Consider the following 111,552-nt stretch of genomic DNA (forward strand, 5'->3'; position numbering starts at 1 on the left):
TGAGCCGCGAGGGCGTGCAGCGCGATCTTCTGCCGCTGATCGAGGGCACGACGGTGAACACCAAGCACGGGCCGGTGAAGACCGACCATGTGCTGTTCATCTGCTCGGGCGCATTCCATCTCGCCAAGCCGTCGGACATGCTGCCCGAATTGCAGGGCCGGCTCCCCATCCGCGTCAGCCTGGCTTCGCTCAGCCAGGAGGACTTCCGCCGCATCCTCACCGAGCCCGAGGCGAGCCTCGTGAAGCAGTACAAGGCGCTGATGGCGACCGAAAAGGTCGATCTCGACTTCAAGCCCGACGCGATCGACGAGCTCGCGCGGCTTTCGGCCGAGATCAACGAATCGGTCGAAAATATCGGCGCACGACGCCTGCACACGGTGATGGAGAAGCTTCTGGAGGAGATCAGCTTCACCGCCTCCGACAAGGCCGGGCAGAAGATCGAGATCGACGCGCCCTACGTCCGCGAACGGGTGAGCTCGCTCGCCCGGAACGCCGACCTCAGCAAGTACGTGCTGTAGGCGGGCGGCCGTTCACCGCAGTCGGTGTCAAAAACAATAGGTTTGCACGAGGTCGACGAGATAGGCCGCGCCGTTCCTGCCCCACAGCACGAACGACACGGCCGTCGCGGCCACCACCAGCGCAGCGACGCTCCACAGGATCAGGGAGCGCCAGCCGTCCATCATAACCGGCCCGTCATGCGGGCTGCGCCGCCAGCGCCGCCGGCCGCGCCACCGGCTTCTCGACGATCGGCCAGTGCAGCAGGGCCGATGCCACGCCGAGCGCGATCGAGATCCACCACATGGCGTTGTAGTTGCCGGTGAGGTCGAACAGCACGCCGCCGCCCCAGCCGCCGACGAAGCTGCCGATCTGATGGCCGAAGAACACGAAGCCGTTCAGCATGGTGAGATGCACCGGCCCGAACATGTAGCCCACCAGCGACGTGGTGAGCGGCACGGTGCCGAGCCAGAGGAAGCCCAGCGCGCCGGCGAAGGCCAGCACCGAGACCGCCGAGAGCGGCGCCAGCACGAAGGCGAGGAAGACGATCGAGCGCAGGAGGTAGAGGGTCGCCAGCAGGTTCTTGCGCTGGAAGCGAGCGCCGAGCGCGCTCCACAGGATCGATCCCACGATGTTGAACAGGCCCACCATGCCGATGCTCCAGCCGCCGAGCTCGGCCGGCGAGAGCCTCAGCCCGAACAGGGAGAGCCCGACCCCCTTGTCCGAGATGTAGGCCGGCAAGTGGCCGCCGACGAAGGCGACGTGGAAGCCGCACACGAAATAGCCGACCACCAGCAGCAGATAGCTTTTCTGGCCGAACGCCTCGACGAGCGCCTCGCGCGAGCTCTGCGCGCCGGCGGTCGACTTCTTGGCCGCCGCGATCTGCCGGCTGTCGTTGAGCCCGATCGACAGCAGCACCATCAGCACGGCGAGCGCCGTGAGGGCCCACATGGTGGGCCGCCAGTCGCCGAAATGGTGCTGCAGCACCGAGGCGAGCGGCACGATGAAGAACTGGCCGAACGAGCCGCCGGCGGAGCAGATGCCGACCGCCAGTGCCTGCTTGGCGGGCGGCGCCACGCGCAGGATCACGCCGAGCACCGGCCCGAAGGTCGCTGCCGACAGGCCGATGCCGACGAGCGCATTGCCGAGCACCAGCAGGACGCCGTCGTGCATGGCCGAGGTCACGACCATGCCCAGAACATAGACCGCAGCTCCGCCCGCAATGGTCGGCGCCGAGCCGAAGCGGTCGGCGAGACGGCCCGAGAACGGCGCAAACGCCCCCATCAGCAGCATCGACAGCGCGGTGGCGAAAGAAAACAATTCGCGGCCGACATGCAGTTCGGCCGAGACCGGCTTTAGAAAGATGCCGAAGCTCTGGCGCACCCCGAGACCGATGGTGAGGACCAGGAAACCGCACCATACGGCGGTCCAGTAGGAACGATTGCTCATGGCCATCAACTTGCGGCGGGACGACGCAGTTTTTCAAGATGTGGCGTCGTCCGCTGCGATAGAATACTTCATGGCGGCAAAAGCGGCGATGTGGCTCGAAGCAAGGGCATGATCTCACGGATGATCGGGGCGGGACTGGCCGCCCTTGCGGTGCTGAGCGCCGCCGCGGCAGCCGGCGCGGCCGGCTCTGTGCCGCGGCTCGAACGCGAACGTTGCGGCTTCAAGGCGCCGCGCGGCGAGAGGCTCGCCTGCTACACGTTGATCGTCCCCGAGAACCGCGACCGGCCCGAAGGCCGGCAGGTCCGGCTCAAGGTGGCGGTCCTGAAGGCCCGCCGGGCGCTCGCCCGGGATCCCGTGATCTATCTGGCCGGCGGCCCGGGTGATGCACCGCTGGTGGCCACCAATGCCGGCGGCGATCCGCTGGCGGAGGGCGACTGGTGGAGCGACACGGCGGCGATCCGGCGCAAGCGCGACGTCGTCATCCTGAGCGAGCGCGGCGCCGGCGGCTCGACGCCCAATCTCGATTGCGTCGCGCCGCGTGGCTCGGAGACCGCGCGGGCGCGGCGTCGGGCGATCACCGAGCCGCAGGAGCGGGACATCCTCGTGAAGTGCCGCGCCGAGCTCGACCGGCGCCGGATCGACCTCGCGATGTACGCCACGCCGACGCTCGCCGACGATGTCGCCGACCTCGTCAAGGCGATGAAGTTCGACAAGGTCAATCTCTACGGCATTTCCTACGGCACGCGCTGGGCGCTCCAGACGATGCGGCGCCATCCCGGCCTTGTTCGCGCCGCGGTCCTGGACGGTCTCTATCCGCCGGAGATCAACGGCGAGCAGAACGAGCCGGAGATCGTGCGCGCGATGTTCGAGCAGCTCTATGCCGACTGCGCCGCCGACCCGCTCTGTCGCGCGCGCAGTCCCGACCTCGGCACGGTCGTTCCCGCTCTCATAGCCGGCGCCGACGACAGGCCGGTCGAGGTCGTGCTCGACATCGACGACAGGCCGCGCAAGGTCGCGCTCGACAGCACCAAGCTCCTGCTCGTGCTGCTGCACATGATGCGGGAGGGCGACGCGGCGATGGTACCCGAGACTGTCACGGCCCTCTCGCGCGGCAACCGCCGGCTGCTCACGCAGTTCGCCGAGACGCTGGAGGAGGACGAGGGCGCGCTCACCGAAGGCAATGCGCAGCAGTTCGGCGGCCTCTTCAACACCATCGAATGCCGCGAAAGCTGGGCTGCGGTCGATCGGCCGGCGCGCGACAAGGCGATCGGCGCGGGCGGCGTCTATGGTCTCAGTGCCCGGATGAGCAAGCTCGACGCCGTCTGCCCGGTATGGCGGGTGCCGCCGGCGCCGGCGTCGGAGCGCGAGCCGGTGCAATCCGCCATCCCCACGCTGCTGCTGAGCGGCGGCTATGACTGGCTGACGCCACCCGCCTGGGCGCGCGAGGCGGCGCAGCATCTGCCGCTGTCGCGGCACGTCGTCTTCCGCGCCCTGGGCCACGGCGTGTCGGCGCAGGATCGATGCGCGGCCCGCCTGCGCGATGCGTTCGTCGACGCGCCCGATCCGCGCCATCCCCCGCCTTGTCGCGCGGACGCTCCACCCGACTTCGCCGACGCCGCCGAACGAGCCAAAGCGCTGCCCTGAGGCAACCTGCAATCGATCGATTGCCCTCAGCGACGTGCCCTCAGCGACGTGATTGTTCGCAAATCCGGCCGCAACGCGTTCGGCTTCCAGCACGTTCTTTAGCTTCAATGCGATGGCATTCGTTTGCTAGACTGGAAGCTATTGGACACAAAAAAGTAGTGAATTAGGAAAGAAGCGAAGCCAGCCGTGCCGGTCATGTACGTCCCAGGGGTCGCGCTCGGAGCGCTGGCTGTCGCGGCGGTCCTCGCCGCAATCTCGGGGCGCGGTCTCCTGCTGGCGATCGTCTATCCCATCACCGCTCTGGCGGCGGTCGCGCTGGGCGTCGTGGATCTGGCGGTCCTGCTGGGCCATGAGGGGTTTTCCGCCCTGCTGCCCATCGGACTGCCGACGATCGGGCTTCACCTGCGGCTTGATCCGCTGTCGGGTTTCTTCGGCGTGGTGATCAATGGCGGCGTGCTGGCAGCGAGCCTCTACGGCATGGGACTGGACCGCGCCAGGGATCTCACGCCCCGCGTGGAGCCGTTGTTTCCGCTGTTCGCGGCGGCGATGAACCTCGTGCTGATCGCCGACGACGCCTATGCCTTCCTGTTCTCCTGGGAGCTGATGTCGCTCACCTCGTGGGCATTGGTGGTGGCGCATCACACGAGCGTGGAGAACCGGCGGGCCGGGCATCTCTACCTCGTGATGGCGGCGATCGGCACCACCGCGCTCCTGTTCGCCTTCGGCGGCCTGGCAGGCCCGGCGGGCAGCTACGGCTTCGACACCATCCGCGCTCATGCGCCGGCGCCGACGATCGCGGCGCTGGTGCTGGCCGCGGCGGTCGTGGGCTGCGGCTCGAAAGGCGGGCTCATTCCCCTGCATGCCTGGCTGCCGCTCGCCCATCCCGCCGCGCCCAGCCACGTGTCCGCGCTCATGAGCGGCGTCATGACCAAGGTCGCCGTCTACGGCTTCGTGCGCATCGCCTTCGACCTGCTCGGGCCGCCGGCATGGTGGTGGTCTCTGCCGCCGATCGTGCTGGGCGCGATCACGGCGGTGCTGGGCCTGCTCTATGCCGTCTTCGATCGCGATCTCAAGCGCGTGCTGGCCTACTCGACGGTCGAGAATGTCGGCGTGATCTTCGTGGCGCTCGGTCTCGCGCTCGCCTTCCGCGCCAACGGACAGCCTGCGGCGGCGGCCGTGGCGATGGCAGCCGCCCTTCTGCACGTCCTGAACCACTCCTGGTTCAAGTCGCTGCTCTTCCTCGGTGCCGGCGCCGTGCTGCATGTCACGGGCCGGCGCGATCTCGAGGCGATGGGCGGGCTCATCCACCGCATGCCGCGGACCGCGGCATTCTTCCTCGTGGGCGCGCTCTCCATCTCGGCCCTGCCGCCGCTCAACGGCTTCGTGTCGGAGTGGCTGCTGTTCCAGGCGGTCATTGCAGCCCCCGCCTTGCCGCAATCGTCGCTGAACTTCGCGGCGCCCGCGATCGGGGCGATGCTGGCCCTGGCGGCGGCCCTGGCGGCGGCCTGCTTCGTGCGGGTCTACGGCATCGCCTTCCTCGGCCGCCCGCGCAGCGACGAGGCGGCCCGCGCCCACGAGGTGCCGCTGGTACAACAGACGGCGATGGGCGCGCTGGCTCTCCTTTGCATTCTGGGCGGATTGCTGGGGGCGTTCCTGACACGCGCGCTCACGCCGGTCCTGGAGGAGCTCGTCGGCAGCGGGCTGCCCGGCTCGGGAACAGGTCCCACGCCGTTCTCGCTGATCGCTTTCGACGCGTCCCGCAGCAACTACGATGCGGCCATCATCGCGCTGTTCGTGGCCATCGCTTCGGTCGTCACGCTGGCGATCGTCCATCGTCTGTCGGCCCGACGCACGCGGCGCGGGCCGGCCTGGGATTGCGGCTTTCCCGAGCCGTCGCCGACCACCCAGTACAGCGCGTCGAGCTTTTCCCAGCCGCTGCGGCGCGTCTACGGCGCCGTGGCCTTCTCCGCCCGGGAGACGGTCGTGATGCCGCCGCCGGGCGATCTGCGTCCGGCCCGCTTCTCGGTCGCCTCGATCGACTATGCATGGACCACCCTCTATGCCACGCCGGGGCGCGCCGTGCTCAGGCTGTCGGAACGGCTCAATACGCTGCAGTTCCTCACCATCCGGCGCTATCTCGTGCTGATGTTTGCGGCGCTCGTCATATTGCTCTCGATCGCGGCGGTGACGGTATGACCGGCGATCTCGTGGTGCAGTTCCTGGCGCAGGGCGCCCAGATGTTCCTGGTGCTGCTCATCGCGCCGCTGGCGGTCGGCGTGGTGCGTCGGGTCAAGGCGCGCCTGATGCGCCGGCGGGGCGCGCCGCTTCTGCAGGGCTATCGCGACCTCGCCAAGCTCCTGCGCAAGGAATCGATCGTCGCGGACAGCGCCTCCTGGCTCTTTCGCGCCGCCCCTTCGCTGATCTTCGCGCTCACCTGGGTGGCCGCGGCGCTGGTTCCGAGCTTTGCCTCGGGCCTGATGTTCAACTGGGCGGCCGACGTCGTGGCGCTGGTCGCCCTGCTGGGCGCCGCGCGAGCCTTGCTGGCGCTTGCCGGCATGGATGTCGGGACGAGCTTCGGCGGCATCGGCTCGTCGCGCGAGATGATGATCGCGACGCTCGCCGAGCCTGCGATGATGCTGATCGTCCTCACCCTCGCCATCGCCGCCGGCACGACCAGGCTCGCGGGCGTCGCCGACTTCTTCATCGCCGAGCCGCTGGCGGTGCGGGTGTCGCTCGCGCTGTCGCTGGTCGCTCTGATCATCGTCGCGCTCGCCGAGAATGCGCGCATCCCGGTCGACAATCCGGTGACGCATCTCGAGCTCACGATGGTCCATGAAGCGATGATCCTCGAATATTCCGGCCGCCATCTCGCCCTGATCGAGGCGGCGAGCTACCTCAAGCTGGTTCTCTATCTTTCGCTGCTGATCTGCCTGTTCGCGCCCTTCGGGATGGCGCCTGCCACGGCGGGAGTCAGCGGCTGGATCGTCGGGTTGCTGGTCTGGAGCGCGAAGCTGCTGGCCGGCGCCGCGCTGCTCGGCGTGTGGGAGGTGAGCATCGCCAAGATGCGGGTCTTCCGGTTGCCCGGTTTCCTCGGCGTCGCCTTCGTCTTCGGCTTCCTTGCCATCCTGCTCGCGTTCCTCACGCGCGGAGTGATCCAGTGACGCGAGGCTACGAAATCTCGCATCTGCTGGCCGGCGCCATGCTGGTGACGAGCTTCGCGCTCCTCTACCAGGAGCGCATCGCCGCCGTGCTCAAGACCTTTGCCGCGCAGTCGATCACGCTGGCGCTCGCGGTGGCCTGGGCGGCATCATCGCAGGACCGGCCGGAACTCTTCATCACCTCGCTGATCGCCCTTTGCCTCAAGGGGATCGTGATCCCCGTGGCGCTCCACCGCACTGTCGTGAAGCTGGGCATTCACCGCGAGGTCGAGAAGGTGGTCGGCGTGGGCATCGCCCTGTTGGTCGGCCTCGCCCTCACGGGCCTGGCGCAGGCGCTGCTTCTGAAGGTCGCGCAAGGCACCGCAAGCCATGCCCGCGAGGACCTGGCGCTCGCCCTGGCCATCATTCTTCTCGGCTTTCTGATGATGATCGTGCGCCGCAACGCGGTGACCCAGGTGGTGGGCTTCATGTCGATGGAGAACGGCCTGATCCTCGCCGCCACGGGTGCGCGCGGCATGCCGCTGGTCGTCGAGGTGAGCGTCGCCTTCTCGGTGCTGATCGCCCTCTTCGTCTTCGCCGTCTTCGTGTTCCGCATCCGCGAGCGCTTCGACACGATCGATATCGAGGCGCTCGACCGCATGCGCGGGGACACGCGCTGATGCATACCTATCAGATCGTGGTCCTGGTGCCGTATGCGGCCGCCCTCGGGCTGGCGGCCATCCCGGGCTACCGCTCGGGCGCGATCGTCAATGTGCTGGCCTCGGCGGTCACGCTCGCCGCCGGCCTGTGGCTGATCGGCGAGGAGAGGACGGTCGGTCCCTATGCGATCGTCGACGAGTTCAATGTCGTCTTCATCGCCATCAACACCCTGGTCGGGTTCACCACTTCGATCTTCAGCGCCTCGTATATCGGCCACGAGATCAAGACCGGCCGCCTGCCGCCCGGCTTCGTACGATTCTACCACGCCATGTTCCAGGCGATGATGGGATCGATGAATGTCGCGCTCGTCGCCAACAATATCGGTCTCATCTGGGTCGGGCTGGAGCTTGCGACACTGATCACGGTGGTGATGGTCGGCCTCTACCGGACGCCGCAGTCGATCGAGGCGGCCTGGAAGTATTTCATCCTCGCGAGCGTAGGCATCTCGCTCGCCTTCTTCGGCACCATCCTGATCTATCTGGCCGGGCAACCGGCGCTCGGCGAGGGCGTGCCGGCGATGACCTGGAGCCTTCTCCAGGGCGTGGCGGCCAGGATGGACCCGGCGATTCTCGATCTCGCCTTCATCTTTTTGCTGATCGGCTACGGCACGAAGATCGGGCTCGCGCCGTTGCACGCCTGGCTGCCGGACGCCCATGCCGAGGGGCCGACGCCGATCTCGGCGGTCCTGTCCGGCCTCCTGCTGAACGTGGCGCTCTATGCGCTGCTGCGCTTCAAGATGCTGATTGCCGGCCAGCCGGCGGCGCTCGATCCCGGCCCGGTGATGATCGTGATGGGGCTGGTCTCGCTGGTCTTCGCCGCGTTCATGCTCTACCAGCGCCGCGACATCAAACGGCTGTTCGCCTACTCGTCCATCGAGCATATGGGGCTGATGGTCTTCGCCTTCGGCATGGGCGGGCCGCTCGCCAATTTCGCCGGTCTCCTGCACATGGTCATGCATAGCCTGACGAAGTCGGGCATCTTCTTCGCCGTCGGTCACGTCGCACAGGCCAAGGGCACGCAGCGCATCGCCGAGATCACCGGGCTCAGCGAGACCCATCCCAGGCTCGCCGTGGCCTTCGCGCTTGCCGTTCTGGCCATCTCCGGCATGCCGCCGTTCGGCGTCTTCGCCAGCGAGTTCCTGATCCTGACGACGACCTTCGCCCGGGAGCCGTGGCTCGCCCTGCTACCGGCCTTCGGGCTGCTGGTCGGTTTCGGCGCCCTGCTGATGCGCCTGCAGAACACGATCCTCGGCAAGCCGACAGGGCCGTCACACCGTGTGGACGGCTCCTCCGTGCCCATCGTCCTGCATCTTGCGCTGGTGCTGGCGGCCGGCATTTTCCTGCCGGCCGTGCTCGTCGCCTGGTTCCAGCGTGCCGCGGAGCTTCTCGGATGACCGCCGGCGCGTTGGCCGATCTCGTTGCCGGACGCGAGGCCGGACCGGACGGCTATGCGCGCCTCGACGTCACGCCCGATACCTGGACGGCGCTTTCCGCGGGCTGCGCGGCCGGACAACACGACCTCAGTGCGCTCTGGGCCGAGGAGGGCAGGGTTCGCATGGCGCTGAACGGCGAGGGCCAGCGCGCCATCCTGTCGCTCAGGACCGAAAATGGTGCCTACCCCTCGGTGGCGGCCCATCACGCGCCGGCGCTGCGGCTCGAACGGGCGATGCGCGATCTTTGGGGCCTGCGCGCCGACGGACTGCCCGATACGCGGCCGTGGCTCGATCACGGCCGATGGCCGGGCCGTCAGAGCGCCGCCCGCTACGAATTCCTGAGAACCGAGGGCGACGATCCGCATCAGATCGCCGTCGGCCCGATCCATGCCAGCATCATCGAGCCCGGTCATTTCCGCTTCACGGCCAGCGGCGAGACGGTGATCCGTCTCGAGCAGCGCCTGGGTTACGCCCACAAGGGTGTCGAACGTCTGCTGGCGGGCGCCGATATCGCGCGCGGTGCCAAAATCATCGGTCGTATCTCGGCCGACAGCACGGTCGCCTACGCCTGGGCTTTCGCCCGTGCCGTCGAAGCTGCTTTGGGCTGGAAGGTCCCGCCGCGCGCGCTGCTGCTGAGAGGAATCCTCGCCGAACTGGAGCGGCTCGCGCATCACATCAACGATGTTGGGGGGATCTGCAACGATGCGAGCGTGCTCACGATCAACGCGCGCTGCACCCTGCAGCGCGAGGATGTGCTGACGGTCGCCGCCGCCTGCTTCGGCCACCGGCTGATGATGGATTGCGTCGTGCCGGGCGGCGTCGCGATCGATCTGTCGAGCGAGGGTGTCGGCCGGATACGCGGCCTTCTCGCGCGTCTGGAGGAAACGCGCGCCGAGATCGAACGCGTCTACGATGCGCTGCCGTCGCTGCAGGATCGCACCGTCACCACGGGCATCGCGAGGCCGGAGCTCGTGCGCCAATACGCGGCGGGCGGCTTCGTCGGCCGCGCCTCGGGACGTGCCTTCGATGCGCGCAAGGACTTTCCCTATGCGCCCTACGACCGGCTAGAATTCGCCGTCAGGACCCGCACGAGCGGCGATGTCGACGCACGCCTGCAGGTGCGCATGGACGAGATCGTCGACAGTCTGAAGATGGTCGGCCGGCTCCTCGATCGGCTGCAGCCCGGGGAAGTTCGCAGCGCGCCGCCGCCTCGCGTCGCGAGCGAGGGGGCCGCTCTGGTCGAAGCCTTCCGCGGCGATGTCTTCGTCAGCGCCACTCTCGATGGATCGGGCCGGCTGGCCCGCGTCCATGTGCGGGATGCGAGCTGGTTCCAGTGGCCGCTCCTGGAAGCCGCCATCGAGGGCAACATCGTCGCCGACTTCCCGATCTGCAACAAGTCGTTCAACTGTTCCTACTCGGGGCACGATCTGTGAGGCCGCGATGAAATCGTTTCTGCTCGAGGCCCTGTTCAAGGGGCCGGCGACCATCGCCCCGCCCGCGCCGGCAACCGCAGCCCTCGAAGAGCTCGCGAATGCATTGGGCGAGCGGGCGCGGCAGAAGCTCGGCCGGTCGCTGGCCATTCGCGAAGTGGATGCAGGCTCCTGCAACGGCTGCGAGCTCGAGATCAATGCATTGAACAACCCCGTCTACGACATCGAGCGGTTCGGGCTCAAGTTCGTGGCCTCGCCGCGCCATGCCGACGTGCTTCTGGTGACGGGACCGGTGACATGGAACATGCGCGAGGCCCTGCTGCGCGCCTACAACGCCGCGCCCGATCCCAAGTGGGTCGTCGGCGTGGGCGATTGCACCGTCAATTGCGGTGTTTTTGCCGGGTCCGAGGCCGTTGTCGGCCCGCTCGCCAAAATTCTTCCCGTGGATCTGCATGTCGGCGGCTGTCCGCCGGCACCGCTCGAGATCGTCAAGGGACTCTTGGCGCTGATGGAGAAGGCCGGATAGTCTCCGAAGCGGAATGTCCGCTCCGCTCAAGCTTTTGTTGTCCGCCCACGCCCTGCGCACTTGGGGCAGTCGCATAAAGGCTTCCGTCCCGGCCGATGGCCTTTCCTTCGTGACAGCCGAAGACGCCCTGGCGTCGGAAGATCCCTGCAATGCCGACATCGCCTTCATGACGCGCGAGGTGACAGGCCGCTCGAGCAAGGGCAATCCCACGCCCGAGCTCGAGGGTTTCGACGCCGTGGTGCGGGCGGCGGCGCACCTCAAATGGCTGCAGATCCATCCCGCCGGGGCGGAACGGCCCATCTATCGCGAGCTCAGGGCGCGCGGCGTCAAGGTCACGACCGCGTCGGGTGCGACGGCCGTGACGGTCGCCCACAGCGTGCTGGGGGCGGTGATCGCGCTCAATCGCCGCTTCCCGCTGCTCGCCGACGCGCAGCGCCGCCATGCCTGGGAGCCGCGTCTGGGCGAGCGCTCGCCGCGCGACCTGAAAGGCCAACGCGCCGTGATCGTCGGCATGGGGCCGATCGGATGCACGATCGCCCGGCTGCTGGACGCGCTGGGCATGCGCTCGACCGGTGTCCGCCGACGGGCACAACCGGTCGCGCCGTTCGAGCAAGTCGTTCCCTATGATCGCCTGCCCGAGGTCTTGCCGCGGGCCGACTGGCTGATCCTGTGCTGCCCGGCGTCGCCGCTTACCCGTGGCCTCGCCAACGAAAAGCTGTTCGCGGCCCTGCCTGACGGCGCGCATTTCGTCAACGTCTCACGCGGGGAGATCGCGATCGAAGCGGATGTGATTGCGGCATTGAAGAGCGGCAGGCTCGCGGGCGCCTATCTGGACGTGTTCGAGAAGGAACCGCTCGATCCCGCGTCGCCGCTCTGGGACACGCCCAACGTCATCGTCTCGCCGCATACCGCGAGCCATTCGCAGGGCCAGAACGAGGCGATCTTCGAGATCTTCCTCGACAACCTGGCGCGTTTCCGCACCGGCCGGAAGCTGCGCAACGACGTCGACGATCTGGCCTGACGCTGAAGTCCTGGTCAGCTCTTCGCCGCCAGGCTCCTGAACAGCGCGTCGCTGCGCTCGTCCGCCGGGAAGAAGCTCTCGATGCGGACTTCCTGCAGGGTCACGTCCTGCGGCGTGCCGAGCGTGGCGATGGTGGTGAACACCGAGAGTGCCTTGCCGCCCACGATATAGTCGAGCGTCAGAACCGGCTGCGGCCGGTCCTCGAAGCGCAGCTTGCGGAAAGAGGCGGGCACGTCGGGATAGGCCATGACTTCCTCGATGAAGGCCAGCGCCTTGGGCTCGCCGCCATCGGCCAGGATCTCGGCGTAGGTCGTGGAGACGAGATGGCGCGCCACCTCTTCCCAGTTGGCGAGCTTGGGCCGGAGCGCCTTGGGATCGAGCAGCCAGCGCAGGATGTTCACGCCCTTGCCGGGCGGCGGGGGTGGTGGCGGCCCCTCGAACAAGAAGATGGTGAAGGCGTTGGCGGCGTCATTGCCCTGCATGAAGTTCCACAGCCGATCGACCACGATGGCGGGATAGGGCTCCTGCTGCTTCAGCATGCGGTCGATGGCCTGACGCACCGGCGCGAGCTCGGGCGCCGCGAGATTGCTTTCGCGATAGACGGGCGCGAAGCCCGCCGCCAGCAGCATGGCGTTGCGCTGGCGCAGCGGCACGTCGAGCGCCGAGCTGAGCTGCACCACCATCTCGCGGCTGGGGCGCGCCCGGCCCGATTCGAGGAAGCTCACATGGCGCTGCGACACGCCCGACTGCAGGGCGAGCGCAAGCTGGCTGGCGCCGCGGCGACGACGCCAGGCGCGCAGCATCGGCCCGAACATGTCGGGCTGATTGGCGAGCACGGCCGAGGGCGTGGACGAGGTCGTGGGCAGGGGATTGTTCGTCATGGCCTGCAGACTAACATCGCACCGCGGCCCCGCCGATTACCTCGAGCGTAATTGTCGGAGCGGCGTCGGCATGGGAGCAACGGCCAGCCAGCCAGACGGAGACGACAATGGACAAGGCTCAATTCCTCAACGACCGCCATTTGCCCTTCGCCAAGGTCCTGGGGCTCAGGTTCGTGACGGCGAGCGAGGCGGGCGTGAAGGCTGAGATGGTCGTCCGGCCGGAACTCTGCACGCGGCCCGACGTGCTGCACGGCGGAGCGATCATGGCCTTCGCCGACACGCTGGGCGCGGCCGCCACGGTGCTGAATCTGCCCGAGGGCAAGGGCACGACCACGATCGAAAGCAAGACCAACTTCGTCGGGCCGGCGCCGGTCGGCGCGACCGTAATCGGCGAGACGACGCCGGTCCATCGCGGCCGGCGCACGCAGGTCTGGACAACCCGCATCACCACCGCCGAGGGCAAGCTGGTGGCGGTCGTCACCCAGACCCAAATGGTGCTTTAGGCGGCCACGGCGTCCAGGATGACGCCGAAGTATCTCAATGAATCAGGGCTGGAACAAACGACTGCAAGGCCTGGTCGGCATCGGCCTGGGTCGCCGTGCCGGCCGCCCAGTCGATGCGGATCTTCAGGAAGTAGTCATGGTAGCCGGTCAGCAGGAGCTTGCTGAAGAGGCGACCGGCGGTCGACCGAACGCTGTAGACAATGCAGCGGAAGGCGACGCTGCCGTAGATGCAGGACGAAGGGACCGTGGGCCGCTCGAACCGGGTGTAGCCGGCCGACTTCAGCTTCGTCTCGGCCTCGTTCAGCTCGGCCGCGAACCGGTTCATGACGATAGGCGCGTCACTGCCCGGCGGGACGCGTCGGCCCCCTTCGATGTAGACGTAAATCTTCATCTTGTTGATGCCGTACATATAGGCGACCGATCCGTCCTCGCTCAGGCTCTGCTCCAGCGTGGCCCCGCCCAGGCTGGGCGGAAAGCTGAGCCTGGTGCCGGGATGCGTGCTGGGCGCGGGGTTGCCGGCCGTCTGGGCAAACGCCGGCCCGGCCAGGGCGAGCATCGCTGCCGCGGTCGCCAGCAGCCTAGACATCGAGATTCGCCACCTTGAGCGCATTGTCCTGGATGAAGTCGCGCCGCGGCTCGACCACGTCGCCCATCAGCGTCGAGAAGATCTCGTCCGCCTCGTCGGCATGGTTGATCTTGACCTGCAGGAGGGTCCGCGCCTCGGGGTCGAGCGTCGTTTCCCAGAGCTGGTCGGGATTCATCTCGCCCAGCCCCTTGTAGCGCTGGATGGTCATGCCCTTGCGACCGGCCTCGAGCACCGCGGCGAACAGCTCGGTCGGCGAGGCGATCGGCGTTTCCTTGTCCCTGGCGACGAACGCACCCGGCTGCAGGTAGACCGCCTGCAGGTCGGCCGCCAGCGCATCCAGCCGGCGCGCCTCGGCGCTCTTGATCAGCGGACCGTCGATCACGTGGCGTTCCTGCACGCCGCGCAGGCGCCGGCTGAAGGCGAGGCCGCCATCGGCGGTCGGCTCGCCGGTCCAGCCGCGCTCCAGCGGCGCGCTCACCGCGTTCAGGCGGCGGGCGACGTAGTTCGCCGTCTGACGCGCGAGCTCGGCATCGGCCAGGATGTCCGGCTTGAAGGCGCCAGCGATCGCGGCCTGCTCGATCACCGCCTGGTTGGTCACGCGGCGCGACAGCGCCAGCGGCTTCACGAGGTTCGAGACGGAGCGGGCGATATCGACCGTGTGCCGCAGATCGTCGCCGGCCTGCACGGTACCGTCGCCGAGTCGGAGCGTCGCACCCTCGAGCCCGGTCCGGATCAGGTGATCGTCCAGCGCGCGCTCGTCCTTCAGGTAGATCGCCGACTTGCCCCGGACGGCTTTGAAGAGCGGCGGCTGGGCGATGTAGAGATGGCCGCGGTCGATCAGCTCGCGCATCTGGCGATAGAAGAACGTCATCAGGAGGGTGCGGATATGCGAGCCGTCGACGTCCGCGTCCGTCATGATGATGATCTTGTGGTAGCGGAGCTTGTCCAAGGTGAAGTCGTCGACGCCGATGCCGGTGCCGAGCGCCGTGATCAGCGTGCCGATCTCGGCCGAGGACAGCATCTTGTCGAAGCGGGCGCGCTCGACATTCAGGATCTTGCCGCGCAGCGGCAGGATCGCCTGGAAGGCGCGGTTGCGGCCCTGCTTGGCAGAACCGCCGGCCGAATCGCCCTCGACGATGAAGAGCTCCGAAAGCGCTGGATCGCGCTCCTGGCAGTCGGCGAGCTTGCCCGGCAGCGAGCTCACATCGAGCGCGCCCTTGCGCCGGGTGAGCTCGCGCGCCTTGCGCGCGGCCTCGCGGGCCGCCGCCGCCTCGACCACCTTGGTGGCGATTTTGCGCGCTTCGGCTGGATGCTCCTCGAACCACTGGCTGAGCTTGTCGCCGATCACGCCCTCGACGACCGGCCGGACCTCGGACGAGACCAGCTTGTCCTTGGTCTGCGAGGAGAATTTCGGATCGGGCACCTTCACCGACAGGACGCAGGTCAGCCCCTCGCGCATGTCGTCGCCGGTGAGGCTCACCTTCTCCTTCTTCGAGATGCCCGCCTCGTCGGCGTATTTGTTCAGGGTCCGCGTCAGCGCGCCGCGAAAGCCGGCGAGATGCGTGCCGCCGTCGCGCTGCGGGATGTTGTTGGTGAAACACAGCATCGTCTCGTGGTAGCTGTCGTTCCACTGCATGGCGACTTCGACCGTGATTCCGTCCCTTTCGCCGCGGATCGAGACCGGTGGGCTGTGCAGCACCTGCTTGTTGCGGTCGAGATACTTGGCGAAGGCCTCGACGCCGCCTTCGTAGAAGAGCTCCGTGACCTTGATCTCGGCGCCGCGCTCGTCGGTGATCACGATGCGCACACCCGAATTCAGGAAGGCGAGCTCGCGCAGCCGGTGCTCGAGGGTGCCGTAGTCGAACTCGGTCTGGCTGAACACTTCCGGCGAGGGCAGGAAGGTCACCTCGGTGCCGCGCTTGCCCTCGGGCGCATCGCCCACGACCCCGAGATCCCCCTCCGGATCGCCGTTGCGGAAGCGCACGAAATGTTCCTTGCCGTTGCGCCAGATGCGCACGTCCAGATGCTCGGACAGCGCGTTGACCACCGCCGCTCCTACGCCGTGCAGCCCGCCCGAGACCTTGTAGGAATTCTGGTTGAACTTTCCGCCGGCATGGAGCTGGGTGAAGATGACGATGGCGGCGGAGACGCCCTCTTCACGGTGGATGTCGACCGGCACGCCGCGGCCGTTGTCGCGCACCGTGACGGAGCCGTCGCCGTGCAGGATCACGTCGACCTGGTCGCAGTAGCCCGCCAGCGCCTCGTCGATGGCGTTGTCGACGATCTCGTAGACCATGTGGTGCAGGCCGGTGCCGTCGTCGGTGTCGCCGATATACATGCCGGGTCGCTTGCGGACGGCCTCGAGGCCGCGCAGGACCTTGATGGAACTGGCGTCGTAGTCCTCGCCATTGCCGTTGCCGTTCGGGACTTGCTCGTTCTCGCTCATCATCCTGATCCAAAAGGGTTCAGCCTGCCGCGATGGTTCCATCGGCCACGCGCAGGAGTTGCGCGCGACCGGCCAGCGGCCCAAAAAGGCCGGCGTCGGTGCCGGTCATCCAGCTTTGCACGCCAAGCGCCATGATCTCGTCGAACAGCGCAGCCCGGCGCTCCGCATCGAGGTGCGCGGCGACTTCGTCCAGCAGCAGAAGCGGCGGCCGCCCCCGCGACCACGCCACGAGGCGGGCATGGGCCAAGGCGATCGACACGAGCAGGGCCTTCTGCTGGCCGGTGGAGCCGTCGGCGGCCGGCAGGTCGAGATCGAGATGGCGAACGCTGAGATCGCTGCGATGCGGCCCGCAATATGTGGTGCCGCTTTCGGCATCCCGCAAGCGGCTGGCGGCCAGCTCGGCACGCAACCGGTCCTCGGCGTCGATCGCCGCCATCGAGGCGACCCAGCCGTCAATGTCGCCAGCCATGGCCAGCGAGGCGCGCGGGAAAGGTCCGACGCCCAGCCGCGCCGCCGCATCGAGCCGCTGGACGGTATCGGCCCGCGCCGCCGCCAAGGCCACGCCGTGGCGGGCCATCGTGTCCTCGAGGGCGGTGAACCAGTGCGGATCGCGGTTGCCTTCGCCCAGCAGGCGGCTGCGCTGGCGGAGCGCATTCTCGTAAGCCGCGACGTCGCCGGCATGCTCCGGATGCAGCGCCGTCACGAGCCGGTCGAGGAACCGTCGGCGTTCGCCCGCGCCGTCGAGGAACAGTCGGTCCTGCTGCGGCGTCAGCCAGACCGCCGCGACATGCAGGCCAAGCGCGGTCTGGCTCGCTGCCGGCCGACCGTCGATCCGCACCGCCCGCCGCGCCAGGCCGCCGCCATTGCGCGGCGGCTCGATCCCGGTGCCCACGGCCAGCCGGCCCTCGGGCGTGTCCAGGGTGGCGGCGACCGCCCAGGTTGACGCTGCAGGCTCGCCGCCGCGCGACCGGCGCGCCACCTCGTCGAGCCGCGCCCGGCGCAGGCCGCGCCCGGGAACGAGGAAGGAAAGCGCCTCCAGGAGATTGGTCTTGCCCGCACCATTGGCGCCCACCAGGACGACAGGCGCGGGACCGCATTCGAGGCGCAGCTGACCGTAGTTGCGGAAATCGGTCAGACGCACCTGGCGCACGGCCAGAAGGGCCGGCGCTGCGCCGGTTGCGGCGTCGGGAGAATAGGCGAGAGCGCTGATGGCCGGCGGCGTCATACCCGCATCGGCATGAGCACGTAGAGCGCGCTCTCGTCGGCGCCGTCGCGCACGAGGGTGGGCGAGCCCGCATCGGCCATCAGAAACCGCGCCTCCGCGCCGGCGATCTGCTCGGTGATGTCGAGCAGATAGCGGGAATTGAAGCCGATCTCGAGGCCGGCTTCCTTGTAGTCGACCTCGATCTCCTCGGTGGCGCTGCCCGCGTCGGGGCTGGTGGCCGACAGGGTCACGACGCCCTTGCCGACAGCGAGCTTGATGGCGCGCGATTTCTCGGTCGAGATGGTCGAGACGCGGTCGACGGCGTTGGCGAACTCCTTGCACGGCACGTTCAGGACCTTGTCGTTGCCGGTCGGAATGACGCGCTCGTAGTCGGGGAAGGTGCCGTCGATCAGCTTGCTCACCAGGGTGACGTTGCCGGTGGCGAAGCGGATACGGGTGTCGGACAGCTCGACATCGACCGACCCGTCGCTTTCGTCCAGCAGCTTGCGCACCTCGCCCACGGTCTTGCGCGGCACGATCACGCCCGGAATGTCGCCGGCGCCCTTGGGCAGCGGCACCTCGACTCGCGCCAGGCGATGGCCGTCGGTCGCGACGCCGCGCAGCACGTCGGTGCCGGCGGCCTTGGCGGCATGGAAATAAATCCCGTTCAGATAATACCGCGTCTCCTCGTTGGAGATGGCGAAGCGTGTGCGATCGATGATGCCCTTGAGATCGGTCGCCGGAAGCTGGAAGCGATGCGGCAGGTCGCCCTCGTTCATGGCCGGGAAATCGGCCGGCGGCAGGCACTGCAGTGTGAAGCGCGAGCGGCCGGCGCGGATCACCAGGCTGTTGCCGTCGGCCGCCGTCTCGAGCTCGACCTGTGCCCCATCGGGCAGCTTGCGGACGATCTCGTAAAGTGTGTGCGCGGGTGCCGTCGTCGAGCCGGTCTTGGCCGCGCTGGCGTCGACTGTCTCGGTGATGGCGAGGTCCATATCGGTCGCGGCAAGGCTCAGCCGGCCCTTCTGGGCGGTGATCAGCACGTTTGAGAGGATGGGGATCGTGTTCCGACGCTCGACGACACTCTGGACATGGGCCAAGGCCTTGAGAAGGGCCGCCCGCTCGATCGTCAGTTTCATGGTTGGGTCGCTGTAATCGGGGCCGATTGGAGGTGTTTTCTGGGCCCACCGCACCGGCGGCGGGGAAGCCCCGGCAGGATGGTTGAAAAGTATACCACGGGGACCGTCGGCTGAAAGCAATTTCGCCCGCAATATGAGGCGTTTAGGGCTTTGCGACCGGAAAGGAAACGGGGCCTTTGCGGCCCCGCTTCGAACGTCCCGCCAAGCCGGGCTCAGCCCTGCAACTGGCGCTTGAGCAGCTCGACGTCCTCTGCAATCGAAAGATCGGAGATCTTGAGCTCCTCGATCTTGCGGACGGCATGCATGACCGTGGTGTGATCGCGGTTGCCGAAGCGCTTGCCGATCTGCGGCAGGCTCAAGGTCGTGAGCTGCTTGGCGAGGTACATCGCGACCTGGCGCGGGCGGGCCACCGAGCGGGCCCGGCGCGGCGAGCTCATCTCGGCGAGCTTGATGTTGTAGTGCGCGGCGACCCGCTGCTGGATCTCGTCGACCGTCACCTTGCGGTCGGCCTGGCGCAGCAGGTCGTGCAGCACGTCCTGCGCCATCTCGACGGTGATCTCGCGGCCGATGAGCTGGCCGTGGGCCACGACCCGGTTCAGCGCACCCTCGAGCTCGCGGATGTTGGTGCTGATCTTGTGGGCCAGGAACTCCAGCACCGCGGTCGGCACCGGGACGCGCGCCGATTCGGCCTTGGTCTGCAGGATCGAGAGTCTCAGCTCGTAGGTCGAGGAGTGGATGTCGGCGACGAGGCCGCTGCCCAGCCGCGAGCGCATGCGCTCCTCGATGTCCTGCAGCTCCGATGGCGGCTTCTCGGAGGAGAGCACGATCTGCTTGTTCTGCTCCACCAGCGAGTTGAAGGTGAAGAAGAACTCGTCCTGGCTTGCCTCCTTGCCGCAGATGAACTGCACATCGTCGACCATCAGCACGTCGACATTGCGGAACAGCTCCTTGAACTGGTTGGTGTTCTTGGTGCGCAGCGCATGGATGAAGCGGTTCACGAAGCTTTCGGCGGTGAGATAGAGCACGCGCTGCTTGGGATCGCGCTCGCGGATGGCGTGCCAGATGGCATGCATCAGATGGGTCTTGCCGAGCCCGACGCCGCCAAAGATATAAAGCGGATTGCGCTCGGGCTGCGGGCGGTCCTGCTCGGCGATGTTGCGCGCCGCCGCATAGGCGAATTCGTTGGGCTTGCCGACCACGAAGTTGGCGAAGGTGTAGCGCGCCTCCGGGCCCTGGAAGGCCTCGTCGACGCCGCGGCCGATCGACGGCCCCAGCCGCGGCATCGGCTGCTGGAAGCCCGACTGCGGCGCCGGCACCGGCGGCATGGCGATGATCTCGTGAGCCCGGCGGGGCGCCGGCGGCGGCACCAGGTTGACCTCGACGTTGGTCACTTCCGGCATCACGGCCTGCCAGTAGGCCAGCACGCGGTCGCCATAGTGACGGCTCACCCAGTCGCGCACGAAGCGCGTCGGCGCGTAAAGCCGCAGCTTGCCGGCCCTCAGCTCACCCAGCTCGACCTCGCCGAACCAGGTCTTGAAGGCCTTGTCGCCGATCTCCTTGCGCAGGCGGTCGCAGACGCGCGTCCATTGCGCGTTCAGCTCCTTGCGGCCGCCCTCGTCCATGCCACTCCCCGCCACATTCGTTTGATTGTAAGCCGCATCGTTGTCGGCGATAGGTGATTGAAATCGGGTCAAGTCTGTCTCCACGGAAGTCCTGCCGCTTTCCAGCCTCCCGCCATGCCGCGCCTGGCCTGCGCGTCCAGCGGCCCCTCGAAGCCGTCCACCACGTTAAGACACGTATTGTAGCCCGCCGCGGTCATCGCCTTGGCTGCCGCGGCCGACCGGCCCCCGCTCCGACACAGGAAGAGAAGCGGGGCATCCTTGTCCGTGACGGCGCCGGAGAGCGTCGTCACGAACTCCGGATTCGGTTGCATGCTGGGGAAGACCTGCCACTCCAGCAGCGCCGGCTTCTTGCCGGTGGATGAAAGATCGGGAAGCCCGACGTAGCTCCATTCGGCGCGCGTGCGCACATCGACCAGCACCGCGCCCTCGTTCTCGCTCAGTATTTTCCACGCCGTCTGCGGTGTCACGTCACCGGCATAGCCGGTCGCGGGAGACACCTGATATGTGCCGACGATCTTGTTGTCCTTCGTCATAGCCCCCGCTCTTCATTTGACGAGCGAGGCGCTCGCGAGCCGACGACCAACGAAATGCACAGCGAAGCGGGAGCGACGAAGAGATCCGACTTGAGCGCCGTTGAGGGGCGCTGCTTTTTTGTAGATGTCGCGTTGCCGATGCGCTGAGCAGCTCTCCCTCGTTCGTCGTTGCGGCGAAGAGGAATGCCCCCCGTCTTCGCCCTGGCTCGCGTATGAGCGCCCCACGCCCCGTCGCGATGCGTCGACTCTTAGCAGACCGGTTCGAGCGCGCAAACGATTCGCTGAAGCAACGTCACCCGCTATTCAACCTCTTCCCCGCCCGACTCGATTGACATTGCTTTCGATTCGATTCTCCGCGGCGCGCGAAGAATGACGCCGCCCAACATCTAGCGCCCGCGGTCAGGCGTGGAACGATAAAGGCGAATCGTATGTCGTTCGTCGAATCGACGACCAAACGCTCTTCGCGAAAACGGTCAAAAAAATTTTCCGCGCGAGTCGCAGAAAAAGAAAGCGCCGCTCGTCGAGCGGCGCTTCGATTTTCTTCCAGGGACACTGCTGCGGGCAATCAGCTCATCGCCTTGATGCGCGCATTGAGACGCGAGATGCGTCGAGCGGCAGCATTCTTGGCGATGACTCGCGAAGTGGCGCCGCGCTGGATCTCAGGTTGCGCAGCACGCAGCGCTTCGGTCGCCGCCTTCTTGTCTCCGGCCTTGATCGCCTGCTCGACCTTCTTGATCGAGCCGCGCACGCGGCTGCGGCGCGCTGAGTTCACGGCGGTGCGGCGCTCGGTCTGACGGGCGCGCTTCTCGGCCGACTTGTGATTCGCCATCTGATCCTCGTTCCTCGGAAGGGCGCGCTTATACGAACCGCGCCGCACCCGGTCAAGCGGCCAAAAACCAGCGGATCAGCGGTGTTTCCAGGCCGCCCTGCGCTTGTCGGCGAAGGCGTTCATGCCCTCCTTGCGGTCCTCGAAGGCGAAGGTCGCATGGAAGGTCCGACGCTCGAAGCGTACGCCTTCGGCCAAGGTGGTCTCGAACGCACGATTGACGGCCTCCTTGGCGACCATGGTTGCGGGCAGCGACATGCCGGCGACCTTCTCGGCGGTCGCGATCGCCTCGTCCATCAATTGGCCGAGCGGCACGACCCGGCTCACCAGGCCGCAGCGCTCGGCTTCGGCGGCGTCCATCATGCGGCCGGTCAGCACGAGGTCCATCGCCTTCGACTTGCCGATGAAACGCGGCAGGCGTTGTGTGCCGCCGGCGCCGGGAATGGTGCCGAGCGTTATTTCGGGTTGGCCGAACCTTGCGTTGTCGGCGGCGATGATGAAGTCGCACATCATGGCCATCTCGCAGCCACCGCCCAGCGCATAGCCTGCGACCGCGGCGATGATCGGCTTGCGCACCTGGCTCACCTTCTCCCAGCCGACGGTGATGAAGTCCTGCAGAAAGACGTCCTGATACGACTTCTCTTTCATCTCCTTGATGTCGGCGCCGGCTGCGAAGGCTTTGTCGCTGCCGGTGAGCACCATGCAACCGACATTGATGTCGGCTTCGAAACTGTCGAGCGCCTGACCGAGCTCGCGCACGAGATCGGCGCAGAGCGCGTTCAGCGCCTTGGGCCGGTCGAGACGGATGATGCCGACCCGGCCCTTGGTCTCGGTCCGGATATTTTCATAAGCAGCCACGGTTCCCTCCCGAGTCAGGTTGCCGCTCTTAGCTAGCGTTGGCAGTGCGTGCAATAGAAGGTCGAGCGGCCGCCCTGGACCAGGCGCTTGACGATTCGGCCGCAACCGGGTGTCGGGCAAGTCGCACCGGCCCGGTCATAGACATTGAAGCGGGTCTGGAAATAGCCGAGTTCACCGCCCGGCTGGACGTGATCGCGCAAGGTCGAGCCGCCATCGTCGATCGAGCGCAGCAGGACCTGCTTCAGCGCCGTGACGAGCCGGTCGGCGCGCTCGCCCTGCACGGTGTGCGCCGAGCGCCGGGGCGAGATGCCGGCAAGAAACAGGGCCTCGCAGGCATAGATATTGCCGATCCCGACCAGGGTCTTCTGGTCGAGCAGGGCCGCCTTGATCGAGGTGCGACGTCCCTTCAGGCGGCAGGCCAGGGCCGGACCGTCGAATGCGGGATCGAGCGGTTCCGGGCCCAGGCCCTTGAACAGCTTGTGCCCGGCCACCGTCTCGTCCCGCACCAGCAGCATCAGCCCGAAGCGGCGTGCGTCGTTGAAACGGACCTGCCAGCCATCCTCGAGATCGATCACGACGTGATCGTGGCGCTGCAGGGGATGTTCGGCCGCGCTCGCGGCGTCGTGCAGGGTCATGCGCCCGGACATGCCGAGATGGACGATCAGGGTATGGCCGTCATCGAGCCGAACGAGAAGGTATTTGGCGCGCCGGTCGACGGCGAGCACGGTGCGGCCCTCGACCCGCTCGGCGAAGCGCGACGGCAACGGCAGCCGCAGATCGCGGCGGCGCTGTTGCAGGCGGACGATGCGCCGGCCCGCGAGACGGGGGATCAGGCCGCGGCGGACCGTTTCGACTTCCGGCAGCTCGGGCATGCTCGATTAGTGACGCTGCCCAAAAAGTGCGCTGCCGACGCGGACATGGGTCGCCCCCAGGCGCACCGCGGTCTCGTAGTCGGCGCTCATGCCCATGCTGATATTGGGCAATCCATGCCGTGCTGCCATCTTTGCCAGCAGCGCGAAATGCAGGGCCGGCTCCTCCTCGAGCGGCGGGATGCACATCAGCCCGACGACCGGCAGCTTGTGCGTGTCGCGGCAGGCCGTGACGAAGGAATCGAGCTCGGTCGGCAGAACACCGGCCTTCTGCGGCTCCTCACCGGTATTGACCTGGATGAAGCAGTCGGGGCGTTTGCCTGCACGCGCCATCTCCTTGGCCAGCGTCGCCGCAAGCTTTTCGCGGTCGACCGACTGGATCACATCGAACAGCGCGACAGCCTCGCGGGCCTTGTTGGTCTGCAGCGGGCCGATGAGATGGAGCTGGAGATCGGGATATTCCGTCTTGAGAGGCGGAAATTTGCCTTGCGCCTCCTGGACCCGGTTCTCGCCGAAGACGCGATGGCCCGCGGCGAGGAGCTCACGGACGCGCTCGGCACCATGGGTCTTGGACACGGCAACCAAGGTCACTGCCGCAGGATCGCGGCCGGCAGCGCGGGCCGCCTGCTCGATCCTGCCTTTCACCTCGGCAAGGTGCGTCGCTCCCTCGCTCATCGGCCCGGCCGCGCCCAGCCGCTCACGTCTCGAGCGCGGCGCGGGCGGCCAGCGCGTCCTTGTTGCCCGGATCGCCGGCCAGGGCGGTGTCCAGCGTCTCGCGCGCCCGATCGTTTTCGCCGAGGGCGACCAGGCAGATCCCGTAGTTGGTGAGCAGGCGAGGATCGCCCGGCAGGCTGCGCAAGGCATGCTCATGCAGCGCACGCGCTTCGGCGGCGCGGTCGAGATCGACCAGCACCGCACCGAGATTGGTGAGCACCAACGGATCGTCGGGCGCCAGCCGGGACGCCCGCTTCAGGGTCCGCCGCGCTTCCTCGTGGCGCTTCAGCCCGCGCAGCGCGAGGCCCTGGTTGTTCAGCGCACGGACATCGTTGGGCGCATTGGCGAGGAAAGGCGCCAGCGTCTCGAGCGCCTCGGCAAACCGGCCCTGCTCGATCTGCAGGAAGGAAAGCTGCAGGATGGCGTCGCGATCGGCCGGATCCTGGCGCAGCGCCCGACGCAGCACGCCGACTGCGGCCTCGGTCTCGCCGGCCGCGGTCTGGGCGAGCGCCAGGGTCTTGAGGGCCGGCGCGAAGGACGAGTCGAGTTCCAGTGCCCGGCGGATCGGGGTGATGGCCTCCGACGGCCGGCCGGCGAAGTACAGAACAAAGCCCAGGGCGTGATTGAGGCTGGCGCTTTGCGGCGCCAAGGCGAGCGCCCGCTCGGCTTCGGCGATCGCCTCGTCGTGATGATTCAGGCCGCCCAGTGCGAGGGCGCGGTCGCCCAGGATCTGGGCCTGCCGCGCGGTATCGTCCTCGGCGTCCAGAAGCGCCATGTCGAGCACCTCGATGGCCGGTCCGTAGTGGCCCAGGCGATAGAGCGCATATCCCAGCATGTTGCGGGCCCTGGCCTGCAGAGGCTTCAGCGCCTCGCCGCCGGGCTGCTGCATCGCCCGGTCGACGTTGTGCGCCAGTTCCGCCAATTCCCGCTCGGCGGCGGCGAAGCGACCCTGGTCCAGATGGAGCGAGGCCAGCGCCAGCCGTGCCTCGATATGGGTCGGCGCCCGCCGGATCGTATCGCGGAAGCGCTTGGCGGCCTCGTCCAGCCGTCCCAGCCGCCGCGCCATCAGGCCGAGATTGTAGGACAGCATCGGCTCGTTGGGGTCCTTGGCCAGCGCCTTGCGCCACAGCGCTTCGGCATCCGTGAGCGCGCCGCGCTGGGAAAGACAGACCGCCAGGTAATGCAGGATGTCGGGTCGATCGCCGTAGCGGCCATGCGCCGACCGGACCAAGGGCTCGGCGCGGTCGAACCAGCCTGCCCGCAGATATTGGACGGCGGTCTGCAGCTCCGGATCGGGTTGGCCCCGGGGCGGATTTGCTGTGGCAGGAGGGGGCGCAGTGACCATGGCGCGCCGTGTGTAGACCCACCCTTCTGCCAAGGCTAGACGGAAACACCATGGTCAAGGATATCGATCTGTTCCAGGCGGCCATGGGCGATGTGACCCCGCTGAAAGGGCGGCGGCGGCACCGTCCGCCGTCCGAATCGAAGCCCAAGCGAGTGCCGGGAGGAGAGCCGGCCGCAATCGTTGCGTCCGCCGTGCGCGGCGCGCCGGCCGCCGCCGGCTTTGCCTTCGACCGGGACATCGACCGTGCCCTGTCGCGCGGCCGCCGCTCGCCCGAGGCCAAGCTCGACCTGCACGGCATGACGCTGGCGGCCGCGGAGCGCGCGGTGGCGCGGTTCCTCGAAGAGGCGTCCGCACTCGACCTGCGCGTCGTGCTGATCGTGACCGGCAAAGGTTTGCGGCCGGAAGGCGGCCGCATCGTCGGCGGTCGCATTCGGGCGGAGTTTCCCGGCTGGCTGGAGCGGCCGACAAACCGGGCGCGGGTCCGCGGACTGAAGCCCGCCCATCCGCGCCATGGCGGCAGCGGCGCCTTCTATGTGCTGTTGCGGCGCCCCTCGCGGCCTCCGGTCTCTGCACGATGACTGCTCGTCTCGCGCGGAAGTGAGCAACGCGCGCCTTGCGCTGTCGCTTCGGCGTTTCGATGTCCGTGCGGACGCGCGGGAGAGGCGTGAATGCGTTGCATAACCCTGACGACCTATCTGGTCCTGCTTTCGGCAGCTTTCTGCGGTGGCGTCTATGCCGCGGCGGTTCAACACAGGATGACGACCGATGGACCTGCTCGGGCGGGCGATCTGGCCAGCCTCGCGCCGGCCCGGGTTTTCCCCCTGGCGGCGGGCCGCGTGGTCGCCGTCGACCCGGCCGACGGCAGGATCATGGTCGAGCATGCGCCGATCCGGCGCTTCTATTTGCAGCGGGCGACCGGCATCTTCCCGGTCGCGGACCGGACCCTGCTTGTGGGCCTGACGCCCGGCGACAAGATCCGCTTCGATCTCGAGCGCCGGGCCGGGCACTATGTCATCACCCGTATCGAGAACAGCAACTGAACGACGGCGGTCAGCCGCTGCGCCGCCGTTCCGCCGCCAGCAGCCGCTCCTTGCGGGCCAAGCCCCAGCGATAGCCGTTCAGCCGACCGTCGGAGGCGACCGCACGGTGGCAGGGGATGACGCCTGCTGCCTGGTTGGTCGCGCAGGCCCGACCGACCGCCCTCGCGGCCGTGGGCGCGCCGATGCGGGCGGCAATCTCGCCGTAGCTGCGGGTCTCGCCGGGCGGGATCTCGGTCAGCGCCTTCCAGACCTTCCATTGGAAGGCCGTCCCGACGATGTCGAGCGGCACGTCCGGCCCATCCAGCGCCGACGGCTTGCGACCATAGAGCCGGGCCAGGACGCCCTTCACCCGCAGACCGAGCGCCTCGTCGTTGCGCTTGAGGTCTGCGGCCGGGAAGTCGCGCCGGAGGTCGCGTTCCAGCACGCGGTCGTCGTCACCCAGGAAGACAGCGGCAATGCCCTTGTGCGTCGCCGCGACGAGCACCCGGCCATAGTCGGAATCGACGGTCGTGAAGTCGATATGGGCGCCGGCGCCGCCCTTGGCGTAGGTCGCCGGCGTCATGCCCAGCGCCTTGTTGCTCGACTCGTAGACGCGGCTCGGCGAGCCGTAGCCCGCGCCGTAAAGCGCCTCGCTCACCCTCTCGCCGTCGCGCAGCGCCTTGCGGAAGCGCTCCCGCTTGCGCGCCACCAGCCAGTCGCGCGGACTGACGCCGAGTTCGGCAAGGAAGCGCTTGCTGAGGGCACTGGGCGAAAGCCCGATCCGGCGCGCGACCTCGGCCAGCGAAGGCTGGCTTTCCGTGTCGCCGGCATCGAACAGCATGCAGGCCTTCGCGACCGGGCCGCTCAGCCCGGCCTCGATCTGCCAGTCGCGCGGCCGGCAGCGCTTGCAGGGGCGAAAACCGGCCGCTTCGGCTGCCTCCGGTGAGGCATGGAAGGCCACATTCTTGCGCAGCGGCGGGCGGGCGGCGCAGGACGGCAGGCAGTAGACGCCGGTCGTCCTGACCGAGAACCAGAAGCGGCCGTTGAAGGCGCGGTCGCGCCGGCGGACCGCTTGCCAGCAGGAATCAGGGTCGGGGAACGCGGCCTGGGGGGAGAAGCTGGCGGGTGCCACGGCGGCGGTGGATGGGAGGATGGAGAGGTGCTGGGTCATGACGCCCATATAGGCGCCCTGCCAAGCCTGCTCTATCCGGCCCCTGCCGGCAATTCCCCGGTCCGGGAAGGCTTTAGGACCAGAAACCCTTGGTGGCCTCGTGGCGGGCCCGCCCGCGATCGATCCCGATGTCGCGCAGCAGGCGGTCATCGAGCTCGGCCAGTTGGCGTCGTGAGCGGTGGACCTCCGCCCGGGTCATCAGCCTCTCGACCCCGACGACGACCGCTCCGGCCAGCAGCGCCACGGCACGGCCGAACGTGAAGGAGGGGACATCCGCACGAGCGATTGCCCGCACGCTGGACAGGGTCGACATGGGTTAGCTCCGTTTGAGGCGGAAAAGCCACGACGGCTTCGTTACACCTCGTTTCTGCGCCCAATTTGCTGTACGATACGGCGATTCGCAAAGGATCATTGCTGGGGGGAGGCATAGAAAAACTATGAAGTTCGAGTCGCGATGAGCCGATCTCAACTTCCCTTGAATGCCCTGCGGGCCTTCGAGGCCGCGGCGCGGCACGCGAGCTTCACGCACGCGGCCGAGGAGCTCCATGTCACCCAGGCGGCCGTCAGCCATCAGGTGAAGGCGCTCGAGGAGCGGCTGGGCGTGGCCCTGTTCGTGCGCCGGCCGCGTGGGCTCGAGATCACGGGCGAAGGCCAGGCGCTGCTGCCCGATCTGCGCGACGCCTTCGACCGCATGACCAACGCGCTCGAACGGGTCGGCCGCAAGGCCAACTCGGGCACGCTCAACGTCAGCCTGGTGACGACCTTCGCGCTGGGCTGGCTGGCACCCCGGCTGCACCGCTTCCAGGCCAAGCATCCGGAGATCGAGGTGCGCATGACGACGGCGCTGCGCCGCGTCGACTTCGCGCGCGAGGACTTCGACTGTGCGATCCGCTTCGTCGTCCAGCCCGAACCGGATCTGCACGCCACGCGCCTGTTCAGCGACGTGCTCACGCCGCTTTGCGGCAAGCGCTACAAGGACAAGCTCAAGACGCTCGACGATCTGAAGCGCGTGCCCTTCATCGACATGACCCACGACCCGGAATGGGCGATCTGGCTCAGGGCGGTCGGCATGGGCGACTTCAAGCCCAAACGCGTGCTGACCTTCGATTCCACGCTGATCGCCGTCGAGGCGGCGATGGAGGGGGCGGGCGTCGCCGTCGGCCCGCCCCAGCTCTTCCGCGAGGAGCTGGCGGAGGGCCGGCTGTTCCAGCCTTTCCCGCAGATCGTCGACTCGGGAAAGGCCTGGTGGTTCGTCTGTCCGCCGTCCTCGGCCAACCGGCCCAAGACACGGGCGTTCGAGGAATGGCTGGTGGAGGAGCTCAGCGCGCCGCCGACGCGGTCCGTGCGACCGGCGCTTGCCGTGACGGGGCGTCGTTGACGGGGGTGCGGTGTGATCTTCGCTGCTTGCCGGCCGAAATGCGTTGCGCCAGCAGGGAATCCTGATCATTGGATGACGCCATGAGCATCGATATCCGCCGGCCATGGGCGCGCATGCAGACCGCAGAATCGGGCGACGCGGCGGGTTTCGTCACGCTCACCAATCGCGGCCCCGAGCCCGACCGCCTGGTTGCGGCCGCCACGCCGCTGGCGGCGCGGACGGAGATCTGGGGCATCAAGGTGGTGGGTGCGGAGTTGCGCATGCGGCGGCTGGAGAGCGGCCTGCACTTGCCGCGGGACATGGCCATCGAGCTCAAGCCGCGCGGCTATCACCTGTTCTTCCAGGGCCTGGCAAAGCCTTTGGCACGTGGTCAGAAAGTTCCCGTCACGCTGACGTTCGCCTCGTCCGAGCCGCGGCAGATCGAATTGATCGTCGAGGCGGAGGGTCCCATCAACAAGGATACGCTGGGCCGGCCCCAGGAGGTTCAGGCGGGGTAGCGATGGCGTCCGCCGAACGCGTCCTCGACGGTGAGCGCGTCGGGGTCGTCGCCGAGATAGGCCGGTCCGATCGGCACCTTGCCGTGTCCTCCGGGTACATCGAGCACGTAGACCGGCTGCGCAAGCCCCGACAGCCGGCCGCGCAGGCTTTTCATCAGTGCCTGGCCGCGCGCGATCGAGACGCGGAAATGGCCGGTGCCGCGCACCAGGTCGGGATGGTGCAGGTAGTAGGGCTTCACCCGTGCGCTCACGAGCGCCCGCATCAGCGCGCACAGCGTCTCGACATCATCGTTGATGCCGGCCAGCAGCACCGTCTGGCCGACGAGTGGAAAGCCGGCATCGGCCAGTCGCGCCAGCGCCGCCCGCGCCGGTGGCGCGAGCTCGCGCGGGTGGTTGCAGTGGATGCCGATCCACACGCCTGCCCGCTGGGGCTTCAGGGCGGCCAGAAGCTCGTCCGTGATGCGTCCGGGATCGGCGATGGGAACGCGGCTGTGCACGCGGATCACGGCGACGTGCGGCATGGCGTCGAGCGCTCCGACCAGTTCGCCGAGGCGGCGCGGCGCCAGCATCAGCGGATCGCCGCCGGTCAGGATCACTTCCCAGATCTCCTTGTGCCCGCGGATATAGGCGAGGGCAGCCGCCAGCTCCGCTGCGCTGAGCGCCTCGCCGCCCGGCCCCACCTTCTCGCGGCGAAAGCAGAAGCGGCAATAGACCGGACAGACATGCAGCGGCTTCAGCAGCACGCGGTCGGGATAGCGGTGCACGATCCCCTTCACCGGTGAGCGCGCCTCGTCGCCGATCGGATCGGCCAGCTCCTCGGGCGTCGTCTCGGTCTCGCGGATGTCGGGCACGAACTGGCGGGCGATCGGATCGCGGGCGAGATGGGTGCGGTCGATCAGGGCCGCGAGCTCGGGGGTAAGCGCGATCGCCATCGATCGGGCGGCATCAGCCAGTCGGGGATCGGCCTCGACCAGTCCTTCGTTTTCCAGGGCCTCGAGCGTACGCAGGGTCTGCATGGCGGCCGTCAGATAGGCAGCCGATCCGGTCAAGTCCAGCGGGCGGTGTCGGGCCGGTCGACGGCCGTGATCAGGGTTGCCGTGGACACGACCGTCCAGTCGCAGAGGTCGTAACGGCGGCTGAGCCTGGCGCGCACCGCCGCTTCGGCCTCGCCTTCAGGCAACTTGGAGCGCTCCCACACGGCGAGATTGGGCCGGCGCGTCAGCAGCAGGCTGCGCACCCCGGCATGCCGGCCGGCGCCCGTGGCCTCGTCCATGCCAGGGCCGGTACGGTCGCCCGACGCCCGCCAGAGGCCGATCACCTGGGAATCGTAGGCGCTCTCGAAGCCCGGCCAGGCGGCGGCGCAGAGATCGAGAAACTCCGGCCAGTGTTCCGGCGGCGTGGCGAACCAGCGAAAGGCGTAGTTGCCCTGCCGGCTCGGCGCGGTCGCATCGGAAGGACGCAATGTCGGGCTCAGCGTCTCGCTGCTCACGGCAAGGATATCGGTGCGATCGCTCGTCAGCGCGGCTTCCGCCGTCGCCGCGGTGGTCGGTTTCGTCCAGACCGTGAGGGCCTGCAGCTCGTCGCGCGGCCGGCCGATCTGGCTGCGCCAGATGCCGTAGATCGGCTGGCCCTGCTTCGACAGGCGATCGGCCACGGCCTGCCAGCGACGCGGAGCGGCCTCGATGCGATGATGGACGAACAGCAGGCTCAAGCCGCGACGACTTCGTGCCGCGACAGCGTGAATCCCTCGTATCCCTTGCCGGCCACCTCGTCGCAGCGCTTCCGGTAGCGATCGAAGCCGCCGACATAGGGCATGAAGACGCGCGGCTTGCCGGGTATGTTGGCGCCCATGTACCAGGAATTGGCCAGCGGATAGAGCGTGCTGTTGGCAACGGCGTTCACGTGGTGCACCCAGTCCATCTCCGCCTCGGGCGTCGGCTCGATGCGGTCGAGTTGGTGCCTGCCCAGGTGATCGATCGCATCGGCGATCCAGTCGACGTGCTGCTCGATCGACGCGATCATCTGCGTCTTCACGCCCGGGCTGCCGGGGCCGGTGACGACGAACATGTTGGGAAAGCCCGAGACCATCAGGCCGAGATAGGTGAGCGGTCCGCCTTCCCAATGGTCGCGCAGCACCGCGCCGTCGCTGGTGCGCACGTCGATCTCGCGCAGCGCGCCGGTCATGGCGTCGAAGCCGGTGGCGAAGACGATGGCGTCGAGCTCGAACTCTTGCTTGCCCGTACGCAGGCCGCTGTCGGTGATCTCCTCGATCGGGTCGCTGCGCACATCGACCAGCGTGACGTTCGGCCGGTTGTAGGTCTCGTAGTAGTTGGTATCGAGGCAGAGCCGCTTGGTCCCGATCGGATGGTCCTTGGGCGCCAGCAGCTCCGCCGTCCGCCGGTCCTTCACGATGCCGCGGATCTTGTTGCGCACGAACTCGGAGGCGGTGTCGTTGGACTCCTTGTTCACCAGGAGATCGGTATAGGCATAGAGGTAGCTGATGCTGCCGCCTTCCTGCCATTTGGCCTCATAGGCCTCGTTGCGTTCCTCGGCCGAAACCTCGAGCGCCGACTTGGTCGGCTTGGCATGGCCGCCGATGGCGAACGGCGTTTCCATGGCGGCAGCGCGGCGGGCCGGATACTCCGCCTTGTGCCGCCGTTCGCGCTCGGGCTCCATCGGCCCGTTGCGGGCCGGCAGGCTGAAATTGGCGGTGCGCTGGAAGACGTGCAGGTGCCTCGCCTGCTGGGCGATGATCGGGATCATCTGCACGCCCGACGAGCCGGTGCCGATCACGCCCACGCGCAGGCCGGTGAAATCGACGCCCTCGTGCGGCCACAGGCCGGAGTGGTACCACTTGCCCCTGAAGCGCTCGAGGCCCTTGAAGTCGGGCACGCGCGGCGTCGAAAGATTGCCCGCCGCCATCACGCAATAGCGTGCATGAATCTCCTCGCCCGAGCCGGTACGCAGCTTCCAGAGATTGGCCTTGCCGTCGAAGTGTGCGGCGAGGACGCGCGTGTTGAGCTGAACGTCGCGGCGCAGATCGAAGCGGTCGGCGACGTGGTTGATGTACTTCAGGATCTCGGGCTGCGTGCCGTAGCGCTCCGGCCACTTCCACTCCTGCTGCAGCTCGTTGGAGAAGCTGTAGGAATATTCCAGGCTCTCCACGTCGCAGCGCGCGCCGGGATAGCGGTTCCAGAACCAGGTGCCGCCGATCCCCGAGCCGGCTTCGTAGGCGCGGACCTTGAGCCCCAGGCCGCGCAGGCGGTGGATGGCATAGAGACCGGCAAGTCCGCCGCCCACGATGGCGACATCGAGCTGGCGCGGCGCGGCGTGCGAGGCGTCGGGCATGGGCTTCCTCTGGGCATCCTCTGGCTTTGTACGGCCAAGCGTCCGATGCTGCGACGCGCTTGGCAAGATGGCGGATGCAAACAGGGACGGCAGGCGAAATTCCACGAAACGGTGTCGGGATCACACGATCCTCGACGAGGGGCGGTTGGCCGTGACGACCAGCAACGAAGAGACGACGGAGATCATCGCGGTTCTGGTGCCGGCCATCCTGCGGGGTCTGCATGCCCTCGAGTTCGCCGGCCGGCATCTTGCGCCGACGACGCTCGAGGAGCTGATCGGAGCGATCAGCCAGCGCAACGAAGACCTTGCGCCCGCCCTTGGCGCGTCGAGCCGCTTCGCCTGGCCCGATCGGCTCGGCCCGGTGCGCGACTGTCTGGAACGCTCGGGCAACGCGGTCGAGGAAGGCATCGACGCCTTCCTCGCTTCGCTCGATGCGCCGCAGCCCATGATGGCCGCCTATCGCGCCCTGCGCGGCTATGCGCGGGCCGCCGAAGCGCTCTATCCGCTGGCGGCCCATCTGCGGCCGGTCAGCCAGTTCTTCCTCGAAGCCGCGGCGCGCGACGATGCGACGCTCGCCAGACGTCTTGCCGATGCCGATCCGACCCGCGACGGCGTAGGCTACATGCATGTCGACGGCCCGGCTGGCACGCGCGGCGCCTTCTCCCTCTACGTTCCGGAATATTACGAGCCTGGCCGTGCCTGCCCGCTGGTCGTGGCGCTGCACGGCGGCAGCGGCAATGGCGGCGCCTTCCTGTGGAGCTGGGTGCGCGAGGCGCGCACGCGCGGCCTGATCGTCATTGCGCCCACGGCGCGCGGATCGACCTGGTCGCTGATGGAGCCGCAGATCGACGGCCCGAACATCGACGGCATGGTCGAGCGCGTCGCCGCCGACTGGAACGTCGATCGATCGAAGCAGCTCCTCACCGGCATGAGCGACGGCGGCACTTTCACCTACGTGCTGGGACTGCGGACCGCCTGCCGCTTCACGCATCTCGCGCCGATCGCCGCGGCCTTCCATCCGATGTTGATGGCCTTCGCCGACGCCGACCGCGTGCGCGGCCTGCCGATCCATATCGTGCACGGCGCCGGGGACTGGATGTTCCCGCCCGAGCTGGCCCAAACCGCGCAGCGCACTCTCGAGCAGGCAGGCGCGGCGGTCGTCTACCGCGAGATCGCCGATCTGTCGCATACCTATCCGCGCGACGAGAATGCGGCGATTCTCGACTGGTTCCTGAAGTGATAGGCGCTAAGGTCGCGGTCGCAGTTCCAGGAGTGCCCGATGCTCGATGCCGATGTGAAACGCCGGATCATGGACGAGGTCGATCGCCGCTTCGACGACCAGACGAAGGTGCTGGCGGATCTGGTGAAGATCCCGTCGACGCGCTTTCGCGAGGCGCCGGCGCAGGACATGATGGCGCGGCTGTTCAAGGAGGACGGGCTGAGTGTCGATCGCTGGCAGATCAGGATCGACGATCTCAAGCACCTGCCGGGCTACTCGCCGCACAGCCAGGACTATGACGATGCCTGGAACGTGGTCGGCGCGTGGCGGCCCGCCAATCCCAAGGGACGCTCGCTGATCCTCAACGGCCACATCGACGTGGTGCCCGAAGGCCCGCACGAGATGTGGGCGCGCAATCCGTTCGAGCCTGCGATCAAGGACGGCTGGATGTACGGCCGCGGCGCGGGCGACATGAAGGCCGGGCTCGTCCTCAATCTCTTCGCGTTGCGCGCTCTCAGGGCGCTCGGCTGGCAGCCGGCGGCCGACGTCTACCAGCAGTCGGTCGTCGAGGAGGAATGCACGGGCAACGGCGCGCTCGCATGCCTGCAGCGCGGCTATCGGGCCGACGCCGCGCTCATTCCCGAACCGTCGTCGGGCGCGCTCACGATCGCGCAGGTCGGCGTCATGTGGTTCCAGGTCAAAGTCACCGGCCATCCGGTGCATGTCTACAAGGCCGACGCCGGCTCGAACGCGATCGAGTCGGCTTATCGTCTGATCCAGCGGCTGCGCGAGCTCGAGAAGCAATGGAACGCGAAGAAGACGCACGACAAGCACTTCTGCGACCATCATCATCCGGTGAACTTCAATGTCGGCAAGATCGCCGGCGGCGACTGGGCGAGTTCCGTGCCCGCATGGTGCACCTTCGACATGCGCGTCGGGGTGCTGCCGTCGCAGACCCTCGCGGAATGCCGGCAGGAAATCGAGGACGTGATCCGGCAGGCGGCGGCGAACGATCCGTTCCTCGGCAACAATCCGCCGACGGTCACCTGGGAAGGCTTCCAGGCCGAGCCGTTCGTGCTGAGGAACCACGAGCAGGTGCGGGCCGTGCTGGCCGATGCCCACAAGGCCGTGTTCGGGTCGACGCTCGAGGACAAGACCTCCACCGGCACCGCCGACAACCGCTTTTTCGGCCTGTATGCCGGCATTCCGGCCCTGGTCTACGGACCGGAGTCGGACGACATCCATGGCTTCGACGAGCGGGTGAGCCTGGAGTCGGTCCGCAAGATCACCCAGGCGACGGCGCTCTTTATTGCGGAATGGTGCGGTCTTTCAAAGGAGTAGCTTGGAGGGCAATAAAATTTCCGCTATGGCGATGCGGATTGACGATACCTCGTCGGCTAGGGTAAATTAGTTCGCATTGGAACTGCATTCCGTGTGCCGGCTCGGCCGCTGCGGGATGCCCATTGGGGAGGTGAAAGCGGGGACGCGAGTCCTCGCTTTCCTTCTTTTGGTCACAGCTTTGTCACAAGCGGGCGGCGCGTCGAGGCGAGGACGCCGAGCGCCACCCCGCCCAGCACGACGATCACCCCCAGCAATCGCAGGCCACCCACCGGCTCGCCGACGAGCAGCGCGGCGAAGGTAAGAGCGCAGCACGGCACCAGCAACGAGATCGGCCCGACTCTGGCCGCGGGATATGTCCTGAGCAGCGTTCCCCAGATCCAGTAGCCGAACCACATCGCCGGCACGACCGTGTAGAAGAGCACCAGCCAGCCGCGCCAGGTTGGCGCCAGCAGGGGCGCGAGCGTGGGCCCGATACCGTCGGTGAGCGCGCCGGCCAGCAGAAGCGGCAGCGGCGGCAGGAGGCTCGCCCAGGCCGTGACCGCTATCACCGATGTGCCTCTGGCCTCGCGCAGGAAGAGATTGCCGACGGCCCAGCTCAGCGCCGAGAGCAGCGCGATGCCGACCGCGAGTACGCTCACCTTGCCTTCGACCGATCGGGCGATCACCAGCACACCGATCAACGCCACGCCGAGGCCGAGCCATTGGCCGGCGGCGGCCCGCTCGCGCAGGAACAGGGCCGCGATGACGACGGTCAACGGTCCCTGAAGCTGCACCAGGACGGAGGAGAGGCCGGGCGGCAATCCCGCCTGCATGGCGAAGAACAGGAACACGAACTGGCCGGTGAACAGGAACAGGCCGATGCCGGCCAATGCCTTCCACGAGATGTTCGGGCGCGGCAGGAACAGAACGGGCAATGCGCCGATCAGGAATCGCCATCCAGCGAAGGCGAGAGGCGTCATCTCGTCGAGCCCGAAACGGATGACCGTGAAGTTGAGGCCCCAGGTGGCGGCGATCACGAGGGCGGCGGCGATGTGAAGGGGGCGCAAGCTTTCTCCGCCTTTCGGCCCGCGCTTCTGCCGGCGGGGCCCGGCGATATGATCACTTGCCCAGATACGCCGCCAGCCCTTCCATCCGCTCTGCGTCCATCAGTTCCAGCTCGGCATACCACGCCGACTTGCCGGTGCGCGGTCCCCACAGCCAGTCGGCGTCCCGTCCCGCGTTCATGAGCGTCGGCACGCCGAGCGCGGCGGCGAGATGGGTGGGCCAAGCATCGTCGCCCACGACCAGCTTGCAGGAAGCGACCTGGTACGGGTCGCGCTCGATCACTAGGCCGGCAGGCGGCGTGCCGGCGGCGAACCAGCCGATCGCCGTGGCATCGGAATCGCGCGACCGCCGCAGAGCGATCGGCGATGGCAACGCTTCCGGACTCCAGTTCAGGAGATAAGGCAGGCTGCGCAAGGGTGCGGCGGCGACGAACCCGTCGAGCGGATCGCCGCGACGCACCGTCGGGACGTCGAGCCAGTCGGCAAGCGCCGCTGCGCACTGCACGACCGCATCGACGCCGCGCGCCAGCATCAGCGTGTCGCGCAGCGCGGCACCGCTCTCGATATCGTCCTGCTCGGGATAGATCAGCAACCGGCCGGGCAGCGGCTCGCCCTGCCAGCGCGGCAGGTCGGGCGCATAGCGCGCCCCGGGCAGCTCGAGCCGCGCCTCGTAGTCGGGCAGGCCGCGCAACCAGTCGCCCTGCCGCAGCAGGAGCTCGCCGCGCTTGAGCCGCAAGGCCGCGTCGTCGGGCCGGTTGGTCAGCGCCATGTCGAGGTCGGCGAGCGCGCCCATCCAGTCACCACGCGCCGCGAGCAGCCCGGCGCGCGCCGCCAGCGCGGGCATCAGCCGGTGGTCGATCGACAGCGCCTCGTCGTAGGCCTGTTGCGCCTCGTCGATCCGGCCCAGGGCTTCCAGCGCACGGCCCCTGTTGTGGGCGATCGCGGCGTCGCCCGGCTTCAATCGGCCGGCCCGATCCAGCGCGGCGAGTGCCGCCTCGTGCTGGCCCAGCGCCGTGAGGCAGCCGGCGAGATTGACCTGCGCTGCCGCATCGCGCGGCAGGAACTTCGCCGCGCGCTCCAGGGGCTCGCGCGCGTCGGCGAAGCGTCCGAGCTTCAGTCGCGCCTGACCGAGAAGATGCTGCGCCTGACCCGAATTGGGCCGCGCCTCCGCGACTTGCGCCAGCAAGGGCTCGGCAGCGGCGAAGTCGCCGCCGGCAGCACGCTGGATCGCATCGCGCGCCAGGCTCTGGATCTGGAGGTCGGAGAGAGGCACTCGCGGCCTCTAGCAAGCATGCGCCGGCGGCGTAAAGGAAAAGACGCGCAAAGAAAAAGCCGGCGGTCGACAGGGAGGCGAGAGTCGACCGCCGGCGAGGGTCCGGAGAGGGAAGGAGGCCTGGCAGGGTTGAAAGGCCTCCCGCTCCGGATCGGGAGATCAGGCGCGCCAGAACGGCTTGTTGGCCTCGAACTCGACGGCGTGCCGCGTGGTGCCGAGATCGCGGATGGTGCGGTCGTCGAGGCTCAGCAGCTCGCGACGTTCACGGCTGCGCCGCCGCCAGGTCGCGAAGATCTGCTGGAAGGCGGTGTAGGTGCCGGCGAGCGGCGCCTTGGAACTGTAGTGAAGAGAGATTTCGGCCATGGGACTTCTCCCCGAACATGCTGGAGGCCGATGTGAGCTTCGACGAGGGTCTTTACAAACAACGGTTTGTCCTATTTTGATTAATTTAACTCATGTGAAAGACATTCTTTTCCTAGGGGATTTGACATGAAGAGGACCTTGCCGCCGCTCAACGGCCTGCGGGCTTTCGAGGCGGCCGCCCGCCATATGAGCTTCACCGACGCGGCCGAGGAGCTGAGCGTCACCCAGGCTGCGATCAGCCATCAGGTGCGCGGGCTCGAGCAACGGCTCGGATTAAAATTGTTCGTGCGGAGAAACCGCTCCCTGCTGCTGTCCGAGGCGGGCCAGGCCTATCTGCCCTCGGTGCGGGCGGCGTTCGATCAGTTGAACGAGGCGACCGAGAAGCTCCTGCAGAAGGACCGCGGCGGGCATCTCACCGTGACCACGACGGCCTCGTTCGCCACCAAATGGCTGGTGCCGCGGCTGGCCGGCTTCCAGCGCGCCAATCCCGAGATCGATGTGCGCATCAGCACGAACGTCGGTCTCGTCGATTTCTCGCGCGAGGACGTCGATATCGGCATCCGCTATGGCCGCGGCCAGTGGCCCAATCTGGTGGCCGAGCGCCTGGTCGGCGAGGACGTGATGCCGGTTTGCGCGCCGTCGCTGCTGAAGGGCCCCAACGCGCTCAGGAAGCCGGCCGACCTCAAGCGCTTCACGCTCCTGCACACCGGCAGCTTTCCCGACGACTGGCAGGTCTGGCTGACGGCGGCGGGCGTGAAGGGCATCGACGCCTCGCGCGGCGTCACCTTCGACCTGCCGCTGGCGGCCTACCAGGCGGCAATGGACGGCCTCGGCGTCGCGCTCGGCCGCAACCCGCTGGTCACGCCCGACCTCAAGGCCGGCCGGCTGGTCGTGCCGTTCGAGTTCAAGATGGCGACCGAGCTCGCCTACTACGTAGTCTATCCGCCCGAGGCGATCCGGCGCCGCAAGATCAAGGCCTTCCGCGACTGGCTGATGCCGCTCGCCGAGATCGGCCCCAAGGCGGCTTAGGCCCGAGCGACGGTGTCATCCCGAGCGCAGCGGGCGATCTCTGGTTCGAGCGCCGCTGAAAGATCCCTCGCTCCGTTCGGGATGACAACACTGTGCCATTTATTTGCGTTTACAACTAAAAGCCGACGGCGCACCATGCGGGCAATCAACGGAAGAGGAAGCGCATGGACTTCGGCTATTTCACGCTGAGCGACAACCGCTACCCCGATAATCCGCGCACGCCCGAGGCCTTCCTGAAGGACATCTTCGCCGAGGCGCTCTACGCCGAGCAGATCGGCATGAACTCGGCCTGGGTGGGCGAGCATCATTTCAATCTCTTGGGCGTCAACGCCTCGCCATTGGCGCTGCTGGCGCAGCTCGCCGGTGCCACCAAGCGGCTGCGGCTCGCGCCCGCGGTGTCGCTTTTGCCGGTGCATCATCCGCTGCACGTCGCCGAGGAATGGGCGACGCTCGATCTCCTATCGGGCGGCCGCGTCGATTTCGCCGCCGGCCGCGGCTACGACCGCAAGGAGTACGCGCCCTTCCAGGCCCCGTTCGAGGACTCGGCGGAGCTGTTCGCCGAGGGGCTCGAGATCGTCTGGCGCGCCTGGACCGAGCCCGGCCGGTGGTCGCACAAGGGGAAATTCTACCAGTTCGAGGACATCGAGGTCCGGCCCAGGCCGGCGCAGCAGCCGCTCCGGCCCTACGTCGCCTGCTTCTCGCGGCCCTCGATGGAGCTCGCGGCCAGGAACGACTGGAACGTGATCTACGCGCCGTTCGCGGCGGCGATGGTGTACGGCTCGCTCGCCGACGCGGTGCGCGCCTATCGCGAGAGCTGCGAGCAGGGCTTCGGACGGCCGATGCGGCGCGCCATGTGCTCCTACTTCGTGCACATCGCCTCGACGCCCGAGGAGGAGCGCTACGGCCGTGAGGCGCTGGTGCGCTACTTCCAGGACGCGCTGGTCGCGGCCTTTCCGTCGTCGTCCGGCGAGAAGGTGCCGCCGACCTACAAGTACTTCGTCGAGATCGTGAACATCCTGCGCGACATGCGGCCGGAGAAGCTCACCGACAAGTCGATCCTGTGCGGCAGTCCGCAGCACATCATCGACACGCTGAAGCAGGTCGAGGCGGCCGGCATCGCCGAGGTGATCCTCTACTTCAACTACGGCCGCAAGCCGCATGCGCTGGTGAAGGACCAGATGGACCGCTTCATGCGCGAGGTGGCGCCGCATTTCCGCACCGCTGCGCCGCTGCGCGCGACGGCTTGACGGCCCTCGTCCGGCGCAGGCCATGGGCCCGCTCGACTCCTATCTGCCGTACCTCCTGAACCGCGCGGGCGTGCGCATCGCCACCGCCTTCGGCGAGGAGGTGCGGCCGCTCGGCGCCACCCTGCCGATGTGGCGGGTGCTGGCGGCACTTCGGGAGCGCGACGGCCGCCGCATGGGCGAGCTGTCGGCCACCACCTCGATCGAGGTCTCGACGCTCACGCGGCTGGTGGACCAGATGGAGCGGAAGGATCTCGTGGTCCGCCGGCGCGATCCCGAGGATGCGCGCGCCGTGGCGCTGCACGTGACGGCCACCGGCAAGCGACTGACTCGCCGCATCGTGCCGATCGCCCAACGCTACGAGAAGGTCGCCCTCAAGGGCTTCGCAGCGTCCGAAGCGGAGGCATTGCGGGCCGCGCTGCGCCGGCTCTACGTGAATATGGACGAGCTCTCATAGGAGCGCGCAACTTATGGACCGCGGGCTTCCAGCCCGCTCATGAGCGAGCCGGAGGCTCGCGGTCCAGAAGAATGATCAATGGCCGTAGATGAGCTGGGGCAGCCACATGGTGAGGGGCGGCCAGTAGGTGATGATCATCAGCACGATCAGCAGCAGGATCAGGAACGGCAGGATGCCGCGGATCACCTCGCCGATCGGCGCCGTCGAGATGGTCGCCAGCACGTAGAGATTGAGGCCGACCGGCGGATGGACCAGCGCGATCTCCATGTTGTGCGTGAAGATGATGGAAAAGTGCACCGGGTCGACGCCGAGCGGGATCAGCGCCGGCGCCAGCACCGGCAGCACCAGCAGCAGCGTCGCCACCACCTCGAGGAAGCAGCCCAGGACCAGCAGCAGCAGGTTGATTGCGAGCAGGAACTCCCAGGTCGTGAACTTGTGCTCCACGACCCATTTCACGAGCGCGGCCGGCACGCCCGAATCGGTCATCCAGTGGCCGAAGACGAGCGCCGTCGCCACGATCAGCATGATCGTGCCGGCGCTCTTCAGCGCGTCGGCGATCACCGACAGCGACTGCGTCCAGTGGAAGCCGCGGTAGAAGACCAGGCTGATGAACATCGAAACGGCCGCGGCGATGGCAGCCGCCTCGGTCACGGTGACGATGCCGCCATAGATGCCGAACAGCACGATCGCCGGCACCGCGAGCGCCGGCAGCGCGCGCACGGTGACCTTCCAGCGGACGGCCATCGGCATCGGCGGCTCGATCGGGAAGTTGTTGCGCCGCGCCGTGTACCAGACCCAGCCGAAGAAGGCGGCGGCCTGCAGCAGGCCCGGCAGGATGCCGGCGAGGAACAGCCGCGGCACCGACTGCTCGGCCACGATGCCGTAGAGGATCAGCGCCAGGCTGGGCGGGATCACGATGCCGATGGTGCCCGAGGCGCCGATCACGCCGAGCGCGAAGGAGCGCGGATAGCCCTTCTCCAGCATGGCCGGCAGCAGGATCGTGCCCATGGCGAGCGCGGTGGCGACCGAGGAGCCGCAGATCGCGGCGAACAGCGTGCAGGAGACGACCGTCACCAGCCCCAGCGAGCCGCGCACGCCGCCGATCCAGGCGGTGCAGAGATCGACCAGCGCCTTGGCGACGCCGCCCTGGCGCATGAAGGCCGCCGCCATCACGAACAGCGGCAGCGACATCAGGGTCGAGGAGTTGAGCGAATCGATCACGACCTGGGCCGCGCCGATCAGCGGCTGGTCGGAGAAGAGGTAGAGGACGGCGGCGCAGGCGCCCAGCACCAGGAAGATCGGCATGCCCGAGGCGAGCAGGCCGAAGAACATCACGAAAAAAAGGGTCGCCCACATCGGCGGTCAGTCCGTCGTCGCCGACCTGGCGTCGCCGCCGGCCGGCGCCATCAGGTCGTGCTCCGCCGTATGGCCCACCGTCATGGTCGCCGGGTCGAAGCGGAAGAGATAGCGGTAGAGCCGAATGGCGTAGCGCGCTGTCATCAGCAGGCCGCCCGCCGGCAGCGAGGCGTAGTAGATCCACATCGGAAAGGCGAAGTCCGAGGCGCTGTGCTCGTCGAGCAGCCAGGACGTCTCGGCGATGCTGAAGCCGTACCACGCCATGCCGATGCAGAAGACGAGCGCCACCAGGCAGTTGAAGGTCTCCATCCAGCGCTGGCCGTTCGGTCCGGCGAGACGCAGCACGAGGTCCGGGCGCACGTGCCCGTCGGTGCGCACGAGCTGGCTCGAGATGATCATCACGCCCCACACCACGAGGTAGACGATCACCTCCTCGGCCCAGCTTATGGCGTAGGCGGGGAAGAAGTAGCGCCCCACGACCTGGACGACGCCGACGATCATCGCGACCGCGCCGAGCAAACCCACCAGGGTCCGCTCGACGCGGTCCCACAACGTGTCGCCGCGGTTCACTGAAGATGGCGCCACTGGAGTGGCGCGCTCCCCTGAGCGCGCTCATCGGAGCGCGCAACTCCAGTTGCGCTCATGCAGCCTAGCCGATCGCTTCCTTGACGAGCTTCACGACCTCGGGCGAGAGCTTGGCGTCCTTGATGAGCGCATCGATGTCGCCCATCATCGCCTTGCGCGTCGCCGCCAGCTCGTCGGCGGCTGGGTCGGTGAACTTGACGCCGTGCGATTCCATGATCTTGCGGCCGTTGAGCTGCGAGGCGGCGGCGTTCTTGCGGTACTCGCCGATGTGATCGGCCCACAGGTCGGTCATCAGCTTCTGCTGCGCGGGCTTCAGCTTGGCCCAGGTGGCGTTGCCGATCTGCGGCATGTACTGGCCCATGAACTGGTGGTCGGCATAGGAGTATTTGACCCCGGCCTCCCACAGCTTGGCCGAGTTGCAGCTCTCGTCGGTGCTGACGAAGGCGTCGAACGTGCCCTGGCTCAGCGCCAGCGGCACGTTGGGCCATGCCGTGGTGTTGGCGATGCCGCCGGCGAACTTGATGCGCCAGGAGATGCCGGCGCCGCCGGGGCTGCGGATCTTGAGGCCCTTCAGGTCGGCGAAATGGTTGAGCGGCGTCTTGGTGCTGTACCAGTTCTGATAGCCGAGATCGATCCACGGCCCCAGCATGTGCGTCCTGAGCTTGGTGGTGACCTGCTTGCCGACATAGGCGCCGGGCTTGCCGTCGGTCGCCTTGTGGGTGACCTCCGACGACTGGCCGTAGAAATAGGGCAATTGCACCATGTCGCAGTCCGGCACCAGGCCGGTCAGCACCCAGGCGCCGGGCGCCGCCATCTCGACCTGCCCCTGCAGCAGCGCCTTGGAGACGTGCAGGTCGGCGAAGAGCTGGCCGGAATGGAACACCTCGCCGACGATCTCGCCGTTGGAGGCCTTGGCCAGCTTCTCGAAGTAGTCGACGATCGCCTGGTTGCGCGGATGACTCGGCGCGGTGTCCAGCGAGCAGCGGATCTTGAACGGCTCGGCCGCGCGCAGGACGGCTGGCGAGACGAGCGTGGCGGTTGCAGCGCCAAAGAAAACGCGGCGCGAAAAGCGACGGGACATCGACGTTCCTCCTGTTGCGATCACTCTTCTTGCTGGACGATCGCGGTCACCGATAGGGGGCGCACTTTAGGGACCTGCACGGCCTGCGTTGAAGGCCAAATGTCGCATCGAAGGGTTGCGTGTGCAGTCATGCTGCAGTCGACCGGGCGAAGATCGCGTCGACATGGAGCTCGGCGCAGTCGATGACGCGGAAGCCCGGCGTCTCGCCGGCGAAGGCCAGGAAGAGGTCGGTGCCGCCCAGCAGGATCGCCTCGACGTCGTGCTGGCGGCGGAGCTCGTGTCCGGCCCGGAAGAAGATGTGCCGCTGCCGCTCGGTCACGCGGCCGGCATTGGCCATCTCGACGTACGCGCTGTGCACCTCTTCCATCGCCTCGCCCGCGGGCGCCACGATCTCGGCGGCGCGGACACCGCCATAGAGCCGGCTCTCCATGACGGTGCGCGTGCCCAGGATGCCGAGGCGCTTGACGCCGAGCCGGCCGAGGGCGGCATCGATCCCGGGAATGGCATCGAGGATCGGCAGCGGCGAGATCGCTTCGAGCTCGCGCACGCAGAAGTGACCGCCCATCGAGGTGATGGCCGCCGCCGCGGCGCCGGCCGCCTTCAGCCGACGCACCAGCCGCTCGAAGATTTCGGCCTGCCGCGCAGGATCCCCGTTCGCCATGTTGCGCGACATCTCGCGCGTCGGCATGGACGATGGTGAGTTCGAGCGGGACGCCGGCGGCCCTGTGCCGTTCGATCAGCCCGCGATGATAGAAGTCGGTCGCCGCCGGCCCGATGCCGCCGATCAGTCCGATATGCATGTGCTCCTCTCAAAGCCGGCCGTGACGCACCTTTGCCGCAAGGAGATCGGCGAACAGCCGCACTTTCAAGGCCGGCTGCCGGGTTGCCGGCCAGACGGCATGGATCGGGATCCGCGTCGACTCGAATTGCTCGAGCACGACCTCGAGATCGCCGCGCTCGATCGGGGCGCGGACCTGCCAGAGCGGCGTGAGGCCGAGCCCGAGCCCGGCCGCCGTCGCAGCATGGATCGCCGGCATGCTGTTGGTGCGGAAGCGACCGCCGACCCGAACGAGCCGACGACGCCCGTTGATGCGGAACGGCCACGAGGCTTCCTCGCCGTCGAGCACGCGCACGATGCAGTCGTGGTCCGCCAGGTCGTCGGGATGGGCCGGGCGGCCGCGGTGCGCGAAATAGGTCGGCGCGCCGACGATGCCGACCCGCAACTCGCCCAGCTTGCGTGCCTGCATGCCGGAGTCGGGCAGCTCGCGGATCCGAACGGCGAGGTCGAGCCCTTGGGCGAAGAAATCCACCGGCCGGTCGGAGGCCTGCAGCTCGACCTCGATGCGCGGATGGCGTTCCATGAAGTCGCGCACCGCCGGAACGACGAAGGCGGTGGCGAACGCCGCCGGTGCGCCGACCTTCAGGAGGCCGGACGGCTCGGCTTGCCGGTTCGCAGTCTCGAGCCTTGCCTCGTGGATGTCGGCGAGCGCCGGCTTGACCCGCCGGTAGAAGGCCTGCCCGGCCTCGGTGGGCCCCGACTGGCGCGTCGTGCGGCGCACGAGCTGGACCTCCAGATCCTGCTCGAGCGCCGAGAGCGAGCGGCCGACCGACTGGACCGAGCGGCGCAGGTGACGCGCGGCAGCGGTCTGCCCGCCCTTCTCGATGATCGCCACGAAGGCGTCGAGGTCGTCGATGCGGATCATCAAATCTGTCCGATTTCCGGAAGACTGTATCACGATCGGCACGGATTGCCTCGCACAACGATGAAATTTACCTACGACGGGAGAGCGAAGTGGTCGGCTAGGGAGGGCCGTCATGGCAGCCAATCGCCGAAGCGTCCTGCTCACCGGCATGGCGGCGACCGCCGCCCAGGCGGCCGCGGCGCGCGCGGACAGCATTCCATCGGCACTCGAGAGACGGGTCCGCTGCGATGAGCCGGCACGCAGCGCGGCGGCAGACGATTTCGGGCACATCGTCCACGAACGGCCGACCTGGATCCTGCAGCCACGATCATCGGGCGATGTCGCGGCAGCGATCCGCTGGGCCTCGCAACAAGGCCTCCGCTTCGCGGCCCAGGGACGACGGCATTCGGTCTATGGCCGGGCCATGGCGCGCGACGGCATCGTGGCGGAGATGTCGCGGCTGCGGACGATCCACGGCCTGCAGGGCGACCGGGTCGTCGTCGAGGCCGGCGCGACCTGGCGCGAGGTGCTCGCCGCGACCCTGCCGCACGGACTCGCCCCGCCGGTGGTCACCGACTATCTCGGACTCTCGATCGGCGGCACGCTCGTTGTCGGCGGGGTCGGCAGCGGGACACGACGCCATGGCTTGCAGAGCGACAACGTGCTGGAGATGGACGTGGTCACCGGGACCGGGCACGAGGTCACCTGCTCGGCGCGGAACCAGGCCGAGCTGTTCGACGCGGTCCGCGCCGGGCTCGGCCAGGTCGCCGTCGTCATCCGGGCCACGCTGAGGCTCGTCCCGGCGCCGCGGCAGGTGCGCCGGTATCTGCTGTTCTACGCGAATCTCGCGAGCATGCTGCGCGAGCAGCGCCTGCTGGCCGCCGATGGTCGGTTCGACGACGCGACGGGTGCGATCCTCGCCAGGCCGGACGGCGGCTGGCAATTCCGGCTCGACGCCGCCCGGCATCTCGCGGATCCCGCCGGGCACGACGACGAAGCGGTGCTGGCCGGCCTGTCCGACGACCGCTCACGGCGGCAGGCCGCGACGCTGTCGTATTTCGATTACCTCGATCGGCTCTCCCAGCTCGAGACGCTGCTGCGCGGCAACGGCCAGTGGTTCCTGCCGCATCCCTGGCTGATGACGTTCGTCGGCGATGCCGGGGTGGAGGCGGTCGTCGGTGATGCCCTGGCCAGGCTGGCGCCGGCGGATCTCGGACCGCACGGCCAGGTCTCGCTCTCTGCCATCCCGCGCCGATCGATCACGAGCCCGCTGGCGCGGCTGCCGGCGGACGACCTCTGCTACGCCTTCAACCTGGTCCGCATTCCGGCGACCGACGACGCTCGCGAGATCGCCCGGCTCGTCGAGGACAATCGCGCCTTTTACGGCTGGATCCGCGAAGCGGGCGGCACACTCTATCCGGTGAGCGCATTGCCGATGACAGGCGACGACTGGCGGCGCCATTTCGGGCCGGCCTTCGACCGGCTGAGCGCCGCGAAACGCCGGTTCGATCCGGCCAGCCTGCTCGCACCGGGCTACCCGATTTTCTAGAGCCTGACGGCTTTGCGCCCTCCGCGGCGAATCCCGCCATACTTGTAACTCTCGCCTTCCCGGCTTTCGGCGCATCTCTATCGGGCAACAACCCCGATGAGGAGGATGCCATGAGCACGAGGATTGCCGAACGGACCGATCGCCCGACGCCCCATCCGGTCGTGAGCCGGGAGCACTGGCTTGCCGCGCGCAAGGCGCTTCTGGCCCGTGAGAAGGAGCTGACACGGCTCGGCGACCAGATCGCGCGCGAACGCCGCGCGCTGCCCTGGGTACGGATGGCGAAGACCTATCTCTTCGACACGCCCGGCGGGCCCCGTCCGCTCGCCGATCTGTTCGACGGCCACCGCCAGCTCCTGATGCAGCATTTCATGCTGGCGCCGGGATGGGAGCAGGGCTGCAAGAGCTGCTCCTACATGGCGGACCATACCGATCCCGCCCTCGTTCACCTGGCAGCGCGCGATACGGCCTTCGTCGCGGTCTCGTGTGCGCCGCTGGCCGAGATCGAGCGCTTCCGCAAGCGCATGGGCTGGCAGTTCAGGTGGGTGTCCTCGCACGGCACCGACTTCAACCGCGATTTCGGCGTCAGCTTCACGGCCGACGAGATCGCCCGCGGCGAGGCCGACTACAATTTCGGCGGCACGCCGCCGGGCGAGGAGATGCCCGGCGTCAGCGCCTTCTACAAGGACGACACGGGCGAGGTCTTCCACACCTACTCGACGTACGGCCGCGGCGTGGAGGTGATGATGCACACCTACCGGCTGCTCGACCTCACCGCCAAGGGCCGCGACGAGGACGCGCTGGATTTCACCATGGCGTGGGTACGCCATCACGACCGCTACGGGAACGCGCCGGCCGCCAACCCCGCGACCGCAGCCACCTCATGCTGTGGCCGGTGACCTAACTTCGGGTCCGGCGCTGGATCAGGAGGTTGGCCGCGACGGTCAGGGTGAGCGTCACGGCCATCAGGACGAAGGCGATGGCGCCGCCGAACGGCCAGTTCGCCTGCTGGGTAAAGGTGTTGTAGACCAGCGGCGCCATCATCTTGAACACCGGGCCGCCCAGCAGGTAGGGCGTGGCGTAGGCGTTCATGCAGAGGATGAAGGTGAGGATCGTGCCGGCCAGCACGCCGGGCAGCGCGAGCGGCCACAGCACGCGGCGGAACATGGCGAGGGGCGGCGCGCCGAGGCTGAAGGCAGCCTCCTCGACCGCGCGGTCGACGCCCTCGATGACGCTCTGCAGCGACAGCACCATGAACGGCAGCGTGACGGCAATGATGCCGATGATCACCGCCTTCTCGGTGAACATGATCTCGATCGGCCGGTCGGTCAGGCCGAGCCAGGCGAGGCCGACATTGACGAAGCCCTTGTTGCCGAAGATCACCATCCAGCCCGCCGCGCGCACCGCGTTGCCGACGAACAGCGGCAGGACGATGGCGATGATCAGCAGGTGCTTGAAGCGGCTCTGCGTGCGCGCCACGACATAGGCCAGCGGAAAGCCCAGCACCAGGCAGACCGCCGTCGAGAGCAGCGCCACCTCGACCGTGGTCGCGAGCGCGGAGGTGTAGTAGGGGTCGGTGAAGAAGCGCAGGTAGTTCGCGGGCGTGAGCGCCGCGATCATCGTCTTCGTCGCCTTGTCGAAATCGTTCAGGCTGTAGCGGAACAGGATGGCGAGCGGCCCGAACAGGCTCACCGCGACGAAGATCGTCGCCGGTCCGATCAGCGCCGCCGCCGTGAGACCTTCCCGCCGCGTCGTCATGGCTCGATCACCGCCCCTGTGTGCATTGCCGACTCAACGGAACGCGCCGCCGACAGGAGACAAGTCACGCGGTCCAGCCGTTTCCGTGTCATCCCGAGCGCAGCGAGGGATCTTTGGCTGGTGTCGATCAAGGATCCCTCGCTCGCTGCGCTCGGGATGACACCCATTTTGCCGCAGGCAGCGCAGTGTCACGCCCAAGCGCGGCATGGCCGGTGAACTCCAGGGGCGCTCATCGAGCGTCGGCGGCGAAGAAGGCGCAACTCGAGTTGCGCGCTCCGATGACGGGCAAGCTCAATCGTCTAGGCCTTGAAGGTCTTGTTCCACCATTCCTGGAAGGCGACGTCGTTCTTGGCGAGATAGCCGTAGTCGAGATCGACCAGCCGCTTCTGCTCCTCGGGCGTGAAGCCGATCCGCTTCTGCACCTCGGGCGGAACGTGCGCGTTGGTCACGGTCGGGTTGTAGCCCATGTCGACCGCGAAGGCCTCCTGCGCCGAGGGCGCCAGCATGGCGTCGAGATAGGCGTAGGCGCCTTCCTTGTCGGGCGCGTTCTTCGGCATGGCGAAGCCGGAGATGTACATCGGCACGCCTTCCTTGGCCGCCACCGTCTCGATGTTGATGCCGGCGTTCTGCCACTGCACGGCGCGCGCCTTCCACATGATGCCGACGGCGATCTCCTCGGTCTTCATCGCCTGGGCGAACGCCTCGTTGCTGGGATAGATGCGCGCGCCGGCCTTCCGGCAGGCGATCAGGCGCGCCTTGCCGGGCTCGATGTTGGAGGGCGAGCCGCCCGAGGCCATGCCGGCGGCGACCAGCGTGTACTGGTACTGGATGTCGATGATGCCGAGCTTGTCGCCCATCTTGGGATCGAGCGTCTCGGCGAAGCTCTCGGGCGGCGTCTTGATGATGCGCGGATTGTAGAGGATCACCTTGCCCGAATAGATCTGGCCGATGCCGTAGGGATACTTCATCGCCGGGATGAGGTTCTTGGCGTTGGGGATCTTCGAGTAGTCGAGCTGCTCGACCAGCCCCTGCTGGTTGACGTCGTACATGTTGGCGGCCGACAGGCCCTGGATGTCGGTGCTGCCGCGGCGCAGCGACTTCTCGGCCAGCATCTTGGCGCGGCGCGGCGGATCGTTGGCCTCGTCCTTGATCACCTCCCAGCCCTTGGGCTCGAGCAGCGGCTTCTCGATGTTCTTGGCCAGCAGCCGCGAATAATCGCCGCCCCAGGTGCCGACGATGATGCGCTTGCTCTCGGCGCGCGCGGGCAGGGCCGCGCCGGCGGCCAGCGCGGCCGCCCCTCCCAGCAGGCTGCGGCGGCGGAGCGTGAAACGGTCGGACATGGAAGCCTCCTGCGATTTGCGTCTTGTCTTACTTCTTACTCGTTGAACACCCGGCCGGCGCCCGCCGGCCAGCCGACATGGACCGGCTGGCCGACCTCCGGCGTGAAGCCGTCCTCGCGATTGGCGACATGCACGATCAGCCGGTCGCGGGGCGAGAGGCGCACATGGATGTCGATCAGCGCGCCGAGATAGGAGACGAATTCCACCGTGCCTTGCAGGCTGTTGTCCAGCCCGCTCCACGGGGTTGCGGCAATGCCGACACGCTCGGGCCGCACCGCCAAGGCGCCGCGGCCGGGCGCGCCGCCGGCGCAGGCGAGCGAGAGGCCGCCGTCGGTGCGGAACCGGCCGGGCGCCTCCACGACGCCCTCGAGGAAGCTGCTGCGGCCCACGAAGTCGGCCACGAAGCGGTCGGCCGGGCGCTCGTAGAGGTCGCGCTGGGTGCCGATCTGGCGCACCGAGCCCTCGCTCATCACCACCAGCCGGTCGGCCATGGTGAGCGCCTCCTCCTGGTCGTGCGTCACCATCACCGTGGTGAGGCCGAGCTTCTGCTGCAATTCGCGGATCTCGACCCGCACCTCCTGGCGCAGCTTGGCGTCGAGGTTGGAGAGCGGCTCGTCGAGCAGCAGCACGTCGGGCCGGATGGCAAGCGCGCGGGCGAGCGCCACGCGCTGCTGCTGGCCGCCCGAGAGCTGGCGCGGCAGGCGGCCGTCGAAGCCCGAGAGCCGCACCAGCGCCAGCGCCTCGGCGACGCGCTTGCCGATCTCGGCCCTGGCGAGCTTGCGCATCTCGAGACCGAAGGCGACGTTCTGCGCCACGGTGAGGTGCGGGAACAGGGCGTAGCTCTGGAACACCATGCCGGTGTTGCGCTTCCACGGCGGCAGCAGCGTCACCTCGCGGCCGGCGAGCCTGACCCGGCCGGCGCTGGGCTCGACGAAGCCCGCCACCATGCGCAAGGTCGTGGTCTTGCCGCAGCCCGACGGGCCCAGCAGCACCAGGAACTCGCCGTCGGCCACCTGCAGCGAGACGTCGCGCACGGCGTAGAAGTCGCCGTAGCGCCGCGCCAGCTCCTCGATGTCGAGCTGAGCCATCTCACACCACCCGGGCGAGCCGGACGTAGCGGTCGGTGATCAGCATCACCGCCGCGATCAGGGCGATCTGCACCACCGAGACGGCGGCGATCGTGGGATCGATCTTCCATTCGAGATACTGGAGGATCACGATCGGCAGCGTGGTGCGGCCCGGCCCAACCAGGAACAGGCTCATCTCGAGATTGCCGAACGAGGTCACGAAGCCGAACAGGCCGCCCGCCACGATGCCGGGACGGATCGCCGGCAGCGTGACGCGCCAGAAGGTCATCCAGCGGTTGGCGCCGAGATTCTGCGCCGCCTCCTCGGTGGCGCGGTCGACGCCGGCGAGGCTCGCCGTCACCAGCCGCACGATCCACGGGATGACGATCACGACATGGCCCGCGATCAGCGCGGCCAGGGTGCCGATCACATCGACATCGAGCGCGTTCTCGAGCTCGACATGGAAGACGTACATCGCCGTGCCCAGCACCACGCCGGGCACGATCAGCGGCATCAGCAGCAGGCTGCCGAGCGGGGCGCTGCCGGCGAAGTCGCGGCGCGCCAGGCAGAGCGCCGCCGGCACGCCCAGCACCAGCCCGATCGCGGTGGCGATCAGGCCGACCTCGAACGAGAGGGTGAAGCCGTCGGCGAACTTGCGCTGGTCGAAGATCGCCGCGAACCAGCGCAGGCTGTAGCCCTCGGGCGGGAAGGACGGGATCTCCTGGCGGTAGAAGGCGAGCCAGACGATGAACACCAGCGGCAGCAGGATATAGCCCAGCGCCACCGTCGCCGCCCCGTTCAGCGCCAGGCGTCGGACGTATCTCATGCGTCGCCAAAGATCCCTCGGCCTTCGGCCTCGGGATGACACGACAAGAACTGGGTCATCCCGAGCGCAGCGAGGGATCTTTCCTTGGCACGATTTCCTGCAAGCATCACAGCACGTTCCTGTGGAACCGGCCGGCCTTCATGATGGCCGGCAGGTGCACGCCGCCGTCCTTGAAGAGGCCGAGGTCCTTCACCGGATCGCCGTCGACCACTAGCAGGTCGGCATAAGCACCCGGCTGGATCGTGCCGAGCCTGCCTTCCTGGCGCACCACCTCGGCGCCGACCAGCGTCGCCGAGCGGATGACCTCGATCGCCGGCATCACCTCGCCGCGGATCCGGAACTCGCCGGTCTGCTCGTCCTCCAGCGCGCCCAGCAGATCGGTGCCGTAGGCCATCTTCACGCCGGCGGCGCGGCAGTGCTCCAGCTCGGCGTAGCCGTATTTCAGCACCTCGTCGTTCTTGGCCAGCATGGTGTCGGGCATGCCGAGCTCGCGGGCGCGCCGCTTCATCGCCTCGTAGGTGACGAGGTTGGGCACCATGTAGACGCCCTTCGCGGCCATCAGCCTCGCGGTCGGCGCATCGACTAGATTGCCGTGCTCGATGGTGCGCACGCCGCACTTCACGGCGCGGGTGATGGCCTCGGGCGTGTAGGCGTGGGTCAGCACGTAGCGGCCGAAGGCGTGCGCCTCCTCGACCGCGGCGCCGATCTCCTCGACGGTGAACTGCAGCGATTCCAGCGGGTCGTAGGGCGAGGCGACGCCGCCCGAGACCATCAGCTTCACCTGGTCGGCGCCCTGCCGCATCTGCTCGCGCGCCGCCTTGCGCACCTCGTCGGGACCGTCGGCGATGGCGCGCAGGAACACCATGCCGTTGCAGCAGAGGCAGGGCGGCCCGATGTCGGTGCGCCGGTTGCGGTCGTTGTGGCCGCCGGTGGGCCCGATCGAGCGGCAGGAGATGAAGAGCCGCGGGCCCGGGATCAGGCCCGCCTCGACCGCGGTCCTGGTGCCCCAGTCGGCGCCGCCGGCGTCGCGCACCGTGGTGAAGCCGCGATCGAGCATGCGCTTCAGCCGACCGGCCGAGCGCGCCATCATCAGCGTGAGCGGCACGCTCTCGAGGCGGTTGATGTAGACCTCGCTGTGATGGGTGTGCACATGGCAGTCGATCAGCCCCGGCATCAGCGTGCGCCTGCCGCAGTCGATGACTGTCGCGGCGCCGGCGCCGATCGGCCGGTCCGACACCTCCTTGACGGTGTCGCCCTCGACCAGCACCTCGTAGCCCTCGCGCGCCTCGTCCCAGTGCGGATCGAGCAGGCGGAGGTTTCTGAACAGGAAGGACATGGTTACGAACTCATCGGAGCGCGCCACTCCAGTGGCGCTCATGCGGGGGCGAGACGCGAAGAGGGCGCCACTGGAGTGGCGCGCTCCCCTGATCCCGACGCGCGCTCATGCCAGCGCGTTCTTGTGGAACCGGCCGGCCTTCATGATCAGCGGCAGGTGGGCGCCCTGGTCGAGGAAGAGCTCGAGGTCCTTCACGGGATCGCCGTCGACCACGATCAGGTCGGCGAAGGCGCCGGGCTCCACGACGCCGAGCTTGCCCTCCTGGCGCAGCACCTCGGCGCCGACCAGCGTCGCCTGGCGGATGATCTCCAGCGGCTTCAGCACCTCGGCGCGGAACAGGAACTCGCGGCTCTGCTCGACCTGGAGCTGGCCCAGCAGGTCGCTGCCGTAGCCCACCTTCACGCCGGCCCGCTGGCAGATCTCCAGCGACTTCAGCGCGCCGTCGAGCACGATGTCGTTCTTGGCCAGCATGTCGGCCGTCATGCCGAACTGCGCCGCGCGCTCCTTCATCACGAAGTAGGTGACGAGGTTGGCCACCATGTAGCCGCCCTTCGACTTCAGGAGCTGCGCCGACTTGTCGTCGATCAGGTTGCCGTGCTCGATGGTGCGCACGCCGTTCTCGACCGCGCGGGTGATGGCCTCGGGCGTGTAGGCATGGGCCAGCACGTAGCGGCCGAAGTTCCTCGCCTCGTCGGTCGCCGCCGCGATCTCGGCGGCCGAGAACTGCAGCGAGTCGAGCGGATCGTAGGGCGAGGCGACGCCGCCCGAGCACATGATCTTCACCTGGTCGGCGCCCTGGCGCATCTGCTCGCGCACCGTCCTGCGGACCTCGTCGGGCCCGTCGGCCACGGCCATGCTGTAGACCATGGCGTTGCAGCAGCCGCAGGGCGCGCCCCTTCCTGGCGAACTGGTGTCGGTGCGGCGGCGCGAATCGCTGTGGCCGCCGGTCGGGCCGATGGCGCGGCCGGAGATGAAGAGGCGCGGACCCGCGATCAGGCCGGTCTCGACCGCGGTCTTGATGCCCCAGTCGGCGCCGCCGGTGTCGCGCACGGTGGTGAAGCCGCGATCGATCATGCCCCTCATCAGGTCGGCGGCGCGCGCCGTCATCAGGGTCAGCGGGATGTTCTCGAGGTTGCGGATGTTCACCTCGCTCAGGAACACGTGCACGTGGCAGTCGATCAGGCCGGGCATCAGCGTGCGCCCGCCGCAATCGACCGTGCGCGCGCTCGCCGCCTTGATCGGCTTGTCCGACACCTCCCTGATCGTCTCGCCCTCGACCAGCACCTCGTGGCCGCCGCGCGCCTCGTCCCAGCGCGGATCGAGGAGCTTCGCGTTCCTGAACAGAATCTGCGACATCGACGCTTCCCCCGGATTCGAAGGCGCAACCCTACGCGCCCGCCCGCTTTGGCGCTACAGTCGCGGCGCGGATCGGCAGGAGGTGCGGCATGGCGCGCATAGGCTGGCGGGGCGTGTTCCCGGCGGTGACGACGCAGTTCGGCGAGGATTTCTCGCTTGATCTCGCGGCGACGCAGAAGGTGATCGACGGCCTCGTGCGCGACGGCGTCGCGGGGCTGGTGATCTGCGGCACGGTTGGCGAGGGCACCTCGCTCACCGCCGAGGAGAAGCGCCGGGTGCTGGCCGCCGCCGTGGAGGCGGTCGCCAGGCGTGTGCCGGTGATCGCCGGCGTCGCCGAATACACGACCGCGATGGCCTGCGATCTCGCGCGCGACTGCCGCAGGCTCGGCGTCGACGGGCTGATGGCGATGCCGGCCATGGTCTACAGCGCCAAGCCGCACGAAACGGTGGCGCATTTCCGCGCCGTCGCCCGGGCGTCCGACCTGCCGGTGATGATCTACAACAACCCGCCGGTCTACAAGACCGACGTCACGCCCGAGATGCTGGCCGAGCTGGCGGACTGCGAGACCGTGGTCTGCATCAAGGAATCGTCGGGCGCCACCGCGCGGCTGGCCGACATCCGCCGCATCATGGGCGACCGGCTGGTGCTGTTCTGCGGCCTCGACGACGTGGTGGTGGAAGCGGTGATGCTGGGCTGTACCGGCTGGGTGTCGGGCCTCTCCAACGCCTTCCCGCAGGAGGGCAACCGCCTGTTCGAGCTCGCGATGGCCGGCCGCTTCGCCGAGGCGCGGCCGCTCTACGACTGGTTCATGCCGCTCCTGCATCTCGATGCCCGCGCCGACCTCGTGCAATGCATCAAGCTCTGCGAGGAGATCATGGGCCGCGGCAGCGCGCGCACCCGCCCGCCGCGCCTGCCGCTCGCCGGCGCCGAGCGCGCTCATGTCGAGCGCCTGATGCGCGACGCCCTCGCCGCGCGGCCGTCGCTCCGGCTCGCGGCGGAGTGACCGGCTCGCAGGAAGGATCCCTCGGCCTCGCCTCCGGATGACACCGATTTGATGTGTCATCCCGAGCGTAGCGAGGGATCTTTCGCGACGCCGATCGAAGGTCCCTCGCTGCGTTCGGGATGGCACCGCTTCTCGAGTCTCGTCAGGAGCCCGCCGTGTCCCATCCTCTCCTGACGGCGCCGGTCGGGCGGGCGCTGGTGCGGCTGGCGGGGCCGACCACGGCGGTGATGGCGCTGCAGGTCGTGGTGGCGCTGGCCGACATCTGGATCGTCGCCCGGCTGGGGACCGACGCGCTGGCCGGCATCGCGCTGGTCTTTCCCGTCATGGTGCTGATGCTGAACAGCGCCAACGGCGCCATGGGCGGCGCCGTCGCCTCGGCGCTGGCGCGTGCGCTGGGCGCCGGCCGGGGCGACGACGCGCAGGCGATCGTCCGGCACGCGCTCGTGCTGGCGGTGGCGGTCGGCGCCGCCTTCACCGCCTTCGCCTGGACGGTGGCGCCCGCCTTCTACCGCTGGCTGGGCGGCCGCGGCGCCGCGCTCGACCGCGCGCTCGCCTTCAGCGACGTCTGGTACTCGGGCGCGATCGTGATCTGGCTCAACTGCTTCCTCGCCGCCCTGCTGCGCGGGGCGGGCGATGCGGCGACGCCGGCGCGCATCGGCATCGGCGCGTCGCTGGTCTACGTGCCGCTGGCCGGCCTGCTGGCGTGGCGGATCGGCATCGCCGGCCCCGCGGTCGCCTCGCTCGCCACCGCCACGGGCGCGGCGCTCCTGCAGGCGCGCGCGGTGCGGCGCGGCCGGCTGGGCTTCGTGCCCAAGCTCGGGCTCGGGAAAAGGAGATGGCAGCGCCGGCTGTTCGGCGAGATCCTGCGCGTAGGCGCGCTGGGATCGCTCAGCACCGTGGCCGCGAGCCTCACGGCGCTCTTGGTGACGGCGCTGGTCGGCCGTTTCGGCACGGCGGCGCTGGCAGGCTACGGCATCGGCGTGCGGCTCGAGTTCATGGTGGCGCCGCTCGCCTTCGGCCTCGGCACCGGGCTCACGACGCTGGTCGGCGTGGCCGTCGGCGCGGGCGACTTCGGGCGCGCGGTGCGCGTCGCCTGGCTGGGCGGGCTCGCGGCCTTCGCCGGCATCGGCGCGATCGGCTGGCTGGTGGCGGTGATGCCGCAGGCGTGGTCGCGGCTCTTCACCGCCGAGCCCGACGTGCTGGCCGTGAGCGTCGCCTATGTGACGCGCGCCGCGCCGTTCTACTGCCTGTTCGGGCTGGGGCTCACGATCTACTTCGCGAGCCAGGGCGCCGACCGCATGGCCTGGCCGGTGCTGGCCGCCTTCCTGCGCCTCGCCGTGGCGACCGCCGGCGGCTGGCTCGTGGCCGAGCGGCTGGGGCTCGGCCTCGACGGCATCTTCGCCGCCACCGGCGCCAGCCTCGTCGTCTATGGCGGCCTGATCGGCGGCGCGCTGCTGGTGGCGCCGTGGCGGGCGAGGCCGCGCGTGATATGACTCGCGCCATGGCGCTGCACACCTTCTCCTGTCTCGACGGCCATACCTGCGGCAATCCGGTGCGGCTGGTGTCGGGCGGCGCACCGCTGCTCAGGGGCGCGACCATGAGCGAGCGGCGGCTCGATTTCCTGGCGCGCCACGACTGGATCCGCAAGGCGCTGATGTTCGAGCCGCGCGGCCACGACGTGATGTCTGGCTCGATCCTCTATCCGCCGACGCGCGCCGACTGCGACATCGGCATCCTGTTCATCGAGGTGTCGGGCTGCCTGCCGATGTGCGGCCACGGCACCATCGGCACCGTCACCATGGCGATCGAGAACGGCCTCGTCGCGCCCGCGGCCGAGGGCACCGTGGCGCTCGACGCGCCGGCCGGCCGCGTGCTGGCGCGCTACGAACGGGACGGCCGCTTCGTCGACAGCGTGCGGCTCACCAACGTCGCCTCGTATCTCGCCGCGAGCGACGTCACGATCGACGTGCCGGGCGTGGGCGAGCTCGTCTGCGACATCGCCTATGGCGGCAACTTCTATGCGATCGTGGAGCCGCAGCGGAACTTCGCCGGGCTGGAGGCGATCTCGGCCGCCGACGTGCTGCGCCTCTCGCCGATCGTGCGCCGGCTGCTCGTCGGCCAGATCGAGCCGGTCCATCCCGAGGACGCCAGCATCCGCGGCGTCAGCCATGTGATGTGGACCGGCGCGCCGCGCAACGCACGCGCGCATGCCCGCAACGCCGTGTTCTACGGCGACAAGGCGATCGACCGCTCCCCCTGCGGCACCGGCACCTCGGCGCGCATGGCCCAGCTCGCGGCGGAGGGCAGGCTCGGGCCGGGCGACGAGTTCGTGCACGAGAGCATCATCGGCTCCCTGTTCGACGGCCGCGTCGAGGCCGCGGCCAGGGTCGGCAACCACGACGCGATCGTGCCCTCGATCGCCGGCTGGGCCCGCCAGCACGGGATCAACACCATCTTCGTCGACGACCGCGACCCCTTCGCCCACGGCTTCCAGGTGACCTGAGGCGCGCGCCGGAAAGATCCCTCGGCTTCGCCTCGGGACGACACGACGCTGGTGGGTGCCTGCCCGGCGAGGCCGACCCTCGGGGATGAGACGCATCGCTGCGCGATGCTCCTCAGGGTGAGGCCGGTTTCTTGTCAGTGCCGCTTACGCGACCATCAGGCCGAGGTGCTTCTCCATTGGCGCGAAGTCGCGGTCGTCGTGCAGCAGGGCATGACGGTGCTCGATGCAGAACGTGGCGATGACGATGTCGGCCGTCTTGCGGATCGTGATGCCGAGCGCCCGCATCCTGCGATAGTTGCGGGCGGCGCGCGCGGCCAGATCGGGGCCGAGCAGCGGCACGACGTCGTACTGGCGCAGGCCGCGTTCGATGCGCGCGGCGTGCGCCTCGTTCCGCGCCCCCTGCAGGACCTCGAGCAGGATGAGATCGCCGATCAGCAGCGGCTCGCGGCCGGCGGCTTCTTCCAGCCGGACGGTCGCCGCTGTCCGCTCGCCGCGCAGGTGGGCGATCCAGACCGAGCTGTCGACGAGGATCACGGCCGGGGCCGCCGCCGGCCGCGCCGCATGCTGTCCAGATCGCCCTCCCAGCCCAATCCCTCGAGCTCCGCCAGCGCCCTGGCCTGCCGCCGCAGGCGGACCAGCAGCCGCAGGCCCTCCTCGACGGTGGCGCGCTTGGTCGACAGCCCCGTCGCCGCCATGGCCTGGGACAGGAGCCTGTCGTCGATCTCGATATTCGTGCGCATGTCGCCGGTCCGGATGTGTACTCTCCTGGCCAATTATACACATCCGGACCGCTACGTCATCTTCAGGACGACGCGGAAGCGGGCCTGGCCGCTCTTCATGCGGTCGTAGGCGGCCTGGGCCTGCTCGAACGGATAGATCTCGTTCATCGGGCCGACGTCGTGCAGCCGGCAGAACCGCAGCGTGTCCTCGGAATCGGCCGCCACGCCGGAATACCAGCCGCGCGCGTTGAAGGTCGTGACGCCGGCGCAGAGGAGCGGCGCGGACCCGACCTCGTCCATGTCGTCGGGGACGTGCGCCGCCGCCGAGACGTCGGCCAGCATGCGGGTGGCGTAGCCGCCGTCGCGCGTGACGCCGGTCACCGCCCGGATGGTCTCGCAGGCGAAGGCCTCGCCCCGGCGGCAGCGGCGGCAATGGCCGCACGAGCCGCCGAACCAGCCGACGCCCACGCGATCGCCCGGCTTCCAGCCCTCGACGCCGACCCCGGTCGCCTCGACCCTGCCGATCACCTCGTGGCCCGGCACGCGCGGATAGGCGATGCCGGGCATCAGCCCCTCGACGACATCTCCCGCTCGACGCGCTGCAGCCTGGCGCCGGCCTGCGGCACGACCATCGCGATCATCTTCGGCATGGCATCGCTCCCGTGCTGGCCATGTGGAGGGCGACGATACCACGCGCCGGCGACGCCGCCGTTACGGCCGCTGCCAGCGGAGCCGTGCGATGCGCGGATCGGCGGCGAAGGCTGTGCGGTCGAAGGTGATGCCGGCCTTGGGCTGCTCGCACACGGCCTGCGCGCCCGCCTCGCTCAGCCTGATGCGCCAGGTCTGCTGGCTCACGGGCTTCCGTCGCGCGAAGGCGCGGGGCGTGAGCAGCGCGAGATTGTGGCCGCCCTGCGGGTCGCGCACCGAGCGGTAGCGGATCACCTCGACCCCGGCCGCACGGGCGGCATCGGCCAGCGCCTGGCAGGCGGTGTAGTCGGTGCGATGGCTCCACCGCGCCTCGTCGCGCGCGAGCCTGCCCCTGCCGAGGTCGATCGCCTTCTTCGTCGCCCAGGCGGCGGCGAAGGCGGTGTACTCGGCGGCGTTGGCGGGCCACGGCGTGGCGGGCGATTCGGCGAAGAACAGCAGGCGCCAGAACACGATCTCGGCCACCGCCGTCGCCGCCGCCTCGGCGGCGTAGAACACGCCCTCGGTGAGGCCGGGGCGGCGGAAGCGCGAGCCCGCGGGATAGGGCGCGCCGTAGCGGAAGGGCGTCGCCAGCAGGTAGTGCAGGCCCTCGCACTCGGGCGGCAGCGCGGGCTTGGTCTCCTCGACCAGCGCCTCCAGCAGCGCCTGCTCCTCGACCGTGTCGACATACTTCAGCGTCGAGACCTTGTGCTGCGCCTCGACCAGCCGCCAGCCGGTGCCGGAAGCCGGCCGCGCCTCAGACGACAGCGCGCCTTGCGTCCAGGTACTGGAGGACATTCATCAGCCCGGGCACGGTCTGGATCAGCGCGAGCGGCGCGTCGCTGAGCGCGCTGTTGGGATTCCTGAGCCAGGCGCCCGCGACCGCATCGTCGCCGCCCACGATCGCATCGAGCGAGCGCGCCAGCCGCACGAACAGGAGCGCCAGCTCGAACGCCTTCTGCCCGGGCTGCAGCGCATAGTCCCCCGCCCGCATGCGCGACACCGTCGCCTCCGAGAGCCCGACCACGGCCGCCAGCGCCCGGTTCGTCAGGCCGAGCCGATCCGCCGCCCGCAACGCCGCCTTCGTGACGACGGCCGACGGATCGGGCCTGGCGGCGGGACGGGGGCGGGGGGAGGGCATTGCGAAGCTTGTCTTTCTGGAGAAAGAATAGGCATCGATACTTCCTTGTGCAAGAGCCTCCCGGTTCCGTCCAGGCACCCGTCCTGCGCCACCCTACCCGTGTCATCCCGAGGCGCAGCCGAGGGATCCTTCGCGATGCCGATCAGTGCAGCGCGAAGACCGCCAATGCAGACAAAGGTCGCCAACCGTTCGACCTTGGCGGTCTTTGACGATGGATCAGCGAAAAAGCCCATTTTATCGACACTCTTCCAAAGGCCGCCAGAGCTGCGACCCGTGATCGTCAAAGCGCGATCAATCATTCAGTGTGGTGCCGATCCGTATGCGGATCTCCGAAGGCCAGGACGCCGGATGCACCCCTGCGCCTAGCGGCTCCTGCTCGGCGTGGCCTGCCGGAGTTGTGGTCGCCGTGTGCAAGGCGGAGCCTTAACCTCTGGTCAGAGTGGTGGCGGAGAAGAAGCCCCAAAAATCGGCCAGATCTAGAGTTTTCAGTCCAGAAGACAGAATCGAATCAATATCTAGTGGTTGTTGCCATATTCGAATCCGACTGCCCGAAATGGTCGCACGCTATTCAATCTTAGGACTTCCAGCACTTGACTCGCCGGCTATACAATCCCGTTGTTCGGTTTGAGGGGAGGGTGGTCAAACGGCCGCCACAAACGAGCACCAATTCGGCACCATGCTGCAGCAACGCAAATCAGTTGAAGGAACGATCCTTGTCGACTACCGCGTAGTCGACGGTTGGCATGTCTTTACTTCGAAGCAAGTGCGCGGTCTCTACGTGGCGAACCCTGATCAGCGCCTTGCCTATGAAGCAGTCGGTCCGTCAATCGAGAAATTGCTGGAGCTAAATGAGCATGTGTTAGCGTCGGTTCGTCCGGCTCTACCATTCGACGCTTTCTTGAGGCGCGTACGCGAGCATCTCGACGCGCTGAATATTATGCCCGGGACGCCGCAGCCTTTTATCATTGAGAAGTTGGCTGCGTAGCTCTCCTCTAGTTTCCGGGTTTAGGCTCCGGAATATCGTGCTCCTCCAAGAGATCTTGCACGACTGCTTCGGGGATAATCCCATCCACCGGACGCGGAATGATGATGTAGGTCACGCCGTTCGGATGAATCCAGACCTCCCCGATCGGAACGACGATCCCGCCCGGATTGTGATGCTGGCGACAGCCGCGGCGCTCAAGTTCAGCGCGCAACTGAGAGAGGGTATAGCCGGACAAATGAGTCCTTCTAATTGTAACGTGCCCTATGCGTTGGGCTTGAATACGAAGATGCGCAAAGAATCCCTGTGGTCATCCAGAATCTTGTAAGACGGCAATACCTGTGCGAATGAGCGTTAACGATCGTGCCCCGAGACGTGGTGTAGCTGGCGCTGAGTCAGCACAGCGATCTTCGGCGTGAGCCGGATCGATCAGGCAGCCACAGCAGGCAGCCCGACGAGAGGATCATCGCTTACGGGGGCGATGCTTTCCAGCGTGATGTAGCGGGAGCGCTGGACGGCCCACTCGTCGTTCTGCTCGAGCAGGATGGCCCCGACGAGTCGAACGATGGCCGCTTCATTGGGGAAGATGCCGACGACCTCGGTGCGGCGCTTGATCTCGCCGTTGAGGCGCTCCAGGGGGTTGATCGAGTGCAGCTTGACCCGGTGCTGTGCCGGGAAGCTCATGTAGGCGAGCACATCGGGCTCTGCCTCGTCCATCAGGGTAGCCAGCTTGGGGACCTTGGGTCGGAGCTGATCGGCGACACGCCGCCACTGCGCACGCGCCTGCTCGGCATCGTCCTGGGCGAAGGCGGTGGCGATGAAGGCCGAGACCACGCGGCGTCCGCTTCGGCCGGCATGCGCCAAGGCGTTGCGCATGAAGTGGACGCGGCAGCGCTGCCAGGTGGCGGTGAGGATCTTGGAGATCGCTGCCTTGATACCTTCATGGGCGTCGGAGATGACCAGCTTGACGCCGCGCAAGCCGCGGCGCGTCAGCTTCCTGAGGAACGCCGTCCAGAAGGTCTCGGCTTCGGACGGGCCGATATCCATGCCCAGCACCTCGCGCCGGCCGTCGGCGTTGACGCCGACGGCGACGATGACGGCGACCGAGACGATGCGGCCGGCCTGGCGCACCTTCACGTAGGTGGCGTCGATCCACAGATAGGGCCAGTCGCCCTCGATCGGCCGGTCGAGGAAGGCCTTCACCCGCTGGTCGATCTCCTCGCACAGCCGGCTGACCTGGCTCTTGGAGATGCCGCTCATGCCCAAGGCCTTGACCAGGTCGTCGACCGATCGGGTGGAGACGCCTTGGATGTAGGCCTCCTGGATCACCGCGGTCAGGGCCTTCTCGGCCATGCGGCGCGGCTCGAGGAAGCTGGGGAAGTAGCTGCCGCGGCGCAGCTTGGGGATGCGCAGCTCCACCGTGCCGGCCCGCGTCTCCCAATCCCGGTCGCGATAGCCGTTGCGCTGGGCCAGTCGCGTGGCGCTCTTCTCGCCATGGGCGGCGCCGGTCAGCGCACCGACCTCGATCTCCATCAGGCGCTCGGCAGCAAAGGCGATCATCTCGCGCAGAACGTCAGCGTCAGGGGCCTTCTCGACAAGCGAACGCAGGTCCATCATCTCTTCGGTCATCGGTGGTTCCTCGCGTGCAGGTTGGAGCTCGCAACCCAACCCTAACCGGAAATCGCCGGTGACCCCCGCAAGGCCGCTCCCTCGCTACGGCGCCATCAAACAGCGCGCTCGACGCAGCGCCAGCCGTAGCCATTGGCTTCGGCCGCCTCCTTCAAGTCCCGCGTCGCCATCGGCCCCTCGCGCAGCGCCTCGCGCAGGAACGTCTCCGCCTCGTCGACGGCGCTCGGGCCGGCGTCGGGCTTCTCGACCGCCATCAGCTCGCGCGCGGTGCCGTCGAGCGGCTGGCCCCAGTCGATGCGCTGGGCGCAGAGCGCGTGGCCCGGCACGGGCGCGAGCGCCAGCGTGTATTCGAAGCCGCCGGTGTCGGGGCCGAGGTTGGACTTGGCGCGCACCAGGCGGCGCGGCGCGTCCTGCCGGGCGGGCTTCACGGTGGCCAGCACCATGCGCGCCACAGCGCCGAAGGCGAGGCTGCCGGCGACGCGGTCGAGCGGCTCGCGGCCGCCCGAGTTCTTGGCGAGGTGCGTGATGCCCAGCACCGCGCAGTCGAGCTTCTGGGCGAAGTCGACCACCGGCTGCAGCCCGCGCCGGGTCTCGCTGTTCTTGTGGCTGTCGCCGGTGACCGCCGACACGACGGGATCGAGGATCAGGAGCCTGAGGTCCGGCAGGCCCTGCGCCGCGCGCACCAGCCTCGGCATGTCGGACGCGGGATCGAACGGCCGGTCGCGGCCGTCCTCGCGCGCGACATGGACGAAGTGGATGCGGTCCTGCGCGCCGCCCGCCGCCAGGAAGCGCGGCAGCAGCGTGTCGAGGATGCCGTCCTCGCCCGACCAGACCAGCACGTCGCCCGCCGGCTGCGCGCTGCCGTCGGGCCAGCGCCCGCCCGCCGTGACCGACGCGGCGAAGGCGAGCGCGATCGTGGTCTTGCCGGTGCCGGCCGTGCCCGCCAGCAGATGCAGCTTGCCCAGCGCCAGCCAGTCGCGCCACAGCCAGCGCACCTCTTCGGGCCGCAGCGCGCGGCCCGACAGGATCTCGACTTCCGGGGCCGTCGCCTTGCCGTCGACCAGCCCGAAGGGCACCGCGCTGGCGATATCCCGCCTGACGTCGTCCTCGCTCATACCGCACTCCGCAAACGATCGTTGAAATCCGTGCCCGTGCGCGGCGGCTGCGCGATGCGCACGTCGAGAAAGCCCTGCCCGCCGATCAGCCGCCGCGCCGCCTCGTGCGCCGCCTTCTGGCCCGCGCCGCTGCGGTCGTTGTCGGCGACGACGATCACCCGCCGCGTCCGGTAGATCCCGGGCAGGACGATGCTTTTCAGCCCGCCGGTGCCCAGCAGCGCGTAGCCGCCTTCGCCCAGCGCCTGCATGGCGCTCAGCACCGATTCGACGCCTTCGCCCACCAGCAGCACGTCGCAGCCCTCGCCGAGCCGCACCGCCGCGCCGGCGATGCGGCCGAAGGTCTTCCGTACGGGATCGATGTCGGCCTTGCCGCCGCCGTCGGCGCGGAGCCAGGTCGCCTGCACGGCGGCCGGCCGTCCCTCGCGATCGGTCGCGAGCGCCAGCAGGGCGGGCAGCGCGAGGCCTCTTCCGTGCGGCAGGCGCGGATGGAGCCGCAGCGCCCCGCAGGGCTCGAACGGCACGAGGCCGCGCGACTGGAAATAGCGCACGAGGAGCGCGGGCCAGGCGCCGGGATGCAGCGGCTTCGCTTCGTGCCAGAGACGCAGGCCGAGATCGCGCGTCCCCCGGTCGGCCACGGGCCTGCGGACCCGCTGCGCACGCTCGGGCGCGGGCCACAGGCCGCGCCGGCTGAGCGCCGCGATCACCTCGGCCTGCGTGCAGCCGGCGAAGCAGTGCACCAGCACCCGGCCGTCGCGAAGCGAGAGGCCGAGCGAGGGCGTGCGATCGTCGTGCGCCGGGCAGCGCGCGATCCAGCCCGCGCCGCTACGCCTGGCTCTCAGCCCTCCGATCAGCCGTCCCAGCTCTTCCGTCCGCATCCGAAGGATATGCGGAAGTTGGCAAGTGCAAGGTCAAGAGCGGTGACACGCGCTATTGAAGCGGATCACGGCGGCGAGCGTCCGCAAAGATCCCTCGCTGACGCTCGGGATGACACGGTCTTCTGCATCAACAAAAACGTGTCATCCCGAGGCGCAGCCGAGGGATCTTTATTCCGCCGCCTCGGCCGTGGGCGCGACCGGCGCGCGCACGCCGCCGCGGGCGAAGATGGCGTCGATCTCGGCCGCGCCGTAGCCCAGCTCGCGCAGGATGTCGCGGCCGTGCTCGCCGACATGCGGGGCGTGCTGCTGCGGCGGATGCTCCGACGCGCGCGGCAGGCCGGGGATGTTGGCGACGGGCAGGCGGCCGAAGCCCTCCTGCTCGATCCAGTCGACCGCGCCCGATTCCTTCACGTGCGGATGCCCGAGATAGTCGCTGTAGTTGTTCACCCGCTCGCAGAACACGTCCTTGGGCTGCAGGATCGCGATCCATTCCTCGGTGGTCTTCTGCGGCATGGTCTCGTTCAGCGCCTTCACGATCCTGGCCGCGTTCCTGATGCGGCTCTCGTGGCTCTGCAGGTCGGGATCGTCGGCCACGTCCTTGCGGCCGATCAGCTCGAACAGCAGCCGGAAGTGATGCGGCCGCATGGCCGAGACCATGATGTAGCCGTTCTTCGTCTTGTAGCTGCCGGCCGGCATGTAGAGCGGCGGCGCCGGCTGGTTGCCGGCGAAAACCCATTCCATCAGCTTGGCGCCCTGGTAGGCGGCGGCCGAGCGCATCAGGCTCGAATCGATGAAGCAGCCCTCGCCGAAGCGGAACTGGCGCATGATCGCCGTCGCCAGCGCCTGGAAGGTGTAGAGGCCGGTGGTGACGTCGACCGCGATCATGCCCTGCCGGTAAGGCGTGCCGTCCGGCATCCTGTTCATCACCATCATGCCGGAGAAGGCCTGGATCAGACCGTCGACGGTCGGCCGCTTGCTGTAGGGGCCGGTCTGGCCGAAGCCCGAGACCGAGCAGTAGACGACGGCGGGATTGATCTTCCTGAGATCCTCGTAGCCGAAGCCGAGACGCGCGATCACGCCCGGGCGGAAGCTCTCCAGCACCACCTGGGCCCGGGCCGCGATCTTCTTCACCACGGCGATGCCGTCGGCCGACTTGAGGTCGATCGCGATCGAGCGCTTGCCGCGGTTGTAGGCGACCGAATGGGCGCAGTGGCCGCCCTTCAATTCGCCCAGCGCGCGGCCCCAGTCGCCCTCGGGCGGCTCGATCTTGATCACGTCGGCGCCGTGCAGCGCCAGCAGCATCGAGGCATGCGGCCCCGCCACGCCCTGCGTGAAGTCGAGGACGGTCACCCCGTCGAACGCGCCTTTGACCATGGATAGAAGCTCCTCCCGGGCCGTGAACGTACGTTCACCGATGCATTCCGATCAACCCCGCCCGCGCAAGGGCGCCATGCACGCCCGTCGTTCCGCAGCTAGCGCGCGATCTCCTCCAGCCGGAGCTGGTTGGTCCGGGGGCCGAAGATGGCGATGATCAGGAACACCAGGATCATCGCCGCGGCGATGAACACGAACACGCCGGTCACGTGGTAGTGGCCCAGCACCCAGGCGATGATGAAGCCGGTGAAGATGGCGCTGAAGCGGCTCCACGAATAGACGAAGCCCACCGCCTGGGCGCGGATGCGCGTGGGATAGAGCTCGGCCTGGTAGGCGTGGAAGGAGTAGGACAGCACGTTGTTGGCGAGCGTGATCAGGATGCCGAGCAGGATGATGCCGGCGGCGCCGGTCTGCTGCGAGAACAGCAGGCCCAGCACGGCGATGGCGATGGCCGCCCCCGCGACCTGCCACTTGCGCTCGATCCGGTCGGCGAAGAGCTGGCCGAGCAGCGGGCCGAACGGGTTGGCGATGGCGATGATGAAGGTGTACTCGAGCGACTTGGTGACGGTGATGCCCTGCTGGATCAGCAGCGTCGGCACCCAGGTGGCGAAGCCGTAGTAGCCGATCGTCTGCAGGAAATTGTAGGCGCTCATCAGGATCGTGCGGCCGAGATAGACGCCCTGCCACATCTCGATCCAGGCGCCCGGCTTCTCCTCGACCTCGCCCGCCACCACGCGCGGCGGCGGCAGCTCGCGGCCGGTCTCGGCGCGCACCTTGTCCTCCATCATCGTCATGACGGCATCGGCCTCGGCCAGCCGTCCGCGCTGCGCCAGCCAGCGCGGCGATTCCGGCAGGCCGAGCCGGATGAACCAGATGAAGACCGCGCCGATCGAGCCGATGCCCACCACCCAGCGCCAGCCGTCGTAGCCCAGCACGGTGATCGGCACGAGCAGCGTGGCGATCAGCGCCACCACCGGCACGGCGATGAAGGCGATCGTCTGGTTGAAGGCGAAGGCGCGGCCGCGGCTTTCGCGCGGCACCAGCTCGGAGACGTAGGTGTCGATGTTGACCAGCTCGACGCCGATGCCGACCGAGGCGATGAAGCGCCAGATGTCGATCGCCATGGCGGTGCTCTGGAACGCCATGACGAGCGTGCAGACCGAGTACCAGAGGAGCGAGAAGGTGAAGATCGAGCGGCGGCCGAAACGGTCGGAGAGGCGGCTGAAGACGATGGTGCCGACGAACAGGCCGGCGAACAGCGCGGCGACGAAGCTCGCGAAGCCCTCGAGGCCGAACAGCGCCCTGGTGGTCGGCGTGAAGATGCCGCCCTTGAACAGGCCGAGCGCGATGTAGGCGGTGAAGAAGAGATCGTAGAGCTCGAAGCAGCCGCCGAGCGAGATCAGCACGATGAGGCGGCGGATGTAACGGGACCTGGGCAGGCGATCGAGCCGGGCTGCGATCGTGGTCGAAGCGGTCGTCATGGGTCGTTCCTCCTGGAACCGAACGCTTCGCAGGAGACTAGCGCGATATATCGTGACGCGATACTCCGCCAATTCCACGATGCAGTGCGGTGTCGCGAAGAAGAGATCCCTCGCCTTCGGCTCGGGATGACACCAGGTTCGTCGTGTCATCCCGAGCGCAGCGAGGGATCTTCAGGTCACGTCACCAGCGGCAGGGCCTCGACGGCGTAGGCGTGGGCGAGCTTGCGGCCGAGCACCGGATCGTCGAGCTCCATGGTGAAGCGCGGCGAGGAGCGGATGGCGCCGATCGCCGGCAGGGTGCCGCAGAACAGGGCGACGCGCGGCGGCAGGCGCGGGCTGCCGCGCCAGCCCGCGATGAGCTCGCGCGGCGGGCGCAGCGCGGCCAGCGTGCCCTCCTGGTAGAGCACCTTGCGGCCCTCCTCCTCGACGAAGGCGCGCAGCACCAGCCGGTCCCAGTGCGGCTCCACCTCCTCGAAGCGCCACGCCGTGCGCGCCAGCACCTTGGGGCAGAGCTGCTTGGCGACGGCCACGCCATAGCTCTCGACCTTGCGGTCGGTGTGGTCGGAACCGACCGTGACCCAGAGCCGGTCGGGCGTGCCCAGCAGCACCGGCTCGGCCTCGCCCGACGTGTCCTCGCCCAGCACCTGGATACGCTCGGCCTGGGTCAGCAGGCCGGAGGCGAGGCGATAGTAGAGCGGCACCTTGGACGGCGGCTCCACGCCGATCGCCTTCAGCTCCTCGATGTGCCGCTGCAGGGCCGCGACGTCGCGCCCGGTCCAGCCGGCGATCACCAGCTCGTCGATATCGACGTCGCGCCAGTCGAAGGCGAGGCGGGCCATGCGGCGCGCCTCCGGTCAGAGCACGGCGAGGCGCGAATTCAGGAGGTCGGTCACCAGCATGTAGCCGGGCGCGTGGGTGATGCAGAACTCGGGCCTGACCGTCGCCACGACCGATTGCGGCGTCACCCCGCAGGCCCAGAACACCGGCAGCTCGTCGTCGCGCACCGGCACGGCATCGCCGTAGTCGGGCTTGGCGATGTCCTCGATGCCGATCAGCTCGGGCTTGCCGAGATGGACCGGCGCGCCGTGCACCGAGGGGAAACGCGTCGTCACCTGCACTGCGCGGATCGCGTCGGCCGGCTTGAAGGGCCGCATCGAGACGACCATCGGCCCGTGGAACGGACCGGCCGGCGCGCACTGGATATTGGTGCGATACATCGGCACGTTGCTGTTGCAGGTCTGGTGCCTGAGCTCGAGCCCGTTCTCGATCAGCGCCTCCTCGAAGGAGAACGAGCAGCCCAGCACGAACGACACCAGATCGTCGCGCCACACCGTCGCGAGATCGGTCACCTCCTCGCTGAGCTCGCCGTTCTTCCAGACGCGGTAGAGCGGGATGTCGGTGCGGATGTCGAGATCCTCGCCCAGCATCGGCAGGCGCCAGTCGCCGGGCTCGGACTGGCCGAGCAGCGGGCAGGGCTTGGGATTGAGCTGGCAGAAGCGCGCGAAGTCGGCCGCCAAGGCCCTGGGCAGGATGGCCAGGTTGCCCTGCACGTAGCCCGGCGCCATGCCGGCGGTGGGCAGGCGATGGCCGCCGGCGCGGATGCGGCGGCGCGCGTCGCGCCCGGTCTCGCCCTTGAAAGTCGTGATGGTGTCCATGAGAACTCTCCTACACGTGCTGGCCGCCGTTGATCTGGATCTCGGCGCCGGAAACGTAGCTCGCGCCCTTCTCGCACAGGAAGTGGATCACGTCGGCCACCTCGTCGGGCGTGCCGAGGCGGCGCATCGGGATCTGGTTCTCGACGATCTTCTCGGTGCCGGGCGAGAGGATCGAGGTGTTGATCTCGCCCGGCGCGATCGCGTTCACGCGAATGCCGAGCGGGCCGAAATCGTGCGCCATCTCGCGCGTCAGCGCGGCCAGCGCCGCCTTCGAGGTCGCATAGGCCGAGCCGGCGAAGGGATGCACGCGGCTGCCCGCGATCGAGGTCACGTTGACCACCGCGCCCTGCGCCGCCGACAGCTCCTCGATCAGCCCGCGCGCCAGCGCCACCGGCGCGAAGAAGTTGACGTTGAACACCTGCCGCCAGAGATCGAACGGCGTGTCGATGGCGCCGAGCCTGGCGCCGTTCCTGCCCTTGGGCGAGACGGCCGCGTTGTTCACCAGCGCGTCGAGCCTGCCGCCGGCCAGGCGCTTGCGGATCTCCTCGATGCCGCGGCCGAGCTCCAGCGGATCGGCGAGGTCGAGCTGGACGTGGTTCTCGCCGCCGCTCGGCCACGGGCAGAGGGCGCTGAAGGGCTGGCGCGAGATGGTGATGATGCGCCAGCCGCTGGTGCTGAACTTCTTCACCGTCGCATGGCCGATGCCGCGGCTGGCGCCGGTCAGCACCAGGGTGCGCACGTTGTCGTGAAGCGGAGCATTCATGCCGGCCACCATACCTCGCGCCATCGACCCTCGGCCATCCTGTGCCCTTGAGATAGTGTCTGGTCCGGAAATGGTGTCATCCCGAGCGCAGCGAGGGATCTTTCCGCGATGCCGGCATCAAGGATCACCAGAACGGGTGCTGTGAGGCCGGGCTTTAAGCAAAGACATCCGCTTCGTCCCTTACCGCATTGGCGTTGCAAGATTTTGCTTGCGACATTTCTGTGACCGGCGTATAGATGTCCTCGGCCGGGCCCACTGAATATTTCGGGCCTTGGCCGCCCTTTAGATGACGTTCTTATTTCGTTTCCGGGGAGTGTCCCCATGACCGATACACCGAGAAGGCGGGCGCCGACGCCGCATTTGCAGACGCGGCCGGCGACCATGATCACCGCGATCGGCCTCTGCCTGCTGATCATGCTGATGCAGCTCGTGCCGCAGGTCCAGAATCGCCACACGCCGCCTGCGACAACGACGGTGGCCGACATCCGCTAGCGGCGCACGCGCAGCCGGCGCGCGAGGGCGCTTGTGCGTCCGGCCGCGAACGCGCATTTATGGGGCGACGCAAGCACGCCCCTCATGAATCCCGACAACGTCCAGGCCCTGCCGACCGGCACGCAGCTCGGCGACTTCCGGCTCGACGCGATGATCGGGCACGGCAGCTTCGGCATCACCTATCGCGCGTTCGACACCCAGCTCGCGAAGATGGTGGCCATCAAGGAGTATCTTCCGGTCGAATTCGCCGTGCGCAGCGGCGATACCACGGTGGTGCCGCGCGGCGCGCGCTTCGCCGAGGATTTCGCCTGGGGCCGCGAGCGCTTCCTCGACGAGGCGCGCGCGCTCGCCCGCTTCCGCCATCCGCACATCGTTCCGGTGCTGCGCTACATCGAGGCCAACGGCACCGCCTACATGGTCATGGAGTTCGAGGACGGCCGCAATGTCGCCGAGCTGCTGCGCGAGCCGGACCGGCGCCTCGCCCCCGACGATGTGCGCCGCCTGGCCGACGGCCTGCTGAGCGGGCTCGCGGCGGTCCATGCGCAGAACTTCCTCCACCGCGACATCAAGCCTTCCAACATCATCATCCGCCGCGACAGCGTGCCGATCCTGATCGATTTCGGCGCCGCGCGGCAGGCGATGGGCGGCCGCACGCGCACCTTCACCGGCGTGCTCACGCCGCAATACGCGCCGATCGAGCAGTACGCGCTCGAGAGCAGCAACCAGGGGCCCTGGAGCGACATCTATTCGGCGGCGGCGGTGCTGCACCATGCCGTTGCCGGCCATCCGCCGCCGGAAGCGGCCAGCCGCGTCGGCGCGGATCCCTATCGCCCGCTGGCCAGGAGCGCGGCGGCCGGGTTCGACCAGGCCTTCCTGGCGGCGATCGACCGGGGGCTCGCCTTCGCGGCGAAAGAGCGGCCGCAGTCGGTTGCCGAGTGGCGCAGCCATTTCGGCACCGCGCTGCCCTCGGCGCGCGATGCGCCGACGGAGCGCATGGCGGCGCCGGCGGCGCCCCGGCTGGGCGGTGTGTTCCGCGAGCAGCACGAGCTTGCGCCTCCGCCGCCGGCGTCCCGCGCGCGTCCGGCTCTCTGGAGCACGGCGGTGATCGTGGTGCTGCTGGCCGGCGGCGCCGCGGCGTGGTGGCTCGAGCCGGCGCTGCACGACGGGCTCGCCGCGGCATCGACACCGGCGCCGCTGGCGACCGATACCGCCGGCGCCGCGACCGTATCGCCGCCGGGCGCTCCCGCCGCGCTCACGCCTTCGCCGGCCCCGCCGTCTTCTCCGGCCGCGCCGTCATCGCCGCCGGAGGCGTCGGGCCTGCCGCAGCCCGCGCCGGTCAAGCCGGCGCCCGACACGACTGCGGCAGCCGCCACGCCGCCACCCGCCGGCAATGCGGAGTCGCAGGTCGACAAGGCGCTGGTCGGCCAGGCCGAGCGCGCGGCGGCGCAGGCGCGCGCGACCGCCGAGAAGGCGAAGGAGGCGGCGGATGCGGGACGCGCCGCGGCCGGCGAGGCGCGCATCGCCGCCGCCCGCGCCGCGCGGCCCGGCCTCGAGAACGCCCAGCGCCTCTCCTATCCCAACGGGGCGAGCTACATCGGCCAGGCCGATGCCGGCCAGCGGCAGGGCCTGGGTGTCGCCGATCTCGACACCGGCGAGCGCCAGGCCGGCGAATGGAACGCCGATCGCCTGAACGGTCTCGGCACGGTGCGCCTGCCCGACGGCTCGCGCTACGAAGGCCAGTGGCGCGACGGCCGGTCGACCGGTCTCGGCGTGCGCGAGAAGCCCGGTGTCGAACGCGCCGAGGGCAACTTCGTCGATGGCCGGCTCGAGGGGCTGGGCGTGCGCCGGCAGATGAGCCCGCCCGGCCTCGTCCAGTCGGGCGAGTTCCACGGCGACCTCCTGGACGGGCCCGGCGTGGAGACGGTCGCCGGCGGCGAGCGTTACGAAGGCGAGTTCCGCGGCGGCAAGCGCCAGGGCTATGGCGAGGTCTATGGCGCCGACGGAAAAGGCAAGCCCGGCCGCTGGAACAACGGCAAGCTCGTCCAGTCCGCACCCTGACGAGAAGGTTACGCCACTAACAAGAAACAAGAGCGGGCGCTCCAGCCATCTCTGTGTCATCCCGAGCTTAGCGAGGGATCTTTGCTTGGCGCCGATCAAGGATCCCTCGCTACGCTCGGGACAGCACGGCCTTACCGGATGGCACGATTCTCGCTTCGCGTCGGCCATGCAGGGCTTTCCGCTTTTCCTTTGCCTCGAGGGCCGGCGCGCGCTCGTCGTCGGCGGCACCACGGCCGCCGCGCGCAAGATCGAGCTGCTGCTCGCCGCCGGTGCGGAGGTGACGGTGATCGCCGAGGCGGTGGGCGGCGAGGTGGCGCAGCTCGTCGCCGACCGGCGCGTGCGCTGGGCCGGCCGCCATTTCTCCGAGGCCGATCTCGCGGCAACGAGCGTCGTCATCGTCGCGAGCAATGACGAAGCGCTGCAGCGGGCCGTGTCGCGCGCCGCCTGCGCGCGCGGCGTGCCGGTGAACGTGGTCGATCGGCCGGCGCTGTCGAGCTTCCTGATGCCGGCGATCGTCGATCGCGGTCCGGTCACGGTCGCGATCTCGACCGGCGGCGCGGCGCCAGCGCTCGCCCGCAAGCTGCGGGCCGAGATCGAGCGTCGGCTGCCCGCTGCGCTCGGCCGCGTCGCGCGTTTCGCCGCGATGTTTCGCGAGCAGGTGCGGCGCACGCTCGACGAGCCGCGGGCGCGCCGCCGCTTCTGGGATCGCGTGTTCGATGGTCCAGTCGCCGCGCTGGCGCTGGCCGGCGACGAGATCGCCGCCCGCCGCGCGCTCATCCGCCTGCTCGATGGCGTGCGCGAGGAAGAGAGGCCGGCGGCGATCGTGCATCTGGTCGATGCGGGCGGCGGCGATCCCGACCTGCTGACGCTCAAGGCGCACCGCCTGCTGCAGGCGGCCGACGCGATCGTGCACGACCGGCGCGTGCCGCCACGGCTTCTGGCCGTGGCGCGCCGCGATGCCGAGCGCTTCCCTGTCGACGAGCATCCCGGCCCGCGCCTGATCGCCCTCGCGCGTCGAGGCAGGAAGGTGGTGTGGCTCGGGAGCGGCGATGCCGTCGGCGGTTGTGGCGGCGCGGTGGGCAAGCTATTGCTGAAAGCCGGGGTCGCCGTCGAGGCGGTGCCGGGCGTGGTGGTACCCGTTCGCGAGCCGTCCGAGGACAAGCAAAGCGCGTAGATCGCCCGACGCATACACGTATCGGTATGGATTAAGTTGTCGATCTAGTTCCAAGACAGACCAGCGAATTTTCGCTTTGTATCCACCGCCGGTCTCTGGTAAATCGGTGTGGCAAAAATGCAACAACCTCGGGGCAGGGATGCGGAGTTTTGTCTTGAGTGTGGCGATCCTGCTGGCTTTCGTCGGCACGAGCCTCGCCCAGACCACGACCACGGGCGTGTCCGAGACCAGGATCCTTCGGGGCACCGTCAAGGTCAAGCCGACCGCCACCAAGGCGGCAGTCACCAAGCCGACCGTCAAGAAGACGGTCGGCAAATCGACCGTCAGGAAAGCGAAGGTGGTCTCCGCACGCTCGGCGACCCGTAAATCGGCCGCCAAGAAAGCGGCGGCCACGAAGACCACGGTCAAGACGACCACCGCCGGCAAGCCAGCGGTTGCGACCAGCAAGACCTCCACGACCAGGGCCAGAAGCGCCAGCAGGGTGGCGAGCAAGTCGGTGGTCCGCCATGTGACGCCGCAGAGCCTGCGCGGGTCGCGCTACGGCGGCTTCGCGCCGTCGGCGCCGATCGAGCCGCCGCCGCCGATCGACATGACCGTCCCGCGCTCGCTCGCCATGACCAACGTCAACTCGGGCGAGAGCATCAGCGTCACCTACTGGTCCAACGGCACCTATCACCGCGATGCGCTCGACCAGCTCAACCATTTCCTGCGCGACGTGAAGACGGGCGAGCAGACGGAAATGGATCCGCTGCTGTTCGACGTGCTGTGGCAGACGCTCCAGATCACGGGCTTCCACGGCACCGTCGAGGTGCTGTCGGGCTACCGCTCGCCCGAGACCAACGCCTGGCTCGCCAGCGTCAGCGCCGGCGTGGCGCGCGACAGCCAGCACATGAACGGCAACGCCATGGACATCCGCCTGCCCGGCGTGCCGGTCTCCCGCATCCGCCAGGCGGCGCGGTCGCTGCAGATGGGCGGCGTCGGCTACTATCCACGCTCCGGCTTCGTCCATATCGACACCGGCCCCGTGCGCTACTGGTAGCACCATGGCGCGCCTCGACGTCATCGAGGGCGACATCACGCGGCTCGACGTCGACGCCATCGTCAATGCCGCCAACGAAAGCCTGCTGGGCGGCGGCGGCGTCGACGGCGCCATCCATCGCGCCGCCGGACCCGGGCTGCTCGCCGAATGCCGCACGCTGGGCGGCTGTCCGACCGGCGAGGCCAGGATCACGCGCGGCTACTGGCTGAAGGCGCGCCACGTGATCCACACCGTCGGTCCTGTCTGGGGCGGCGGCACGCGCGGCGAGCCCGAGCTGCTGGCGAGCTGCTACCGCAACAGCCTCGCGCTCGCCCGGCAGCACGGCCTGCAGAGCATCGCCTTTCCCGCGATCTCGACCGGCATCTACCGTTTCCCGAAGGGGCAGGCGACCGAGATCGCGGTGCGCGAGGTGCGCCGGCATGCCGGCGACGCGCGCGTGATCTTCTGCTGCTTCGACACCGCGACCGCCGACCTCTACTCCGAGGTCATTGCCCGAAGCGATCGGCCGTCCTGAGATAGTCGAGCTCCTCGGCCGTGCTGGCGCGGCCCAGCACCTCGTTGCGATGCGGGAAGCGGCCGAAACGGGCGATGATGTCGCGATGGGCGATGGCGTACCTGGTGCTGTCCTCGCCGCCCTGCGTGGCGAACAGGGCGCAGGCGAGCTCCTGGTCGGCCAGCGCCTCGCTGTGCTGGAACGGCATGTAGAAGAAGAGCCGCACGTCGCGCGGGAACGCCATCGGATAGAACCGCGCCAGCGCCAGCCGCGCGGTCTCGATCGCCTTGGCGTCGCCCGCGAAGGCGCGCGCCGAGCGGCGGTGCATGTTGCGCGGGAACTGGTCGCACAGAAGGATCAGCGCCAGCGCACCGTCCGGCGAGCCCCTCCAGCCGTCGAGCGCGCCCGCGATCGCGCCGTCGAGCAGCGGGGCGAAGCGTGCCCCGATCTCGGCATCGAGCTCGGGCGTGCTCTGCCACCACATCTCGCGCGGCTGCCCGTGGCCGGGATCGCCGAGCGGCAGGAACCAGAAATCGAGGATGTCGCGGATGGACGAGGCATCGGTCATCGTTGGCTGCATCGCTAAAGATCCCTCGGCCTTCGGCCTCGGGATGACACGGCTTTTCGGATCGGCTCTGTCGTGTCATTCCACACCCTGTCGTGTCGTTCCAGCGCTATCGTGTCATTCCGAGCGTAGCGAGGAATCTTTATCTCCAGCGTCGGGGAGAGAACACAGTGGGCAAAGTCCGCAACGTCCTGTTCATCATGTGCGACCAGCTTCGCGCCGACCATCTGTCCTGCGCCGGCCATCCGCATCTCGAGACCCCGGCGATCGACGGGCTGGCGAAGCGGGGCGTGCTGTTCCCGCGCGCCTATGTGCAATCGGGCGTGTGCGGGCCCTCGCGCATGTCCTACTACACCGGTCGCTATATGTTCAGCCACGGCGCCACCTGGAACCGCGTGCCGCTGTCGCTGCGCGAGAAGACGATCGGCGACTATCTCAGGCCCGCCGGCCTGCGCGTGGCGCTCGCCGGCAAGACGCATGTGCTGCCCGACACCGAGGGGCTGGAGCGCTACGGCATCGAGGGCGGCTCGGCGCTCGCCGCATTGATGCGGGCCGGCGGCTTCGAGGAACTCGACCGCTACGACGGGCACTCGCCGCCCGGCAACGAGAGCGGCTATGCGAGGTATCTGCGCGAGCAGGGCTACAACTCGGACGATCCCTGGAGCGACTATGTGATCGCGGCCGACGGTGCGGACGGCGAGAAGCTCTCGGGCTGGCACATGCGCAATGCGCGGCTTCCGGCCCGCGTCGCCGAAGAGCATTCCGAGACCGCCTACATGACGCGCGAGGCCATGCGCTTCATCGAGGCGATGGGCGGGACGCCGTGGTGCCTGCACCTGAGCTACGTCAAGCCGCACTGGCCCTACATGGCGCCGGCGCCCTATCACGCGCTCTATGGGCCGAAGGACTGCCTGCCGCTGAACCGCAGCGACGCCGAGCTGGAGAACCAGCATCCGGTGCTGGCCGCCTATCGCCGGCACGAGGAAGCGGTCTCGTTCAGCCGGCCCGAGGCGCCCGACACGGTGCGGCCGACCTACATGGGCCTGATCCGGCAGATCGACGACTGGCTCGGCCGGCTGTTCGCCTTGCTGGAAAGGCTCGGCCGCTTGGACGACACGCTGATCTTCTTCACCTCCGACCACGGCGATTTCCTGGGCGACCACTGGCTGGGCGAGAAGGAGATGTTCTACGAGGAGGCGCTGCGAGTGCCCTTCATCGTCCACGATCCCGATCGGTCGGCCGACGCGACGCGCGGCACGGTCGACGACCGCTTCGTCGAGGCGATCGATGTCGTGCCGACCATCCTCGCCGCACTCGACCTGCCGCCCAACGACCATCTGGTCGAAGGCCGCTCGCTGCTGCCGCTGCTGCGCGACGGCGGGGCGACGGCGGGCTGGCGGGACGCCGTGTTCTGCGAGCTCGACTATTCCTTCCGCGAGGCCCGCCGCCTCCTGAACCGCAGGCCGCAGGACTGTCGCGCCATGATGGTGCGCACCGAGCGCTGGAAATACGTCTGGTGGCAGGATTTCCGCCCGATGCTGTTCGACCTCATGAACGACCCGCGCGAGCTTCGCGACCTCGGTGCCCACGATTCCTATGCCCACATCCGCCGCGAGATGGAAGGCCGCCTCGCCGCCTGGCTGAAAGCCCGCAAGACCCGCGTCACCGTCGACGACCCCTACGTCGAGGCCCGCACCGCCACCCACAAGAAGCACGGCATCTATTTCGGGGTGTGGTGATCTGTGCGGATGGTGGAGGGCGTCCGAAAGCAGATGACACGAAGCTCTCGTCACTGCGCGATCGACCAGGGTTCGCGCTTCGCCGCCTCGATCCAGTCCTTCATCGCGGGATGGGCGAGGACGGCCTTGCAGTAGGCGTCGGCGTCGGGATCGAGCGCGACGCCGTAGGTGCGAAAGCGCGTCACGACGGGCGCGTACATCGCGTCCGCCGCGCCGATCGTGCCGAACAGGAAGCCGTCGTCCTTCGCGGCGGTCTTCGCGAAGCGTCGCCGGCAGTCGCGCCACAGGGCGACGATGCGGTCGATGTCGGCGCGCACTTCAGGCGTCATGTCACGGCCGGGCCGGACGGCGCGGATGTCCATCGGCATATGCGTGCGCAGCTCGGCGAAGCCCGCATGCATCTCGGCCGATATCGCCCGCGCGACGGCGCGCGCCTTGGGCGCAGCAGGCCATATTCCCGCCTCGGGGCGGATGTCGTTGAGATATTCGGCGATGGCCAGCGACTCCCAGACCGCGAGTCCGTCATGCAGCAGCACCGGCACACGGCCGGACGGCGAGTGCTCGGCGATCGCGGCCTGCGTCTCCGGCCGGTCGAGCGGGATCACGACCTCGTCGAATTCGATGCCGGCGATCTTCGCCGTCAGCCAGCCGCGCAGCGACCACGACGAATAGTTCCGGTTGCCGATCACCAGGGTGAAGTCCGCTATCGCTTCCTCACATCGCTTGCCAGCGCATCGATTTGACCGGCAATCTCGGTCTTTGCATCAGAATCCGCGAGCCTGTCCATGCCGCTGCCCTTCGTCGATCGCGCCTCGTCATCGCTGCCCGTGCAATTCGTCCCCGCGCCAAAGTGGCGGAACTGGCTCAAGGAGCAAAGCGCGTCGCGTCGCGGCTGGCTCGAATCGCTCGGACTCGCCGGAGCGGCCGGCGACTTCGCGCTGCTGCCCGGCCGCGACGGCAAGGCGGCGGGCGCCGTGCTGGTGCTTTCGGCGACGCCCGATCTGTGGGACTTCGGCGCGCTTGCCACGAAGCTGCCGGCCGGCACCTGGAAGCTTGCCGACCCATCGCCGGTCTCGCCGACCGACGCCGCGATCGCGATCGGCCTCGGCGCCTGGCGCTTCGAGCGCTACCGCGCGAAGAAGGCCAAGGCCGGGCCGAAGATCCTGTGGCCGCAGGGTGCGGACAAGGCGCGCGCCACGGCGATCGTCGAGGCGATCTCGCTGGCGCGCGATCTCATCACCACGCCCTCGTCCGACATGGGGCCGGCCGAGCTGGCGGCGGCGGCCGAGGCGCTGGCCAAAGCGCACAAGGCCAGGGTCAACGTCGTCATCGGCGGCGAGCTTTTGAAGCAGAACTATCCCATGGTGCATGCGGTCGGCCGCGCCAGCGCTCGTGCGCCGCGGCTGATCGATCTCACCTGGGGCCGTGAGGACGATCCCAAGGTGACGCTGGTCGGCAAGGGCGTGTGCTTCGACTCGGGCGGCCTCGACCTCAAGCCGGCGAGCGGCATGCTGAACATGAAGAAGGACATGGGCGGCGCCGCCACCATGATGGCGGTCGCCGCGATGATCATGGCGACGAAGCTGCCGGTGCGGCTGCGGCTCCTGGTGCCGGCGGTCGAGAACAGCGTGGCGGGCAACGCCTTCCGTCCGCTCGACGTGGTGCCGACGCGCAAGGGCATCAGCGTCGAGATCGGCAACACCGACGCCGAGGGTCGGCTGATCCTGTGCGATGCGCTGCACGAGGGTGCATCCGAGAAGCCCACGGTCATGATCGACTGCGCAACGCTCACCGGCGCTGCGCGCGTGGCGCTCGGCACCGACCTGCCGGCCCTGTTCTGCAACGACGATGCGCTGGCCGAGCAGTTGCTCGCCGCCGGCAGGAAGACGGCCGATCCGATGTGGCGGATGCCGCTCTTCAAGAGCTACCGGCGCCTGCTCGACAGCAAGGTGGCCGACATCAACAACGCGCCGGGCGTGGCCTTCGGCGGCGCGATCACGGCCGCGCTCTACCTGCAGGAATTCGTGCCCGACGACGTGCCGTGGGCGCATTTCGACATGATGGCGTGGAACAACACGAGCCGGCCCGGCCGCCCGGAGGGTGGCGAGGCGCAGGCCGCCCGTGCCATCTTTGCCGCCATCGAGAAGCGCATCGCCCGCATTTGATGCCACATCTGATGGAGGACCGAATGGCCTACACGCTCGAACAGCTCGCCAGCGACATCCGCGCCGCGTTGAAGGCCGACCCCGGCGTCGGCGGCAAGCAGGAAGTCTGCAAGCTCGTCTCCAGGGTGCTGCTCGACAAGGACTTCGTCGAGCGGCACCTGACCGCCGACCAGTGCAAGCCGCGCAAGGTGCTGTACGAGGATCCCGAGCTCGGCTTCTGCATCTGCGGCCATGTCTACGAGAAGCCGGCGCACGGCGAGCCGCACGATCACGGTTCGAGCTGGGCGATCTACGGCCTCGCCGTCGGCGACACCGAGATGACCGACTGGCGCATCGTCAGGAAGGGCGACGGCACCGACCCGACGCTGGTCGAGCCCGAGCGGACCTATGTCCTGAAGCCGGGCGACTCCCATTTCTACGATGTCGGCGTGGTGCACTCGCCCAAGCGCGATTCGCTCACCAAGCTGGTGCGCATCGAAGGCGCCAACCTCGATCGCATCGAGCGCTCCAACATCAAGGCGGCATCGAAGGCGGCGGCTTGAGAAAGTAGGATTCGCCTATCCGTGTCGTCCCGAGCGCGGCGAGAGATCCTTCGCGATGCCGGTAAAGATCGCTCGCTGCCGCTCGGGATGACACGGATATCTCAGACCGGAAAGATCAATACCCCGTCTTCGGATCGACGGTGTTGATCAGCGGCTGGCCGGCGCGCAGGCGCTTGATGTTCTCGATCACCCCGGGCGAGGCGGTGCGCGGATTGGTGGCGCCGGCGACATGCGGCGTCACGTGCACCCTGGGATGCGTCCAGTAGGGATGGTCCGGGGGCAGCGGCTCGGTGTTGAACACGTCGAGCGCTGCACCGCCGAGATGCTCCGAATCCAGCGCCGCCAGCAGGTCGACGTCCACGACATGGCCGCCGCGCGCCATGTTGATGAAATAGGCGCCGCGGGGCAGAGCCGAGAAGGCTTTGCCGTCGAGCAGGCCCTTCGTGTCGCGCGTGAGCGGCAGGACATCGACCAGGATATCGGTGCGCGCCAGGAATTCGCGGAAGCCGTCGGCGCCGTGGAACGTCTCGATGCCCGCGATCTCCTTGGCCGTGCGGCTCCAGCCCGCCGTGGGGAAGCCCAGCATCGCGAACTTCCGCGCCGTGTCCTGGCCGATCGTTCCCAGCCCCATCACGCCGATGCGGCGATGGATGGTGTCGACGAACTCTTCCGGCTTCCACGTCCGCGCGCGCTGCGAGGCCTCGTACCTGTCGATGTCGCGATGGTGCCTCAGTGCCCAGTAGATCGCGTATTCGCTCATCTGGCCCACGAGCCCGTCGTCCATGATGCGGGTGATGGGCACGCCCTCCGGCAACCTGTCGTCGGCCAGCAGGTGATCGACGCCCATGCCGAGCGAGACGATCATCCTCATGTTCCTGAAGGAGGCGAGCAGGCCCGGCTTCGGCTTCCAGGCGAGCGCAATCTCGATCTCGTCGGTGTTGCCGAGACCGCCCGCCAGCGTGCGGTAGTCGATCGGACCGAGCCCGGCCTCCAGCACCTTCCTCCAGGCGACGCCGTCGGTGTCGCGGCTGACATAGGCAATGGCTCCCGCCATGAATTTCTCCCTTGCGCAGAAAACCGTGTCATCCCGAACGCGGTGAGGGAACTTTCGCGACGCCGATCATGTGCTTGCCTTCATCCGACCGTCTCGAGGTTGAAGGCCGCGGCGATCAGGGCCTTGGTGTAGGGCGTCTGCGGCGCGCCGAATACCTGCGCGGCCGGGCCGCGCTCCACCACCTTGCCGGCGCGCAGCACCACCACCTCGTCGGCGAGCGCGCGCACCACCTTGAGATCGTGGCTGATGAAGAGATAGGCGAGCTTGTGGCGCGCCTGCAGGTCGCGCAGCAGGTCGACGATCTGCGCCTGCACGCTCATGTCGAGCGCCGAGGTCGGCTCGTCGAGCACAATGAAGCGCGGCTTCAGTACCAGCGCCCGGGCGATGGCGATGCGCTGGCGCTGGCCGCCCGAGAATTCGTGCGGGTAGCGCTCGCGCATGGCGGGATCGAGACCCACCTCGCGCAGCGCGGCGTCGATCATGCCGGCGCGCTCGGCGGGGCTGCCGATGCCGTGCACCTCGAGGCCCTCGCCCACGATCTCCGCGATCGTCATGCGCGGGCTGAGCGAGCTGAAGGGATCCTGGAACACGATCTGCATCTGCCGGCGCAGCGGGCGGATATCGCGCTGGCCGAGCGCCTGCAGGTCGCGGCCGTCGAACCGGATGCCGCCCTCGCTCCGCTCCAGGCGCAGAAGGGCGAGGCCGATCGTGGTCTTGCCGGAGCCCGACTCGCCCACCAGCCCGATCGTGTGGCCTTCCTTCAGCGCGAGGCTCACGCCGTCGACCGCCTTCACATGGCCCACCGTTCGCCGCAGCACGCCGCGCTTGATGGGGAAGTGCACCTTGAGGTCGTCGAGCCGGACGATCTCGGGCGCCGCCGGATCGACGGCCACCGGCCGGCCCTTGGGCTCGGCCGACAGGAGGTGCCTCGTGTAGGCGTGGCGCGGGCGCTCGAAGACCTGGTCGACCGGCCCCTGCTCGACGATCTCGCCCTGGGTCATCACGCACACCCGGTCTGCGACCTTGCGCACGATGCCGAGATCGTGGGTGATGAAGAGCAGCGCCATGCCGTACTTCGCCTGCAGGCTCGTCAGGAGCTTCAGGATCTGCGCCTGGATGGTGACGTCGAGCGCCGTGGTGGGCTCGTCGGCGATCAGGAGGTCGGGCTCGTTGGCGAGCGCCATGGCGATCATCACGCGCTGACGCTGGCCGCCCGAGAGCTGGTGCGGATAGGCGTCGAGGCGCTTGGCCGCCTCGGGAATGCCGACCTGCTCCAGAAGCTCCAGCGTGCGCCTGCGCGCCGCCGTCCGCGACAGGCCCTTGTGCAGGATCAGCGCCTCGTTCACCTGCCGCTCGATCGTGTGCAGCGGGTTGAGCGAGGTCATGGGCTCCTGGAAGATCATCGACACGCGATCGCCGCGCACCTGCAGGAGCTCGCGCGCCGGCGCCCCCACCATCTCCCGGCCCTGGAAGCGGATCGAGCCCCGAGGATGGCGCGCGGTCGGATAGGGCAGGAGCTGCAGCACCGAGAGCGCCGTCACCGACTTGCCCGAGCCCGATTCGCCCACCAGCGCCACCGTCTCGCCGCGGCGGACGTCGAAGCTCACGCCCCTCACCGCCGCGACGGCGCCGCTTCCGGCGCCGAACGTCACCGCGAGGTCGCGCACCTCGAGAAGACCGGCCTCGCTCATGCCGCCATCTTGCGCGGGTTGAAGGCGTCGCGCACCGCCTCGCCGATGAACACCAGCAGCGCCAGCATCAGCGCGATCACGACGAAGGCGGTGAAGGCGAGCCAGGGCGCGTTGAGGTTGTTCTTGCCCTGCAGCACCAGCTCGCCCAGCGACGGCGAGCCCGGCGGCAGGCCGAAGCCCAGGAAGTCGAGCGAGGTGAGGGTGGTCACGGAGCCGGCAAGGATGAAGGGCAGATAGGTGAGGCTCGCCGTCATGGCGTTGGGCAGGATGTGCCGCATCATGATGCGCACGTCCAGCATGCCGAGCGCGCGGGCGGCCCGGACATAGTCGAAGTTGCGGCCGCGCAGGAACTCCGCCCGCACGTAGCCGACCAGCGCCATCCAGCTGAACAGCAGCATGATGCCGAGCAGGATCCAGAAGCCGGGCTGGACCAGGCTCGCCAGGATGATGAGCAGGTACAGCGTCGGCATGCTCGACCAGATCTCGAGAAAGCGCTGGAAGGAGAGATCGACCCAGCCGCCGAAATAGCCCTGCACCGCGCCGGCGGCGATGCCCACGATCGAGCTCAGGACCGTGAGCGCGAGCCCGAACAGGACGGAGATGCGGAAGCCGTAGATCACGCGGGCCAGCACGTCGCGCGCCTGGTCGTCGGTGCCGAGCGGATGGGCGAGCGAGGGCGGCAGCAGCGAGGTGCGCCGCTCGCTCTCGACGATGGTGTCGTAGCTGTAGGGGATCAGCGGCCACACCATCCAGCCCTTGGCGTCGATCAGGTCCTGGATCACCTTGTCCGTGAAGACGGCGTTGATCGGCAGGTCGCCGCCGAAGGTCGTCTCCGGATAGTCGCGGAACACCGGCATGTAGAAGTGGCCGTCGTAGCGGACCAGGATCGGCCGGTCGTTGGCCAGGAACTCGGCGAACAGCGAGAGGAAGAACAGCACACCGAAGACGACCAGCGAGATCATGCCGCGGCGATTGGCGCGGAACTGCGCGAGCCGGCGGCGCGTGACGGCTCTCATGCGCCGCGGGTCGCGAAGTCGATGCGCGGATCGACGACGGTGTAGACGAGGTCGCCGATGATGTTCATCACGAGGCCGATCAGCCCGAAGAAATAGAGCGTGCCGAAGATCACCGGATAGTCGCGGTTGATCGCCGCCTCGAAGCCCAGCAGCCCGAGCCCGTCGAGGGAGAAGATCACCTCGGTGAGCAGCGAGCCTGTGAACAGGGCGGTGACGAACGCGGCGGGAAAGCCGGCGATCACGATCAGCATGGCGTTGCGGAAAACGTGGCCGTAGAGCACGCGGTGCTCGACCAGGCCCTTGGCGCGCGCCGTCATGACGTACTGCTTGCCGATCTCGTCGATGAACGAGTTCTTGGTCAGGAAGGTGAGGCCGGCGAAGCCGCCGACCACCATCGAGCTGATCGGCAGCACCATGTGCCAGAGATAGTCGGCGATCTTCGACGCGAGGCCGAGGCTGTGCCAGTCGTCCGACACCAGCCCGCGCAGCGGGAACCACTGGACGTAGCGGCCGCCGGCGAACAGCACGACCAGCAGGATGGCGAACAGGAATCCCGGGATGGCGTTGAGCACGATCAGGAAGGTCGAGCTGCCGAGGTCGAACCGGCTGCCGTCGCGCACCGCCTTGGCGATGCCGAGCGGAATCGACACCAGATAGACCAGCAGCGTCGTCCACAGGCCGAGCGAGATCGAGACCGGCATCTTGTCCAGCACCAGGTCGACGACACGGCTGTTGCGGAAGAAGCTGTCGCCGAAGTCGAAGACGGCATAGTTCCTGACCATCAGCCAGAAGCGCTCGTAGATCGGCTTGTCGAAGCCGTACATTTTCTCGATGCGCTGGATCAGCTCGGGCGGCAGGCCGCGCGCGCCGCGATAGGTGCTGGTGTTCTCCTGGCTCTGGCCGCGCTGCATGATCTCGCCGCCGGACGAGCTGCCGGAGAAGCGCTCGGTGGCGCCCACCGCGGTGCCCTCGATGCGCGCGATCATCTGCTCGACCGGCCCGCCCGGCGCCGCCTGGATGATGAAGAAGTTCAGCACCATGATGCCGAACAGCGTCGGCACCACCAGCGCCAGCCGCCGCAGGATGTAGGCGAGCATCAGGCCGCTGGGAGCGCGCCACTCCAGTGGCGCTCTCTTGGACCGCGGGCTTCCGGCCCGCTCATGGGCGCGCAGGATGCGCGCGGTCCAACGATGCTCATTTCTTCTCCCCGCGGTTCGTCAGCGCGCGGTCCTTGGCCTCGTCGACCCACCAGGTGTCGAAGGCGAGCGGCTCGTACTTCGCCGTCTTGTCCGGCCGGCCGAAGCGGTTCCAGTAGGCCACCAGCGCCTTGCCGGAATAGAACTGCGGGATCACGAACATGTGCCAGGAGAGCACGCGGTCGAGGCAGCGGGTGCGGGTGATCAGGCTCGCGCGGTCGGGGGCGGCGACGATCAGCTCGACCAGTCGGTCGATCGCCGCATCCTTGATGCCGATCGTGTTGCGCCCGCCCGGGATGTCGGCGGCCTTGGAGCCCCAGAAGTCGCGCTGCTCGTTGCCCGGCGACAGCGACTCGGCCCAGAGATCGATGATCATGTCGAAGTCGTAGTTGTCGGTGCGGCGCTGGTACTGCGAGGTGTCGACGGTGCGCAGCGTCATGTCGATGCCGATGCGCTCGAGATTCTGCTTCACCGGCAGCGCCATCTTCTCGAACGCCGCGTCACTCAGCAGGATCTCGAAGGCGAGCTTGCGCCCGTCCTTGTCGGTCATCTTGCCGTTCTTGATCTCCCAGCCGGCGGCCTTGAGCAGCGGAATCGCCTGGCGCAGCTGCTCGCGGATATTGCCCGAGCCGTCGGTCTTGGGCGGGTTGAACTCGGCCGTGAACACCTCGTCGGGGATCTTGCCGCGCAGCGGCTCCAGGATTTTAAGCTCCTCGGGCGAGGGCAGGCCCTTGGCCTCGAGCTCGCAGTTGCCGAAGTAGGAGCGCGTGCGCTGGTAGAAGCCGTAGCTCAGGTTCTTGTTCTGCCACTCGAAGTCGTACATCAGGCCGATCGCCTGGCGCACGTTGCGGTGCTTGAACATGTCGCGCCGCGTGTTGAAGACGAAGCCCTGCATGGGCGCCGGGTTCTCGTGCGCGATCGCGGCCCGCTGGATGCGGCCGTCGGCGACGGCGGGGAGGTCCTTGTAGCCGATCATCCAGTTGCGGCCCGAGTTCTCGCGCCGGATGTCGATGGCGCCGCCCTTGAAGGCCTCGAAAACGATGGTGTTGTCGCGGTAATAGTCGTAGCGCATAGTCTCGAAGTTGCTGCGGCCGCGGTTGAGCCACAGGTCCTTCGCCCACCATTCGGGCGCGCGGCGATAGGTGATCGAGCGACCGACATCGACCGAATCGACCTTGTAGGGGCCGCTGCCCAGCGCGGGCTCCAGCGACACCTTCTCGAAGTCCTTCCCCTGCCACCATCTGGACGACAGGATCGGCAACTGGCCGAGGATCAGCGGCAGCTCGCGGTTCATGGCGTCGCGAAAGGTGAAGTGGACCTTCCGCTCGCCGCTCTTCTCCGCCTTCAGGACGTCGGCATAGTAGGCGGCATAGTTGGGTCGGCCCTTGCTCTTCAGGATGTCGAGGCTGAAGACGACATCCTCGGGCGTGATCGGGGTGCCGTCGTGCCACCTGGCCTGCGGCCGCAGGTTGAAGGCGACCCACGAACGGTCGTCCGGCCATTCGATCGTCTCGGCGATCAGGCCATAGACGGTGAAGGCTTCGTCGGGCGACTGCCGGCAGAGCGTCTCCCACAGGTTGCCGATGCCGGCGGCGGGCACGCCTTTCAGCGTGAAGGGATGCAGCGAATCGAAGGTGCCGAGCGCGCCGAACTTGACCGCGCCGCCCTTGGGCGCATCGGGGTTGACGAAGTCGGGCGGTCCGGCATCGGCCGGATATCTGGGCTCGCCGTGCATGGCCATGCCGTGGCTGACATTGATCTTCGACGTGCTCTGCGCCCGCACGATGGCGGGCGCGCCGATCCAAAGGGCCGCACCGCCCGCCAAGATGCCGCGCCGTCCGATCGCCATGCCCGCGCTCCAGTCCCGAAGTTCCCCGGGGCGCTATATAACGCGGCCAAGTTGGGCCGCACTATGGCTGCGGTGAGAGGGGACCAGTCAGACCAGCCAAGTGACCAGTACGGTGCGGCGATTCAGCTGCTCCGGAACGACCTCCTTCGATGTGAGGATCCTTAACCGGCAGCTTTCTGCTTTTCACAGTATGAGCAAACTTATCTACATAGTTTGCCAAATAGAAGGGACGTATCTCGGAACTGTTCTGGTCGAAGAAAACCATAACAGTGGCGGTCTCCGGCAGCGTGGCCGGCGCAGAACGGACAGTACAAGCGGCAAAAGTCCGCCGTGTCGAAAGAGAAGGCACCTGTCACGCGGCGGCGCTGATGTCGTATTCGAAATGGAGGCGATCATAGGGGAAGGCGACGCCGTCCTCTGTGCGGTCGATGATGCCAGCCTCGATGAGGGTCGTGATGTCGCGATGGACAGCCTGCACGTCGCGACCGACGCGTCGTGCCGTCTCGCGGATCGACAAGGGGCCCTGTCCGGCCAGTGCCTTGACGATGGCAAGGCGAGACGGCGCGAGGACGCGATGCATGTCTTCGTAGGAGGCGAAATTGACGGAAGGACTCGCCTTTCCAGCCTTTCCGGCCAGCGCCCGCCGCCCAGCCTCGACGAAGCGAGCCCGGGCATCGATTGTCGTTCCCAAACGCACGATCAAGGTGGTCATTTGAGTATCCTTTCCATATCCGCCTGAAAGGCATCGAAAAGCGCTTCAAGCGATGTGAACGCTATGGTTTCGTCGCTGTCGCCCAGATGCCGGTGACCGCCTTTCCCGCGTTCGTTGTCATAGCGCAGGACGCAGACACCGTTCACGACGAGGGCCAGCCGATATTTGAAGGGATGCGTGCTGCCCGGCACCGGGCTGGGCAAGTGCCACAACACCACCTCGAAGAAAGTCGCATCGTTGATTATTGTTCGCGACTTCTCTATCAGTCGGGCTTTCACGTTGTCACAGCTAACAACACCAAAGTGTTGTTGTCAATAACATCGCTGGGCCAAACCGGTCAGCGGAAAGGCCGAATTGACTTGGAGGCGCGCTCGCCTAGGCTCGGGCGATGGCCGACACCACGGATTTCGCCCCGGATTTCGACGCGCCGATCGAGTACATGCGCCGCACGCGTGAGTACTATCTGGCGCTGGGCTACGACAATCCCTACCGCTGGGCGCACTATGTCGATGTGCCGTTCCAGCCGCCCGGGAAGCCGCTGAAGGAAAGCGTGCTGGCGCTGATCACCACCGCCGCGCCGTACCAGCCCGACAAGGGCGATCAGGGGCCGGGCGCGCCCTACAATGCGGCAGCGAAGTTCTACAGCGTCTATTCGGGCGACACCGCGGTCGATCACGACACGCGGATCAGCCATATCGGCTACGACCGCAAGCACACGACGGCGACCGACAGCAACACCTGGTTCCCGCTGCCGCTGATGCGCGAGTTCGCCCGCCAGGGCCGGTTCAAGCTGGCGCCGCGCTTCCACGGCGCGCCGACCAACCGCAGCCAGCGGGTGACCATCGAGACCGACGCGCCGGAGATCCTGGCCCGCTGCCGGCAGGACCAGGTCGATGCGGCGCTGCTCGTGCCGACCTGACCCGTCTGCCATCAGACCGTGAGTCTGACCGCCCGACATCTCGAACGAAACGGCATCCCCACCGTCGTCATGGGGGCGGCGAAGGACATCGTCGAATGGGCCGGCGTGCCGCGCTTCCTGTTCAGCGACTTCCCGCTGGGCAATTCCTGCGGCAAGCCGCACGAGCCAGACACGCAGCGCTTCACGCTCGATCTGGCGCTCAGGGTGCTGGAGAGCGCGCCGGGGCCGCGCACGACGGTGCAGTCGCCGCTGCGCTGGACCGCCGACGGCGACTGGAAGCAGGACTACAACAACATGGCCCGCCTGCCGCCCGAGGAAGTGGCCCGCCGCCGCGCCGAGTTCGACAAGGTGAAGCAGGTGGCGCTCGACCAGCGCAAGCGGGCGGGAGTGGCGTGATCATGGGACCGCGGGCCTCCGGCCCGCTCACCAGCGCGCTGGAAGCGCGCGGTCCCGAAGAGAGTAGTGTGGTCCGATGAGCAAGCCCTTTTCCGGCGTCAAGATCCTCGACTTCACACGCGTGCTGGCGGGGCCCTACGGCTCCTATCAGCTCGCCCTGCTGGGAGCCGATGTCGTCAAGGTCGAGTCGCGCGACGGCGACGAGATGCGCTTCGGCAACCGGGCCAACGACTGGGAGAAGCGCGGGCTCGCCGCGCCCTGGGTCGCGGTCAACGCCGGCAAGCGCTCGATCACGCTCGACCTCAAGAAGCCCAAGGCGATCGAGATCGTGAAGCGGCTGGCCGCCGGGGCCGACGTGGTGATGGAGAACTTCCGCCCCGGCGTCATGGACAAGCTCGGCATCGGCTACGAGGCGCTGAAGGCGATCAACCCGCGGCTCATCTATTGCGCCGTCTCGGGCTTCGGCCAGGTCGGGCCGGCGGCCAAGACGGCGGCCTTCGACGGCATGATCCAGGCCATGTCGGGCCTGATGTCGATCACCGGCTTTCCCGCCAACGGGCCCACGCGGGTGGGCTTCGCCGGAGCCGACGTGATGTCGGGGGCGACGGCGGCGTTCGGCGTCGCCTCGGCGCTCTACCAGCGCACCCATACCGGCAAGGGCCAGCTCGTCGATGTCGCCATGATCGATGCGGTGATGGCCTATCTCGCCCAGCAGTTCACCGAGCACATGATGACCGGACGCGTGCACCAGCAGGCCGAGAACCTGTCGGTGACGCGCAAGCCCACCGGCAATCTCTTCAAGACCAGGGACGGGTGGATCGTGCTCGCCGTCATGACCGACCCGCAGTTCCAGCGCCTGATGAAGACTCTCGGCCGCGAGGAGGCGCTGGCCGATCCGCGCTTCGCCGACTGGCCGACGCGCATCAAGAACAACAAGGCGCTGCACGAGATCGTCGAGGAGGCGCTCGGCAAAGAGACCTCGGCGACCTGGGTCGAGCGCTTCGCCCAGGCCGATGTGCCGGCCGGGCGGGTGCTCACCATTCCCGAGACCGCCCGGCTCGATCTCTTCCGGCACCGTACCGTGCTGCAGGAGGTCGAGACCGAGCATGGCCCCGTCCGGTTGGTGGGGTCGGGTTTCCGGCTGGAGCATGGCGGCGGCTCCGTGGACAGGCCGCCGGCCCGGCTCGGCGAGCATACCGACGAGGTGCTGAAGGAGGCCGGCTACTCCGCCGCCGAGATCGCCGGGATCCATCGCGACGAAGTCGTCTAGGCGCGGCTGTCGCGGGACAGTCTGCCGCGTGGCCATCGCGCTGGCAAAACTGCCACAATTCCCGTATCTAGTCGCGGTGCGGCTGCCCCTTACCCCCTCCCCTTGGGGCGCGCGCCAAGGAGGACATCTTGAAGAGACGCGACTTCGTCTCCGGCACCGCGGCGCTGGCCGCCTCCGGCACCATTGCCAGCCTGGCTCCGCCGGCCTTCGCCGCCACCATCAAGCCCTATAGCTGGGATCTCAACCCCCCGACCGACACGCGCGAGCACTTCATCGAATGGGGCAAGGCGCGCGGCGAGGATCCGGGCTTCCTCGGCCAGCGCTGGGACCGGTGCCAGGCCCTGCTCCGCAACAAGGACCTGTGGAGCGCGCCCACCATCCGCGCCTTTCTGCTGACCCCGCGCGAGGAGTTCGCCTCGGTCCGGCCGCAGATCCACAAGCACGCCTACGACCACGCCTTTCTCGATATCGGCTACGGCGTCACCATGTCGGGCCCGCATCTGCAGGGTCGCATGACCAACGTCCTGGAGGTGAAGCGCGGCGACAAGGTGCTGGAGATCGGCACGGGATCGGGCGTGCAGTCGGCCTATATCGCGAACCTGACCGAGAACGCCTACACGATCGAGATCATCAAGCCGCTGGCCGAGCGGACGCGGGCGCTCTACGACAAGCTGATCGAGAAGGGCTACACCGAGTACCAGCACATCAAGAGCAAGGCGGCCGACGGCTACTATGGCTGGGAAGAGTTCGCGCCGTTCGACAAGATCATCGTGACCTGCGGCATCGACCATGTGCCGCCGCCGCTCCTGCAGCAGCTCAAGTCGGGCGGCCTCATGGTCATCCCGGTCGGCCCGCCGGGCGCGCAGCGCGTGCTCAAGATCGCCAAGGTGGAAGGCGCCGACGGCTCGATCACGACGACGCGCGAGGACATCTACGGCGGCAAGATCGTGCCCTTCGTGCCCTTCACCAAGCTCGAAGGCGACAAGATCGTCGGCACGCACAACCGCTAGGCGCTGCGCGGGGAGGCACTATTGCACGGTCTCCCGCACTTCCACGCCCATGAGCGCAACCGGAGTTGCGCGCTCCGATGAGGCGCTCAAGGGAGCGCGCCACTCCGGTGGTGCAGTCAGCGTGAAGGATCTCCTCATTTGATCTCGGTCGATTTCGAGCGGCGCGCGCCAATCCCCTTCTATCTCTCGGTCGGGCTGGTGGCCGGCAGCATCATCGCGCTGCAGATCGCCATTATGCGCGTGTTCTCGGTCGGGAGCTGGGCGCATTTCGGCTCGCTGGTCGTGAGCCTCGCCATGTTCGGCTTCGGGCTGACCTCGGCAGTGATGTGCGTGGGCAAGGGCTGGTTCGAGCGCCACTGGCAGGGCGCGGTGAAGACGGCGCTGCTGCTGTTCGGGCCGCTGATGGTGGGATGCAACCTGATCGCCCAGCAGGTGCCGTTCAACGCCATCTTCCTGATTTCCGACCCGATGCAGAAGTGGCGGCTGTTCGCCAACTTCGTGCTCTACTTCCTGCCGTTCCTGGCCGGCGCGCTCTATCTCGGCATCGTGTTCCTGAAGGCGCAGAAGACCTTCAACCGCGTCTATTTCGCCGACATGGCCGGGTCGGGCCTGTGCGGGCTTTCCGTGCTGCTCGCCCTGTACGTGTTCACCCCCGACAACATCATCATGGCGCCGCTGCTCCTGTGGATGGCGGGCGGCGTGCTGTGGTTCGTGTCCATGCGCGACCGGCGCGGCATCGTGGCGCTCGTCGTCGTCGCGCTCCTCACCGGGCTCGCGCACTACGTCCTGCCGCCCGCGCTCGGCATCCCCACGCTCGCGGTGTCCGACTACAAGGGCGTCGCCTATGCCCGCAAGTTCCCCGACAGCAAGCGCACCTACGAGCGCGCCTCGCCGTTCGGCTACATGGAGATCTATTCGAGCTCCTATCTGCACTTCGCGCCCGGCCTTTCCGATAACGCCGCCTTCAACCTGAAGAAGATGCCGGCGAACGCCTATCTTGGCCTGTATCTCGATTCGGACGGCCCGCAGGGCATCATCAAGGATCTGCCGGAGGACGAGGTCGCCTATTTCCGCTACCTGCCGATGTACTATCCCTATGTGCTGAAGCAGAAGCCGGACACCTTCGTGGTCCAGTTCGGCGGCGGCATCTCGACGGCGGTGGCGCTGAAGGAGGGCTCCGAGCATGTCACGGTGGCCGAGGGCAATCCCGCCATCCTGACGGCGTTCCGCGAGGACAAGGGGCTGCGCGCCTTCACCGGCGACATCCTGAACAATCCCAAGGTGAGCGTCGTCGACTACGACGGGCGCCTCTATCTCGCCCACACCAAGAACCGCTACGACGTGATCGACCTGTCGCTCGCCGACTCGGCCGGCCTGTCGAGCCCGGGCGGCTTCGCCATCGTCGAGAAGTACGCCTATACGCGCGAGGCGATGGCCGCCTACATGCGCGCGCTCAAGCCCGGCGGTATCCTGTCGGTCACCCTCTGGAACAAGGAGGAGCCGCCCAAGTCGGTGCTGAAGCTCTACGCGACCATGGCCGCCGCCGCGCGCGACGTCGACGGTGCGGACATCTCCAAAGACTTCTATGTCGCCGCCGCCTATCTCTCGACCGCGACGGTGCTCTACAAGCGCGGCGGCTTCAGCGCCGACGAGATCGCCAGGCTCAACGAGCACACGCGGGCGATGTCGTTCGACGAGATCTACTATCCCGGCATCAGGGTCGACACGACGCCGCTGGCGCAGACCCTGCAGGACTATCGCGACCAGTATTTCTACGCCGGCCCGCCGCCCGATCCGACGGCACCCAAGGACGACAAGGCCGCGCCGGCGTCCGGCGCCGACGAGCCGCACGACAAGCCGCCGCCAGAACTCGCCCAGGCGTCGGACGCGCCGGGGACGCCGCCGGCTCCGCTGGTGCCGGCGACCACGATGGGCCGGCTCGCGTGGCACTACCTGGTCCATGGCGGCTGGCAGCAGGTGGCGGACGACTACGTGTTCGACACGCACATGCTCACCAACCACCAGCCCTATTTCGCGGCCTACATCAAGGTGAAGGACCTGCTGAAGTTCCTCGACCGGCTGGAGCTGGTGCAGGACGAATGGGGTTACCTGCTGATCTGGGCGACGCTCGGCATTGCCACGATCTTCGCCTTCACGCTCGTGCTGTTCCCGGTGATCTTCGGCTGGCGCACCATCTTCAGCCACAATCCCGGCAAGTTCGGCACGATGATCTATTTCCTCTGCCTCGGGCTCGGCTACATCACCGTCGAGGTGGGCATGATCTCCCACTTCGTGCTGGCGCTGTCGAACGCCACGGTCTCGGCGTCGGTCCTGATCACCGGCATGCTGGTCTTTTCCGGGCTCGGCAGCTTCGTGTCCGAGCGCTACTTCGATCGCGCACGACGGGTGATGCCGCGCATCTTCCTCGCGATCTTCGTCCTGCTCGCCGTCTACGCCTTCGCGATCGACTACGCGCTGGACTGGATCGGGACGCTGCCGTACCTGCTGCGCATCGCGCTCTGCCTGCTGCTGATCCTGCCGCCCGCCTTCCTCATGGGCTTCCCCATGCCGACGGCGATGACGACCTTGAGCCGGCTGGGCAAGGAGCACATGTTCCTGTGGGCTTGGGGCGTGAACGGCTGCTTTTCGGTGATCGGCGCCGCCCTGGTGCCGATCGTGGCGACGAGTTTCGGCCTGCCCGCGGTCGTGCTGGTGGGTGCGGTGGCCTACCTCGTCGCCCTGCCGGCCTTCTTCTCGGTCCTGAAGCCGCTGGGCGGGAAGCGGCTCGCCGCGGCGTGAAGCGCCGGGCCCTGCTTTTGGCAGCCCTGTTCCTGCCGATGGCCGCGCATGCCCGGACCCCGACGAAAAAGAAGAAGGCGGCGCCCCACGTGCGGCGGCCGGCAAAGCCCGTCGCATCGCGGGCAGCCCGCGCCCCGGCCGGCCCGCAACCCTTGAAGGAAGCGAAGGCGCAGCTTGTCGCCTTCAACACCTCGCCCTTTCCCTATCGCGGGCTGATCCCGGGCACCAACAAGCCGTTTCTGGACGTGCGGCAGGGCAAGCGCCGCGGCCACACGGCGGCCAATGGCGAGGTGTGCTGGGAGGACACGACCTATTCGGACCGCCGGTCGCTGCTCTACCTGCCGGCCGGGTACAATCCCGAGCTTCCGTCGCTGATCGTGCTGTTCCTGCACGGGCAGGGAGCGACGCTCGAGCGCGACGTGATGGCACGCCAGGCGGTGCCGCGGCAGGTCGCCGAATCGGGCAAGAACGTCGCCCTGGTGGCGCCGCAGCTCGCCTTCGATGCTCCCGATTCGAGCGCCGGCAACTTCTGGCGGCCCGGTCATCTCGCGGCCTATATCGACGAGGCGGCCGAGCGCCTGATGCGTCTCTATGGCGACAAGCGGGTGGGCGCGCACTTCAATGCCGCGCCGGTGGTCATCGTCTCCTACAGCGGCGGCTATCTCTCGACCGCCTACGGTCTGCAGCGCGGCGGCGCGCCCTACCGGGTGAAGGGAGTGGTGCTGCTCGATTCGCTCTACGGCGACGAGGACAAGTTCGCCGCCTGGGCCGCGGCACGCCGCCAGACCGGCTTCCTGCTCAGCGCCTACACCGATTCCACCCGCGACGGCAACGCCGCTCTCGAGAACCTGCTGGCGCGGCGACGCATCCGCTATGGCAACGCACTGCCGAAGTCGCTGACGCCGGGCACGGTGGCCTTCGTCTCCTGCGGCGGCGCCGATCTCCATGGCGACTTCGTCACGCACGCCTGGACCACCGATCCGGTGAAACGGGCGCTGGCCATGATCCCGGGGTACGATCCGGTGGCCCCTCGAACCAAGCCGGCGCCGCGCGACGCGCCGCACAAGCGTGCTAGGAAGAAGGCATGAGCAGCTTCCGAACATCGCCGGCGGCGTCGGCGGGACGTACGGCGCGCGAGCCGATGATCGCGCGCGAGCATGTCGAGGCGGCGTGGTCGCGGGTGCGGCCGCACGTCAGGCGCACGCCGGCGCTGGCACTGGCGACGGGCACGCTGGGGCTCGCCATGCCGGTCGCGCTCAAGCTCGAGTCGCTGCAGGTGAGCGGCTCGTTCAAGGGACGCGGCGCCTTCCACAAGCTCCTGGTCTCGAAAGTGCCGGCCGCCGGCGTGATCGCCGCCTCGGGCGGCAATCACGGTGCGGCCGTCGCCTATGCCGCCCGCGCGCTCGGCCATCGCGCCGAGATCTTCGTGCCGACCATCAGCGCTCCCACCAAGGTCGAACGGCTCAGGCGATACGGCGCCATCGTGCACCAGGTCGGCGCCGTCTACGCCGAGGCGCGTGCCGCGTCGCAGATACGCGCCGAGGAGGCGGGCGCGCTCACCGTGCATGCCTACGAGGATCCGGACGTGTTCGCGGGCGCCGGCAGCGTCGCCCTCGAGTTCGCCGAGCAGGCGTGCTTCGACACGCTGCTGGTGGCGGTCGGCGGCGGCGGCCTGATCGCAGGCTGCGCGGCGGCCCTCGGCGAGCGGGTGAAGATCGTCGCCGTCGAGACCGAGGGCACGCCGACGCTGCATGCGGCGCTGCGTGCCGGCCGGCCGGTCGATGTGCCGATCTCCGGCATCGCGGCCGACGCGCTCGGGGCGAGCCGCATCGGCGCGCCGAATTTCGAGATCGCCCGGAAGCTGGTGGCCGACTCCGTCCTGGTGGATGACGCCGCCGTGCGCGCGGCGCAGCGCGGCCTGTGGGACGAGCTCAGGGTGATCGCCGAGCCGGCCGGCGCGACCGGTCTCGCGGCCCTGCTGTCCGGCGCCTATCGTCCCGCGCCGGACGAGGTGGTTGCGACGCTGGTCTGCGGCGCGAACACCGATCCGGCGTCCGTCGTCTGACGCGGCCTCTCAGTCCTCGAGCCACACGTCGTGCCAGCTCGCGGCGGCGAAGTCGGGCACGGTCGAATGGTTGCGGACCCGGGTGCTGGCGAGCGTGACCGTGTCGAGCTCGACCAGCGGCAGGAGCGGGGCGTCCCGGGTCACGATCTTCTGGAAATCGACGACGAGCGCCTTGCGGCGCGCGGCATCGGTCTCGACCTTGATCTCCTCCACGAGCCGGTCGAGCTCGGGATTGGAATAGCCGGAGGCATTGCAGAACGGCACGCCCTTCCGGATGCCGTCGGTGGTGTAGTACTGCGTCGTCGTCGGCACCGGTTCCGACGGATTCATCTGGTTGGAGATCGCGAGGTCGAAGTCGTAGTCGGTGTAGATGCGCCTGATCGAGGTCGAGCGGTCGGGGACGAAGAGCGTGACGCCCACGCCGATCTCCTCCAGCGCCCGCCTGACATAGGCGCCGACGAGGCCGTTGGCCGCGAACCAGCCGGCCGCCACGAGATCGAGCGTGAAGCGCCTGGCCGCTTCCTTTCTGGGAAAGCCGGCCTGATCCAGCAGCGCCGCCGCCTTTTCGGGATCGAAGTCGATCCGGTGGATGTCGTCGGTGAAGAAGGTGGTGTTGGGCGAGAAGATCGGGCCCGTGCCGGCGCGGGCGTAGCCGCGATAGATCGTCTGCGCGATGACCTCGCGGTCGATCGCGTGGAACAGCGCCTGCCGCACCTCGCGCCGGGCGAGGATCGGATGGCGCAGGTTGCATTCGAGGGTGGTCGCCCAGACGCGCTCCTCGTAGCCCTTCGCGGTGGCGACGAACCGGCCGGTGGCCGTGAGGCGCCGGATGTCCGACAGGGCGACCGGGGTCAGGACGCCGATCTGGATCTCGCCCGCTTCCAGCGCCGCGGCGCGTCCGGCGGGGTCGCGCACGTAGCGAAGGACCAGGCGGTCGAGATAGGGGAAGCCCTTGCGCCAGTAACGCGCGTTCCGGACGAACTCGAAGTGGCTGCCGCGCACCCAGCGCTGGAATTTCCACGGGCCGGTGCCGATCGGGGCATCGTTCGCGGCGTTGCCGGCGGGATCGCCGCCTTCATAGACATGCCTCGGGACGACATAGTTCGCGGGGCCGCTCAGCAGCGAGGCAAAGAAGAACGGCGGCGTCGGCTTCTTGAAGCGGAACACGGCCGTGTCCGCCGTCAGCGCATCGATGCCGGCGAGGCCAGCGAGCGCCAGCGGATCGGCATGCCTCGCCCAGATTTCGGTCACGGAGTAGGCGACATCGCGGGCGGTGAGGTCCTTGCCGTCATGGAAGGTGACGCCCTTGCGAAGCTTGACGGCATAGAACTTGAAGTCCGGGGAAGGCTGCCAGCTTTCGGCCAGCTCGCCCGCGAAATCGCCGTCCATGCGGCGATAGGCCAGCCGCTCGAGCAGCTTCGAGGAGGAGAAGATCGGGCTGGGGCCGCCGCCCGACGGAACGTAGCAGGCCTGCGGCTCGCCACCGCCCAGCGTGGCGACCAGGGTGCCGCCGTATCTCGGCTCTTCCTGCCCCCGCGCCCGTCGCGGAAGGCTGCCGGCCATGCCGGCCGTCAGGGCGCCTGTGCCGAAAGTCCGCCGGGATAGCGTGCTCACCAGGCCATGTTACCCCGGAAGGGTGGAATAAGTTGCGCGACCTACGGCGACCAGCGCCTTTTGCTCGTTGAAGACATCGACATCGACCACGCCCACGCTCTTGCCGGCCCGGCGCACCCGGGCCGTCGTGATCAACCTGGTCTTGACCGCCGGCCGCAGATAGTCGACCCGGAAATTGACGGTGGGCAGGCCGCGCCCGAGCGCCATGACCAGCGCATAGTCGCCCACCGTGTCGATGATGGCGGCGATCGGGCCGCCGTGCCACTGGCCGGTGCCCTTGCCGCGCTCGAATTCCGGCCGCATGTCGCAGACCATGGTGACCTGCTCGCGGGCCGCATCGGCCTCGGTGATCCTGAGGCCGAGGAAGGAGATGAACGGCGAGCGGTCGAGCATCGCCTGCATCTCCTCGCCCGACAGCGGCTGCTGGGCCTCGCTCACGGCGCCACCACGATCTTGCCGAACACCTCGCGATCCTCGATCACGCGCAGGGCCTCGCGCGCCTCCTCGAGCCTGAAGACCTTGTCGACCAGCACCTTGAGCTTGCCGCTCTGCACCAGCTCCAGGAGCTTCTCTATGTCGCTCCTCATCCAGCCGTTGGAGCCCAGCACCTTGAGCTCGAAGGTCCAGATGAAGCGGATGTCCTCCTTGGGGTCGAAGCCCGCGGTGGCGCCGCAGGTCAGCAGCCGGCCGCCGACCTTCAGCACCTTCATCGACTTCACCCAGGTGTCGCCGCCGGTGTAGTTCACCACCACATCGACGCCGCGGTCGGTGCCGCCGCCGCGCCGCGTGGGCTTGCCGTAGAGCTTGTAGATCTCGTCCTGGAAGTCGTGCGTCGTGTAGTTGATGGTCCTGTCGGCGCCCAGCTCGGCGAGCCGCCTCGCCTTCGCGTCCGTGCCGGCGCAGGCGATCACCTCGGCGCCGGCCAGCTTGGCGAGCTGCAGGCAGCAGACGCCGACGCCGCCCGACGCGCCCAGGATCAGGACCTTCTCGCCCTTGGCGACATGGCCGTTGGTGACCATCATGCGCAGCGCCGTGCCGTAGGCGACGGGCAGCGCCGCGGCATCGGCGAAGCTCACGCCATCGGGAATGCGGATGAGCTGATGGGCACGGGCCCGGCAGAGCTCGGCCAGGCCGCCATGCACCGTCTCGCCCATCAGCCCGCCCTCGACGCGGTTGATCGGATCGACCAGCACGCGGTCGCCCTTCTTCCAGCCGGTGACGCCCGCTCCGACCTCGGCGATCTCGCCCGCGACATCGAGGCCCATGATGGCGGGCATCGGCACCTTGATGCCGGGCATGCCGCGGCGCGTGAAGACGTCGTGGTAGTTGAGCGACGAGGCTTTCACCGCCACGATCACATCGCCTTCGCCGGGCGTGGGATCGGGGAAGCTGGACTCGAAATTCAGGCGATCGGGCCCGCCATGCTCGCGGACGACGGCTGCTCTCATTTCTGCTGGTCTCCTGAGGGTGGGATCTGCCTGGCAAGCGCACGCTTGTCGATCTTGTTGGTGCCGGCAAGCGGCATCTCGTCGACGAAGAACACCTGCCTGGGGTGCTGGTAGGCCGGCGCATTGGCGAGCGCATAGCCCTTCACCGCCTGCTCATCGAGGTCGGCCCCGTTGGCGCGTACGATGAAGGCGACCGGCTTGTGGCCCTTGAGCTCGTCCGGAACCGGCAGCACCGCCGCCTGATGGATGCCGGGATGGCGCTCCAGCATCTTCTCGACCTCGCCGGGATAGATGTTCTCACCGCCGCACACGAACATGTCGTCGGCGCGGCCCACGAAATAGAAAAAGCCGTTTTCGTCGCGGCGAAAGACGTCGCCGGTGCGGTAGAACCCGTCCGGCGTCATCGCCCGGGCGGTGGCCTCGGGGAGCTTGTGATAGTGCGTCATCAGCGCACCGCACTTCATCTCGAGCACGCCGCCTTCGGGATCGTCACCCTTCACCTCCTTGCCGTCGCGCACCAGGCGCAACGCGACCGCCGGATGCGGATAGCCGGTCGAGAGGTCGGGCTGGGGAATGCCGCCGGGGTGAGGGCCGAACACGACCGGGCCGGCCTCGGTGGTGCCGTAGCCGTTGCCGATCTGCGCCTTGGGGAAGGCCGCGCGCACTTGGTCGACCAGCGACTGGGTGATCGGTGCCGAGCCCATGCGCACCGCCTCGACGGCCGACAGATCGTTGGTCGCCAGCAACTCCTTCTCGCGCAGGATCATGGCGATCATGGTCGGCACGGAGGTGAGGAAGGCGACGCGATGCCTGGCGGCGGCCTCGACGTAGCTGCGGGGGGTGAACTGGGGCAGCAGCACCACGGTGTCGCCGTGGCTGAAGGTGGTCTGGCACATGGCGAGGCCGTTCATGTGATAGAGCGGCGCCGCGACCAGCGCCCGCGCGCCGGCCGGTCCGGGCCGCCGCGGCCGCTGCGCCATCGCCCAGAGGTGCGAATAGTGCGACAGCACCACGCCCTTGGGCCGGCCGGTCGAGCCCGAGGTGTAGAGGAACATCGCGGGCTCTTCCGGCCTCACGGCGACAGCCTCGAACGGGCCTCGGTCGAGCAGCGCGGCAAGGTCCTGGTCGAAGGAGAGCCTGGGAATGCTCGCGGGCGCCAGCCCGAGGCGCGCGTCGTCGCCGATCACCAGCCGGGCATCGCAATCGCCGACGATATAGGCCACGGTCTCGGCCGGCAGCTTCCAGTTCACCGGCACCGAAACCAGGCCGGCCTGCATGGTGCCGAGGAAGGTGAGCAGGAACTCGGCGCGGTTGGCCGACAGGATCGCCACCCGGTCGCCGCGCTGCAGGCCGCGCTTCAGGAGCCCGCGCGCGACAGCGCCGCTCAGGCGCAAGAGTTCGTCATAGCTGTAGCGGCGCTCGCCGCCGTCGCCGCCGGCGTCGATCAGCGCCAGGCTGTCGCCGGAAACATCGCGCGCGATCGCATCACCCTGGTTGTTCCACCTGATCGCTGTCATCGTCCTACTCGACGAACTCGAGCACGGCGTTCACGGCTTCCTTCGCCGGGACGACGATGCGGTCCTTGCTCTGCCTCACGCCGCCGATCTTGCCCTCCCGCAAGGCCCGCGCCGCCTTGTCGAGCGAGCTGGTGCGGAACGTGAGGCCGGCCATGTAGGCCGGCCGGCCTTCGGGATCGGGCACGGCGTCGCCGAACTGCTCGCCGAGCGCGGCTTCCGTCAGGATGTCGAAGCGCGAATTGCCGATCACGATGGTCTTGCCACCCTCGATGTCGCGCACCGCCTCCGGTCCGAACATGTCGGCATAGAGCCTGGCGCCCTTCGCCGGATCGGGCTCGACGATCAGCGCCCGCGCCACGGCCACGGTTCCGTTCGGATGGTGCCGCCACTCGTCGCGCCATACGAGAGCGCGGGTGAAATGATGGCAGTAGTAGACGCGGCCATAGGGCACGACCCCGGCCTTCATGCGCACGGTGCGGAAGCGGGCGTCGCCCTGGCCGCCGTCATATTTGACCGGACGCGTGAACTCGACCGGCGGCTCGACCGGAACGCCCGCCTTGCTGAGCGCGCCGTAGGTGGCCGCCGAATCCTCGGAGCCGAACACCAGGCCGTTCAGGCCAAGGGAATAGTCCAGCAGATCGAGGCGGCCGGAGGTCGCGCCCTTCGGGACCGCGATCAGCTCGAGATAGTCGGTGCCGAACATCGCGAGATGGTTCATCGATCCCAGCGAATGATAGCCGCGCTCGGTCAGCAGGAAGCCCAGCCGCCGATAGACGTCGGCGGCACGGTCCATGTCGTCGCGCGCGTTGATCACGACGTGGTCGAGTGTGGGCACTGGCAGCGTCATTCGGGCATTCCTCGAAAAGCTGGGTCTCTTTACCGCAAAACGACCCGCCGGCTAAGGCTTGCTGCCCTCGCCGGCAGGCGTAGGCTGCAGGCATGAGACCGAACCATCCGCTGAGCCGCATCGCGAACCAGCTCATGTGGGACCGCCTGATCTCGGTCGTCGAGGAGCAGGCGCAGACCCTGGTGCGCACCGCCTTCGGCACGCCGACGCGCGAGGCCGGAGACCTGTCGGCGGGCGTCTACGACACGCGGGGCCGCATGCTGGCGCAGGCCGTCACCGGCACGCCGGGCCATGTGAATTCCATGGCCAGGAGCGTGGATCATGTGCTCGCCAAGATCCCGCTCGAACGAATGGCCGAAGGCGACGTCTTCGTCCTCAACGATCCCTGGCAGGGCACGGGCCATCTCAACGACATCGTGATCGTCACCCCCACCTTCCGCCATGGCAAGGCGGTCGGCCTGTTCGCCGACACGCTGCACGTGGTCGATATCGGCGGCCGCGGCATCATGGGCGCCGCCAAGCAGGTCTACGAGGAGGGCCTCTATATCCCGATCACCAAGATCGTCGACCGGGGCGAGGTGAATCGCTGGCTGATCGATCTCATCGCCGCCAACGTCCGCGAGCCCGTTCAGGTGATCGGCGACATCTATTCCCTGATCGCCAGCAACGAGATCGGCGGCCGCCGCCTGATCGCCATGATGGACGAGTTCGAGCTCGAGCATCTCGACGATCTCGCGCGGCACATCCTCGACCATTCGCGCGCCGCCAGCCTCGCCGCCATTGCCCGTCTCACGCCCGGCACCTATCGCAACGAGATGACGGTCGACGGCTTCGACGGCAAGCCAATGACGCTCAGGGCCCAGCTCACGGTGGGGCCCGACGGCATCGATGTCGACTATGCGGGGTCGCCGGGCGTTGTCGCCCAGGGGCTGAACGTGCCGCTCTGCTACACCGAGGCCTACACCTCGTTCGGCGTGAAATGCATCATCGCGCCCCGTGTGCCGAACAATGCCGGCTCGCTCGCCACCATCCGCACCACGGCGCCCGAAGGCTGCATCCTGAATGCAAGGCATCCGGCGCCGGTCGCCGCGCGCAGCACGATCGGCCATCTCCTCCCCGATGTCGTGTTCGGCTGCCTGATCCAGGCGCTGCCCGACAGCGTGCCGGCCGAAGGGACGTCCGGCCTGTGGAACCTTCGCCTGATGGGCGGTCCCGGCCGCGTCGAGGGAGATCCCGCGGTGCTCGCGAAGGCGACGCCCTTCAACATCACCTCCTTCCATTCCGGCGGCACTGGCGCACGGCCGCGCGCCGACGGTCTCAGCGCGACCGCTTTCCCGTCCGGCGTGCGCAACGTGCCGGTCGAGGTGACGGAAACGCTGGCGCCGGTCGTGATCTGGAAGAAGGAGTTCCGCCAGGACTCCGGCGGCGCCGGCGAGCACCGCGGCGGGCTCGGCCAGGTGATGGAGATCGCCAGCGTCGAGGGCATGCCGTTCGGCATCTCGGCGACCTTCGAGCGCGTCGTCTATCCGCCGCGCGGCCGGCTGGGCGGTCAGCCCGGCGCTGCCGGCAGGGTGGAGCTCGTCTCGTCGGGCAAGAGCCTGCCGCCAAAGTCGCATTCGAGCATTCCCATGGGCGAGCGGCTGCGCATCTCCATGCCGGGCGGCGGCGGTTATGGCGATCCGAAGAAACGTCCGGTCGAGAAGGTGGCAGCCGATGTCGAGAGGGGCCTGGTTTCCGTCGACAAGGCGCGCGAGCTCTATGGCGTTGCGCTGACGGACGACTTCAAGGTGGATCAAGCCGAGACGGCGAAGCTGCGGGCGCCGATCGCGGCGGAATAGGGGCGCGGCCATGAGATCGATCCTCCCGATCATGGCCCTCCTGTCGCTGGTCCTGCCCGCCGCCGCGCAGGATCGTCCGAAGGCATGCGGTACGCTGCCCAAGACCTGGGAGGGCCAGGCTTATGCCGTCGACGGTGACACGCTGACCGGTGCGGGGCTCAAGCCGGCGATCCGGTTGTGGGGCATTCGCGCGCCGCGGCTGCGCGACGCCGAAGAGGCGGAGACGGTGCCCGGCATGCAGGCGCGATCGGCCCTCGAGGACCTGCTGACGGCGGGCGAGCATCGCATCGCTTGCAAGATCGCCGCCTGGGACGATCAGTGCCGGCTCGTGGCGCAGTGCACGATCACGGCGGAGATGCCGCTCGGCACGCCGGCCGCCCCGCACGACATCGCCTTGCGCCTGCTCGAGGACGGGTTCGCCTACGGCGTCGGGCTCGGCGCGGCGTTGCCGTGGGACGGCGAGGCCAGCGCGCGCTATGCGCACTTCGAGGCGATCTCGCGCCAGGCCCGCAAGGGACTGTGGCCGTCGTGGCTGGGCGAGTCGGAGGCGACGGCAGCACCCGCGAAATAGGCGTGCCGCTGCGCCCCGTGACGGTGCCGGCCTGCGACTTGCAGAGCGTCGACGATTCACAAGCACGTGACCGCGAGTGCCGAATAGGCATGGCTGGCCTGACTTTCCGTCGGACATGACTTTGCTGCTTCGCGTATAAAGCAGCGCCTGAAGTACGAGTACGAGTGCGAGTATGAGTATGAGTGCCAATCCCCAGATCGTCCCGCTCTTCGCCACGCCGCTCGTGATCTTCGATGTGCCGGATGCCGCCGCGCTCAACCGTGAGCTGCGCGCCGCCATCGAGCGGCGCGAGAAGGACCAGGCCAGCACCCGGAAGTCGAACATCGGCGGCTGGCAGTCGAGCCTCGACATGGATCGCTGGGGCGGCGCGCCGGCCATCAAGCTGCTGTCCTATGCCCGCAACGTCGCCAACCGCATGACCACGGACAACGAAGGCAGGACGGGCAACGGCCCTTATCCCGGCTACTTCGCGGTCACGTGGCTCGGCAGCATGTGGGCGAACGTCAACCGCAGCGGTCATCGCAACGAATTCCACTCGCATCCCGGCGCCTTCTGGTCCGGCGTCTACTACGTCGATGACGGCGGCATCGGCGCCGACCCGTCGCTGGGCGGCGAGCTCGAATTCATGGATCCGCGCGGCCCGCTGCCGGTCATGAACGCGCCGCACCTCAGGATGTCGGGCGGGCTCACGGCAGGCGCCACCGAGAAGGTTCAGCCCAAGGCCGGCCGGATGGTGATCTTTCCGGCCTGGCTGGTGCACCAGGTGCGGCCCTATCACGGCACGGCCGAGCGCATCTCCATCGCCTTCAATCTCGCAGTGTGAAGCCGGCCCGCGACCGGCGCCGCGGCCCGATACCGTCGCCCGCCCGATTCGGGATAAGGTCCGGTGCGGAGAAGAATGCGAGGGATGGAAAGGCTGCCGTCGTGACCGAGGCCGGGGACACCGCGCGGCCGTTCCAGCGGATGCATGCCAGGCCGGCGGATTTCTGGCGGCTCTGGTATGTCGGCCTGATCGTGTTCACGGTGCGCTGGCTGGAGACGATCGCGGTCGGCATCATCGTCTATCAGCTCACCGGCTCGCCCTTCCTGGTCGCCATGATGACCATGCTGCGCTTGCTGCCGATGGGCCTGTTCGGCGGCTTCGTCGGAGCGCTCGCCGAGCGGTTCGACCGCCGGCTCACGCTGGTCGGCGTCGTGGTGCTGATGGCGGCGACCTCGGCCATGCTCGCCGTGGTCGCTGCGCTGGGGCGGCTCGAGGTCTGGCATCTGGCGGTCGCAAGCTTCGTCAACGGCTGCGGCTGGGCGACCGACAATCCGTTGCGCCGCATGATGATCGGCGAGGTGGTCGGCCGCGAGCAGATGAGCTGGGCGATGTCGCTCGATGTGGGCGCCAGCAATGCAAGCCGCATGATCGGCCCAACCGTGGGCGGACTCCTGCTGGCGAGCATCGGCATCGAGGGCGCCTTCCTGCTGAGCGTCGTCATGTATGTCACCGCCATCGCGGCCTGCCTCGCCGTGCGGGCGCGCATCCCGCCGGCGCCGGGCGCGGAGGCGGTGCTTGCCCGCACGCTGGAAGGCTTCGCGATCGTGCTGGCCGACAAGCGCCTCGCCGCCACCATGGCGGTGACGGTGATCTACAATCTCTTCGCCTGGCCGTTCACCAGCATGATTCCGGTGATCGGGCGCGATCAGCTCGCGCTGGGACCGGAAGGCGTGGGCATCCTGGCGAGCCTCGACGGCGTCGGCGCCTTCCTGGGCGCGCTGTTGCTCGCCCTTCTGTTGACGCCACGCTGGTATGCGCATGCCTATGTCGGCGGCGTGGCCTGCTACATGGTGGCGCTGATCGTGTTCGCGCTGGCGCCCGAGCCCATGCTCGCCGGCGCGGCGCTGCTGGTGACCGGCTTCGGCGGCGCGGGCTTCGCGACGCTTCAGGCGACGATCGTCTATCTCGCGGCGCCCGCCGAGATGCGCTCGCGCGTTCTCGGCGTCCTCAGCGTCTGCATCGGCACCGGTCCGATCGGCTTCGTCTGGCTGGGATGGCTCGCGGACCGGATCGGCGCGCCGAGCGCCACGGCCATCACCGGCGCGCTCGGCCTCGCGGCGCTGGCCGCCACTTATCCCCTGTGGCGTCGGATCTGACGCTTCAGGCGTTCGACGACAACTGCACGTTGTCGTGCGGCCCGTGGCCGCCGGCATTCAGGCTGGCATAGCCGGCGACCGCCGCGAACGCCATCAGCACCAGCACGACGTGGCGCAACTGAAGACGCCGCGCACTCGGTGTCGCCGGAATCTCGCGGTCGAGCGGAAGCCAGCTGTGCCAGGTCCAGATCGCCACCGGCACGGCGACGAAGGCGAGCAGGATGCCGCCGGCGATGCTCCAGGCATCGAGTCCGTAGACGTTGTTGAACCACATCCACGAGACGAGCTGCACGCACAGGCCGAGAACGACCGGCAGGACGAGCCGCAGCAGCCATGTCCAGAGACGTTCGTCGCGGGCGAACTCGGTCGGCCCTTCGCTCGCTCGGAGACGTGTTTCCACGGCCATCCCAGGGCTTGAAAATTCTGTCATCGAATGACCCCGTTCCCAATCGGACGCCCCGTTCCCACAGGACATTCCCACACCCAGTGCATTCGCATCAGACGCTCTGCAATCTGTACGCCAGCCGCTGTGACATTCGCGGGCCATGTGACGTGGGTGCCACTTTGTCACAAGCAGCGTAGACATAGTCCCCAACTCGGGCGACAAGCGTCCGGCAGGGAGGAAAAACAATGAAAGCCTCGTCGCTCAGCTTCCAGGCGGCGGTCCTGTTCGTGATCGCCGGCATGATCTGGGGACTCGTCATGGCGATCTCGGACGATCACTCGGCCATGCCGGCGCATGCCCATCTCAATCTGCTGGGCTGGGTCTCGCTCTTTCTGTTCGGCATCTATTATCGCCTGCGCGCCTCGCTCGAGCGCAGCAGGGCGGCGATGACGCAGGTCTGGCTGTGGATCGTCGGCACCGTCGTCCAGGCCGTCGGCGTGGGTCTCGTGACCACCGGCCATGATAGCGGCGAACCCCTCGCCGCCGGTGGCTCGCTTGTCGTGCTGGCCAGCATGCTGCTGTTCGCCTGGCTGGTCTTCCAGGGCGAGCGGGCCGACGCGCTTTTGCGGTCCGCTACCGCGCCGGCGGAGTAGCATCGCGGCCTGTTCGGCAGTCCGCGCGCACAGCAAAACGCCTCGTGCACGGCAGCCCTCTTGCTGTGGGCCAAGCCGATGTCCTACGCTTTGGCCAATGAATATGCCGGCCGCACACAAGGCCGACCGGTCCCCCGCCGGAAAGACTGCCTGCTCGAGCGGCACGAGGGACAGGAAAGGACTCAGCCAGCAATGACGGATGTTCAATACGTGGCGCCCGGTACGCTCGACGAAGCGGTGCGCGCCTTCGCGGCGGCCTCGGGCGCCAGGATCCTGGCCGGCGGCACCGATCTCCTGGTGCAGATGCGCTCGGGCGCGGTCCGCCCTGGCCTGATCGTCGACATCAAGAAGATCGCCGAGATGACGAGCGTCGAGGAAGGCCCCGACGGCAGCTTCCGGATCGGCGCGGCCGTGCCGGGCGCGGTGCTGCGCGAGCATCCCAGGCTGAAGAAGGTCTGGCCCGGTGTGATCGAGGCCGCGAACCTGATCGGCTCGACCCAGATCCAGGGGCGCGCCACGACCGGCGGCAATCTCTGCAACGCCTCGCCTGCGGGCGACAGCGTGCCGGCGATGGTGGCGGCCAATGCCATCGTCACCGTGCAGGGGCCGAACGGGCGGCGCCAGTTGCCGGTCGAAGCGGTGCCCGCCGGGCCGGGCCGCACCAACCTCACAGCCGGCGAGATCGTCGTGAGCTTCACCCTGCCGCCCCGGCCGAAAGGATCGGGCGATGCCTATCTGCGCATGATCCCGCGCACCGAGATGGATATCGCCGTGGTCGGCTGCGGGGTCAGCCTGACGCTCGGCAACGGCACCTGCACGGCGGCGCGCGTAGGCCTGGGCGCCGTCGCGCCGACCGTTCTGCTGGTCGAGGAGGCGGCCAGGGCGCTGATCGGCTCGAAGCTCGATGCCGCGGCGCTCGACAAAGGGGCCGCCGCCTGCCGCGCCGCCTGCCGGCCGATCGACGACAAGCGCGGCACCATCGCCTACCGCACCCAGATCGCGGGCGTGCTCTTCAAGCGCGCCGCCATCATCGCTGCCGAGCGCGCGGGGAGAAACTGACCATGGCCAAGCTGCACGTTTCGACGACCATCAACGGCGAGCCGCAGGAGTTCCTGTGCGACGCCGAGCAGAGCCTGCTCGACGTGCTGCGCGGGCCGCTCGGCCTCACCGGCAGCAAGGAGGGCTGCGCCTCGGGCGACTGCGGCGCCTGCAGCGTGACGGTCGATGGCCGGCTGGTCTGCTCCTGCTTGATGCTGGCGGCCGAAGCCGAGGGCAAGAGCATCGGCACCATCGAGGGTCTTGCCCAGGGCGACCGGCTGCATCCGCTGCAGACCAAGTTTCTCGAGATGGCGGCGCTCCAGTGCGGCATCTGCACGCCGGGCGTGCTGATGGCGGCCAAGTCGCTGCTCGACCGCAACCCCGACCCCAGCGAGCACGAGGTCCGCTTCTGGCTCGCGGGCAATCTCTGCCGCTGCACCGGCTACGACAAGATCGTGCGGGCGGTGATGGAAACGGCGAAGGACATGAGGGAGGCCGTGCGATGAACGCTCCAGTCTCGGAACGCCCGATCGGCGAAAAGGTCGACAACAAGTGGATCGGCGAGCGCACCGTCCGGCCCGACGGGGCGGAGAAGGTCACCGGCCGCGCCGCCTACGCCGCCGACACGACCATGCCCGGCATGATCTGGGGCAAGGTGCTGCGCAGCCCGCATCCGCACGCCCGCATCCGCTCGATCGACACGTCCAGGGCCGAGGCGCTGCCGGGCGTGAAGGCGGTGGTGACGGCGAAGGATGTCGTCGACTTCCCGATCGACAAGTCGGTGATGCTGGGCATCCAGGACATGCGGTGGATGTGCCGCAACGTCATGGCGCGCGAGAAGGCGCTGTTCGCCGGCCATCCGGTCGCGGCCGTCGCGGCCACCACGGAGAAGATCGCGGCCGAGGCCTGCAAGCTGATCGAGGTCGACTACGAGGTGCTGCCCTGGGTGATCGACGTCGAGGAGGCGATGAAGCCCGACGCGCCGATCCTGCACGAGTTCATCACGTTCGAGGGCAAGCCCTCCAACATCGCCGGCAGGCTCGAGCACAAGCTGGGCGACGTCGAGAAGGGCTTCGCCGAGGCGGATGTCATCATCGAGCGGACGTTCCGCACCAAGCCCGTGCATCAGGGCTATATCGAGCCGCATGCCTGCCTGGTCAGCGTCTCCGACGGCAAGGCCACGATCTGGAGCTCGAGCCAGGGCCAGTTCATGGTCCGCGCCATGTGCGCCCATCTCACGGGCCTGCCGCAGAACGACATCCGCGCCATTCCGGCCGAGATCGGCGGCGGCTTCGGCGGCAAGACCATCATCTATCTCGAGCCGCTGGCGCTGATCCTGTCGCGCAAGTCGGGCCGGCCGGTGAAGATGGTGATGACGCGCGAGGAGGTGTTCCGCGCCTCCGGGCCGACCTCGGGTTCCTTCAGCAAGGTGAAGATCGGCGCCAGGAAGGACGGCACGATCGTCGCCGCGCAGGGCACCTTCTGCCTGCAGGCCGGCGCGCTGCCCGGCTCGCCGATCCGCGGCGCCGCGGGCTGCGCTTTCGCGCCCTACAACATCCCGAACGTCCATTCGGTCGGCTACGACGTCGTCTCCAACCGCTCCAAGGTCGCGGCCTATCGCGCCCCCGGCGCGCCGCTCGGCGCCTATGCCGCCGAGTGCGTGCTGGACGAGATCGCCGAGGCGCTGAAGATGGACCCGCTGCAGCTTCGGCTGAAGAACGCGGCGCGGCAGGGCACGAAGCTGGCGTACGGCCCCGTGCTGCCGCGCATCGGCTATGTCGAGACGCTCGAAGCGGCGATCGGCCATCCGCACTACAAGACGCCGCTGCCCGCGGCGAGGAACGGCCGGCTCTACGGCCGCGGCGTGGCCAGCGGCTACTGGTTCAATGCCGGCGGCGAATCGAGCGCGCAGGTGAACATCAACGAGGACGGCACGGTGGTCGTGATCACCGGCCATCCCGACATCGGCGGCTCGCGCGCCTCGACCGCGAACATCGTGGCCGAGCTTCTGGGTATCGACTACCGCAAAGTGTCGGTGCTGATCGGCGACACCAGCGTGATCGGCTTCAGCAATCTCACCGGCGGCAGCCGCGTCACCTATGCTTCGGCGATGGTGGTGACGCAGTCGACCGAGCGCGTGATCACGACGCTCAAGGAACGCGCCGCCAGGATCTGGAAGATCGATCCCGAGGCGGTGGAATGGGAGAACGGCGCCGCCCGTCCGGCCGGCGACAATGCCGGCAGGTTCGAGCCGCTGACGCTCGCCCAGCTAGGCGCCCAGGCCAACGCCACCGGCGGCCCGATCGGCGCCGGCACGCAGCTCAACACGACGGGCGCCGAGGGCGGCTTCGCCACCCACATCTGCGACGTCGAGGTCGATCCCGATCTCGGCATCGTGCGCGTGATCCGCTACACCTCGATCCAGGATGTCGGCCGCGCCATCCATCCGGGCTATGTCGAGGGCCAGATGCAGGGCGGCGTGGCGCAGGGCGTCGGCTGGGCGCTGAGCGAGGAGTACATCTACGACAAGAATGGCCGGCTTGATAATCCGGGCTTCCTCGACTACCGCATGCCCGTCACTTCCGATCTGCCGATGCTCGACACGGTGATCGTCGAGGTGCCGAACCCCAAGCATCCGCAG

At 68.3% G+C, this 111,552-nt stretch carries 109 protein-coding genes (2 of these 109 only partly in view); 47 read left to right on the top strand and 62 right to left on the bottom strand.

Translation table 11 applies throughout. The features are described 5' to 3' along the window. Positions 1 to 518, top strand: the 3' portion of a protein-coding gene (gene hslU, locus OJF58_RS10625) for an ATP-dependent protease ATPase subunit HslU (RefSeq protein ID WP_300784124.1). The gene continues 793 nt to the left of window position 1, outside the view; only the last 518 of its 1,311 coding nucleotides appear in the window; the start codon falls outside the window, past its left edge; it ends in the stop codon at positions 516 to 518. A gap of 27 nt (positions 519 to 545) precedes the next feature. On the opposite strand, the gene OJF58_RS10630 is transcribed toward hslU, so the two are convergent. Together OJF58_RS10630 and OJF58_RS10635 are read right to left on the bottom strand one after the other, a co-directional pair. After that, a complete protein-coding gene (locus OJF58_RS10630; RefSeq protein ID WP_300784126.1) occupies positions 546 to 683 on the bottom strand; it encodes a hypothetical protein in 138 nt (45 codons plus the stop codon). Between the two features lie 10 nt (positions 684 to 693). After that, a complete protein-coding gene (locus OJF58_RS10635; RefSeq protein ID WP_300784128.1) occupies positions 694 to 1,944 on the bottom strand; it encodes an MFS transporter in 1,251 nt (416 codons plus the stop codon). 108 nt (positions 1,945 to 2,052) lie between these two features. Here OJF58_RS10635 and OJF58_RS10640 point away from each other — a divergent pair, with 108 nt between their 5' ends. The 8 genes from OJF58_RS10640 to OJF58_RS10675 all read left to right on the top strand — a co-directional run bounded on the left by OJF58_RS10640 (position 2,053) and on the right by OJF58_RS10675 (position 11,854). After that, positions 2,053 to 3,588, top strand: coding sequence for an alpha/beta fold hydrolase (locus tag OJF58_RS10640; protein WP_300784130.1), 1,536 nt, complete (start codon positions 2,053 to 2,055; stop codon positions 3,586 to 3,588). Between the two features lie 195 nt (positions 3,589 to 3,783). Beyond that, on the top strand, positions 3,784 to 5,784 hold the full coding sequence (hyfB, locus tag OJF58_RS10645) for a hydrogenase 4 subunit B (RefSeq protein ID WP_300785246.1): 2,001 nt from the start codon (positions 3,784 to 3,786) through the stop codon (positions 5,782 to 5,784). After that, the gene (locus tag OJF58_RS10650; RefSeq protein ID WP_300784132.1) at positions 5,781 to 6,749 is read left to right on the top strand and encodes an NADH-quinone oxidoreductase subunit H; all 969 of its coding nucleotides are present in this window, start codon (positions 5,781 to 5,783) and stop codon (positions 6,747 to 6,749) included. Before hyfB ends, OJF58_RS10650 begins: the two co-directional genes overlap by 4 nt. Continuing rightward, positions 6,746 to 7,405, top strand: a complete 660-nt coding sequence (locus OJF58_RS10655; protein ID WP_300784134.1) for a hydrogenase-4 component E — start codon at positions 6,746 to 6,748, stop codon at positions 7,403 to 7,405. The genes OJF58_RS10650 and OJF58_RS10655 overlap by 4 nt, the downstream gene beginning before the upstream one ends. Continuing rightward, positions 7,405 to 8,838, top strand: coding sequence for a hydrogenase 4 subunit F (locus tag OJF58_RS10660; RefSeq protein ID WP_300784136.1), 1,434 nt, complete (start codon positions 7,405 to 7,407; stop codon positions 8,836 to 8,838). The genes OJF58_RS10655 and OJF58_RS10660 overlap by 1 nt, the downstream gene beginning before the upstream one ends. After that, on the top strand, positions 8,835 to 10,310 hold the full coding sequence (locus OJF58_RS10665; RefSeq protein ID WP_300784138.1) for an NADH-quinone oxidoreductase subunit C: 1,476 nt from the start codon (positions 8,835 to 8,837) through the stop codon (positions 10,308 to 10,310). The genes OJF58_RS10660 and OJF58_RS10665 overlap by 4 nt, the downstream gene beginning before the upstream one ends. Positions 10,311 to 10,317: 7 nt before the next feature. Beyond that, the gene (locus OJF58_RS10670) at positions 10,318 to 10,833 is read left to right on the top strand and encodes an NADH-quinone oxidoreductase subunit B family protein (RefSeq protein WP_300784139.1); all 516 of its coding nucleotides are present in this window, start codon (positions 10,318 to 10,320) and stop codon (positions 10,831 to 10,833) included. A gap of 109 nt (positions 10,834 to 10,942) precedes the next feature. Continuing rightward, the gene (locus tag OJF58_RS10675) at positions 10,943 to 11,854 is read left to right on the top strand and encodes a D-2-hydroxyacid dehydrogenase (RefSeq protein ID WP_300784141.1); all 912 of its coding nucleotides are present in this window, start codon (positions 10,943 to 10,945) and stop codon (positions 11,852 to 11,854) included. 14 nt (positions 11,855 to 11,868) lie between these two features. Here the strand turns inward: OJF58_RS10675 and OJF58_RS10680 are convergent, their stop codons facing one another. Next, positions 11,869 to 12,735: a helix-turn-helix transcriptional regulator gene (locus OJF58_RS10680; protein ID WP_300784144.1), complete on the bottom strand. Its 867-nt coding sequence runs from the start codon at positions 12,733 to 12,735 to the stop codon at positions 11,869 to 11,871. A 107-nt stretch (positions 12,736 to 12,842) separates the two neighbouring features. Between OJF58_RS10680 and OJF58_RS10685 the strand changes: the two genes are divergently transcribed. Further along, on the top strand, positions 12,843 to 13,238 hold the full coding sequence (locus tag OJF58_RS10685; protein ID WP_300784146.1) for a PaaI family thioesterase: 396 nt from the start codon (positions 12,843 to 12,845) through the stop codon (positions 13,236 to 13,238). Between the two features lie 34 nt (positions 13,239 to 13,272). Here the strand turns inward: OJF58_RS10685 and OJF58_RS10690 are convergent, their stop codons facing one another. The 11 genes from OJF58_RS10690 to OJF58_RS10740 all read right to left on the bottom strand — a co-directional run bounded on the left by OJF58_RS10690 (position 13,273) and on the right by OJF58_RS10740 (position 25,377). Further along, positions 13,273 to 13,824 carry a hypothetical protein gene (locus OJF58_RS10690; protein ID WP_300784148.1) on the bottom strand — a complete coding sequence of 184 codons (552 nt, stop codon included), beginning with the start codon at positions 13,822 to 13,824 and terminating at the stop codon, positions 13,273 to 13,275. After that, on the bottom strand, positions 13,817 to 16,270 hold the full coding sequence (gene gyrB, locus OJF58_RS10695; RefSeq protein ID WP_300784150.1) for a DNA topoisomerase (ATP-hydrolyzing) subunit B: 2,454 nt from the start codon (positions 16,268 to 16,270) through the stop codon (positions 13,817 to 13,819). Before gyrB ends, OJF58_RS10690 begins: the two co-directional genes overlap by 8 nt. A 19-nt stretch (positions 16,271 to 16,289) precedes the next feature. After that, positions 16,290 to 17,495 (bottom strand): DNA replication/repair protein RecF, encoded by a 1,206-nt coding sequence (recF, locus tag OJF58_RS10700; protein ID WP_300784152.1) that lies wholly within the window; start codon positions 17,493 to 17,495, stop codon positions 16,290 to 16,292. Beyond that, positions 17,492 to 18,610 (bottom strand): DNA polymerase III subunit beta, encoded by a 1,119-nt coding sequence (gene dnaN / locus OJF58_RS10705; RefSeq protein ID WP_300784154.1) that lies wholly within the window; start codon positions 18,608 to 18,610, stop codon positions 17,492 to 17,494. The genes recF and dnaN overlap by 4 nt, the downstream gene beginning before the upstream one ends. Before the next feature lie 212 nt (positions 18,611 to 18,822). Next, positions 18,823 to 20,232 carry a chromosomal replication initiator protein DnaA gene (dnaA, locus tag OJF58_RS10710; RefSeq protein ID WP_300784156.1) on the bottom strand — a complete coding sequence of 470 codons (1,410 nt, stop codon included), beginning with the start codon at positions 20,230 to 20,232 and terminating at the stop codon, positions 18,823 to 18,825. Between the two features lie 68 nt (positions 20,233 to 20,300). Next, positions 20,301 to 20,765, bottom strand: coding sequence for a rhodanese-like domain-containing protein (locus OJF58_RS10715; protein WP_300784158.1), 465 nt, complete (start codon positions 20,763 to 20,765; stop codon positions 20,301 to 20,303). A gap of 565 nt (positions 20,766 to 21,330) precedes the next feature. Further along, positions 21,331 to 21,594: a 30S ribosomal protein S20 gene (gene rpsT, locus OJF58_RS10720; RefSeq protein WP_300784160.1), complete on the bottom strand. Its 264-nt coding sequence runs from the start codon at positions 21,592 to 21,594 to the stop codon at positions 21,331 to 21,333. A 75-nt stretch (positions 21,595 to 21,669) separates the two neighbouring features. Further along, positions 21,670 to 22,449, bottom strand: coding sequence for an enoyl-CoA hydratase (locus OJF58_RS10725; protein WP_300784162.1), 780 nt, complete (start codon positions 22,447 to 22,449; stop codon positions 21,670 to 21,672). A 32-nt stretch (positions 22,450 to 22,481) separates the two neighbouring features. Further along, a complete protein-coding gene (mutM, locus tag OJF58_RS10730) occupies positions 22,482 to 23,321 on the bottom strand; it encodes a bifunctional DNA-formamidopyrimidine glycosylase/DNA-(apurinic or apyrimidinic site) lyase (RefSeq protein WP_300784164.1) in 840 nt (279 codons plus the stop codon). A gap of 6 nt (positions 23,322 to 23,327) precedes the next feature. Next, the gene (locus tag OJF58_RS10735) at positions 23,328 to 23,993 is read right to left on the bottom strand and encodes a YggS family pyridoxal phosphate-dependent enzyme (RefSeq protein WP_300784166.1); all 666 of its coding nucleotides are present in this window, start codon (positions 23,991 to 23,993) and stop codon (positions 23,328 to 23,330) included. Between the two features lie 22 nt (positions 23,994 to 24,015). Next, positions 24,016 to 25,377, bottom strand: coding sequence for a tetratricopeptide repeat protein (locus OJF58_RS10740; protein WP_300784169.1), 1,362 nt, complete (start codon positions 25,375 to 25,377; stop codon positions 24,016 to 24,018). A 50-nt stretch (positions 25,378 to 25,427) separates the two neighbouring features. Here OJF58_RS10740 and OJF58_RS10745 point away from each other — a divergent pair, with 50 nt between their 5' ends. Next, positions 25,428 to 25,955, top strand: coding sequence for a Smr/MutS family protein (locus OJF58_RS10745; RefSeq protein WP_300784171.1), 528 nt, complete (start codon positions 25,428 to 25,430; stop codon positions 25,953 to 25,955). 90 nt (positions 25,956 to 26,045) lie between these two features. Next, a complete protein-coding gene (locus tag OJF58_RS10750; RefSeq protein ID WP_300784173.1) occupies positions 26,046 to 26,417 on the top strand; it encodes a copper-binding protein in 372 nt (123 codons plus the stop codon). A 10-nt stretch (positions 26,418 to 26,427) separates the two neighbouring features. Here the strand turns inward: OJF58_RS10750 and ada are convergent, their stop codons facing one another. After that, positions 26,428 to 27,576 carry a bifunctional DNA-binding transcriptional regulator/O6-methylguanine-DNA methyltransferase Ada gene (ada, locus tag OJF58_RS10755; protein ID WP_300784174.1) on the bottom strand — a complete coding sequence of 383 codons (1,149 nt, stop codon included), beginning with the start codon at positions 27,574 to 27,576 and terminating at the stop codon, positions 26,428 to 26,430. A gap of 64 nt (positions 27,577 to 27,640) precedes the next feature. Continuing rightward, entirely contained in the window at positions 27,641 to 27,880 is a 240-nt protein-coding gene (locus OJF58_RS10760; RefSeq protein WP_300784175.1) for a DUF1127 domain-containing protein, read from the bottom strand. Positions 27,881 to 28,021: 141 nt separating this feature from the next. Here OJF58_RS10760 and gcvA point away from each other — a divergent pair, with 141 nt between their 5' ends. Then, entirely contained in the window at positions 28,022 to 28,945 is a 924-nt protein-coding gene (gene gcvA / locus OJF58_RS10765) for a transcriptional regulator GcvA (RefSeq protein ID WP_300784177.1), read from the top strand. Positions 28,946 to 29,025: 80 nt separating this feature from the next. Continuing rightward, a complete protein-coding gene (locus OJF58_RS10770) occupies positions 29,026 to 29,442 on the top strand; it encodes a copper chaperone PCu(A)C (RefSeq protein ID WP_300784179.1) in 417 nt (138 codons plus the stop codon). On the opposite strand, the gene OJF58_RS10775 is transcribed toward OJF58_RS10770, so the two are convergent. From OJF58_RS10775 to OJF58_RS10785, 3 genes are read right to left on the bottom strand one after another with little or no spacing between them, the layout of a single operon-like run. Further along, positions 29,430 to 30,458: a lysine-2,3-aminomutase-like protein gene (locus OJF58_RS10775; protein WP_300784180.1), complete on the bottom strand. Its 1,029-nt coding sequence runs from the start codon at positions 30,456 to 30,458 to the stop codon at positions 29,430 to 29,432. The two genes, OJF58_RS10770 and OJF58_RS10775, sit on opposite strands and share 13 nt — an antisense overlap. Before the next feature lie 29 nt (positions 30,459 to 30,487). After that, positions 30,488 to 31,153, bottom strand: a complete 666-nt coding sequence (locus OJF58_RS10780) for a hypothetical protein (RefSeq protein ID WP_300784182.1) — start codon at positions 31,151 to 31,153, stop codon at positions 30,488 to 30,490. Continuing rightward, entirely contained in the window at positions 31,150 to 32,790 is a 1,641-nt protein-coding gene (locus OJF58_RS10785; RefSeq protein WP_300784184.1) for an NAD(P)/FAD-dependent oxidoreductase, read from the bottom strand. Before OJF58_RS10785 ends, OJF58_RS10780 begins: the two co-directional genes overlap by 4 nt. A 151-nt stretch (positions 32,791 to 32,941) precedes the next feature. On the opposite strand from OJF58_RS10785, the gene OJF58_RS10790 reads away from it, so the two are divergent. Continuing rightward, a complete protein-coding gene (locus OJF58_RS10790; RefSeq protein ID WP_300784186.1) occupies positions 32,942 to 34,030 on the top strand; it encodes a phospholipase in 1,089 nt (362 codons plus the stop codon). A gap of 39 nt (positions 34,031 to 34,069) precedes the next feature. Continuing rightward, complete coding sequence (locus OJF58_RS10795) at positions 34,070 to 35,350, top strand: ArgE/DapE family deacylase (RefSeq protein ID WP_300784188.1); 1,281 nt, start codon at positions 34,070 to 34,072, stop codon at positions 35,348 to 35,350. Positions 35,351 to 35,520: 170 nt separating this feature from the next. On the opposite strand, the gene OJF58_RS10800 is transcribed toward OJF58_RS10795, so the two are convergent. The 3 genes from OJF58_RS10800 to OJF58_RS10810 form a co-directional block, all read right to left on the bottom strand. Next, positions 35,521 to 36,396 carry an EamA family transporter gene (locus OJF58_RS10800; protein WP_300784189.1) on the bottom strand — a complete coding sequence of 292 codons (876 nt, stop codon included), beginning with the start codon at positions 36,394 to 36,396 and terminating at the stop codon, positions 35,521 to 35,523. Between the two features lie 52 nt (positions 36,397 to 36,448). After that, positions 36,449 to 37,666 carry a tetratricopeptide repeat protein gene (locus OJF58_RS10805; RefSeq protein WP_300784191.1) on the bottom strand — a complete coding sequence of 406 codons (1,218 nt, stop codon included), beginning with the start codon at positions 37,664 to 37,666 and terminating at the stop codon, positions 36,449 to 36,451. A 159-nt stretch (positions 37,667 to 37,825) separates the two neighbouring features. Then, complete coding sequence (locus OJF58_RS10810; protein WP_300784193.1) at positions 37,826 to 38,029, bottom strand: DUF1127 domain-containing protein; 204 nt, start codon at positions 38,027 to 38,029, stop codon at positions 37,826 to 37,828. 126 nt (positions 38,030 to 38,155) lie between these two features. On the opposite strand from OJF58_RS10810, the gene OJF58_RS10815 reads away from it, so the two are divergent. The 3 genes from OJF58_RS10815 (at position 38,156) to OJF58_RS10825 (ending at position 40,759) form a co-directional block, all read left to right on the top strand. After that, the gene (locus tag OJF58_RS10815) at positions 38,156 to 39,058 is read left to right on the top strand and encodes a transcriptional regulator GcvA (RefSeq protein ID WP_300784195.1); all 903 of its coding nucleotides are present in this window, start codon (positions 38,156 to 38,158) and stop codon (positions 39,056 to 39,058) included. Positions 39,059 to 39,222: 164 nt separating this feature from the next. Next, positions 39,223 to 40,305 (top strand): LLM class flavin-dependent oxidoreductase, encoded by a 1,083-nt coding sequence (locus OJF58_RS10820; RefSeq protein WP_300784198.1) that lies wholly within the window; start codon positions 39,223 to 39,225, stop codon positions 40,303 to 40,305. A 22-nt stretch (positions 40,306 to 40,327) separates the two neighbouring features. Continuing rightward, the gene (locus tag OJF58_RS10825) at positions 40,328 to 40,759 is read left to right on the top strand and encodes a MarR family transcriptional regulator (protein ID WP_300784200.1); all 432 of its coding nucleotides are present in this window, start codon (positions 40,328 to 40,330) and stop codon (positions 40,757 to 40,759) included. Between the two features lie 75 nt (positions 40,760 to 40,834). On the opposite strand, the gene OJF58_RS10830 is transcribed toward OJF58_RS10825, so the two are convergent. From OJF58_RS10830 to OJF58_RS10850, 5 genes are all read right to left on the bottom strand, one after another. Further along, positions 40,835 to 42,115, bottom strand: a complete 1,281-nt coding sequence (locus OJF58_RS10830) for a TRAP transporter large permease (protein ID WP_300784201.1) — start codon at positions 42,113 to 42,115, stop codon at positions 40,835 to 40,837. Between the two features lie 6 nt (positions 42,116 to 42,121). After that, a complete protein-coding gene (locus OJF58_RS10835) occupies positions 42,122 to 42,700 on the bottom strand; it encodes a TRAP transporter small permease (RefSeq protein ID WP_300784203.1) in 579 nt (192 codons plus the stop codon). A gap of 64 nt (positions 42,701 to 42,764) precedes the next feature. After that, positions 42,765 to 43,781, bottom strand: coding sequence for a TRAP transporter substrate-binding protein DctP (gene dctP / locus OJF58_RS10840; RefSeq protein ID WP_300784204.1), 1,017 nt, complete (start codon positions 43,779 to 43,781; stop codon positions 42,765 to 42,767). A 127-nt stretch (positions 43,782 to 43,908) separates the two neighbouring features. Beyond that, entirely contained in the window at positions 43,909 to 44,442 is a 534-nt protein-coding gene (locus tag OJF58_RS10845; RefSeq protein WP_300784205.1) for an aspartate/glutamate racemase family protein, read from the bottom strand. A gap of 148 nt (positions 44,443 to 44,590) precedes the next feature. Continuing rightward, positions 44,591 to 45,484 carry a LysR family transcriptional regulator gene (locus OJF58_RS10850; protein ID WP_300784207.1) on the bottom strand — a complete coding sequence of 298 codons (894 nt, stop codon included), beginning with the start codon at positions 45,482 to 45,484 and terminating at the stop codon, positions 44,591 to 44,593. Between the two features lie 112 nt (positions 45,485 to 45,596). Between OJF58_RS10850 and OJF58_RS10855 the strand changes: the two genes are divergently transcribed. Together OJF58_RS10855 and OJF58_RS10860 are read left to right on the top strand one after the other, a co-directional pair. After that, on the top strand, positions 45,597 to 47,012 hold the full coding sequence (locus OJF58_RS10855; RefSeq protein WP_300784208.1) for an FAD-binding protein: 1,416 nt from the start codon (positions 45,597 to 45,599) through the stop codon (positions 47,010 to 47,012). 110 nt (positions 47,013 to 47,122) lie between these two features. After that, a complete protein-coding gene (locus tag OJF58_RS10860; protein WP_300784209.1) occupies positions 47,123 to 47,908 on the top strand; it encodes a DUF899 domain-containing protein in 786 nt (261 codons plus the stop codon). Position 47,909: 1 nt separating this feature from the next. On the opposite strand, the gene OJF58_RS10865 is transcribed toward OJF58_RS10860, so the two are convergent. The 6 genes from OJF58_RS10865 to OJF58_RS10890 all read right to left on the bottom strand — a co-directional run bounded on the left by OJF58_RS10865 (position 47,910) and on the right by OJF58_RS10890 (position 54,692). After that, positions 47,910 to 48,767 (bottom strand): ABC transporter permease, encoded by an 858-nt coding sequence (locus OJF58_RS10865; protein WP_300784210.1) that lies wholly within the window; start codon positions 48,765 to 48,767, stop codon positions 47,910 to 47,912. Positions 48,768 to 49,066: 299 nt separating this feature from the next. Beyond that, positions 49,067 to 50,107, bottom strand: coding sequence for an extracellular solute-binding protein (locus OJF58_RS10870; protein ID WP_300784212.1), 1,041 nt, complete (start codon positions 50,105 to 50,107; stop codon positions 49,067 to 49,069). Between the two features lie 35 nt (positions 50,108 to 50,142). Further along, complete coding sequence (locus OJF58_RS10875) at positions 50,143 to 51,195, bottom strand: ABC transporter ATP-binding protein (protein ID WP_300784213.1); 1,053 nt, start codon at positions 51,193 to 51,195, stop codon at positions 50,143 to 50,145. Between the two features lies 1 nt (position 51,196). Continuing rightward, entirely contained in the window at positions 51,197 to 52,000 is an 804-nt protein-coding gene (locus OJF58_RS10880; protein ID WP_300784214.1) for an ABC transporter permease, read from the bottom strand. Between the two features lie 106 nt (positions 52,001 to 52,106). After that, complete coding sequence (locus OJF58_RS10885) at positions 52,107 to 53,336, bottom strand: amidohydrolase family protein (RefSeq protein WP_300784215.1); 1,230 nt, start codon at positions 53,334 to 53,336, stop codon at positions 52,107 to 52,109. A 105-nt stretch (positions 53,337 to 53,441) separates the two neighbouring features. Further along, positions 53,442 to 54,692, bottom strand: a complete 1,251-nt coding sequence (locus OJF58_RS10890) for an amidohydrolase family protein (RefSeq protein WP_300784216.1) — start codon at positions 54,690 to 54,692, stop codon at positions 53,442 to 53,444. 89 nt (positions 54,693 to 54,781) lie between these two features. Between OJF58_RS10890 and OJF58_RS10895 the strand changes: the two genes are divergently transcribed. The 3 genes from OJF58_RS10895 (at position 54,782) to OJF58_RS10905 (ending at position 58,199) form a co-directional block, all read left to right on the top strand. Beyond that, a complete protein-coding gene (locus OJF58_RS10895) occupies positions 54,782 to 55,696 on the top strand; it encodes a dihydrodipicolinate synthase family protein (RefSeq protein ID WP_300784218.1) in 915 nt (304 codons plus the stop codon). Between the two features lie 155 nt (positions 55,697 to 55,851). Continuing rightward, positions 55,852 to 57,189 (top strand): MATE family efflux transporter, encoded by a 1,338-nt coding sequence (locus OJF58_RS10900; RefSeq protein ID WP_300784219.1) that lies wholly within the window; start codon positions 55,852 to 55,854, stop codon positions 57,187 to 57,189. Between the two features lie 8 nt (positions 57,190 to 57,197). Then, the gene (locus OJF58_RS10905; RefSeq protein ID WP_300785247.1) at positions 57,198 to 58,199 is read left to right on the top strand and encodes a 4-hydroxyproline epimerase; all 1,002 of its coding nucleotides are present in this window, start codon (positions 57,198 to 57,200) and stop codon (positions 58,197 to 58,199) included. A gap of 144 nt (positions 58,200 to 58,343) precedes the next feature. Here the strand turns inward: OJF58_RS10905 and OJF58_RS10910 are convergent, their stop codons facing one another. From OJF58_RS10910 to OJF58_RS10930, 5 genes are all read right to left on the bottom strand, one after another. After that, positions 58,344 to 58,733, bottom strand: a complete 390-nt coding sequence (locus OJF58_RS10910; protein ID WP_300784220.1) for a PIN domain nuclease — start codon at positions 58,731 to 58,733, stop codon at positions 58,344 to 58,346. Next, the gene (locus OJF58_RS10915; RefSeq protein WP_300784222.1) at positions 58,730 to 58,939 is read right to left on the bottom strand and encodes a type II toxin-antitoxin system VapB family antitoxin; all 210 of its coding nucleotides are present in this window, start codon (positions 58,937 to 58,939) and stop codon (positions 58,730 to 58,732) included. The genes OJF58_RS10910 and OJF58_RS10915 overlap by 4 nt, the downstream gene beginning before the upstream one ends. A 51-nt stretch (positions 58,940 to 58,990) precedes the next feature. Continuing rightward, the gene (locus OJF58_RS10920) at positions 58,991 to 59,485 is read right to left on the bottom strand and encodes an alcohol dehydrogenase catalytic domain-containing protein (protein ID WP_300784224.1); all 495 of its coding nucleotides are present in this window, start codon (positions 59,483 to 59,485) and stop codon (positions 58,991 to 58,993) included. 144 nt (positions 59,486 to 59,629) lie between these two features. Next, positions 59,630 to 60,400 (bottom strand): RES family NAD+ phosphorylase, encoded by a 771-nt coding sequence (locus OJF58_RS10925; RefSeq protein ID WP_300784226.1) that lies wholly within the window; start codon positions 60,398 to 60,400, stop codon positions 59,630 to 59,632. After that, positions 60,360 to 60,743, bottom strand: a complete 384-nt coding sequence (locus OJF58_RS10930) for an MbcA/ParS/Xre antitoxin family protein (protein ID WP_300784228.1) — start codon at positions 60,741 to 60,743, stop codon at positions 60,360 to 60,362. Before OJF58_RS10930 ends, OJF58_RS10925 begins: the two co-directional genes overlap by 41 nt. 676 nt (positions 60,744 to 61,419) lie before the next feature. On the opposite strand from OJF58_RS10930, the gene OJF58_RS10935 reads away from it, so the two are divergent. Beyond that, entirely contained in the window at positions 61,420 to 61,728 is a 309-nt protein-coding gene (locus tag OJF58_RS10935) for a hypothetical protein (protein ID WP_300784230.1), read from the top strand. A gap of 7 nt (positions 61,729 to 61,735) precedes the next feature. Here the strand turns inward: OJF58_RS10935 and OJF58_RS10940 are convergent, their stop codons facing one another. From OJF58_RS10940 to OJF58_RS10980, 9 genes are all read right to left on the bottom strand, one after another. Then, positions 61,736 to 61,963 (bottom strand): hypothetical protein, encoded by a 228-nt coding sequence (locus OJF58_RS10940; protein WP_300784232.1) that lies wholly within the window; start codon positions 61,961 to 61,963, stop codon positions 61,736 to 61,738. A 191-nt stretch (positions 61,964 to 62,154) separates the two neighbouring features. Beyond that, positions 62,155 to 63,354, bottom strand: coding sequence for an IS256 family transposase (locus OJF58_RS10945; protein WP_300779380.1), 1,200 nt, complete (start codon positions 63,352 to 63,354; stop codon positions 62,155 to 62,157). A gap of 95 nt (positions 63,355 to 63,449) precedes the next feature. Beyond that, positions 63,450 to 64,469, bottom strand: coding sequence for an AAA family ATPase (locus tag OJF58_RS10950; protein ID WP_300784234.1), 1,020 nt, complete (start codon positions 64,467 to 64,469; stop codon positions 63,450 to 63,452). Next, the gene (locus OJF58_RS10955) at positions 64,466 to 65,344 is read right to left on the bottom strand and encodes a toprim domain-containing protein (protein ID WP_300784236.1); all 879 of its coding nucleotides are present in this window, start codon (positions 65,342 to 65,344) and stop codon (positions 64,466 to 64,468) included. Before OJF58_RS10955 ends, OJF58_RS10950 begins: the two co-directional genes overlap by 4 nt. Positions 65,345 to 65,512: 168 nt before the next feature. Beyond that, complete coding sequence (locus tag OJF58_RS10960; RefSeq protein WP_300784239.1) at positions 65,513 to 66,718, bottom strand: CoA transferase; 1,206 nt, start codon at positions 66,716 to 66,718, stop codon at positions 65,513 to 65,515. 98 nt (positions 66,719 to 66,816) lie between these two features. Then, a complete protein-coding gene (locus OJF58_RS10965) occupies positions 66,817 to 68,199 on the bottom strand; it encodes an MFS transporter (protein WP_300784241.1) in 1,383 nt (460 codons plus the stop codon). Positions 68,200 to 68,375: 176 nt separating this feature from the next. After that, positions 68,376 to 69,038 (bottom strand): DUF2848 domain-containing protein, encoded by a 663-nt coding sequence (locus OJF58_RS10970; protein WP_300784243.1) that lies wholly within the window; start codon positions 69,036 to 69,038, stop codon positions 68,376 to 68,378. 15 nt (positions 69,039 to 69,053) lie between these two features. Next, the gene (locus OJF58_RS10975) at positions 69,054 to 69,854 is read right to left on the bottom strand and encodes a putative hydro-lyase (protein WP_300784244.1); all 801 of its coding nucleotides are present in this window, start codon (positions 69,852 to 69,854) and stop codon (positions 69,054 to 69,056) included. 10 nt (positions 69,855 to 69,864) lie between these two features. Continuing rightward, entirely contained in the window at positions 69,865 to 70,617 is a 753-nt protein-coding gene (locus tag OJF58_RS10980) for an SDR family oxidoreductase (protein ID WP_300784245.1), read from the bottom strand. A 321-nt stretch (positions 70,618 to 70,938) separates the two neighbouring features. On the opposite strand from OJF58_RS10980, the gene OJF58_RS10985 reads away from it, so the two are divergent. The 5 genes from OJF58_RS10985 (at position 70,939) to OJF58_RS11005 (ending at position 75,894) form a co-directional block, all read left to right on the top strand. Beyond that, on the top strand, positions 70,939 to 71,109 hold the full coding sequence (locus tag OJF58_RS10985) for a hypothetical protein (protein WP_300784246.1): 171 nt from the start codon (positions 70,939 to 70,941) through the stop codon (positions 71,107 to 71,109). Positions 71,110 to 71,193: 84 nt separating this feature from the next. Next, positions 71,194 to 73,167 (top strand): serine/threonine-protein kinase, encoded by a 1,974-nt coding sequence (locus tag OJF58_RS10990; protein WP_300784247.1) that lies wholly within the window; start codon positions 71,194 to 71,196, stop codon positions 73,165 to 73,167. Positions 73,168 to 73,252: 85 nt separating this feature from the next. Next, on the top strand, positions 73,253 to 74,341 hold the full coding sequence (locus OJF58_RS10995) for an NAD(P)-dependent oxidoreductase (protein WP_300784248.1): 1,089 nt from the start codon (positions 73,253 to 73,255) through the stop codon (positions 74,339 to 74,341). A gap of 160 nt (positions 74,342 to 74,501) precedes the next feature. Then, positions 74,502 to 75,380 (top strand): DUF882 domain-containing protein, encoded by an 879-nt coding sequence (locus OJF58_RS11000; protein WP_300785248.1) that lies wholly within the window; start codon positions 74,502 to 74,504, stop codon positions 75,378 to 75,380. Positions 75,381 to 75,384: 4 nt separating this feature from the next. Then, positions 75,385 to 75,894, top strand: coding sequence for an O-acetyl-ADP-ribose deacetylase (locus tag OJF58_RS11005; RefSeq protein ID WP_300784250.1), 510 nt, complete (start codon positions 75,385 to 75,387; stop codon positions 75,892 to 75,894). Here the strand turns inward: OJF58_RS11005 and OJF58_RS11010 are convergent. After that, the gene (locus OJF58_RS11010) at positions 75,866 to 76,441 is read right to left on the bottom strand and encodes a DUF924 family protein (RefSeq protein ID WP_300784251.1); all 576 of its coding nucleotides are present in this window, start codon (positions 76,439 to 76,441) and stop codon (positions 75,866 to 75,868) included. The genes OJF58_RS11005 and OJF58_RS11010 overlap by 29 nt on opposite strands. A gap of 167 nt (positions 76,442 to 76,608) precedes the next feature. On the opposite strand from OJF58_RS11010, the gene OJF58_RS11015 reads away from it, so the two are divergent. Beyond that, on the top strand, positions 76,609 to 78,177 hold the full coding sequence (locus tag OJF58_RS11015; protein ID WP_300784252.1) for an alkaline phosphatase family protein: 1,569 nt from the start codon (positions 76,609 to 76,611) through the stop codon (positions 78,175 to 78,177). Between the two features lie 50 nt (positions 78,178 to 78,227). On the opposite strand, the gene OJF58_RS11020 is transcribed toward OJF58_RS11015, so the two are convergent. Next, positions 78,228 to 78,884, bottom strand: coding sequence for a glutathione S-transferase family protein (locus OJF58_RS11020; RefSeq protein WP_300785250.1), 657 nt, complete (start codon positions 78,882 to 78,884; stop codon positions 78,228 to 78,230). 78 nt (positions 78,885 to 78,962) lie between these two features. Here OJF58_RS11020 and OJF58_RS11025 point away from each other — a divergent pair, with 78 nt between their 5' ends. Together OJF58_RS11025 and OJF58_RS11030 are read left to right on the top strand one after the other, a co-directional pair. Then, positions 78,963 to 80,342 (top strand): M17 family metallopeptidase, encoded by a 1,380-nt coding sequence (locus OJF58_RS11025; RefSeq protein ID WP_300784253.1) that lies wholly within the window; start codon positions 78,963 to 78,965, stop codon positions 80,340 to 80,342. Positions 80,343 to 80,365: 23 nt separating this feature from the next. After that, on the top strand, positions 80,366 to 80,884 hold the full coding sequence (locus tag OJF58_RS11030) for a hypothetical protein (RefSeq protein WP_300784255.1): 519 nt from the start codon (positions 80,366 to 80,368) through the stop codon (positions 80,882 to 80,884). 115 nt (positions 80,885 to 80,999) lie between these two features. Here OJF58_RS11030 and OJF58_RS11035 read toward each other — a convergent pair whose 3' ends face one another. From OJF58_RS11035 to OJF58_RS11065, 7 genes are all read right to left on the bottom strand, one after another. Continuing rightward, on the bottom strand, positions 81,000 to 81,938 hold the full coding sequence (locus OJF58_RS11035) for a glyoxylate/hydroxypyruvate reductase A (RefSeq protein ID WP_300784257.1): 939 nt from the start codon (positions 81,936 to 81,938) through the stop codon (positions 81,000 to 81,002). Positions 81,939 to 82,018: 80 nt separating this feature from the next. Then, positions 82,019 to 83,629, bottom strand: coding sequence for an ABC transporter ATP-binding protein (locus OJF58_RS11040; RefSeq protein ID WP_300784259.1), 1,611 nt, complete (start codon positions 83,627 to 83,629; stop codon positions 82,019 to 82,021). After that, positions 83,626 to 84,645 (bottom strand): ABC transporter permease, encoded by a 1,020-nt coding sequence (locus OJF58_RS11045; RefSeq protein ID WP_300784261.1) that lies wholly within the window; start codon positions 84,643 to 84,645, stop codon positions 83,626 to 83,628. Before OJF58_RS11045 ends, OJF58_RS11040 begins: the two co-directional genes overlap by 4 nt. Beyond that, positions 84,642 to 85,742 (bottom strand): microcin C ABC transporter permease YejB, encoded by a 1,101-nt coding sequence (locus OJF58_RS11050; RefSeq protein ID WP_300784262.1) that lies wholly within the window; start codon positions 85,740 to 85,742, stop codon positions 84,642 to 84,644. The genes OJF58_RS11045 and OJF58_RS11050 overlap by 4 nt, the downstream gene beginning before the upstream one ends. Before the next feature lie 97 nt (positions 85,743 to 85,839). After that, complete coding sequence (locus OJF58_RS11055) at positions 85,840 to 87,690, bottom strand: extracellular solute-binding protein (protein WP_300784264.1); 1,851 nt, start codon at positions 87,688 to 87,690, stop codon at positions 85,840 to 85,842. Between the two features lie 352 nt (positions 87,691 to 88,042). After that, on the bottom strand, positions 88,043 to 88,402 hold the full coding sequence (locus tag OJF58_RS11060) for a helix-turn-helix domain-containing protein (protein WP_300784266.1): 360 nt from the start codon (positions 88,400 to 88,402) through the stop codon (positions 88,043 to 88,045). Beyond that, the gene (locus OJF58_RS11065; protein ID WP_300784268.1) at positions 88,399 to 88,680 is read right to left on the bottom strand and encodes a DUF6516 family protein; all 282 of its coding nucleotides are present in this window, start codon (positions 88,678 to 88,680) and stop codon (positions 88,399 to 88,401) included. Before OJF58_RS11065 ends, OJF58_RS11060 begins: the two co-directional genes overlap by 4 nt. Before the next feature lie 110 nt (positions 88,681 to 88,790). On the opposite strand from OJF58_RS11065, the gene OJF58_RS11070 reads away from it, so the two are divergent. The 6 genes from OJF58_RS11070 to OJF58_RS11095 all read left to right on the top strand — a co-directional run bounded on the left by OJF58_RS11070 (position 88,791) and on the right by OJF58_RS11095 (position 96,861). Further along, positions 88,791 to 89,717 (top strand): glycine/sarcosine/betaine reductase selenoprotein B family protein, encoded by a 927-nt coding sequence (locus OJF58_RS11070; RefSeq protein WP_300784269.1) that lies wholly within the window; start codon positions 88,791 to 88,793, stop codon positions 89,715 to 89,717. Between the two features lie 76 nt (positions 89,718 to 89,793). After that, the gene (locus OJF58_RS11075; RefSeq protein WP_300784271.1) at positions 89,794 to 90,987 is read left to right on the top strand and encodes a CoA transferase; all 1,194 of its coding nucleotides are present in this window, start codon (positions 89,794 to 89,796) and stop codon (positions 90,985 to 90,987) included. Between the two features lie 128 nt (positions 90,988 to 91,115). Further along, positions 91,116 to 91,997: a protein-L-isoaspartate O-methyltransferase gene (locus OJF58_RS11080; protein WP_300784272.1), complete on the top strand. Its 882-nt coding sequence runs from the start codon at positions 91,116 to 91,118 to the stop codon at positions 91,995 to 91,997. A gap of 138 nt (positions 91,998 to 92,135) precedes the next feature. Then, the gene (locus OJF58_RS11085; RefSeq protein WP_300784273.1) at positions 92,136 to 94,796 is read left to right on the top strand and encodes a hypothetical protein; all 2,661 of its coding nucleotides are present in this window, start codon (positions 92,136 to 92,138) and stop codon (positions 94,794 to 94,796) included. Further along, the gene (locus OJF58_RS11090) at positions 94,793 to 95,884 is read left to right on the top strand and encodes an alpha/beta hydrolase (RefSeq protein ID WP_300784275.1); all 1,092 of its coding nucleotides are present in this window, start codon (positions 94,793 to 94,795) and stop codon (positions 95,882 to 95,884) included. Before OJF58_RS11085 ends, OJF58_RS11090 begins: the two co-directional genes overlap by 4 nt. Next, on the top strand, positions 95,881 to 96,861 hold the full coding sequence (locus OJF58_RS11095; RefSeq protein WP_300784276.1) for a threonine/serine dehydratase: 981 nt from the start codon (positions 95,881 to 95,883) through the stop codon (positions 96,859 to 96,861). Before OJF58_RS11090 ends, OJF58_RS11095 begins: the two co-directional genes overlap by 4 nt. A gap of 9 nt (positions 96,862 to 96,870) precedes the next feature. Here OJF58_RS11095 and OJF58_RS11100 read toward each other — a convergent pair whose 3' ends face one another. Genes OJF58_RS11100 through OJF58_RS11120 form a run of 5 tightly spaced genes read right to left on the bottom strand, consistent with a single transcriptional unit; the run spans position 96,871 to position 102,287 of the window. Then, on the bottom strand, positions 96,871 to 98,475 hold the full coding sequence (locus OJF58_RS11100; RefSeq protein WP_300784278.1) for an ABC transporter substrate-binding protein: 1,605 nt from the start codon (positions 98,473 to 98,475) through the stop codon (positions 96,871 to 96,873). Positions 98,476 to 98,484: 9 nt separating this feature from the next. Then, the gene (locus tag OJF58_RS11105; RefSeq protein WP_300784279.1) at positions 98,485 to 98,913 is read right to left on the bottom strand and encodes a PaaI family thioesterase; all 429 of its coding nucleotides are present in this window, start codon (positions 98,911 to 98,913) and stop codon (positions 98,485 to 98,487) included. Continuing rightward, the gene (locus tag OJF58_RS11110) at positions 98,910 to 99,923 is read right to left on the bottom strand and encodes a zinc-binding dehydrogenase (RefSeq protein ID WP_300784281.1); all 1,014 of its coding nucleotides are present in this window, start codon (positions 99,921 to 99,923) and stop codon (positions 98,910 to 98,912) included. Before OJF58_RS11110 ends, OJF58_RS11105 begins: the two co-directional genes overlap by 4 nt. Then, on the bottom strand, positions 99,920 to 101,440 hold the full coding sequence (locus OJF58_RS11115) for a class I adenylate-forming enzyme family protein (protein ID WP_300784282.1): 1,521 nt from the start codon (positions 101,438 to 101,440) through the stop codon (positions 99,920 to 99,922). Before OJF58_RS11115 ends, OJF58_RS11110 begins: the two co-directional genes overlap by 4 nt. 4 nt (positions 101,441 to 101,444) lie before the next feature. Further along, on the bottom strand, positions 101,445 to 102,287 hold the full coding sequence (locus tag OJF58_RS11120) for a VOC family protein (protein ID WP_300784284.1): 843 nt from the start codon (positions 102,285 to 102,287) through the stop codon (positions 101,445 to 101,447). A 92-nt stretch (positions 102,288 to 102,379) separates the two neighbouring features. Between OJF58_RS11120 and OJF58_RS11125 the strand changes: the two genes are divergently transcribed. The 4 genes from OJF58_RS11125 to OJF58_RS11140 all read left to right on the top strand — a co-directional run bounded on the left by OJF58_RS11125 (position 102,380) and on the right by OJF58_RS11140 (position 106,835). After that, positions 102,380 to 104,125 (top strand): hydantoinase B/oxoprolinase family protein, encoded by a 1,746-nt coding sequence (locus OJF58_RS11125; protein ID WP_300784286.1) that lies wholly within the window; start codon positions 102,380 to 102,382, stop codon positions 104,123 to 104,125. 10 nt (positions 104,126 to 104,135) lie between these two features. Continuing rightward, positions 104,136 to 104,696, top strand: coding sequence for a thermonuclease family protein (locus OJF58_RS11130; RefSeq protein ID WP_300784287.1), 561 nt, complete (start codon positions 104,136 to 104,138; stop codon positions 104,694 to 104,696). Positions 104,697 to 104,874: 178 nt separating this feature from the next. Further along, positions 104,875 to 105,519 (top strand): 2OG-Fe(II) oxygenase family protein, encoded by a 645-nt coding sequence (locus tag OJF58_RS11135; RefSeq protein WP_300784289.1) that lies wholly within the window; start codon positions 104,875 to 104,877, stop codon positions 105,517 to 105,519. A 101-nt stretch (positions 105,520 to 105,620) separates the two neighbouring features. Further along, positions 105,621 to 106,835 (top strand): MFS transporter, encoded by a 1,215-nt coding sequence (locus OJF58_RS11140; protein WP_300784290.1) that lies wholly within the window; start codon positions 105,621 to 105,623, stop codon positions 106,833 to 106,835. 4 nt (positions 106,836 to 106,839) lie between these two features. Here the strand turns inward: OJF58_RS11140 and OJF58_RS11145 are convergent, their stop codons facing one another. Next, positions 106,840 to 107,235, bottom strand: a complete 396-nt coding sequence (locus OJF58_RS11145) for a hypothetical protein (RefSeq protein ID WP_300784292.1) — start codon at positions 107,233 to 107,235, stop codon at positions 106,840 to 106,842. 230 nt (positions 107,236 to 107,465) lie between these two features. Between OJF58_RS11145 and OJF58_RS11150 the strand changes: the two genes are divergently transcribed. The 4 genes from OJF58_RS11150 to OJF58_RS11165 form a co-directional block, all read left to right on the top strand. Beyond that, positions 107,466 to 107,873 (top strand): hypothetical protein, encoded by a 408-nt coding sequence (locus tag OJF58_RS11150; RefSeq protein ID WP_300784293.1) that lies wholly within the window; start codon positions 107,466 to 107,468, stop codon positions 107,871 to 107,873. A gap of 192 nt (positions 107,874 to 108,065) precedes the next feature. Continuing rightward, positions 108,066 to 108,932 (top strand): xanthine dehydrogenase family protein subunit M, encoded by an 867-nt coding sequence (locus tag OJF58_RS11155; RefSeq protein ID WP_300784295.1) that lies wholly within the window; start codon positions 108,066 to 108,068, stop codon positions 108,930 to 108,932. A gap of 2 nt (positions 108,933 to 108,934) precedes the next feature. After that, positions 108,935 to 109,417 carry a (2Fe-2S)-binding protein gene (locus tag OJF58_RS11160; RefSeq protein ID WP_300784296.1) on the top strand — a complete coding sequence of 161 codons (483 nt, stop codon included), beginning with the start codon at positions 108,935 to 108,937 and terminating at the stop codon, positions 109,415 to 109,417. Further along, positions 109,414 to 111,552: the 5' portion of a xanthine dehydrogenase family protein molybdopterin-binding subunit gene (locus tag OJF58_RS11165; RefSeq protein ID WP_300784298.1), read on the top strand. The gene runs 162 nt beyond the window's last position; 2,139 of the gene's 2,301 nt are visible here — the first part of the coding sequence; it begins with the start codon at positions 109,414 to 109,416; the stop codon falls past the right edge of the window. The genes OJF58_RS11160 and OJF58_RS11165 overlap by 4 nt, the downstream gene beginning before the upstream one ends.

The sequence above is a fragment of the Enhydrobacter sp. genome (assembly GCF_030246845.1).
Lineage (GTDB): Bacteria > Pseudomonadota > Alphaproteobacteria > Reyranellales > Reyranellaceae > Reyranella.

Excerpts from the sequence above, each read along its gene's own strand:
- OJF58_RS10630 (WP_300784126.1), bottom strand. The coding sequence starts at position 683 with ATGATGGACGGCTGGCGCTCCCTGATCCTGTGGAGCGTCGCTGCGCTG.
- OJF58_RS10635 (WP_300784128.1), bottom strand. The coding sequence starts at position 1,944 with ATGAGCAATCGTTCCTACTGGACCGCCGTATGGTGCGGTTTCCTGGTC.
- OJF58_RS10640 (WP_300784130.1), top strand. The coding sequence starts at position 2,053 with ATGATCTCACGGATGATCGGGGCGGGACTGGCCGCCCTTGCGGTGCTG.
- hyfB (WP_300785246.1), top strand. The coding sequence starts at position 3,784 with ATGTACGTCCCAGGGGTCGCGCTCGGAGCGCTGGCTGTCGCGGCGGTC.
- OJF58_RS10650 (WP_300784132.1), top strand. The coding sequence starts at position 5,781 with ATGACCGGCGATCTCGTGGTGCAGTTCCTGGCGCAGGGCGCCCAGATG.
- OJF58_RS10660 (WP_300784136.1), top strand. The coding sequence starts at position 7,405 with ATGCATACCTATCAGATCGTGGTCCTGGTGCCGTATGCGGCCGCCCTC.
- OJF58_RS10665 (WP_300784138.1), top strand. The coding sequence starts at position 8,835 with ATGACCGCCGGCGCGTTGGCCGATCTCGTTGCCGGACGCGAGGCCGGA.
- OJF58_RS10670 (WP_300784139.1), top strand. The coding sequence starts at position 10,318 with ATGAAATCGTTTCTGCTCGAGGCCCTGTTCAAGGGGCCGGCGACCATC.
- OJF58_RS10680 (WP_300784144.1), bottom strand. The coding sequence starts at position 12,735 with ATGACGAACAATCCCCTGCCCACGACCTCGTCCACGCCCTCGGCCGTG.
- OJF58_RS10685 (WP_300784146.1), top strand. The coding sequence starts at position 12,843 with ATGGACAAGGCTCAATTCCTCAACGACCGCCATTTGCCCTTCGCCAAG.
- OJF58_RS10690 (WP_300784148.1), bottom strand. The coding sequence starts at position 13,824 with ATGTCTAGGCTGCTGGCGACCGCGGCAGCGATGCTCGCCCTGGCCGGG.
- gyrB (WP_300784150.1), bottom strand. The coding sequence starts at position 16,270 with ATGAGCGAGAACGAGCAAGTCCCGAACGGCAACGGCAATGGCGAGGAC.
- recF (WP_300784152.1), bottom strand. The coding sequence starts at position 17,495 with ATGACGCCGCCGGCCATCAGCGCTCTCGCCTATTCTCCCGACGCCGCA.
- dnaN (WP_300784154.1), bottom strand. The coding sequence starts at position 18,610 with ATGAAACTGACGATCGAGCGGGCGGCCCTTCTCAAGGCCTTGGCCCAT.
- dnaA (WP_300784156.1), bottom strand. The coding sequence starts at position 20,232 with ATGGACGAGGGCGGCCGCAAGGAGCTGAACGCGCAATGGACGCGCGTC.
- OJF58_RS10715 (WP_300784158.1), bottom strand. The coding sequence starts at position 20,765 with ATGACGAAGGACAACAAGATCGTCGGCACATATCAGGTGTCTCCCGCG.
- rpsT (WP_300784160.1), bottom strand. The coding sequence starts at position 21,594 with ATGGCGAATCACAAGTCGGCCGAGAAGCGCGCCCGTCAGACCGAGCGC.
- mutM (WP_300784164.1), bottom strand. The coding sequence starts at position 23,321 with ATGCCCGAGCTGCCGGAAGTCGAAACGGTCCGCCGCGGCCTGATCCCC.
- OJF58_RS10735 (WP_300784166.1), bottom strand. The coding sequence starts at position 23,993 with ATGAGCGAGGGAGCGACGCACCTTGCCGAGGTGAAAGGCAGGATCGAG.
- OJF58_RS10740 (WP_300784169.1), bottom strand. The coding sequence starts at position 25,377 with ATGGTCACTGCGCCCCCTCCTGCCACAGCAAATCCGCCCCGGGGCCAA.
- OJF58_RS10745 (WP_300784171.1), top strand. The coding sequence starts at position 25,428 with ATGGTCAAGGATATCGATCTGTTCCAGGCGGCCATGGGCGATGTGACC.
- OJF58_RS10750 (WP_300784173.1), top strand. The coding sequence starts at position 26,046 with ATGCGTTGCATAACCCTGACGACCTATCTGGTCCTGCTTTCGGCAGCT.
- ada (WP_300784174.1), bottom strand. The coding sequence starts at position 27,576 with ATGGGCGTCATGACCCAGCACCTCTCCATCCTCCCATCCACCGCCGCC.
- OJF58_RS10760 (WP_300784175.1), bottom strand. The coding sequence starts at position 27,880 with ATGTCGACCCTGTCCAGCGTGCGGGCAATCGCTCGTGCGGATGTCCCC.
- gcvA (WP_300784177.1), top strand. The coding sequence starts at position 28,022 with ATGAGCCGATCTCAACTTCCCTTGAATGCCCTGCGGGCCTTCGAGGCC.
- OJF58_RS10770 (WP_300784179.1), top strand. The coding sequence starts at position 29,026 with ATGAGCATCGATATCCGCCGGCCATGGGCGCGCATGCAGACCGCAGAA.
- OJF58_RS10775 (WP_300784180.1), bottom strand. The coding sequence starts at position 30,458 with ATGCAGACCCTGCGTACGCTCGAGGCCCTGGAAAACGAAGGACTGGTC.
- OJF58_RS10785 (WP_300784184.1), bottom strand. The coding sequence starts at position 32,790 with ATGCCCGACGCCTCGCACGCCGCGCCGCGCCAGCTCGATGTCGCCATC.
- OJF58_RS10795 (WP_300784188.1), top strand. The coding sequence starts at position 34,070 with ATGCTCGATGCCGATGTGAAACGCCGGATCATGGACGAGGTCGATCGC.
- OJF58_RS10810 (WP_300784193.1), bottom strand. The coding sequence starts at position 38,029 with ATGGCCGAAATCTCTCTTCACTACAGTTCCAAGGCGCCGCTCGCCGGC.
- OJF58_RS10815 (WP_300784195.1), top strand. The coding sequence starts at position 38,156 with ATGAAGAGGACCTTGCCGCCGCTCAACGGCCTGCGGGCTTTCGAGGCG.
- OJF58_RS10820 (WP_300784198.1), top strand. The coding sequence starts at position 39,223 with ATGGACTTCGGCTATTTCACGCTGAGCGACAACCGCTACCCCGATAAT.
- OJF58_RS10825 (WP_300784200.1), top strand. The coding sequence starts at position 40,328 with ATGGGCCCGCTCGACTCCTATCTGCCGTACCTCCTGAACCGCGCGGGC.
- OJF58_RS10830 (WP_300784201.1), bottom strand. The coding sequence starts at position 42,115 with ATGTGGGCGACCCTTTTTTTCGTGATGTTCTTCGGCCTGCTCGCCTCG.
- dctP (WP_300784204.1), bottom strand. The coding sequence starts at position 43,781 with ATGTCCCGTCGCTTTTCGCGCCGCGTTTTCTTTGGCGCTGCAACCGCC.
- OJF58_RS10845 (WP_300784205.1), bottom strand. The coding sequence starts at position 44,442 with ATGGCGAACGGGGATCCTGCGCGGCAGGCCGAAATCTTCGAGCGGCTG.
- OJF58_RS10850 (WP_300784207.1), bottom strand. The coding sequence starts at position 45,484 with ATGATCCGCATCGACGACCTCGACGCCTTCGTGGCGATCATCGAGAAG.
- OJF58_RS10855 (WP_300784208.1), top strand. The coding sequence starts at position 45,597 with ATGGCAGCCAATCGCCGAAGCGTCCTGCTCACCGGCATGGCGGCGACC.
- OJF58_RS10860 (WP_300784209.1), top strand. The coding sequence starts at position 47,123 with ATGAGCACGAGGATTGCCGAACGGACCGATCGCCCGACGCCCCATCCG.
- OJF58_RS10865 (WP_300784210.1), bottom strand. The coding sequence starts at position 48,767 with ATGACGACGCGGCGGGAAGGTCTCACGGCGGCGGCGCTGATCGGACCG.
- OJF58_RS10870 (WP_300784212.1), bottom strand. The coding sequence starts at position 50,107 with ATGTCCGACCGTTTCACGCTCCGCCGCCGCAGCCTGCTGGGAGGGGCG.
- OJF58_RS10875 (WP_300784213.1), bottom strand. The coding sequence starts at position 51,195 with ATGGCTCAGCTCGACATCGAGGAGCTGGCGCGGCGCTACGGCGACTTC.
- OJF58_RS10880 (WP_300784214.1), bottom strand. The coding sequence starts at position 52,000 with ATGAGATACGTCCGACGCCTGGCGCTGAACGGGGCGGCGACGGTGGCG.
- OJF58_RS10885 (WP_300784215.1), bottom strand. The coding sequence starts at position 53,336 with ATGTCCTTCCTGTTCAGAAACCTCCGCCTGCTCGATCCGCACTGGGAC.
- OJF58_RS10890 (WP_300784216.1), bottom strand. The coding sequence starts at position 54,692 with ATGTCGCAGATTCTGTTCAGGAACGCGAAGCTCCTCGATCCGCGCTGG.
- OJF58_RS10895 (WP_300784218.1), top strand. The coding sequence starts at position 54,782 with ATGGCGCGCATAGGCTGGCGGGGCGTGTTCCCGGCGGTGACGACGCAG.
- OJF58_RS10905 (WP_300785247.1), top strand. The coding sequence starts at position 57,198 with ATGGCGCTGCACACCTTCTCCTGTCTCGACGGCCATACCTGCGGCAAT.
- OJF58_RS10915 (WP_300784222.1), bottom strand. The coding sequence starts at position 58,939 with ATGCGCACGAATATCGAGATCGACGACAGGCTCCTGTCCCAGGCCATG.
- OJF58_RS10920 (WP_300784224.1), bottom strand. The coding sequence starts at position 59,485 with ATGCCCGGCATCGCCTATCCGCGCGTGCCGGGCCACGAGGTGATCGGC.
- OJF58_RS10925 (WP_300784226.1), bottom strand. The coding sequence starts at position 60,400 with ATGTCCTCCAGTACCTGGACGCAAGGCGCGCTGTCGTCTGAGGCGCGG.
- OJF58_RS10930 (WP_300784228.1), bottom strand. The coding sequence starts at position 60,743 with ATGCCCTCCCCCCGCCCCCGTCCCGCCGCCAGGCCCGATCCGTCGGCC.
- OJF58_RS10935 (WP_300784230.1), top strand. The coding sequence starts at position 61,420 with ATGCTGCAGCAACGCAAATCAGTTGAAGGAACGATCCTTGTCGACTAC.
- OJF58_RS10945 (WP_300779380.1), bottom strand. The coding sequence starts at position 63,354 with ATGACCGAAGAGATGATGGACCTGCGTTCGCTTGTCGAGAAGGCCCCT.
- OJF58_RS10950 (WP_300784234.1), bottom strand. The coding sequence starts at position 64,469 with ATGAGCGAGGACGACGTCAGGCGGGATATCGCCAGCGCGGTGCCCTTC.
- OJF58_RS10955 (WP_300784236.1), bottom strand. The coding sequence starts at position 65,344 with ATGCGGACGGAAGAGCTGGGACGGCTGATCGGAGGGCTGAGAGCCAGG.
- OJF58_RS10960 (WP_300784239.1), bottom strand. The coding sequence starts at position 66,718 with ATGGTCAAAGGCGCGTTCGACGGGGTGACCGTCCTCGACTTCACGCAG.
- OJF58_RS10965 (WP_300784241.1), bottom strand. The coding sequence starts at position 68,199 with ATGACGACCGCTTCGACCACGATCGCAGCCCGGCTCGATCGCCTGCCC.
- OJF58_RS10970 (WP_300784243.1), bottom strand. The coding sequence starts at position 69,038 with ATGGCCCGCCTCGCCTTCGACTGGCGCGACGTCGATATCGACGAGCTG.
- OJF58_RS10975 (WP_300784244.1), bottom strand. The coding sequence starts at position 69,854 with ATGGACACCATCACGACTTTCAAGGGCGAGACCGGGCGCGACGCGCGC.
- OJF58_RS10980 (WP_300784245.1), bottom strand. The coding sequence starts at position 70,617 with ATGAATGCTCCGCTTCACGACAACGTGCGCACCCTGGTGCTGACCGGC.
- OJF58_RS10985 (WP_300784246.1), top strand. The coding sequence starts at position 70,939 with ATGACCGATACACCGAGAAGGCGGGCGCCGACGCCGCATTTGCAGACG.
- OJF58_RS10990 (WP_300784247.1), top strand. The coding sequence starts at position 71,194 with ATGAATCCCGACAACGTCCAGGCCCTGCCGACCGGCACGCAGCTCGGC.
- OJF58_RS11005 (WP_300784250.1), top strand. The coding sequence starts at position 75,385 with ATGGCGCGCCTCGACGTCATCGAGGGCGACATCACGCGGCTCGACGTC.
- OJF58_RS11010 (WP_300784251.1), bottom strand. The coding sequence starts at position 76,441 with ATGACCGATGCCTCGTCCATCCGCGACATCCTCGATTTCTGGTTCCTG.
- OJF58_RS11025 (WP_300784253.1), top strand. The coding sequence starts at position 78,963 with ATGCCGCTGCCCTTCGTCGATCGCGCCTCGTCATCGCTGCCCGTGCAA.
- OJF58_RS11030 (WP_300784255.1), top strand. The coding sequence starts at position 80,366 with ATGGCCTACACGCTCGAACAGCTCGCCAGCGACATCCGCGCCGCGTTG.
- OJF58_RS11035 (WP_300784257.1), bottom strand. The coding sequence starts at position 81,938 with ATGGCGGGAGCCATTGCCTATGTCAGCCGCGACACCGACGGCGTCGCC.
- OJF58_RS11040 (WP_300784259.1), bottom strand. The coding sequence starts at position 83,629 with ATGAGCGAGGCCGGTCTTCTCGAGGTGCGCGACCTCGCGGTGACGTTC.
- OJF58_RS11045 (WP_300784261.1), bottom strand. The coding sequence starts at position 84,645 with ATGAGAGCCGTCACGCGCCGCCGGCTCGCGCAGTTCCGCGCCAATCGC.
- OJF58_RS11050 (WP_300784262.1), bottom strand. The coding sequence starts at position 85,742 with ATGCTCGCCTACATCCTGCGGCGGCTGGCGCTGGTGGTGCCGACGCTG.
- OJF58_RS11055 (WP_300784264.1), bottom strand. The coding sequence starts at position 87,690 with ATGGCGATCGGACGGCGCGGCATCTTGGCGGGCGGTGCGGCCCTTTGG.
- OJF58_RS11060 (WP_300784266.1), bottom strand. The coding sequence starts at position 88,402 with ATGACCACCTTGATCGTGCGTTTGGGAACGACAATCGATGCCCGGGCT.
- OJF58_RS11075 (WP_300784271.1), top strand. The coding sequence starts at position 89,794 with ATGAGCAAGCCCTTTTCCGGCGTCAAGATCCTCGACTTCACACGCGTG.
- OJF58_RS11095 (WP_300784276.1), top strand. The coding sequence starts at position 95,881 with ATGAGCAGCTTCCGAACATCGCCGGCGGCGTCGGCGGGACGTACGGCG.
- OJF58_RS11110 (WP_300784281.1), bottom strand. The coding sequence starts at position 99,923 with ATGAGAGCAGCCGTCGTCCGCGAGCATGGCGGGCCCGATCGCCTGAAT.
- OJF58_RS11115 (WP_300784282.1), bottom strand. The coding sequence starts at position 101,440 with ATGACAGCGATCAGGTGGAACAACCAGGGTGATGCGATCGCGCGCGAT.
- OJF58_RS11120 (WP_300784284.1), bottom strand. The coding sequence starts at position 102,287 with ATGACGCTGCCAGTGCCCACACTCGACCACGTCGTGATCAACGCGCGC.
- OJF58_RS11125 (WP_300784286.1), top strand. The coding sequence starts at position 102,380 with ATGAGACCGAACCATCCGCTGAGCCGCATCGCGAACCAGCTCATGTGG.
- OJF58_RS11130 (WP_300784287.1), top strand. The coding sequence starts at position 104,136 with ATGAGATCGATCCTCCCGATCATGGCCCTCCTGTCGCTGGTCCTGCCC.
- OJF58_RS11135 (WP_300784289.1), top strand. The coding sequence starts at position 104,875 with ATGAGTGCCAATCCCCAGATCGTCCCGCTCTTCGCCACGCCGCTCGTG.
- OJF58_RS11150 (WP_300784293.1), top strand. The coding sequence starts at position 107,466 with ATGAAAGCCTCGTCGCTCAGCTTCCAGGCGGCGGTCCTGTTCGTGATC.
- OJF58_RS11155 (WP_300784295.1), top strand. The coding sequence starts at position 108,066 with ATGACGGATGTTCAATACGTGGCGCCCGGTACGCTCGACGAAGCGGTG.
- OJF58_RS11160 (WP_300784296.1), top strand. The coding sequence starts at position 108,935 with ATGGCCAAGCTGCACGTTTCGACGACCATCAACGGCGAGCCGCAGGAG.